This window comes from Streptococcus parasanguinis (assembly GCF_023109675.1).
GTDB lineage: Bacteria > Bacillota > Bacilli > Lactobacillales > Streptococcaceae > Streptococcus > Streptococcus parasanguinis_I.
Map to the genome: position 1 here is coordinate 57,672 of NZ_JALDUR010000003.1, position 115,343 is coordinate 173,014.

A 115,343-nucleotide genomic window follows, 5' to 3' on the forward strand; every position below is an offset into this window, starting at 1 on the left:
GTTTGTCTTTTCAGCCGATTGGTGTGGGGATTGCCGTTACCTCAAACCTTTTTTGCCGGAGATTGAGGCTGAAAATCCCGAATTTACCTTTATCTTGATTGACCGCGATGCCTATATGGATCTGGCGAAAGTCTGGGATGTTTATGGGATCCCAAGTTTGGTGGTTCTGGAAAAGAATAAGGAAATCGGTCGGTTTGTCAATCGGGATCGGAAAACCAAAGCACAGATTACAGCATTCTTAGCAGGATTAAAATAGGAGAAAAACATGATTGTAACATACAACAAAGAACAAGTCGGCGATGTCTTGATGCTGACCTTGAAAAATAGTGGAGAAGCAAAGCTCGCGGTGGAGAGAAAAGGAAAAGTGGCTCGCGTTTACCGTGAGGACAACCAAGAAACCGTTGCCTGGAATATCTTTGATGCCTCATCTTTCTTCGCCATCGAAGGCAAGGGCCAAGTCTTTTTGACAGATGAGCAAGTGGCTCGTTTGAATCAAGAATTGGAAAGAGAAGGCTTCGCAGAACGATTGGTCAACGATCGGGAACCAAAGTTTGTGGTCGGAGAAATCCTTGAAATGGTGGCCCATCCAGATAGTGACCACTTGAATATCTGCCAAGTAGCAGTTGGACCAGATAAGACGGTTCAGATCGTAGCTGGAGCTCCAAATGCGCGAGTGGGTCTCAAGACTATTGTCGCTCTTCCAGGTGCTATGATGCCGGATGGCAGCTTGATTTTCCCAGGGGCCCTTCGTGGTGAAAAAAGTTATGGCATGATGTGCAGTCCGCGTGAATTGCACTTGCCAAATGCTCCTCAAAAACGAGGCATTATTGAATTGGATGACGCAGAAGTAGCAGGGACACCTTTTGATCCTGCTCGTCACTGGCACGAATAAAGAGAAGAATCTAGGATGTTTTGGATCCTAGATTTTTTTGATTTTGGTTTGTCACCTCCATTTTTTAAAATTTTTTCGAATAAATAGATAGGAGGTAAATGATGTATAATAAAGTTATTTTAATCGGTCGCCTGGTGGCGGCCCCAGAATTGCATAAAACCAGCACAGACAAATCTCTTGCCCGAGTGACCGTTGCGGTCAATCGTCGCTACAAGGATCAAAACGGGGAGCGAGAGACTGATTTTGTCAATGTGGTTGTCTGGGGGAAATTGGCAGAAACCATGGCTAGTTATGCCAGCAAAGGGAGCTTGATCTCTTTGGATGGAGAGATTCGGACGCGCCGCTACGAGAAAAATGGCGTCATGCAGTATGTGACAGAGGTCCTCTGTCAAAGTTTTCAATTACTAGAGAGCCGCGCTCAGCGAGCGATGCGTGAAAATGGTGGAACGGGAGATTTAGCCGATATCATCTTAGAAGAGGAAGATCTTCCCTTTTAGGATCAAAAAAGAAAGCTGGTTCGTTTATAGACCAGCTTTTTTGATACTTGGTAGGGGTTTCATTCGGGAACTACTCTTTTAAAAATAAATCAAAAATATGCATCTGTACAATAAAAGCCAGCATTTATCTTGAAAAAGTAGTAGAATAAAGTAATATATATTCAAAATTTTCAGAAAAGGAACGGAGTTTGAAGGGGAAAGAAGAAAGAAAAGAACGGTTGAAATGGCTGATAAAACGGGTTTTACTGGTGATTCCAGTGGCCTGCATCCTCTTGTGGATCTATGCCGTTTGTCAAACCAGTAGCATCAAGGATCAGACCAAGATCGGTGTCACCTATATGACCATGAACAATGAGTTCTATAAAAGTATTCATTCGGAAATTAGTCGAATTGCCGATGAGAGAGGGGCTCTTGTATCTGTTCGAGATCCGGAATTGGATGAAAAAAGGCAGAGCCAGCAGATCGATGATTTTTGCGCCCAAAAAGTAAATGTGATTGTGATTAATCCGGTCAAAGGGGATAGTCAGCCCATTTTAAGGGCTCTTAAAAAAGCTAGAAAACAAGGAATTAAGATCATTGCAGTTGATACCCAGCTCAAGCATTTTAAGCCGGATGCCAGCATTGTCTCCGACAACTACCAAGCAGGAGTCTTGATTGCGAAAGAGTTGATGAAACGCTCTTCAAATGCTCGGATCCTTCTCTTGGAGCATAAGGGGACTGTTTCGGCAGATACGCGGATTCAGGGATTTAAGGATACCATCAAAGGACATGGGTCTTATCAGATCATCTCGGAACTAGAAACCAAGGGTCAGACGGAGATCGCCATGCCCGCTGTCCGTAAGTTTTTGCAGTCAGGGGGGAATGTCGATACTCTAGTCGCCTTGAATGACCGTTCAGCTATAGGAGCTTTAGCAGCGATCAAGGAGCAAGGAATCACCCATCCCATTGCGATCTATGGGATTGATGGCTCACCAGATATGAAAGCCTTGCTACACTCGACAGATGATGTCGTAGGAACCGTTGCCCAGTCTCCGTTGAAGATGGGAGATCGCGTGATGGAGGTCATCCAAGATATGGCTGATGGGAAGAGCTACCAAAAAGAAATAACCATTCCGGTTCAAATGATGACAAAGGAAAACATCGATCAATTTGATGTGAATGGGTGGCAGTAATGAGAAAATTTAGAGGTGTGAGATACAGTTTGGCCATCCTGATGGTCGTGAATTTTATCGCTGTGATGCTCAATAGCATCATTTATCTTCAAGCAACCAACTATATCATTGCCCAACGACAAGCTTCTCTATTAGTAGAACGCTTGGAGCGCATTCCCTTTGCGCCCTCGACAACTTTTTGGTTGTCTGCGCTCTTATTTGCTGGGATTGCCTTGATCTCCATGAGTCGTTACCGGCCTCAAACAAGTCGATGGTCTACGTTTGATAAGTGGAACATTCTGGAGATCCTCCTGATGTTGCTCTTGATGTGGGTCCAAAATGTAGCTTATAACGGGCTTATTCTATTGGTTTTTGCGGATATCTTCTATGGTTCCAAAGAGTTGAATACCAAGCGAGACCGCAAGTATTGGTTTGCCTTTATCCTAGTGAGTTTCTTGATGCTTCTTGTGACCAATTCAGACGTCTTTTCGCTTTTCTTTCCGATACCTTCTCTTGATGTCTATATTCATTTTTATCCTGCCTCCATTCGGATTCTGGCCTTTTTCTTGAAGAATTCCCTCTATGCCTTGAATATGGTGCTCTTCATTATTTCGCTTTTGTTCTATATTATGAATGTTCTTGCGGAAAACCACGAAGTGGAAGAAGAGTTGGCCATGGTTTCGAAGGTCAATACGGAGTTGAACAACTATATGGCCTTGTCTGAGAAGATTGCAGAAGATCGGGAGCGCAAGCGGATTGCTCGGGAGATTCACGATACCTTGGGGCATGCGCTAACAGGGATCTCGGCAGGGCTGGATGCTGTCGGAGTCTTGATTGATATCGATCCCAATCGGGCAAAAGAGCAGGTGAAAAGTGTATCAGAAGTGGTTCGGGAAGGAATCCAGGATGTGAGGGGCTCTCTCAACCGCCTCCGTCCAGGTGCCCTTGAGGGACGAACCCTCAAAGATGCTTTGGAAAAGATGATCCGCGAGTACCAGACACTTTCCAACTTGCAGGTTGATTTACATTATGAATGGGTCGATGTCGATATGGATGTCATGATTGAAGATACGATCTTTCGTGTGATCCAAGAGTCTATGACCAATGCGGTTCGCCACGGTCATGCCAGTCGAATGAGCCTTCATTTTTTTGAGAATGAAGAAGAATACCTGATCGAGTTGCAGGACAATGGGGTTGGGTTTGAAACCTTGACCTATGGCTATGGGCTCAAGCAGATGATGGAACGCATTTCCATCCTAGGAGGACAGATTCAATTTGAAAGCCGCGATGGATTTTTCACGCGCATCAGTTTACCGAAATATAAAGAAGGGAGATAGAGATGGTGATAAAAGTAATGGTGGCAGATGACCAGGCCTTGATTCGAGAATCTCTGAAAATTATTTTATCAGCCCACCCCGATATCGAAGTGGTGGCCACGGTGGAAGATGGGAATCACGTCTTGTCGAGCATTCCACAGACACATCCTGACCTGATCTTAATGGATATTCGGATGCCAGGCATGGATGGGGTTTTGGCGACAAAAGAAGTCAAAGAACACTATCCGGATATCAAAATTATTATTTTAACGACCTTTGACGATGATGAATTTATCTATAGTGCGCTCAAGTATGGTGCTTCAGGTTATCTTTTAAAGGGAGCCTCGACAGAGGAACTCTATGAAGCGATTAAGGTGGTGTATCAAGGCGGAGCCATGATCAACCCGAATATCGCCAGTAAAGTCTTTCAAATTTTCTCACAAATGGCCAAAACCAACTTCTCTATTGCTGTGGATGAGGACAATGTCAAGGATTTGAGCACGACGGAATGGCGCATTATCCAAGAGGTCGGCTATGGAGAGTCCAATAAAGAAATTGCGGCCAAACTTTTCTTATCAGAAGGAACCGTGCGCAATTACTTATCAACGATTTTGGCAAAATTAAACCTACGAGATCGAACGCAATTAGCGATCTGGTCAGTCCAAACAGGAGTGACGAGACGTGATTTTTCTAAAGGAAATACAGAATGAAATTGAAGCGAAAGCATCTTTGTTGGGGGATCGGTCTCCTTGTTATGCTCTGTGCGAGCGCGGGTTTTTATTGGTGGAAACAGCAACCGACCGTACTCCATATCGGCGTTTATGCAGGTTCTAGCTGGGATGTGCCGACCAGTCAACGTTCCCATGCCTTGGATCGTGCGATTCAAAAATTTGAAAAGTCCCATCCCCACGTTCGTGTAGAGTATGAAAACGGGATTCCGCAGTCAGATTATTCAGACTGGCTCTCTGAAAAGATTGTCTCAGGAAAGACGCCGGATGTGTTTATGGTCTCTGAGCAAGATCTTTCCTTATTAGCAGCGCGGGGCGTATTAGAAAAGTTAAACGGCTATATGGATCGAAAAGATCAAGCTGCCTTTTATCCCGTTGCCTTTGAATCGGGTGTCTATCAGGGGCAAACCTATGCCTTACCTTATGAAAGCAATCCAATTTTGATGTGTGTCAATAAAGATCTCTTGGATAAAGAAGGTATCGCGGTTCCCAAAGAAGGCTGGACCCTTGAAGAGTTCTATACGATTTGCAAGAAACTAACCAAAGATACCAATGGGGATGGGCAATTGGACCAATTTGGGAGTACAGAATACACCTGGAAAGAAGCCTTGGCGGCAAATGGAGGTCATCTCTTCCAAGGCGGCATGCTCAAGCTGACAGCTCCAGAAGTGAAAGAGTCTTTGACTTTTCTGCAAAAATTGGAAGATCTAAATAAAAATTACAAGGTGAGCTCTAAAGATTTTGACCAGGGGAAAGTTGCCTTCTATCCCATGACCTTGGCCCAATATCGGACCTATAAACCTTATCCCTACCACGTTTCAAAATATTCAAACTTCACCTGGACCTGTATCCCGATGCCTGCTAAGTCAAAAACGACCAAGGCAACCTTAGTCACGACGACTTCTTTTGCTATGTCAGCTCGGAGTTCTCATTCCAAGTTGGCTTGGGAATTGATGCAACTCTTAACAGAGGATCCCGAAATTCAACAAACCCTCTTTGCCCAATCCCAGGGGATCTCTGTCATGCCACAGGTAGTCAAGAGTCGCTCTAGTAAAGACCTTTTGCAGGTAGATGATTTTGGGACGGATTCCTTGACCAATCAGACCTTGAACCGCATCATGGAACAAGCTGTTGAAAGTAGTCCTAAAAATGTCTCAAAAGAGGTGTTAGAAAAGTTAGATTACTTGATTGGCAATGCCTTGCGCGATCAAGATGTTGAGAACCGCTTGCCTCAAATTCAGAGGGAGATTGAAAGTAGTCTACAGGTAGGAGTTTAGAGTAAAATAAGATGGCATTTTGTCAAGTGACAGATGTCATTTTTTTATTGCTAAATGTCATATTGGGAATGTGACATTTGACAATATAAAAACGCTTTCAAATTGTCTACAATAGAGTCAAATAAAGGAGGCGTAGAAAAATGAAATACCTCGTTTTGGTCAGTCATGGCGGACTGGCAGAAGGTCTAAAAACATCACTAGCCATGTTTGCTGGTGACAAGTTGGATCAGGTCATCGCAGTTGGACTCAAAGAAGGAAAATCAGTTGATGACTTCGCAGTTGATTTCAGAGAGAGCATTTCAGGATTGACAGCTGATGATTCTGTTTTGGTCTTGGCAGATATCGTAGGTGGTAGTCCATTAACCACTGCAGCCACGGTTCTAGAAGAAGCTGGAAAGCTCGATGGAGCCTTGATCCTTGGTGGGATGAACCTCACCATGGCCTTGACAGCAGTTGTGATGAAAGATGTGCTCGATGGAGACGATTTGTCAGCCACCATCTTATCAGAAGCACGATCTGCACTACAGCCTTTTGAAGTTTCAGCCACTAGTGCTGAAGAAGATGATGACGATATTTAATAGGGAGGTACCTTATGGTAGTAACATTTGTACGGATTGATGACCGCATGATTCACGGTCAAACAGTCACACGCTGGGCAAAGGAAAAACCATGTGATGGTTTGATTGCCGTAAATGATGCAGCAGCATCAAACAAGGTTTTGATCCAAGCTTACAAAGGCGCATCAGACAAGAAAACCTTTGTATGGACAAAGGAAGCCTTTAAAGAAAAATCAGCAAAAGTAACAGAATCAGATAGTCGTTACTTCTTGATCACCAAAAATCCAATCGATATGAAGGAAATTTTGGTCGACCAAGGGTTTGTCCCAGGTGATGTCAAAGAAATCATTGTTGGCCCTGCAAATGATCGTCCTGGAGCTGTGAAATTGGGAAATAACCAATCCATCACTCAGGAAGAAGCAGAAGCCTTCCAAGCCATTCAAGCAGCAGGCTACAAGGTGAAATTCCAATTGTTGCCAGATGTTTCCATCGGTTATTGGGATGATTTCAAATCAAAATTTGGTTTTTAAAACTAACAGTCCTATCTGTTAGGTAAATAAATTTACAAACAAAAGGAGCGTTTGTTATGACAATTTCATGGATTCAAGCAATCTTGCTTGGTATTTTCGCCAGCTTGTCTTCAATGCCTGGTATGGGGGGTTCCAGTATCGGGAACTATACACTCGGTCGTCCTTTGATCGGTGGGTTGATTTCAGGTTTAATTCTTGGAGATGTGACAACCGGTATTATGGTCGGGGTTGCCCTTCAAGTCGTTTATATCGCCTTGGTAACACCTGGTGGTACCGTATCTGCCGATGTGCGTGCCATCTCTTACATCGGTGTTCCTCTTGCTATCTTGTTTGTGCATGCCAATAACATCACAGATGAAGCAGGAATCGCCGCAGCTGCAGCTCCAATCGGTGCAGCCGTTGGGACAATCGGTACAGTTCTTTTCTACGGTACCGCTACTATGAACTTGGTATGGCAACACATTGGTTGGAAAGCCGTTGAAGAAGGAAACTTCAAAAAACTCTACGCAGTTGACTGGGTTTACCCTTGGATCTCTCATTTCCTCTTCTCTTTCCTTCCAACAATGATTATCACCAAATACGGTGAAAACATGGTTGATTTGATGAAACAATACCTTCCTATGGATGGTTACTGGATGAAAGCCCTCTTTACAGTCGGTGCTCTTCTCCCATGTGTCGGTATTGCCATCTTGTTGAAACAAATTGTTACAGAAGCAACTGACTTCATTCCATTCTTTGTTGGATTTACCTTGGCGAAATCTCTCGGATTGAACTTGGTATCCAGTGCCGTTGTTTCATTAATCTTTGCAGTAATCTACTATGAACTTGAAGTGATCAAATCGATGAAAGCTGCTCCAGCCGGAGTGGTGGACCAAGACGATGATGAGGAGGATATTTAAAATGGCTGATAGAAAGAAAATTTCAAAGAAAACATTAGCAAAAGCATTCCATCATTGGTATTATGGTCATTTGACTTGTTTCTCTCAAGAACATATGCAAACCTTCGGGTACTTGACTTCTATGCTTCCAATCGTAGAAGAAATGTATGACACAAAAGAAGAACAAAAGGATGCTATGCAAACCTATACGGCCTTCTTCAACACTGAACCACAACTTGGATCTCTTGTTGTAGGGATCACAGCTGGTTTGGAAGAAGCGCGTGCAAACGGAGATGCAGTGGATGGCGAAACCATCAACGGTATGCGTGCCGGTTTGATGGGACCAATCGCTGGTATTGGTGACTCATTGGTCGTTGGTACCTTGATTCCAGTTCTCTTGGGGATTGCCCTTGGCCTTTCTAAAGGTGGTAACGTCGCTGGTGCCCTCTTCTACATCGTCGTATGGAACCTCTTAGTCTACTTTGGTATGCGCTTTGCCTTCTTCAAAGGTTACCAATTAGGGGATAAAGCCGTTGAATTCCTTGTAGGACCAAAAGGACAAGCTCTTCGTAAAGCGATCAGCGTTGTCGGTGGTATGGTTATCGGTGCCGTAGCAGCTACTTGGGTATCTGTTACAACAGCCCTTCAATTCAAGAATTCTGAAGGAAAAGTCTTCTTGAACATCCAAGAAAAGATCGATGGTGTTTATCCAGGTCTCTTGACAGCAGCCTTCATCACCCTTTGCTGGTGGTTGATGTCTAAGAAAAAAATTTCACCAAACAAAGTTATGTTACTTCTCGTTGTAGTTGCTTTGATCGGTGTTGCCCTTGGTATCTTCGACCCACATCTTAAATACTAAGGAAAAGAAAAAACGAATTTGCTAGTAGGAGTTTTTGAGAATGAAGTGAATTGACCTCCTTTACTTGCACTTCATTCTCAATTTTTATCAGGAGGAATCCCATGGTTACAAAACAAGAACTTGTCAATGGATATGAAACAGAAATCAAGTACCAACGCCACATGCTTGAAAACCTTGGTCGTTGGTTCAGCTTACTCTTTATCATTGCCAGTATTGGTGTGGTATTGATCTATCTCTTTCACAAAAGTTTCCTCCCACTCTTGATCCTCGGGATTTTACTAGCCTTGGTTGGAATTTTAGGCATGATTGTTTTTGGATATGGCATCTACCGCGGGCGGATCAATCTTCAAAAAGTGATCGACGATTTCAATCAAAAATTGACAATTTTAAATTGATATTTTAGAAACATCTCATCTATTTTTGAGGTGTTTTTTTCTTGACTATTTCTGACCAAGTGATACAATAGAAACATAAGTTAGCACTTACGTATAGAGAGTGCTAAAAACACGTATGGAGGAATGAACATGTTAAAACCATTAGGAGACCGTGTGGTCTTAAAAGTAGAAGAAAAAGAACAGACTGTTGGAGGTTTTGTCCTCGCCGGTGCGAGCAAGGCTGATACAAAAACAGCTGAAGTAGTGGCCGTTGGTGAAGGTGTGCGTACCCTAAGTGGCGAACTCATCGCCCCAGCTGTAAAAGCAGGAGATCACGTTTTGGTTGAAAGCCATGCAGGAATTGAAGTGAAAGATGGGGAAGAAACCTACACCATCGTTGGAACAGCGAACATTCTTGCAATTGTAGAGTAAGAGAAGAAAGAGGTAAGAGAAATGGCAAAAGATATTAAATTTTCATCTGATGCACGTTCTGCAATGGTCCGTGGTGTCGATGTCTTAGCAGATACAGTGAAAGTTACGTTGGGCCCTAAAGGTCGCAATGTGGTTCTTGAAAAATCATTTGGTTCACCCTTGATCACAAATGACGGGGTGACCATCGCAAAAGAAATCGAATTGGAAGACCATTTTGAAAATATGGGTGCTAAATTGGTGTCAGAAGTGGCTTCTAAGACCAATGATATCGCAGGTGACGGTACAACGACCGCAACGGTTTTGACTCAAGCCATCGTCCGTGAAGGGATCAAAAACGTCACTGCAGGTGCTAACCCAATTGGCATACGTCGTGGGATTGAGACCGCTGTTGCAACAGCAGTAGAAGCTTTGAAAAACAATGCGATCCCAGTATCGAGCAAGGAAGCGATTGCTCAAGTAGCTGCTGTGTCTTCTCGTTCTGAAAAAGTTGGTGAGTACATCTCTGAAGCCATGGAAAAAGTTGGCAAAGATGGGGTTATCACGATTGAAGAATCTCGTGGAATGGAGACAGAACTGGAAGTCGTTGAAGGAATGCAGTTTGACCGTGGTTACCTTTCACAATACATGGTCACTGATAATGAAAAAATGGTAGCAGACCTTGAAAATCCATACATTTTGATCACTGACAAGAAGATTTCAAATATCCAAGAAATCTTGCCATTGTTGGAAAGCATTCTTCAAAGCAACCGTCCACTCTTGATCATCGCTGATGATGTCGATGGCGAAGCTCTTCCAACACTTGTCTTGAACAAGATCCGCGGTACCTTTAATGTCGTAGCTGTCAAGGCACCAGGATTTGGAGATCGCCGCAAAGCCATGTTAGAAGACATTGCCATCTTGACAGGTGGTACAGTCATTACAGACGATCTTGGTTTGGAATTGAAAGATGCAACCATTGAAGCACTTGGTCAAGCAGCTAAAGTTTCAGTCGATAAAGACAGTACTGTCATTGTCGAAGGTTCTGGTAACCCAGAAGCGATCGCTAACCGTGTCGCTGTTATCAAGTCACAAATCGAAACCACAACCTCTGAGTTTGACCGTGAAAAATTACAAGAACGTTTGGCTAAATTGTCTGGTGGTGTTGCCGTAATCAAGGTCGGTGCTGCAACAGAAACAGAATTGAAAGAAATGAAACTTCGTATCGAAGATGCCCTTAATGCGACTCGCGCAGCCGTTGAAGAAGGGATCGTTGCCGGAGGTGGTACAGCCCTTGTCAATGTCATCTCTGCGGTCGCAGCCCTTGAATTAGAAGGAGATGAAGCGACCGGACGCAATATCGTTCTTCGTGCTTTGGAAGAACCGGTGCGCCAAATTGCCCACAATGCCGGTTACGAAGGATCTATTGTGATTGATCGCTTGAAAAATGCCGAAGTCGGAACAGGTTTCAATGCCGCAACAGGTGAATGGGTGAATATGATTGATGCAGGAATCATCGACCCTGTCAAAGTGAGCCGTTCAGCCCTTCAAAACGCCGCTTCCGTAGCGAGTCTGATCTTGACGACCGAAGCAGTCGTAGCCAACAAATCAGAACCAGCAGCCCCAGCAGGACCAGGAATGGATCCAAGCATGATGGGCGGGATGATGTAACCTGATACCAATGATTGGTGCTAAAGCACCGAATCATTGGACGGTAGCCGCTATGTTGCGGCCTACCTAATCATCTTACTAGCTTAAGGGGAGTGGAAGATTCTTTCTAATCTTCGCGACCAATCATAGGGTGAGCTGAATGACGCAGTAGCTGATTGTGCTCTCCCTTCGCTTCTTAAGCTCGGAAGAGCTCTAATCAGCCTTGCGGGGGCGAGACAACGAACGAGTTTTTATAAAAACTCATTCTGTCTCGCTCCCTTTTTATCGTGCTTTGGGATTTTCATTTGTTATGGAATAATATTTTTATTTTAAATTTTGTAACAGAAATGATAAATACTAGTTAAAGAGGACTTGCGTAGATGCTTGGGAATCAAGCGTTTGTTGTGTTTTCAGGCGGAGGAATATTTGCCAACAAATTGCAATACAAATTAACTGATTTTGTAATAATTCTAGTGTATACTATTAAGAGTAGATCACAGGTCTACATTGTTGCAAGGGGAGAACTTCCCACATACATGTCTATTGACAATAAAACTTGATCGTAATATCGCTGTTAGTAAAATGAGAGTTTGAACATAGTGTAGATTTTATCGACCTTTTTCATATTAAAAAATATTTTTCAAATTCCCCTTGCGCAAGCTCTTCCGGATTCCTCCGGGAGAGTTTTTTCTTGTTAAGGAGAAAAAGATAGAATGCCTTTTGAGTCTACTTTGAAAGAGTGGCTCAGCAGCTATTATTTATGGTAAAATAGAACATATTCGTCGAGGGGAAGGAGTGAAGACTTTGTTGAAGATTTTTGTGTTAGAAGATGAGTGGATCCAGCAATCACGAATCGAATCGGTCTTGCAGGAACTTATCGCTCAGAAGTCCTTGCAATGCAAAGCGCCAGAAGTGTTTGGGAAATCAAGCCAGTTGCTAGATGCTATCACAGAGAGAGGCGCTCATCACCTATTCTTTTTAGATATCGAGATTAAAGGTGAGGAGAAAAAAGGTCTGGAGATTGCAAAAGATATTCGTAAGAAAGACCCCCATGCGACCATTGTCTTTGTCACCACTCACTCTGAATTCATGCCCATTACCTTTCAGTACAAAGTAGCCGCCTTGGATTTTATCGATAAAACGCTGGGTGAGGAAGAGTTCAGAGAGAGAATCAGCTCAGCCATCGATTATACCTTGGAGCAAGCTGGGACCACGATTGCACAAGATGCTTTTACATTTGAGAGTGCGATGGCGCGTGTACAAGTTCCCTTTAATAAGATTTTGTATGTTGAAACGTCTCCAACTATTCACAAGGTCATTTTACACACCCAGGATGAGCGCTTGGAATTTTACGCTAGTATTGCCGATATCGAAAAAGCAGATCCCCGCTTGTATCGGTGCCACCGCTCCTTTGTGGTGAATCCACAAAATATTACGAAGATTGATAAGGAAGCCAAGAAAGCTTTTTTTGAAAATGGGGACAATTGCTTGATCTCACGGACCAAGTATAGAGGCTTACTGGAAGCTTTGAAAAAATAGAAGGGAGAAGGAATTGCTGTTAGATATTCTAATGTCTTACCTAAAGTTCTTCGTCAGCATGCTGATCTATCGTCATATCAGTAGACAAGAGTTCGCTTGGCGCTGGCTCTTTTTGTGCCCTTTCTTCTTTGCAGTCGTCTTTACCCTTGTGCCACCGGTAGGCTTTTTTGGCTATTTCTTAGTATTTATTGCCTATAGTTTCTATCGAAATCGTAACATACGACACCTCTTGAACATTTTTTATGGGCTCTACCCGGTTGTCGTGGAGAGTCTCATTGGGCGTCTCTTAGCCTTTTATGTCTTTCCGATGCTAGGGATTGTACTTGTTCGTGAGGCATCTGTCAGCTGGTATGATGCTCTACTTGAATTGCTGGTCTTTCCTGTTTATATAGGAATCACTAAATTGTTAAAACTAGATTTTACAGATCTAAAAGTAGGCTTTCAACGGCAGTATTTTAATCGTTTCTTACTCCCAATGGATCTTTCCATGTTTGTGTATTTGCTCAGTGTTGTAGGTCTGGTGGTTTTTGAGGATATTATTCCGCATGCAGATGCTTTGCGGAAACAGTTAAATAGTATTTATTTGATTTTGTTTTTTGTGATGCTCTTGTATTTCAATGCAGTGTCCAAAGAACGATTGAAACAAGAGATTCTGGAACAAAAAGATAGGCAACTGCAGGAGTTAGCCACCTATAGCCAACACGTCGAAATGCTCTACGGGGAGATTCGTGCCTTTCGTCATGATTACCTGAATATTTTAACCAGTCTCAAATTAAGTATTGAGCACGAAGACCTCAATGCGATCAGGGAAGTCTATGAGAATGTTCTCCGAGAGAGTGGCCAACAATTTTACGATAGCAAGTTTGATATTGCCAAACTCAGTCACATCGAAAATCCAGCTGTAAAAAGTGTTCTGTCCGCAAAATTGTTGGAAGCTCAAAATAAAGGGATTGGGATCTCTGTCGAGATCGATGAACCTGTTCGTGATCTATTCATCGAGGTTTTAGATTTCATCACCTTCTTATCCATCCTTTGTGACAATGCTATTGAAGCGAGTCTTGAATCAGATGACCCACAGCTGACTCTTGTCATGCTCCAGGAGGAAAACTCCCTCACCTTAATAGTTGAAAATAGTACAAAAGCTGAAAAAATAGATCTGGCGAGAATTTTTGAAAAGGACTACTCAAGTAAAGGAGATGGCCGCGGTCTTGGCTTGTACAAGATCCAACAATTACTGGAAAAATATCCCAAAACGACAGTGTCTACCAAGAGTTCAAACTACCGATTTACTCAGAGCTTGACCTTTTGGAAGGAATAATGGAAGAGAGAGTGGGACAGAAATCGGTCATTCGTTAGAATTCGATTTCGTCGTCCCACCTCCGCTCAGTTGAGTAGGGCTGTAAAAGCTGATGAAATCAGCGTAGTAGAGCCCACTCAACCACTGCGTCTTGCTCGACAACCCAAAAATAATTGAGAGGCTAGGACTTTTGTCCCAGCCTCTTTTTTGACCATTCACGACGATTTTTTGACCGATTCTGACAGAGAGCTTCCAAGGTTTTCCCCTTGAAGTATAATGGACACAAGATCAATAAGAAAAGAGGGATCGTATGTTTCAGGTAGCATCTATTACAAAATCATTTAAGGAGAAAGCTGTATTAAAGGGGGTGTCTTTTTCGATAGAAGAAGGCGACAAAATTGCCTTGCTGGGAAATAATGGAGCAGGTAAAAGCACCCTGTTCAACATTATCGCTGGGCAGCTCCAGGCTAATTCGGGGACGATAAAGACTTCGCTTGATTTTCAAAGGGAAATTGGGATGATGCCTCAGGGAGATCTGCTTATCGAGGATCTAACCCTTGCTGAATTCGTTGAATTAAAAAGCCGGATGAATCAGCTGAAGCAGGCTGATATCAATGGACTCTTAGAGATGGTCGAATTAAGAGAATCAAGAGAGCAGATGGTGGGAAGTCTTTCCGGTGGTCAAAAGAGACGCTTGTCCTTGTTGTTAACCATTTTGAATCATCCAAAGTTGATTTTTTTAGATGAGCCAACGACTGGCATGGACTTGGAAGCAGTGGATAATTTTTGGAAATTGCTGGAGCAGCAAGAATTTACATCTGTTGTGGTGACCCATGATTTTAACCAAATTGATGCCTTTTTTACAAAAGTATTGATTTTAAAAGATGGTCGAATTGCTGCAACAAAGGCTGTTGAGGATATTCACCAGGCTGGTCAAACCATTGAGCAGTATTTCCGAGAAGAGATGAATAAAGGAGGGGAACAAGCATGAAAAAGATTCAATTAAAACAAGTTTTACGAAATAAGCGCTTTGTATTATTCACCATTATTTTACCCATAGGGTGGTATATCTTCTTTTATCAGCTTCAAAAAGGGGTTTCGCCAAGTATTTTATTAGGTATTGCCGTATTTATCGGGGTCATTGGCAATAGCCTTGCAACCTTTAGTAAGCGGATCGCCTCAGATATCGGGTTTTATTCTTTTGAATCCCACTTTACAAGCTATAGTGTCAAGAACTATTTATGGGATCAAAGCATCGTACAACTGATTCTGAACAGCTTGATCTTTTTAGCGGTGCTAGTAGTTGCTGTCCTAGGTTTTCACTTTCCAGTGACGACTAGCCTGTTGGTACAATTTTTCCTCTTATCCTTGATGGGGATCTACTTTAGTGTGATTGGCTTTGTACTTGGGGTGAGGGTAGATGCCAAGACGATTGATACCATTGGCTTTCCAGTTATTATTTTAGCAGCCATGACCATTATTCCCTTTGATACGCTTGGCGCAAGTGGAGGATTTATGGACTTAGTTGGCAAGCTACAACGGGCTTTCCCAGGCTATTATTATACAAAGGTGATCCAAGATTTGACGGAGAAACAAACGATCGATCCTACCCAATTAGCGCTCTTTGTTGCCGTATTTGGATTGAATTTGCTATTTTTCTATCTGCTCGTACCCAAAGGAAAAATGGGGAACTAAGAGCAGTTAAAAAGAGGTTGGGACAAAAGTCCTAGCCTCTCAATTGTTTTTGGATTGTCGAGCAAGACGCAGTGGTTGAGTGGGCTCTACTACGCTGATTTCATCAGCTTTTACAGCCCTACTCAACTGTGCGGAGGTGGGACGACGAAATCGAATTCTAACGAATTACCGATTTCTGTCCCACTCTCTTTTCTTTGCTATAAAACGGTTATTCGGTATTCGTCCGTCAAGTACTTGGAAAGATCTTGCCAATCTTCTTCCTTAAATTTACAAAGATTGACGAAGAGTTTTACGGTATGGTGCTCTGTGTTAATGATGACATTCGATTTTGAGAGATTTTCTAGTGCTGTATTGTCCCTCAGTTGAAATTCGATGAAATAACTCTTACTATTTTGGTGATCGGGGTCACTAACATCGACCTCTTTATAAGCTGCAGTTACCAAATCTTCCTTGGGAATAAAGATATCTTTTGTCAGAATCACTCCCTGATAAGCATGGATCCCATCAGAAGTCAGTTCAAAGGCGATCTGACGATTAGTCAGCCTTTTGATCCCAGCAATGGTTGCATAGACCGCAATTAACAATAAAAGGATCTGAATGAGAGTGATAAAAGTGATTTTTGGAAAACCCTCAAAACCTAGGACCGATAAAAAAGCTAAGTGGATAAAGAGCGCACAGGCAAAAGCCAGAGAGCCATATCCGACATATTTTGAATAATAGATTTTCATTTTGGACTCCTTACATTTAAGATGCAACGAAAACTTGGAATTTCAAGTACCCTTATCATAGCGGATTCTATGAAGAGCTGTCAAATGTTTGCTAGGGTTCAAAGGTGCTTTTTTATTTTAAATGGAATAACAATGATGCAGGATATTCTATCTTCGTACGCTACATTATAGTGTATAAAAATATGAGCCAAATACTTTTGAGACAAGCAAAAAAGCCTTGGTTTTCAAGGCTTTTTGTGCATAAAAAAATGCCCCCTACATGAATTTGTAAGAACTTTTCATATTGAAAATAAACAAAAATGTTGAAATATAGCTGATTTTAGGGAAATACTTTTAGGTATTTTCAATGTCAGGATTTAAAAATGGGGCAAAAGTGGGGCAAAAACAAATTAACGAAAAAAATATCGAGTTCGTGCATCAAGTAAATGATAAATTGCAAGAATAAGTGCAACATTTACTCGAACTCATCCTCTAGAGCTTCACTAGCAGTTCTGTAAGCTAAACATTTTCGTGGTCGGTGATTGATATCATATAAAGCCTTGGTTCCCAAAGCTTTTTTATGTTATAAACTCATTAAAAGAACCCCCAGTTAGATTTGGAATATTTTTTATTCTGTGTCACATAAAAATAAATAAAATGAATGGCTATAGCTAGAGTAAAAATGGTTGCAATACTCAACACTGTTATAGGATTAGAAGCGAAAAGCAAAGAGAGAATCAAGGCAGCCAGATAGAGTGTCGCTTGAGCACAGTAGTAACTTCTCGGATAGCGAAGATAGTTTTTGTTATAGGGCCCATTTGCTAGGACAGCAGCTTGGAAGAGGCCAATTCCGATATAAAAGAAGCTGATTGCAACGAGAAGATTAGCCTCGGGATTCAGGAGATAACCCATCGAAACTGTCATCAACATAAGCCCGATGAAAATAGGATAGTGACTATAAATTACAAATAATCCCTTTTGACTAGATCCTTCATCAATAGCATGGTCAAATTCGCCAAAATAAAACAAGAACAGGGAAAGCATGATAACGAAATTGAGAACCGAATAAATCGAGAAATTCTCGACTGTAAAGAAGCTAGCTAGCCCAACAACCATCTCTCCAAACGTAATAATCACAAGAAGGGAGACGCGCTCGATTAAATGGGGAAGATTTACCTGGAAATGCTCATCTTTAGTAATCAAGAAAATTGGCACAATAAATGTTAGCAGAATACTAGCAATAAAGATATAGACTCCAACGTAAATAGGAAAAAGAGCTGCCAGATAGACTCCTAAACTTCCTAGACCTGTTAACCATAGAAAACCTTTGATACTTTCCCGATCAGTATTATCGGTTGATTTTCTAAAAAATTCAACCAAATATTGAAAAAATAAGGTAAGGGTCAATGTACCAACAGCCCAACAGGTATAATAGAACCATTGTTGCCAATTGTATCCAATCATATTGGACATAAAGAGCATAAGTCCCATGTTGATAAACATGATTACCATGTTAAATAACGAGTTTGTTCCATAGCGATTGGTATAAATGGTTTGAATCATCCAGGAATTGATGATAACCATGACAGAGATGAAGAAATCAAGTAAAGAATCCCAAGCCACAACACCGCTATGAAGAGGGTGAATTAAAGCAGTTGCTTTTGAAATTGCAAAAACAAACACTAGGTCATAAAATAGTTCTGAAAATTCTACACGTTTATGCTTAATAAGAGTTGTCATATTAATACCTTTCTACTTTAGAAATACAATACATTATAACAGAAAATGGTAATGAGAGAAAAGGATATGCTTAAATAATTTCATGTGGCGCGAATTGTCAAAATCTTGGAGCACATTTACCTCATGTACCAGCTTACAGGCGGAGTGTTTGATGATTGGTAATGAAGTACGTGTATTCTGAGGCAAAAGATTTCGAGACTCCATTACGTAACTCCCATCTATAAATAAAAAATGATAGTTTCATCATAGCAAATCTAAAGAAACACACTAAAAAGCAACCCTGATGGGTTGCTTAAAATCCTATTAAAAATTAACTGTGTCAGGATCATCCTGAGTTTTGATGCCTTGAATCTTATCCAAGACTGCCATATCTTCCTCTGATAAGTCGAAGCCGAAGATATCCAAGTTAGCTTTTATATTTTTAGGTGTCACAGACTTAGGTAGTGGCAAGAAACCTTTTTGAAGGCTCCAACGCAGAGCAACTTGTGCCACAGATTTACCGTTACGTTCAGCCACTGCTTCAACATCTTCATTTGCAAAAATGCTACCTGTACCTAGTGGACTATAGGCTTCAAGAAGGATATCGCGCTCTTGGCAATAGGCAACTAAGTCTTCTTGGTCACAACCTGGAGCCAAGAGGATTTGATTGACATGTGGAACAATTTTAGCTGTTTCAAAAAGAGCTTCTAGGTGATGTTGCATAAAGTTTGACACACCGATAGCACGCACCTTACCTTCTTTGTAGGCTTCTTCCATAGCCTTCCATGCACCCGCATTGCCAGCCTTCCAAGCATCATTCTCACGAAGCGCCTTTGGATTAGGCCAATGGATAAGCAAAAGATCCAAATAATCCACACCAAGTCTTTCGAGAGACTCATCGATAGAAGTCTTAGCCAACTCGTAATCGTGCTTATCATTCCAAAGTTTGGTAGTTAGGAAAATATCCTCACGTGCCAAATCACTATCAGCAATCGCCTTACCTACAGAAACCTCGTTACCGTAAATTTGTGCGGTATCAATATGTGTGTAACCCGCCTTAAGTGCGAAGCTAACGCTGTTATAGGCTTCTTCGCCTTCAGCAATTTGCCAAGTTCCAAAACCAATTTTAGGAATAGCAACCCCATTTGCAAGTGTATATGTTTCCACGATTTTCACCTTTTCTTTTTTTTAATAGTACTATCTTAAAAAAGATAAGGCAAAAATGCAAAGATTTGCTACGGCTATTATTATGAATAGTTCCTTACTTCTTTTTCCGCTGTTCGTAACAGCTTTTGGAGATATTATTACTTGGGAAGAGAATGAATTTGTAAGAACTTTTCATATTGAAAATAAACAAAAATATTGAAATATAGCTGATTTTAGGAAATACTTTTAGGTATTTTCAATGTCAGGATTTAAAAATGGGGCAAAAGTGGGGAAAAACGAATGACTCGCATTTGGTTTGAAAATCTATAATACCTAATGATTATGCTATACTAGATATATAGTTTTGTTATAAATAAATGTCAGTGCGAGATCAAATTGGAGAATAAAATGGAAAAACAAATTTCTACGTAGAATGGAATGCGAAAAAGTGATAATTAAAGAGACGAAAAAGCTGAGAATATGATTTCCCAGCTTTTTTGAATGCGATAGAAATAGCAACTAGACTATTTACGAAAGGCCTCAATAATGTAGGTGAAGCCAGTAACTAAAAATGAAAAGGCAATGACATAAACGACAAAGACACCTGTAGCCACTGGATTGAACAGAATCACTAGACCTAGTAAAAATTCAAGCAAGGCTACCCACGTGATATTGCTACCCATAATAGGGAAAATCAATCCTAGACGATTGCCTTTAAAGAAAGCAATAATGGCTTCTACAATTAACCAAATTCCTACAATGGTCGGAATGACGACCGGCAGGGTCACAAAGCCATAAGCAACGAGGTAAAGAGCTAAGAGAAGACTAACAAATCCTTGGAAAAGATAAACAGGTGAGCGAAGCTCTTTTGGTGCAGAGAAATAGCCTAAAATAGCTGCTATAGAAGAAACCAGTAAACCAAATGAAATCCACCAGCTGTAAGCAACAAGATTAGCTACTGGGTTTGTAAATAGGAAAAGTCCTAAAAGGACAAAAACAACTCCTGCAAGGAATAGCAGTAAACGATTAGAAAATTTCATTTCAATACCCCCTATATAGTATAGTTTGCTAATAAAACTATTATACTTATTTTTATAGAAAATGTCAATAAAATAAATAAACAATTTGGAAGTTTCAGTCTGACTTACAAAAAGAAAAGGAGTTTTCACTCCTTTTCACAGATTGAAGACAAAGTCCTTATAAAAGTGTCTTCTAAAGATTTTAACTTCAATCTGAAGCGAGGTTATCCTCGCTTTTTCTATTTATCAAACAATTCCTTATTTTCAATTAAGAGTTCTAGTGGAGATTTATCCCTTGCTTCAATAAAACCAGGTTCATATTGGTTATGAAGTGTTCTTTTCTGAGAAGTTGGATCAATATACAACTCATCTCCATCTTCTGTGTATAGTTGGTTGCCTCTTGTTAAGTAAAGTAAATCCTCTAAGTACTGTCCATCAGTTTCTAGAAAATCTTCGATGTATTTGACAGCTTTTAAAATCTCACTTACTTTATCAGAGTATTCATTAGATTCAAGAACACTCTTTTCTAACTCAATCTCTTTACTAGTTCCAAATAGTTGGGTTGGAGTTGCATTAAAATATTCTGCTATCTTATCCAAATTTGCAAAGGTAGGATAGCTTTTTTGTTTTTCGTAATCAGAGATGTCTGGAAAGATTGCTCATAAAAAAATGTGGGGCAAATGATGGGGCAAATCAGTTATAGACAAGCAAAAAAGCCTTATAAATCAAGGCTTTTTCCTGTTGAATTAGATGCCCCCTGCATGGATTTGGAAAGGATTTTCATATTGAGAGTAATTAAAAATATTGAAATATAAGTGATTTTAGGGAAGTACTTTTAGGTATTTCCAATGTCATGATTTAAAAATGGGGCAAAAACGAATGACTCTCATTTGGTTTGAAAACCTATAATATCTAATGATTATGCTATACTAGAAATATAGTGTTGTTATCAATAAATATCAGTGCGAGACTAATCGGAGGATAAAATGGAAAAACAAATTAATGAAAAAATTATCGAAATGGATAGGGAATATCCCTTTTTATTTTGCTTTAAATCAGATTTTTGGATGGAATAGTAGATGATAAGACAAAATATCTTTGAACATACAAAAAGACAAACGCCAAAAATGACGTCTGTCTACGTTCTGAGGTAGCCTTTAGGCTCCCTTTTTTCTTAGAAAATACCGATGAGTAATTGCATGCCAAGACTAGTCAGGATGATAGCAATCCAGCAAAGGGCTCCAAGAAGAATGGATTTTCCACTGGATTTGATCATAGCAACGAGGTTAGTTTTGAGACCAATAGCACTCATAGCCATGATGATGAGGAATTTGGAGAGCTGTTTGAGAGGTGAAAAGAAGCTATTGCTAACACCAAAAGAAGTAAGGACGGTAGTTAGCAGAGAAGCTAGGATGAAGTAGAGAATGAAAACGGGGAAGATTTTTTTAAGCTTTACTCCTTGGTTGTTGTCTTGTTGACGGCTTTGCCAATAGGAAAGGAAGAGAGTAATAGGGATAATAGCTAAGGTACGAGTCAGTTTGACAATGGTTGCAGATTCTAGAGTATTGGTATGATACAGACTATCCCAGGCGCTAGCTGTGGCTGTTACAGAGGAAGTATCGTTGACCGCAGTACCCGCAAAGAGAGCAAAACCTTCGTTGGAGAGATGGAGCCAAGAACCTAGAGTTGGAAAGATAAGAGCTGCCAAGACATTGAAGAAAAAGATAACAGAAATGGCTTGGGCTACTTCTTTTTCCTTGGCGTGAATAACAGGAGCAGTCGCTGCAATGGCAGAACCGCCACAGATAGAAGAGCCTACCCCAATCAAGGTAGCTAGCTTTGTATCCATGTTAAAAAATCGTTGGAAAAAGAAAGCAATAATTAAAGCGATAGAAATAGTCGAAAGGATGACAGGAAGGGAAGATTTTCCAACTGCGAAAACTTGAGAGATATTGAGTCCAAAACCAAGTAAGATAACAGCATACTGAAGCAATTTTTTGGAGCTATAAGTCAAACCAGCATCCAGTTGTTTATAGGGAGTGAGAAAGGGGTAGAGAATCATTCCGATAAAAATGGCGAAAACAGGTGCTCCCACAACAGGCAGAAAGCCTCCTAAAACCCAAGAGATGATAGAAATGATCAGACAGGCTAACAGTCCTGCCCAATTTTTTGATAGAAATGACATAAAAACCTCCGAAAATAAATACCCCTTATTATAATCTTATTTATCAGAAAAGTAAAATAGAAAATAGAAAGTAGGAATAAGGTAGTAAATTAACGGAATTTTGCGGTCAGAGAGCTTTTTGTAATATAATAGATATATGTTCTTTGATCAATAAGGATGCAAATGTGGCATATGTTATTGAAAAAAATGAATTTGATGAGCCTGGACATGTGAAGTAATTATGTGAGATAAGAAAATAAATAAGAGAGTTGAAAATGTACTGATCCCAAAAGTTAGATTTTTTTCTGTCTAACTTTTGGGATCAGTACATATCCTCGCTTTTTTAATCTAATAGGTCCTTATTTTCAATTAAGAGTTCTAGTGGGGATTTATCTCTTGCTACAATAAAACCAGGTTCATATTGGTTATGAAATGTTCTTTTCTGAGAAGTTGGATCAATATACAACTCATCTCCATCTTCTGTGTATAGTTGGTTGCCTCTTGTTAGGTAAAGTAAATCCTCTAAGTACTGTCCATCAGTTTCTAGAAAATGTTCGATGTATTTGACAGCCTTTAAGATCTCACTTACTTTATCAGAGTATTCATTCGATTCAAGAACACTCTTTTCTAATTCAATCTCCTTACTTGTTCCAAAAAGTTGAGTTGGAGTTGCATTAAAATATTCTGCTATCTTATCTAAATTTGCAAAGGTAGGATAGCTTTTTTGTTTTTCGTAGTCAGAGATGTCTGGAAAGATTGCTCATAAAAAAATGTGGGGCAAATGATGGGGCAAATCAGTTATAGACAAACAAAAAAGCCTTGTAAATCAAGGCTTTTTCCTGTTGTATGTAGATGCCCCCTACAGGGCTCGAACCTGTGACCCATAGATTAAGAGTCTACTGCTCTACCAACTGAGCTAAGAAGGCAAATATAAAAAGCTGTATTGGTGCCGATACTTCACGATTTGTATTGAACCCGCGCAATTAAGCAGGTGGGCAACTCGCTCTGACTTAGCTGCTTCCGCGTGAAACGGCCTGCATACTGCCAGAAGTCTTTTGTTTCCCTAATAATACAAAAAATAGTCGGTCAACACTTAAGTGTGAAGTCGTACACCACAGCGTTTCTATATGTATATGATACCACATTTTGAAAATATTTCAAGGAAAAATCTCAATTTTTTGAAACCGATGTCACTTTTTCTTAAATTGATCAATCTTCTCCTTGGTGGCTCCGAGAGCACGCTCGTACTTGCCATTTTCATTGGGAATAAAGTAGGAAGCGTGTTTGAGCTTGTCTGGCAAGTAGTCCTGATTGACCCAGTTGCCAGGGTAGTTGTGAGGGTATTTATAGTTTTGCGCATTTCCCAGTTCCTTGCTTCCAGCATAATGACCATCGCGGAGGTGGCGAGGAATAGGAAGGTTGCCAGAACTTCTAAGATCAGCCAGCGCCTTGTCCATGGCAACGTAGGCTGAGTTGGATTTCGGCGAAAGGGCTAGATCGATGACGATGTTGGCGATGAGAATGCGGGCCTCAGGAAAGCCGATGCGCTCAGCTGCTTGTAACGCTGTCACGGTATGAATCTGCGCATCTGGATTGGCCAGACCGATATCCTCATAAGCGATGACAGTCAAGCGACGAGCTAGGCTGGGTAGATCTCCGGCTTCGATCAAACGAGCTGCATAGTGGAGACTAGCATCGACATCCGAACCACGGATAGATTTTTGCAGAGCAGAGAGCACGTCGTAGTGGCCGTCTCCATCTTTGTCCATGGTGATGTAGCTGCGCTGGAGACTGTTTTCCATGATCTCTAGCGTAATATGGCGAATTCCTTCTGCATTTTCAGAGGTCGACAGCACCGCCAGATCGAGAGAATTAAAGGCAGAGCGAAGATCTCCATTGGTTGAGGTAGCGATGAAATCCAAAGCGTCCTCATCGAGCACGACTGGAAAATCAAAGCCACGGTCGGGATCGTCCAGCGCCGTTTTTAGAGCTTGCTTGACCTCCTCCGTCGTCAACGGTTCCAGCTCAAAGATTTGTACGCGGCTACGAATAGCGGGTGTGACAGAGAAAAAGGGATTTTCAGTCGTTGCACCGATCATGATGACCAGACCACTTTCGAGCAAAGGCAGGAGAAAATCTTGTTTAGTTTTATCGAGGCGATGGATCTCGTCCAAGAGCAGGACCAAGCCACCAGAAAATTTGGCCTCCTCTGCGATTTCTTGTAGGCGTTTTTTACTGTCAACTGTTGCATTAAAGGTCCGAAAAGCATACTTGGTCGTTCCTGCGATCGCAGAAGCAATACTGGTCTTTCCGATCCCCGGAGGTCCATAGAGAATCATAGAGGACAGACGATTGGCCTCGACCATGCGACGAATGATTTTGCCTTCTCCAACCAGGTGCTGTTGACCGATGACTTGATCGATCGTTCGTGGTCGCATACGGAGTGCGAGATTGTCGGGCATTTCCTTCTCCTTTCTAGCTTTGTCTCCTTTCAAAGAGACGGTTTTTATGGTAAGATTGTAGTAACTATTGTATCATATTCCGCTCTAAGAGTGGGAAATTAGAAAGAGGACGCTATGTCTAAATACGGATTTTTGGATGTTTTAGAAGAGGAGATGGACAAGGTTTTTCCCTTTGATTTTGAGATCAATTGGGATAAGAAAAACCATGCGGTAGAAGTGGCTTTTCTCTTGGAAGCGCAAAACACAGGCGGGGTTGCACTGGTTGATGAAGCCGGTGAAGAGTCTGATGAGGATATTTTCTTTGAAGAAGCCGTGCTCTTCTACAATCCAGCCAAGTCTCATGTGGAAGAAGATGCCTATTTAACGGCGATTCCTTATGAGCCTAAAAAAGGCTTGTCTCGTGAGTTTCTAGCCTATTTTGCGACTTTCCTCCGAGATACAGCTGAGTTGGCCTTGGATGAGCTCATGGATTTCTTAGCAGACGAAGAAGCAGAGAGCTTTGAGATCGTCTGGAACCAAGAAGTTTTTGAAGAAGGCAAGGTTGGCCTAGAAGAAAGTACTTTTTACCCTTACCCGAGGTATTAGAAAAGATTCTAAGTGGACATTTTTAAATAATGAATTCAAGGAGAAGGGGGAGACTATGCTAGAAAAAGTCAAACAGTTTTTCAGGAGAAGGTCAGCTAAAACTGAGCCGTCAGTTGATATTCTTCCCCGCAATCGCTTTGCGGATCTAGATTTCGAGCGAATATTGAAGTCTGGAACTCGTCGCCTTGTCGATGAGGAGGGGCGCTATGCAGAAGATGGTACAGTCACAGAACTTGAATTTCCTGAAGACTTTGCGGAATTTGAATTTCTAGTTGGTTTTAATACGGAAGAGGAAGACCAGTTTAAGCAACTATTAGCTCGTTTAAATAGTATTGACAATGCTATTCAGTCCCATTTGGAAAGTGAGATGCAACAACCCATCCCTCAGTATGCCAAGGATCTCGGCTATACTCAGAAGAGGTGGGAGAAAACCTTTTACTTCCATCCTTGGATATTAAGCGGTGAGGAAAACCCGCCAAATCTTCGCTATGTTGCAGATTATGTAAACGATGAGTTTACGGTTTATTTTGCGAAAAAACATGGCAGATGGCAAGCATACTGGGATGCAGAGTGCCAAAAAGTAATCGAAGAAAGCTAGCTCGTATTTTCCTAGAGAGTAATTGTTATCATAGAAAAGAGTAAATATCATGGAATTATTGGATAGCAGAATGGATTTCCAAGGTTGCAAGATTGCCTTGATTTGTGGGGATAAGGTCTTGACTATCTTACGTGATGACAAGGATGATATCCCTTGTCCCAACATGTGGGAGTTGCCAGGTGGTGGTCGTGAAGGAAACGAAAGTCCTTTCGAGTGCGCAGCGCGTGAAGTTTATGAGGAACTGGGAATTCATTTAGATGAAGACTGTCTGCTTTGGAGCAAGATTTATCCTAGCGTAATCTTTAAAGACAAGCAATCGGTCTTTATGGTTGGTCAGCTAAGGCAAGAACAATTTGACAATATTACCTTTGGGGATGAAGGACAGGCCTATAAACTGATGCCTATTGAGGAGTTTTTGAAGTCTAAACAGGCAGTTCCTCAGCTACAGGGTAGATTGAGGGATTATTTGGAGGGAAGTTTATGATAAGACTTGAACGAGCAGGAGCAGAGGATTTAGAAACCATTATTGCCATTCAAAGAGCCAGTTTTAAAGCAGTCTATGACAAATACCAAGATGAATATGATCCCTATCTAGAAGATCGCGAGCGAATCAAATGGAAATTAGTTGAGCGGCCCAATAGCTATTACTACTTTGTGAAAGAAGACGAAGAGAAGATTGGTTTTTTACGAATTCATACCAATGAAGAGTTAACGGAAGCTTGGTTGGGGACCGCAGCGATTCTGCCTCCGTATCAGGGAAAAGGGTATGGATCTAAAGGTTTGAGCTTGCTGGAAAAAGAATTTCCAACCATCACACAATGGGATTTGTGTACGGTGTTACAAGATGCAGGCATGGTCGCCTTCTACGAGAAGAATGGCTACCATCAAACCCATATCGAGCCTGAAAAAGAAGGCATGGATATGGTCTACATGAAAAAATTGATAGAGAAATAGAAAGGACGGTTCGGTTAAATTTCTAAACTGAACCCGCCCTAAACACTATACCAAAAAGATAAAATTCTCATAGACACAAGTGTCTTCAGAGAGTTTCCTATTTTGGCTTTGTGTTTTACGGGCTTGGTATCTTAATGATGGAAACATGGCAAGAGTTAAAAGTTACAGTGAAGCGTGAGGGTGAGGAACTAGTCTCCAACCTCTTGATTGAGTTAGGCGCCCAAGGGGTAGCAATCGAAGACAGCATGGATTATGTGGGAAATGTCGACCGCTTTGGTGAGATTTTTCCTGATGTCGAGCAGCAAGAAGAAATCGTGGTGACGGCCTACTACCCGGAAACGGTTGATGTAGCAGCGGTTGAAGCGGACTTGCAGGCTCGCTTGGCAGAATTGACCGACTTTATGGATCTAGGAGAGGTCAAGATGGGGACGACTGCCTTGGCTGAGGAAGACTGGGCAGACAACTGGAAGAAATACTATGAACCAGCTCGTATCACTCATGACTTGACCATCGTGCCGTCATGGACAGACTATGAGGCAACAGCGGGAGAAAAGATTATCAAGCTGGATCCTGGTATGGCCTTTGGAACAGGAACCCACCCGACAACCAAGATGAGCCTCTTTGCCTTGGAGCAGGTTCTTCGCGGTGGCGAAACAGTGCTAGATGTGGGGACTGGTTCAGGTGTCCTTTCTATCGCCAGCTCACTTCTAGGTGCCAAGGAAATCTTCGCCTATGACCTGGATGATGTGGCGGTTCGTGTCGCTCAGGAAAATATTGAGCTCAATTCTGGCATGGAAAACATCCATGTAGCTCCAGGTGATTTGCTCAAGGGCGTGGAGATTGAGGCAGATGTCATCGTGGCCAACATCTTGGCGGATATTCTTATCCATCTGACAGATGATGCTTATCGTTTGGTCAAGGACGAAGGTTACCTGATCATGAGTGGAATTATCAAGGACAAATGGGACATGGTACGTGAGTCGGCTGAGTCAGCTGGATTTTTCCTTGAAACCCACATGATCCAAGGGGAATGGAATGCCTGCGTCTTCAAGAAGACCAAGGATATCTCCGGTGTGATTGGAGGCTAGCATGCAGCAGTATTTTGTAAAAGGTTTGGCTAGCTCACCTGTCACCATAGAGGACAAGGAGACCAGCAAGCACATGTTTCAGGTCATGCGCTTAAAAGAAGATGATGAGGTGACTTTGGTCTTTGATGATGGGATCAAGCGTTTGGCGCGCGTGGTAAATGTAGAAGCCCGTAAGTTGGAGCTAATCGAGGAATTAGCTGACAATGTGGAACTGCCAGTCCAAGTGACCATCGCATCAGGCTTTCCCAAGGGAGACAAGCTCGAGTTCATCACTCAGAAAGTAACGGAACTCGGTGCCAGCCAAATCTGGGCCTTCCCTGCAGACTGGTCCGTTGCTAAGTGGGACGGCAAGAAATTGGGTAAAAAGGTCGAGAAACTAGAAAAAATCGCCCTCGGAGCAGCCGAGCAAAGCAAGCGAAATCTGGTCCCAAGCATTACCCTTTTTGAGAAAAAGGCAGACTTTCTGGCTCAGTTCGACCAGTTTGACCGGATCGTGGTGGCCTATGAAGAGTCAGCTAAAGAAGGCGAGGCGGCCGCTCTGATTCAGTCGCTGACAGGCTTAGAAGCTGGATGTAAACTACTCTTTATCTTTGGACCAGAGGGCGGTTTATCCCCTGCAGAAATTAAAAGTTTTACAGCTAAAGGAGCAGTCCTTGCAGGACTTGGGCCTCGCATACTTCGAGCAGAAACAGCTCCACTCTACGCTCTCAGCGCCGTGAGTGTTGTCACAGAATTAATGAACTAACGAAGTGAAGGAATCGCTTCGTTAGTTTTTTTACAAGAATGATGAAAGCAAGGTGGATCCCAGAATGATCTTCGAGAAGTATCCGTATATTAAAGTAGCTTCATTGGTTCCCATCTGCTTCTAAAAGTGTTAAAATAGTATCCAAGAAACTGGAGAAAATACATGCCGAAAGAAGAGAATTTAACAGGGGACCAAGTCGTTGCCCTTACAAAAAAATATTTATCACCTGAAGATGTTGCTTTTGTGCAAAAGGCTTTGGTCTATGCGGTTGATTGCCATAATGGGCAATTCCGTCAGTCTGGCGAGCCTTATATCATCCACCCAATTCAAGTAGCAGGAATCCTTGCCAAGCTGAAACTGGATGCTGTGACGGTCGCCTGTGGCTTTTTGCATGATGTCGTAGAAGATACGGATGCGACTTTAGATGATTTAGAGCGCGAATTTGGTCATGATGTGCGCGTGATTGTCGATGGGGTGACCAAGCTCGGGAAGGTCAAGTACAAGTCCCATGAAGAGCAGTTGGCGGAAAACCATCGCAAGATGCTCATGGCCATGTCTCAAGATATCCGTGTCATTTTGGTCAAATTGGCAGACCGCTTGCATAATATGCGTACCCTCAAGCATTTGCGCAAGGATAAGCAAGAGCGCATTTCGCGTGAGACCATGGAGATCTATGCACCACTCGCCCACCGTCTCGGGATTTCCAGCGTCAAATGGGAACTTGAGGATTTGTCCTTCCGTTATCTGAATGAAGTCGAATTCTACAAGATTTCCCATATGATGAAGGAAAAACGTCGCGAGCGAGAAGAGTTGGTGGAAGAGGTTGTCCACAAGATTGAGACCTATGCTGGGGAACGCCATCTGCATGGAAAAATTTATGGTCGACCAAAGCATATCTATTCGATCTATCGCAAAATGCAGGATAAGAAGAAACGCTTTGATGAAATCTATGACTTGATTGCTATCCGCTGTATCCTGGATACCCCAAGCGATGTCTATGCCATGCTGGGTTACATCCATGAGCTCTGGAAGCCGATGCCGGGGCGTTTTAAGGACTATATTGCCAACCGGAAGGCCAATGGCTACCAGTCCATCCATACGACTGTCTACGGCCCTAAAGGACCGATTGAATTCCAGATCCGAACCAAGGAAATGCATGAAGTCGCTGAGTACGGGGTTGCGGCTCACTGGGCTTACAAAAAAGGCATCAAAGGTCAAGTCAACAGTAAGGAATCTGCTATTGGGATGAACTGGATCAAGGAGATGATGGAACTCCAAGACCAGTCAGGCGATGCTAAGGAATTCGTGGAAAATGTAAAAGAAGACATCCTGGCAGAAGAGATTTACGTCTTCACTCCAGATGGAACTGTGCGCTCGCTTCCCAAAGATTCCGGACCGATCGATTTTGCCTATGAAATCCACACCAAAGTTGGGGAAAAAGCGATTGGTGCTAAGGTCAATGGCCGGATGGTGCCCCTCAATACCAAACTTCGGACGGGAGATCAGGTGGAGATTATCACCAATGCCAATTCCTTTGGTCCGAGTCGTGACTGGTTGACCCTTGTTAAAACTAGCAAGGCACGCAACAAGATCCGTCAATTCTTTAAAAATCAAGATAAGGAATTGTCTATTAACCGTGGCCGTGACCTCTTGATGGCCCAATTCCACGAGCATGACTTGGTAGCCAATAAGTTCATGGACAAAAAGCACATGGACAAAGTGCTACAAAAATCAAGCTATAAGACAGAAGAAGCCTTGTTTGCGGCGATTGGTTTTGGAGAGATTGGGGCTATTACCATCTTTAACCGCTTGACGGAGGATGAACGCCGAGAAGAAGAGCGGGCTAAGGCACGCGCAGAAGCAGAAGAGCTAGTCAAAGGTGGCGAGGTCAAGGTTGAAAATAAAAAAGACACCCTCAAGGTCCGTCACGAAGGTGGCGTGGTCATCCAAGGTGCTTCTGGGCTCTTGATTCGGATTGCAAAGTGCTGTAACCCAGTTCCAGGTGATGAAATCGTCGGCTACATTACCAAAGGGCGCGGTGTTGCGATTCATCGTCGAGACTGTATGAACCTACGTGCCCAAGACAACTACGAGCAACGCTTGATTGATGTGGAGTGGGAAGATAACAACACGACCAAGGACTATATCGCTCACATCGATATTTACGGGCTCAACCGTGCAGGCCTTCTGAACGACGTGCTCCAAGTCCTCTCCAATACAGCTAAGATGATCTCAACTGTTAATGCCCAACCAACCAAAGATATGAAATTTGCCAATATACACATTTCCTTTGGGATTCCAAACTTGTCTATGTTGACAACAGTTGTGGATAAGATTAAGAGTGTGCCGGAGGTGTACTCTGTTAAGCGTACCAACGGCTAATCGGCTGCTCAGTTATCTTTTATTGCTTCGTTAGCTCGCCTCGCCGTACTTAAGTACTGTCTTTGTCTCGCTGCCTCGCACTAAAAGCAACTGAACAGCCTTTACTTTTCAGATAGTATGCCTGCGTCTCACTGCCTTGTCTGATGTCGATTTTCTTTGAAGAAGCTAGGATGTGCTCAGAACTCTTTTATTGCTTCGTTAGCTCGCCTTGCCGTACTTCAGTACTGTCTTCGTCTCGCTGCCTCGCACTAAAAGCAACTGAACAGCCTTTGATTTTTAGATAATATACCTGCGTCTCACTGCCTTGTTTGATGTCGATTTTCTTTGAAGAAGCTAGGATATGTTCAGAACTCTTTTATTGCTTGGTTAGCTCGTCGTCTGTGGTTGACGTTCTTTCAAGGTTAGCAGTGAATGCTCGATAGATTTATAAAATAGGATAATAAAATGAAATTAGTGATTCAACGGGTTAAGAGTGCCTCAGTTTCCATTGATGGTCAAGTCTACAATGCGATCCAGCAAGGCTTGTTGCTCCTAGTGGGAGTGGGGCCTGAGGATGACCAGAAGGATTTGGATTATGCGGTCCGCAAGGTATCGCAGATGCGGATTTTCTCAGATGAGGAAGATAAGATGAATCTTTCGGTCAAAGATATCCAAGGGGAAATCTTATCGATCTCTCAATTTACCCTCTTTGCGGATACCAAAAAAGGCAACCGTCCTGCTTTTACAGGGGCTGCCAAGCCAGATATGGCCAGTCAGTTATATGATGCCTTTAATGATCAATTAGAAAAAGAAGTCCCTGTCAAACGAGGGATCTTTGGGGCCGATATGGCGATTGAATTGATCAATGATGGTCCAGTGACGATTTTGTTAGATACAAAAAATCCATAAGTAAGAAAACATGCAGTCGGATTAGACTGCATGTTTTTCAATATAGAGTTGTTGGGCGATCACTTGGTTGATAGAAATTTCTTGTCCATGGATGACTAAGTGATAGAGGCCTGTGTAGTCATCATATCGTTGAAATGCGATAGTATCCCCAATCTGGAGATGGATCTGGTCTAAGAATTTTAACAATTCATAGGTGTCATGGACCCTTTGCAGAATATACAGACCAGGTTGGGTCGCTTCGCTGAGACGGTCTTGGTAGGCTTCGACAAGTCTTTCGCCTTTCTTTGGAATTGTCCCACCGTGAGGGCAGGTCTTAGGAGTTCCAAGCATGTGATCCAGCTGGTCAATGAAATGTTCAGAAACGGTATGTTCGAGGACTTCTGCCTCTTCGTGGACTTCCTCGGTGGTATAGTCAAGGTTCTTCAGAAGGAATACTTCGATTAAGCGGTGCTTGCGGTAGAGATCAGAGACCAATTGCGAGCCTAGATCTGTTAGCAAATACCCATGGGTCTTGTCTTTCACCAAGAGACCCTCAGAGATCATGCGCTTAATCATCTCGGTCACAGCGGGTGGAGAGACCTGCATGCGACTGGCAATTTCTTTATTACTGATTTTTTCTACTTCTGTGCCAATTTCGTAAATGCACTTGAGGTAATCTTCTTTGTTTGGTGTCATGCTTTCCTCTTTTCTTCGCTCACTTCTAGTATATCAAAAAAATCCTCAAAAACGCTAGTGGAGTAATGAGAATTGTCTCAAGCTCCAAAAGATGGTAGTATAGTAGCATAGAAAGGACGGCATTATGAACAGACAGGACTTGGCGAGACTAGGGTGGAGGGAGAATAGTTTAGCCTATTTAGAGAAATACTTGCAGGAATACAAAGATGTACAAGCCTACCAAGAACAATACCAGTCTGTCTTTTTCTTTGCCAGTCCTCTGTTTCAAAATATGTGGTTTCAAGAGATCAAAGATCTAACGGAAACGGCTGCCCAAGACTTGCTGAGGGGAGTCATGAAAATTCTTCTTATGCCAAGTGACCTGTCCGGAACTTGTGAAGAAACAGCCTTTCTTCTGAGTAGGATGTCTCCAGATTGTCCGCCAGGTTCCGACTTTTGGAAGGCTTTTTCACGCGTCGTGCAGGTGGCCTTTGAAAAGGATCCCTTAGCAGATCAGTCAGGAGATCAGCTCTTGAAACGCCAGGTTCACCAGTTGCGCTACCTACTTTCAAGTTACCAAGCCCAGTGGATTCGGACGCATGAGGCCAGAGCTGGACAGACTGACGAGGAGGCCTTACAAGCTTACATACAAAAGGCTAGAGCGGTCACGGTGGATGCTTATGCGGCTGCCCGCCTTCACAATAAGGTCTCCCTAGGGCCAGATGGTCACCTTCATTATCCATCAGGGGCCTCCCAACAAGTCAATTTCAAGGTCTTGTTAAATTTCCATACGGAGTATATTCTCGATCAAGCCGGGCATTTTCTCAATGAAGTCGATCCAGTAGAAGTTTATGAAAATGGCATTGTCAATGGGGCTAGTTTTAACTACGGGCTGGCTAGGGGACGGATCCATAAGGACTTAGATATTGACCCCGTCAAAGCTTGGGATCCAGCCTTTCGGAAGCAGGTCCTTTATCGTCAAGGTGTTCGCTATCTAGCCCCTAAAAATGATCGCAGTGTCGAAGGCTACTGGAGTCGAAAAGGAGTCTTTGCACAAGGAGGCAAGAGCTACAAGCAACAAGTGGCACAGCGCGTGCGGAGTTTCCTCAGAGGCATCCCTCGCTTACGCTGGCGCGTCCTCCTACAGAATGGACTTCATCGGATTTTATAGCAATGGAAAAGAGGTCGCAGACCTCTTTTTTCATTTATCCAAGCGCATTGACGGCTTCGATTGCAGCGTCGTAATTTGGTTCGCTGTTGATATTGTCTAGGTATTCAACGTAAGTAACCTTGTTATCCGCATCTAAGACCAAGACAGCGCGTGCGAGTAGGTGCCATTCATTGATCAAGAGGCCGTATGCTTCCCCGAAGGAATGGTCGTAGTAGTCTGAGAGCATGATGGCATTGTCGAGCCCTTCAGCAGCGCACCATTTACCTTGAGCAAAAGGAAGGTCGACAGAGACCGTCAAGACGACAGTGTCTTCCATATCCGATAAGGTTTGATTGAAGTGACGTGTTTGCATCGAACAGATACCTGTGTCGATGGATGGGATAATGCTGAGGACTTTTTTCTTGCCAGCAAAATCAGCTAAAGATTTCTTCTCAAGAGCTGGAGTGATCAATGAAAAATCATGGGCCATTTCCCCTACTTGAAGTTGAGATCCGGTAAAGGTCACAGGGTTTCCTAAAAATGTTGCCATAAAAAGACTCCTTTTTTCTTTTCATTGTACATCAATGAAGGGGGAAGAGCTACTGATTTGTTTAGAAATCTGAATGGTCTACTGACTCAATCCTTCTGCGATCTTGTCTAAGTTCCACTTCATCATGCTGTAGTAGCTATCGCCCTTTTCTCCTTCTTTGGCAATAGAATCAGTGAAGATCTTTGCATAGATCGGGATATTGGTATCCTTAGAGACAGTTTTCATAGGGCGTTCATCGACACTGGATTCGACAAAGAGGGCCGGTACCTTGGTTTGCCGGAGCTTTTCTACCAGCGTTTTGATTTGGTCAGGTGTGCCTTCTTCTTCCGTATTGATTTCCCAGATATAGGCAGATGGGACGCCGTAGGCTTTGGAGAAGTATTTGAAGCAGCCTTCGCTGGTTACAATCATCTTCTTATCTTCTGGGATATTGTTGAATTTTTGTTTGGCTTCTTGGTCGAGCTTGCTGAGTTTTTCAGTATAAGCAGCTAGATTTTTTTCGTAGAAGTCCTTGTTTTTGGGATCTTTTGCGATCAATTGTTTGGCAATGTTTTTAGCGTAGAGTATCCCGTTTTCGAGATTGAGCCAAGCGTGAGGGTCTTCTTTTCCAGCTTGGTTTTGGCCTTCCAAGTAGATGACGTCGACTCCGTCGCTAGCTGCGAAATAGTCTTTGTTTTCAACTTTATTGGCATTTTTGACCAATTTAGTAAACCAAGCATTGCCACCGGTTTCGAGGTTGATCCCGTTGTAGAAGATGAGGTCTGCTTGCGAAGTCTTTTTGACATCTTCTGGAAGCGGTTCGTATTCGTGAGGATCTTTGCCGACAGGAACGATACTGTGCAGATCGATCTTATCCTCAGCAATATTTTTAGTTATATCTGCAAGGATTGAATTGGTGGTGACCACTTTCAATTTACCAGAAGCTCCAGAAGAAGAGCCTTTGCTACAGGCCAACAGACCAAATAAGAGCGCCACAAAGAGGGCGAGGATAGAAGCGGTTTTTTTCATGTGTTTCTCCTTTAATGAGATGAAAGAGCGTGCTTATTCTTTCTCTGCTTAGGAGCGATAAAGAAGCTGATGAGAAAGAAGACAGCAGAAGTGAGGACAATACAAGACCCGACGGCGATGTTTAAGCTATAGCCAATAAAGAGTCCCAGGATGGATGCAAGAGCACCTAATCCGGATGAAAGGAGCATCATGGACCAGAGACTATTGGCATAGAGATAGGCCGTCGCAGCGGGTGTAATAAGCATGGCGACGATGAGAATGGTTCCGACACTCTGCATAGCAGTGACAGAAACCAAGGTCAAGAGCACCATAAGGAGGTAGTGATAGACCTTGACCCGGACGCCCATGGATTGAGCCAAAATGGGATCAAAAGATGTGAGCAGTAAGGGTCGAAAGAGTAGGACAATCACCAGCAAGACCGCAGCACCGACACCGATGGTTATCCACATATCCTGGTCTTGGACGGCCAAGATATTCCCAAAGAGGATGTGGAAAAGGTCGGTGGAACTTTTAGCGACTCCAATCAGGATGACTCCTAAGGCGAGGAAAGAAGAAAAGGTAATCCCGATGGCAGTGTCACTCTTGATGATGGAGTTGCTCTTGATATAGGTGATAAGGACGGACGCCAGGAGGCCAAAGACAATGGCGCCGATAAAGAAATTGATGCCTAGGATAAAGGAGAGAGCCACACCAGGAAGAACTGCGTGAGAGATAGCGTCTCCCATGAGGGACATGCCTCGCAAAATGATGAAGCATCCAACGGCTCCAGCGACAATCCCGATGGCGATGGCTGTGATCAGGGCATTCTGTAAGAAGTGGAATTGCTGTAATCCATCGATAAATTCTGTAATCATCCGACGCCACCTCCTATAAAGAGTTCATGCCCATAGGCTGCATGCAAATTTTCCTTGGTAAAGGTTTCCTCTGTTTTCCCAAATGCAATCAGTTTGCGATGAAGGAGGAGGACCTGGTCGAAATAAGCTGGGACCTTGCTGAGGTCGTGATGGACGATCAGAATGGTCTTGCCTTCTTGTTTCAAGGTCTGGAGGGTCTGCATGATGATGTCTTCGCTAACGGAGTCAATCCCTGCGAAGGGCTCATCCAAAAAGATGACATCTGCTTCTTGGACCAAGCAGCGGGCGATCAGGACCCGTTGGAATTGCCCTCCTGAAAGTTGGCCAATCTGGCGATCCGCTAGATCAAGAAGATTGACAAGCTTCATCGCATCTTCCACTTTTTGGAGATCTTCTTTGCTTTTTCTCTTGAAGATAGAAAGGTGGGGATAAAGACCCAGTGAGATGCACTCTCTCACCGTGATGGGAAAGTGGAAATCAATAGCGGATTTCTGTTCGACGTAGGCCACCCGTTGAAGAACTTGGCTGAGATCTTTTTGATCGAGCTGGACCTTTCCCGCATGAGGGAGAAGTCCTAGCATGGCCTTGATTAGGGTTGATTTTCCAGCCCCATTGGGGCCAAGAATGCCTAGGATGGTTGGACCCTGGATGGTGAGGGAAAGATCCTCCAAGGCCAGTGTTTGCTGGTAAGCAACACTGAGATGTTCAATTTGAATCATGATTTTGCTCCTTTACCATTAATATACATGAATAAAAAAATTAAGTCAAGTTAATTTTTAAAATAATTATACATGAATAAAAAGTTAAGTCAAGTTAATTTTTAAAATAATTCAACTTAAATCTCTTGAAATCATTGAAAAAAGTTCCTATTTTTGATAAGGTTATTACAAAAGAATGAAAGCGAGAAGATCATGGTACGTTTACAAGATGATTTTTATGATTACGTCAATGGGGCATGGGCTGAGACAGCTGTGATTCCAGATGACAAACCGTCAACCGGTGGTTTTATGGACTTGATCCAAGATATCGAAAACTTGATGTTGGATATTACCGGAAAATGGCAAAGAGGAGAAGAATTGCCTGAAGATAGCATTCTGCAAAACTTTGTCAAATACCACAAAATGGTGGCAGATTTTGATGCACGGGAAGCAGCTGGTGTGGCTCCAGCTATGCCCTTGATCAACGAAATCAAGGCCTTATCTTCCTTTGAAGACTATACCAGCAAGTTGGGCACCTATGAGCTAGCTGGCAAACCAAATCTCTTGCCATTTAGCGTGTCACCAGACTTTATGAATGCCCAAATGAATGTCTTGTGGGGAGAAGCACTCGGTTTGATTTTGCCTGATACAACCTACTATGAAGAAGACAATGAAAAAGGACCAGAGTTATTAGCTGTTTGGCGTCAAATGGTTGAAAAACTCTTGGCAAAATTCGATTTCTCAGAGGAAGAAATCAAAGACATCCTGGATAAGGTCATTGCGGCTGATGCAGAATTGGCCAAATATGTCTTGTCAAACGAAGAAAAATCAGAGTACAACAAACTCTACCATCCTTATGAATGGGCAGATTTCAAGGCCTTGGTTCCAGAATTGCCACTCGATACCTTCTTTACAGAAGTGATCGGACAAACGCCAGATACTATCATCGTGCCAGAAGAGCGTTTCTGGAAAGAATTCGCACCAACATTCTACTCAGCAGCCAACTGGGAAACCCTTCATGCTAAATTGAAACTCGGCGCAGCTCTTTCTTGGACTTCCTTCTTGACCGAAGAAATCCGTGTCCTGTCTGGTGAATATGGACGGACCATCACAGGGACACCAGAAGCACGTCCGAAAGAAAAGGCAGCTTTGGCTTTGGCAGAAGGACCTTATAGCCAAGCGCTTGGGCTCTGGTATGCGGGCGAAAAGTTCTCACCAGAAGCAAAAGCAGATGTAGAGCACAAAGTAGCGACCATGATTGAGGTCTACAAGGATCGTCTTGAAAAAGCAGACTGGCTCGCTCCTGAAACCCGCGAAAAAGCCATTGTCAAACTCAATGTCATCACACCGCATATCGGCTACCCTGAAAAATTACCAGAAACATACGCCAAAAAGATCATCGACGAGAGCAAAAACTTGGTAGAAAATGCCCAAAAATTGGCTCAAATTTCCATTGCCCATACTTGGAGCAAGTGGAACCAACCAGTCGATCGGAGCGAATGGCACATGCCAGCTAATATGGTCAATGCCTACTATGATCCGCAACAAAACCAAATTGTCTTCCCAGCAGCGATTTTGCAAGCACCTTTCTATGACCTTCACCAATCGTCATCAGCCAACTACGGCGGAATCGGTGCGGTCATTGCCCATGAAATCTCTCACGCCTTTGACACCAATGGTGCTTCCTTTGACGAGCACGGTAGCTTGAAAGACTGGTGGAAGCCAGAAGATTACGAAGCCTTTACCGCTCGCACGCAAAAGGTCATCGATCAGTTTGAAGGGCAAGACTCTTACGGTGCCAAGATTAACGGGAAATTGACCGTTTCTGAAAACGTGGCAGACCTAGGAGGCATCGCTGCAGCCCTTGAAGCTGCTAAGAAAGAGGAAGATTTCTCAGCAGAAGAATTTTTCACTAACTTTGCTCGTATCTGGCGCATGAAAGCTCGGACAGAATATATGCAACTCCTCGCAAGTGTCGATGTCCACGCACCAGGAAAACTCCGTACCAATGTTCAATTACCAAACTTTGACGAATTCTTTGAAACCTTTGATGTCAAAGAAGGCGACGGCATGTGGCGCGCACCAGAGGATCGTGTGATTATTTGGTAAACTAAGATAGGAGAGACGATTCGGTTTACCGAAACTTCCTGCAGAAAAATAGGAAATCAATGCCGCATTCCCTGAATGCCAATTGATTTATCTTTTTTCCAAAGGAAGTAGTCTCGACTTCAGTTAAGCAATTGATTGATTTTCTTGACCATGTGGGCCATGCTCACCAGGCAATCTCTCTTTTTCTCGACGCTTTTAGGGCGAGTTCAATTTTGCAGTATTGATTTCGTTGATCAAAGGAAGTAGTATCGACTTCAGTTAAGCAATTTATTGATTTTCTTGATCGCTCGTAAAAAAACTAAAAATCCCCGAAGCCAAGTTTCAACTGACTGAAACTAGCTTTGGGGATTTTTGAGTGGATTAGAAATAACAGTGAATGTCATGATCTAAAAAAACTTGCTGGTAGTCATATAAATCTTCTGGATGCAGAGCTTTTATTCCTTCCATTTCATAGCGACGTCCTAAAAGCTTGTATTTGTTTTCTCCAAACTGGTGAAATGGGAGAAGTTGTACTTCATCGATGTTGAGAGAATTAAAAAGGGAAGCAAATTCTTCAGCATCAGTTAAAGAGTCATTGAAATTAGGAATGACTGGAATACGTAAAACGATTGTTTTGTTTTGAGCAAAGGCATAATGAATATTTTTAATAATCAGATGATTGTTGACTCCGACAACCTTCTTATGTTTAAGTGTATTGTAATGTTTAAGGTCTGTATAAATAAAATCAACATACTGAATGAGATCGACAAATTTCTCATGTTCAACAAAAGCTGTCGTTTCGATTGCAGTATGAAGTCCAACTTCTTTCGCAGCTTTTAAGATAGCTTTGGCAAATTCAAATTGAGCGAAGATTTCTCCACCAGACAGGGTAAGGCCACCACCAGATTCTTCGTAGAAGTCAACGTCTTTTAAGACATCATCTATGATCTCGGTAACTGTTTTTTCTTCTCCTGTGATGGTTTCCTTTTTAGTAACAGCATCCAACATTTTTTCAGGATTTGCACGCTGGGATTCAGGATTGGAGCACCATGGACAACGTAGGGGACATCCTTTTAAAAATACAGTAGTTCGGATTCCAGGGCCATCATGGATACTAAAGTGTTGGATATTAAAGATTATGCCGCGATTTTGTTCCATATTTTTGCTCTCCTATCAATCTAGTAAGTCCATTATACATTATTTAAGAAACTAATTCAATTACGAACGAAAGTTTATTTTGTTTTGAATTCACTCGGAAATTTGCTAAAATAGAGAAGAGGTAAAAACAATGCAACGTTTAGATGAAATATTGAAATTAGTATCGGAATTTGAAAAGATTGATGTTAATAGTTTGTCTGAGAAATTACAAGTCTCTAAAGTGACCATTCGAAAGGATTTGGACAAGCTAGAATCCAAAGGATTATTGCATAGAGAACACGGCTATGCTGTTTTAAATAGTGGAGATGATATCAATGTTCGACTGTCCTTTCAATATGATACCAAGAAAAGAATAGCCAGGGAAGCTGCTAAATTAATTAAGGATAACGACACGGTTTTGATTGAATCGGGCTCTACATGTGCCTTGTTAGCGGAAGAAATTTGCCAAACAAAAAAGAATGTCAAGATTGTGACAAATTCTTACTTTATTGCAGATTATATTCAGGAATATGATTCTTGTAAAATCATCCTACTTGGTGGTGAATTTCAAAAAGAATCGAGAGTGACTGTAGGTCCGCTTTTGAAAGAATTAATCCGCTCGTTTAGAGTTCCCTTTGCTTTTGTAGGGGTAGACGGATATGATGACGAACTTGGCTTTACTGGGAAAGATATGATGAGAAGTGAAGTTGTTCAAGCTATGTCCGATGTTTCTAAAGAAGTGATTGTCTTAACAGATTCAAGTAAATTTGGGAAATGTGGAACTGTCAGACGATTTGCACTTTCACAAGTTTCGAGAGTCATAACAGATAAGAATATATCTCAAGAAGCGAAAGAAAAACTTGAGGATTCACAAACAATTTTAACTTTAGTATAAGAAGGAGAAGCCAATTGAAAGATGAACGGAAAAAGTTACTTGCTAAATTAGCCTATCTATACTATGTTGAAGACAAAAGTCAATCGCAAATCGCAGCAGAAACTGGAATCTACCGTACAACTGTCAGCAGAATGCTAGCAGAGGCCAAGAAAGAGGGCGTAGTAAAAATTGAAATCGAAAACTTTGATACTCGCCTCTTCCGTTTAGAAAATTATATCAAACAAAAATATGGCTTAAAAGCTATCGAGATTATACCGAATCTAGTTGATGAACCTCGAGAAAGCCTTGAAAAGCGACTGGCGCAAGCAAGTGCGGTCATGCTTCGTAATTTGATTGAAGATGGAATGACAGTCGGATTTTCATGGGGCAAGTCTCTCAGATTAATGGTAGAACAAGTTGGAACGAAGCGCTTGGATGGTGTACAGTTTTATCCCCTAGCTGGAGGTCCCAGTCATATTCATGCTCGCTACCATGTCAATACGCTGATCTACAGTATGGCGAGTAAATTTCATGGGGAATGTCATTTTATAAACGCGAGTGTCATTCAAGAAAATTCTGAGGTGACGGAAGGCATCTTATCTTCTAAGTATTTTGAGGATTTGAAAGCTAGTTGGCGTTGTTTGGATGTTGCGGCTGTAGGGATTGGTGGCTATGCAGATAGCAAGAATCCTCAGTGGTTTGATATGCTGACATCAAATGATTTTAAGAAATTGGAGTCAGAACATGCTGTAGGAGAAGTATGCTGTCGTTTCTTTGATCAAGAAGGTATCCCCGTTTATCCTGAATTACAGGAAAGAACAATATCTATCACATTGGAGGAATTGAGAGAGGTACCAAACACCATCTCTTTAGCCTACGGTGATCAGAAAGCAAAAGCACTTTTATCGGTTTTGAAAGCCAACTATATCAATCATTTAGTCACAGATGAAGCAACGATCTTAAAAGTCTTAGAATTAGATGGTGATCAGCAATTTACTAAAAAATAGGACAGCAGGAATGCAGTCCTTATTTTTTTGAGTCGAATAGCACAAATGTGCAAAAAACAAAAACAATAATCAAATGTTGCGATTTTTATTGACCGGCAAAAATATAAATGGTATATTGACAATAGAAAAAGCGCTTTCAGTAGATTGATAAAGGAGTGTAGTGCACATGGAAATAATTGTTGCAGACCAAATTATTATGGGATTGATTTTAAATGCGGGTGATGCTAAACAGCATATTTACCAAGCTTTATCATATGCTAAGGAGGGCGATTTTACATCTTCTGAAGACGAAATTGCGAAAGCAGATGCAGCATTGCTAGAAGCGCATAACTTGCAAACACAATTTTTAGCCCAGGAAGCAGGTGGGACAAAGACAGAGATTACAGCTTTGTTTGTGCACTCACAAGATCACTTAATGACTTCAATCACAGAGATTAACTTGATCAAAGAAATGATTGACTTACGTAAAGAACTTTCAGCGAAACAATAAGGAGGAAAAGAAGATGAAAATTGGATTGTTTTGTGCAGCAGGATTTTCAACAGGAATGTTGGTAAATAATATGAAGGTGGCGGCTAAGGAATTAGGGATTGATGCTGAAATCGATGCCTATTCTCAAGCGAAATTAGCAGATTTTGCTCCTGAAATCGATGTCGCTTTGTTGGGCCCTCAAGTAGCTTATACTTTGGATAAATCAAAAGCGATTTGTGAGGCAAACCATATTCCTATTGCTGTCATCCCTATGGCAGATTATGGGATGTTGGATGGTAAGAAAGTACTAAATCTAGCTCTAGAATTGCTAGGAGAAAAATAAGGAGGCTTCCCATGTCTAATTTTAATTCTCAGAAAATTATCGCTCCAATCATGCGGTTTGTAAACTTGAAAGGAATTATTGCTCTTAAAGATGGGATGTTAGCGATCCTTCCATTAACGGTAGTTGGTAGTTTGTTCCTGATTATTGGGCAATTACCATTTGAAGGCCTTAATCAGGCTATTGCTAGTGTATTTGGCGATACGTGGACAGAGCCATTTATGCAGGTTTATTCAGGAACATTCGCCATCATGGGCTTAATTTCATGCTTCTCCATTGGTTATTCATATGCTAAAAACAGTGGAGTAGAACCCTTGCCAGCAGGAGTTTTGTCCCTATCTTCATACTTTATCTTGTTAAAATCTTCTTATGTACCAGCTAAGGGAGAACCAATTGGTGATGCCATTGCAAAAGTATGGTTTGGTGGTCAAGGGATTATCGGGGCTATTATTATAGGTCTGGTAGTTGGTGCGATTTATACTGTGTTTATCCAAAGACACATTGTTATTAAAATGCCAGAACAAGTACCTCAAGCCATTGCCAAACAATTTGAAGCGATGATTCCTGCTTTCGTGATTTTCTTACTATCAATGATTGTCTATATCGTATCAAAAGTAGTGACAAGTGGCGGTACTTTCATTGAAATGATCTATGATGTCATTCAGGTTCCTCTACAAGGTCTAACAGGATCACTTTACGGAGCGATTGGAATTGCCTTCTTTATTTCGTTCTTGTGGTGGTTTGGTGTGCACGGACAATCAGTTGTCAATGGTGTAGTAACAGCCTTGCTACTTTCTAACCTGGATGCCAATAAATCAATGTTGGCAGCTGGGAAGCTATCCGTTGAAAATGGTGCTCACATTGTAACTCAACAATTCCTAGATAGTTTCCTTATTTTGTCTGGATCAGGTATAACCTTTGGTTTGGTTATTGCTATGTTATTTGCTGCTAAGTCAAAACAATATAAGGCACTTGGGAAAGTTGCAGCTTTTCCTGCAATCTTCAATGTTAATGAACCCGTCGTATTTGGCTTCCCAATTGTAATGAACCCAGTGATGTTCCTTCCATTTATTATCGTTCCAATTTTAGCAGCGATAATTGTTTATACTTCAATTGCTATTGGGTTCATGCATCCATTCTCAGGTGTGACCCTTCCTTGGAGTACACCAGCCATTATTTCTGGATTTATGGTTGGAGGTTGGCAAGGTGCTTTCGTTCAAGTGCTGGTTCTTGCAACCTCGACTGTCGTATATTTCCCATTCTTCAAATTCCAAGATAATCTTGCCTATAACAACGAATTACAAGCTGAAAAATAGTGCGTTTATTAGGAGTGCACAGATGTGCGACTAGAATAGAATTTATAGGTATTATCCATAATTCATTGAAATTCGTAAAATTTAATGCTACTATAGTTACGAAAGAAAACAAAATAATTTCAAAAGAAAGGTTTTGAAAAAATGAAACAAGTAGAAGTAGCAAGTACAAGCATTAAAACAGAATATTTTGGAAGCCTCACTGAACGCATGAATAAGTATCGTGAAGATGTCTTAAACAAGAAGCCTTATATCGACGCTGAACGTGCCGTTCTTGCAACTAAGGCATATGATCGTTATAAGGAACAACCAAATGTTCTTAAACGTGCCTATATGTTGAAAGAGATTCTTGAAAATATGACAATCTATATTGAGGATGAATCCATGATTGCTGGAAACCAAGCATCCTCTAATAAAGATGCTCCGATCTTCCCAGAATATACTTTAGAGTTCGTTCTGAAGGAATTGGATCTTTTTGAAAAGCGGGATGGTGACGTCTTCTATATTACGGAAGAAACGAAAGAGCAGCTCCGTAGTATCGCACCGTTCTGGGAAAATAATAACTTACGTGCAAGAGCTGGAGCTCTTCTACCTGAAGAAGTATCTGTCTATATGGAAACAGGATTCTTCGGTATGGAAGGGAAGATGAATTCAGGAGATGCCCACTTAGCAGTCAATTATCAAAAATTATTGCAATATGGCTTGAAAGGTTTTGAAGAAAGAGCCCGCCAAGCTAAAGCAGCCCTAGATCTAACGGATCCAGCTAGCATTGATAAGTACCATTTTTACGATTCTATCTTTATCGTAGTTGATGCTGTTAAGACCTATGCTCAACGATTTGTTGAACTTGCTAAACAACTTGCTGAGACAGCAACTCCTGAACGTAAGAAGGAATTGCTTGAAATTGCAGAGATTTGCTCAAAAGTTCCATACGAGCCTGCAAGTACATTTGCAGAGGCTGTTCAGTCTGTTTGGTTTATCCAATGTATTCTTCAGATTGAATCAAATGGACACTCACTTTCATATGGCCGTTTTGACCAATATATGTATCCATACGTTAAAGCTGATTTGGAAAGTGGACGGGAAACTGAAGAGAGTATTGTTGAACGCTTGACCAACCTTTGGATTAAGACTATTACAATTAACAAAGTACGTAGTCAAGCACATACCTTCTCATCTGCAGGTAGTCCGCTTTATCAAAATGTTACGATTGGTGGTCAAACGCGTGATAAGAAAGACGCTGTTAACCCATTGTCTTATTTAGTGTTGAAGTCTGTTGCTCAAACTCACCTTCCTCAACCAAACTTAACTGTTCGTTACCATGCTGGTTTGGATGCCCGCTTCATGAACGAATGTATTGAAGTTATGAAGCTCGGATTCGGTATGCCTGCTTTCAATAATGATGAGATCATTATTCCATCCTTTATTTCAAAAGGCGTGCTTGAAGAAGATGCTTATGATTACAGTGCAATTGGTTGTGTAGAAACAGCTGTTCCAGGTAAGTGGGGATATCGCTGTACAGGTATGAGTTATATGAACTTCCCTAAAGTTTTGCTCATTACGATGAATGACGGAATCGATCCTGCTTCTGGCAAGCGCTTTGCACCAAGCTTTGGTCATTTTAAAGACATGAAGAGCTTCGATGAATTGCAAACAGCATGGGACAAGACCTTACGCCACTTAACCCGCATGAGTGTGATCGTAGAAAACTCTATCGACCTATCTCTTGAAAGAGAAGTGCCAGATATCCTCTGTTCAGCTTTGACAGATGACTGTATTGGACGTGGAAAACACCTAAAAGAAGGTGGGGCTGTCTACGATTATATTTCTGGTTTACAAGTGGGTATTGCAAACTTATCCGATTCGCTTGCAGCGATCAAGAAACTGGTATTTGAAGAAGGGCGCTTAACACCACAAGAGCTATGGCATGCTCTGGAAACCGATTACGAGGGCGAACGTGGAAAAGAAATCCAAGAGATGCTTATCCATGATGCACCGAAGTATGGAAACGATGATGACTATGCAGACAGCTTAGTTCGAGAAGCATACGATATTTATGTGGATGAAATTGCTAAATATCCAAATACTCGCTATGGACGTGGGCCAATCGGTGGTATCCGTTACTCAGGTACATCTTCTATTTCAGCCAATGTAGGACAAGGTCGTGGAACATTAGCTACTCCGGACGGTCGTAATGCTGGAACTCCACTAGCAGAAGGATGCTCTCCATCCCACAATATGGACCAACATGGCCCAACATCTGTTCTAAAATCAGTTTCTAAATTGCCAACAGATGAAATAGTTGGTGGTGTTTTACTGAACCAAAAAGTAAACCCACAAACTTTAGCCAAAGAAGAAGATAAATTAAAACTTATTGCTTTACTCCGTACGTTCTTTAATCGTCTACATGGATACCATATTCAATATAATGTGGTTTCTAGAGAAACGTTATTAGATGCTCAAAAACATCCGGAAAAACACCGTGACTTAATTGTACGTGTTGCAGGCTACTCAGCTTTCTTCAATGTACTATCAAGAGCTACACAAGATGATATTATTGGACGGACAGAGCATACTCTATAGTAAAGAGGTATGTATATGGAATTTATGCTTGATACTTTAAATATAAATGAAATAAAAAAATGGGCTCGAGTGTTACCTCTTGCTGGGGTAACCTCTAACCCAACAATTGCCAAAAAAGAAGGAGAAATCGATTTCTTTAAACGGATTCATGAGGTTCGGGAGATCATTGGTGAAGCTCCTTCTATCCATGTGCAAGTTGTTGCGAAAGATTATGACGGTATTTTAAAAGATGCTGCGAAAATTCGACAAGAATGTGGCGGAAATGTTTTTATTAAAGTTCCGGTTACTCCTGAGGGGTTGGCAGCTATCAAAACATTAAAATCAGAAGGTTATAAAATTACTGCAACCGCAATTTATACTGTATTTCAAGGTCTTTTGGCTATTGAAGCAGGCGCAGATTACCTTGCTCCCTATTATAATCGAATGGAGAACTTGAATATTGATTCAGCACAGGTAATAGCACAATTGGCAGATTCAATCGAAAAAAATCAATCATCAAGCAAAATTCTAGCAGCATCCTTTAAGAATGTCGGTCAAGTCAATCGAGCATTCAAAGAAGGGGCACAAGCCATCACTGCTGGGGCTGATGTCTTTGAAGCGGCTTTTGGAATGCCGTCAATTGAAAAAGCGGTGAATGATTTTGCAAATGATTGGTCAGCTATTCATCATCAGAATATAATTTGATAAAGGAGGAGTATATGAGAAATTTTGCAAGTCCGTCACGTTACATTCAAGGGGAAAATGCCTTATTTGAAAATGCAAAACCTATTTTAGAACTGGGGAGTCATCCTGTATTACTATGCGACTCAGTAGTCTATGAAATCGTAGGAGAACGATTTGAAAAATATCTCCTTCGGTATGGATTTACAGTCTTGCCAGTCTTCTTTAATGGAGAAGCTTCTGATAACGAAATCAATCGTGTGGTTAGTTTGGCAGAAGAAAATGGCTGTGATTTGGTCATTGGACTTGGTGGAGGAAAGACCATCGATAGTGCGAAAGCTATTGCCGATCTTTTAAAATCACCAGTTGTGATTGCTCCTACCATTGCCTCTACAGATGCTCCCGTTTCCGCTTTGTCAGTTATCTACACGGATGAAGGTGCCTTTGCTCGCTATATTTTTTATTCTAAAAACCCAGAATTGGTCTTGGTGGATAGCAAAGTCATCTCTCAAGCACCAAAACGTTTGCTCGCTTCTGGAATCGCAGATGGATTAGCGACTTGGGTCGAAGCGCGTGCGGTAATGCAAGCCAATGGAAAAACCATGTTGGGTCAACGACAAACCTTAGCGGGTGTCGCCATTGCACAACGTTGTGAAGAAACCTTATTTGCAGACGGTCTTCAAGCCATGGCTGCTTGTGAAGCCAAAGTCGTAACCCCTGCTCTTGAAAACATTATTGAAGCTAATACCCTTCTCAGTGGGATTGGATTTGAAAGTGGGGGATTAGCAGCTGCCCATGCCATCCATAATGGCTTTACTGCCCTTACTGGGGACATCCACCATTTGACTCATGGTGAAAAAGTAGCCTATGGAACCTTGGTTCAATTGTTCTTGGAAAACCGTCCGAAGGAAGAATTGAACAAATACATTCGTTTCTATCAACAAATCGGTATGCCAACGACTCTGAAAGAAATGAATCTTGAAACTGCAAGTTATGAAGATCTTCTCAAAGTTGGTCAACAAGCCACCATCGAAGGAGAAACCATCCATCAAATGCCATTTGAAGTGAAGGCTTCTGATATTGCCCAAGCCATCGTAGCAGTAGATGCCTATGTTCAAGGTTTAGACTAAATCAATATCTGTCATTCACAGATAATGTAGACAAACTGATTTTTTACATCAAACAAACTAATGGATGCCTAAAAAATTAAAATTAGATACTTTTTAAGGCTCATTAAAAAATACTTAGGAACTTTCCGCCGTGAGAAAAGTGCCTGAAAACAATTGTTTCAGGCACTCGGGAGTTTTGAGACCTTAGGCTCAAAACTAAGTCATGGAACTTCTTCGAAGTTCGCTGACGTCCGTACTCACCTAAGGAAAGTTTCTAAGATGGCTTTGTCGACAAACCAAGAACTCCCATACCTTATGGTAATGGGAGTTCTTTTTCTATTTTCTTCTTTTTGGATCGGTTTGTTTAAAGATCAGGTATAAAATTCCGGCAGGCAGGAAGCAGAAGAGCCACATGACATCGAGTCCCTTGCTTTTACTGCTAGAGGTCGTTGCTTTAGACTCACTTACAGCCACTCCCGGTTTAATGCTTGGAGATACCTGTTGCAAGCCGTTCTGAACGACTAGGCGGTTGTCTTCTAGTTTAAGGGCTGGCTTCGTCCCCTTCTTAACGGTCGCATAGAAGTCTTGCTTCAAGTGAATTGTCTTCCCGTCGATGGTATGATCGCCTGCAGAAAGGATTTTTTTATACTGGTAGTCTGCGAACATTTTCTCAGCCAAGGTATTCCCGATCTGATTGCGGTAACTTTCGGCGATCTCGACATCGTAGTTTCCAACCCCCAAAATGACTTCGATAATCCGCTGTTTACCCCGCTTGGTTGTCGCGGTGTAGTTGTAGTCAGCAGTTGGGCTGGATCCAGTTTTTAGTCCATCTGTTCCTTTAAGGGCGAATTTTCCACCTTCGAGGGAAGTATTGTAGTTATCGTAGCTTTGCTCGTAGGGAGTTCCTTCCATGATCGTAGTGTGAGCTTGCTTGGTGTATTCCAACATTTCTGGCAGGTCGTTTACGATGTGATAAGCCAGAATAGACATGTCCCGCGCTGTGATTTCGTTATTCGCATTGACATCGTAGCGCTGAGGATTGTAGTAGCCCTGAAGGACCGAGATCATCGCCCCATTTGGATTGTGCCATTTAGTATGACTCATCCCCATTTCTTGTGCGTACTGATTCATTAAGTCCAAAAACTTATCGGGATCATTGTCAGTGACGGCGTTGGCGAGCATAATCACGGCCGCACTGGAAGATGGAACAAAGAGCATCTTGATCAATTCCGATACCTTGTAGTCTACACCAGCTACAATAGGTGAATTACTTAAAAGGTTGTTTTCTGAGATGGCTTGGTCTGCCTCTGTTGCTGTGACCACGGTATCGTACTTGATCTTGCCTTCTTTGAGGGCCCGAAAGACAACATAGGCACTCATGAGCTTGGCCATGCTTCCTGAGTCCCGGACCGTGTCGATATTGTCTCCGTACAAAATAGCTCCAGTATTGGCGTCGATGACGATATCAGCCTTAGGCTTGTAAAAATCATCCAATACCAGTCCAGCATCAGCTGCGATTTTCATGACATCTTCTTGCTGGTAGATGTCGTCCGCAAAAGCAGTGGAAATAGTGCCAAATGCCAAGACTCCTACAAGGAGGGACAAGAGGCTGTGTTTTAGTCGTTTGTGTAAATGTCTCCTATAATTCATAGATTCCATTATATCATACAGGCCAGGGATTCAACTTGAAAAAATTCTAGAAAAAGAAGAAATTGAAAAAATAAAGAAGAAATAGAATAATTTCACAGTAAAAGCGTTTACATTTCCCTAGAAAGTGCTATAATTTAAATTGAGTATAACATTTTTTACAATGAGGTGATTTATATGAACAAAGGGAAGGTACTCTTAGCTACCAGTTATCAGCTGGTGTACTGGCAGCCTGCTCAGGAGGGAAATCTAGTAGCTCTGGTGGTCAGACCTATAGCTATGTCTATACCCAGGATCCAGATACCTTAGACTACTCGATTTCTAATAAAAAATCGACTTCCGAGTTTACAGGAAATGCGATAGATGGCTTGTTGGAAGTGGACAAGTACGGGAACTTGATCCCATCGCTTGCTAAAGACTGGACTGTTTCCAAGGATGGCTTGACCTATACTTATAAACTCCGTAAAGGGGTCAAATGGATGACTTCTGAAGGGGAAGAATATGGAGAAGTCAAAGCCAAAGACTTTGTCACAGGCCTCAAACACGCGGCAGACAAGAAATCACAAGCGATTTACTTGGTCCAAAAATCTGTCAAAGGCTTGGATGATTATGTATCAGGGAAAACATCTGATTTCTCAACTGTTGGTATCAAAGCCATTGATGATTATACCGTTCAATATACCTTGAGCCAGCCTGAAAGCTTCTGGAATTCTAAGACCACGATGGGGATCCTGATGCCGGTCAACGAAGAATTCTTGAAATCCAAGGGAGATGATTACGGTCAAGGAACCTCTCCGTCTAGTATCCTCTACTGCGGACCTTATTTGATCAAATCCATTACTTCGAAATCTTCTGCGATATTAGAAAAAAATCCAACCTACTGGGATGCGGAAAATGTCAAGATCAGTAAAGTCAAACTGACCTATTATGATGGTCAAGACTCCGAGTCTCTGATCCGTGGATTTGATAACGGTGACTATACAGTTGCCTGTGTTTTCCCAAATGGTTCCAACTATAAGAGTGTAGAGAAGAAGCATAAGGACGACATCGTCTATACTGACCAAGGTTCCTCAACCTATAACCTTTCCTTCAACATTGACCGTCAGGCCTATGAAATCACAAAGAAGACCACGGATGCTCAAAAGGCCTCTACCAAGAAAGCAATCTTGAACAAGGACTTCCGTCAAGCTATTATGTTTGCCTTCAACCGCAAGGCTTATGTAGCGCAAACTAACGGGGAAGCGGGTGCCAATAAGGTGATCCGTAATACCTTTACGCCACCAAACTTTGTCCAAATCGATGGCAAACAATTTGGTGATGCAGTAGAAAAAGATTTAGAAGCTTATGGGGATGAATGGAAAGGGGTCTCTGTCGCAGATGGAAAAGACACCCTCTACAATCCAAGCAAGGCCAAAGAAGAGTTTGCCAAAGCTAAGGCAGAATTGCAGTCTCAAGGAGTTGAATTCCCAATTCATTTAGACCTTCCAACTTCTTCGACTTATACGGAAGGAATCAAACAAGCCCAATCCTTCAAACAGTCGATTGAATCTACATTGGGAGCAGAAAATATTGTCATCGATCTGAATATGGTTTCTGAGGATGATCTTCAACGAGTGACTTACTTTGCTGAAAATGCTTCCCAACAAGACTGGGATCTAAACAATAACTTGGGCTGGGGACCAGACTATACGGACCCATCTTCTTACATCGACATCACCAGTGGTAAATCTGGTGAAAATGCCAATTCTTACTTTGGATTCGATGCTGGTACGGATAATGCGGCGGCAAAAGCAGCTGGCTTTGATGAGTACAATCAATTAATTGAAGACGCTCAAAAAGAAAACACAGATGTCAACAAGCGTTATGAAAAATATGCTGCGGCTCAAGCTTGGTTGACCGATAGTGCCCTCTTGATTCCGATTCATTCGGATGGAGCTTCTCCAGTCGTTCGTAAGACTGTACCATACTCTGCAGCCTTTGCTTGGACCGGCCACAAGGGTCAAACCTTTAACTATAAGTATTTAGAAGTTCAAGACAAGGTCGTAGCGGCGAAAGACTACGACAAAGCGCGTGAACAATGGAAGAAAGAAAAAGAAAAATCCAATAAAAAAGCGCAAGAAGAACTTGAAAAGCATGTGAAATAGACTTTTCTTAGCGAAAACAGGAAGGGGGAGTGGGAAAGAACTCGGACTGGATGAAAAGAGTTCGTTTTCCCACCCCCACACAGTTGATTAGGTCATCTTTGGAGCTTAAAAAGCGAACAAAGATGCCAATCAACCACTGCGTCATACTGTTATTTCTATCAAGCATCGAAGGCTGGACAGTTTTTGCCCAGTCTCTTTTTCTTTGCCGGAACCTTTAAAAATCGCCTAAAAATGGTATAATAGGAGCATCACGAAAATTGGAGAGACGCTATGAGTTTTTACGATCATAAAGAAATCGAGCCTAAGTGGCAAAAATACTGGGCTGACCATCACACTTTTAAGACAGGAACAGATGCCTCAAAACCTAAGTTTTATGCGCTTGACATGTTCCCTTACCCATCTGGAGCGGGTCTTCACGTAGGACACCCAGAAGGCTACACAGCGACTGATATCCTCAGCCGTTTCAAACGTGCACAAGGCTACAACGTCCTTCACCCAATGGGCTGGGATGCTTTTGGTTTGCCTGCAGAGCAATACGCTATGGATACAGGAAATGACCCAGCGGAATTCACGGCAGAAAACATTGCTAACTTCAAACGCCAAATCAATGCGCTTGGCTTCTCATACGACTGGGACCGTGAAGTCAACACAACAGATCCAAACTACTACAAATGGACGCAATGGATCTTCACTAAGCTTTATGAAAAAGGTTTGGCTTATGAAGCAGAAGTGCCAGTCAACTGGGTGGAAGAATTGGGAACAGCTATCGCCAACGAAGAAGTACTTCCAGATGGAACCTCTGAGCGTGGTGGCTATCCAGTTGTCCGTAAACCAATGCGCCAATGGATGCTTAAAATCACTGCCTATGCAGAGCGCTTGCTCAATGACTTGGATGACCTTGACTGGCCAGAGTCTATCAAGGACATGCAACGCAACTGGATTGGTAAATCAACTGGTGCCAATGTCACTTTCAAGGTAAAAGGGACAGACAAGGAATTCACAGTCTTTACCACTCGTCCTGACACCCTTTTTGGTGCGACCTTCACTGTTTTGGCTCCTGAGCATGACTTGGTAGATGCTATCACAAGTCCAGAACAGGCCCAAGCTGTAGCGGACTACAAACACCAAGCCAGCCTTAAATCAGACTTGGCTCGTACAGACCTTGCTAAGGAAAAAACAGGGGTTTGGACTGGTGCTTATGCTATCAACCCTGTCAACGGTAAAGAAATTCCAATCTGGATTGCGGACTACGTTCTTGCTAGCTATGGTACAGGTGCGGTAATGGCTGTTCCAGCTCACGACCAACGTGACTGGGAATTTGCTAAACAATTCGGACTTCCAATTGTAGAAGTGTTGGAAGGTGGAAATGTAGCAGAAGCTGCTTACACAGAAGATGGCCTTCACGTCAACTCAGACTTCTTGAACGGTCTTAACAAAGAAGAAGCAATTGCTAAAATCGTGGCTTGGTTGGAAGAAAAAGGCTTCGGTCAAGAAAAAGTTACCTACCGTCTCCGTGACTGGCTCTTTAGCCGTCAACGTTACTGGGGTGAACCAATCCCAATCATTCATTGGGAAGATGGCACTTCAACAGCCGTTCCAGAAAGTGACTTGCCACTTGTCTTGCCAGTCACCAAGGACATCCGCCCTTCAGGTACTGGTGAAAGCCCACTAGCTAACTTGACCGACTGGCTGGAAGTGACGCGTGAAGATGGCGTCAAAGGTCGTCGTGAGACCAATACGATGCCACAATGGGCAGGTTCAAGCTGGTACTACCTCCGCTATATCGATCCACATAACACAGAAAAATTGGCTGATGAGGATCTCCTCAAACAATGGTTGCCAGTGGATATCTATGTGGGTGGTGCAGAACATGCCGTACTTCACTTGCTTTACGCTCGTTTCTGGCATAAATTCCTCTATGACCTTGGTGTTGTACCGACTAAAGAGCCATTCCAAAAACTCTTTAACCAAGGAATGATCTTGGGAACCAGCTACCGTGACCACCGTGGTGCTCTTGTAGCAACTGACAAGGTTGAAAAACGTGACGGTTCCTTCTTCCACATGGAAACAGGGGAAGAATTGGAGCAAGCACCAGCCAAGATGTCGAAATCCCTCAAGAACGTGGTCAACCCAGACGATGTGGTGGAACAATACGGTGCCGATACCCTTCGTGTCTATGAAATGTTCATGGGACCACTTGATGCTTCAATCGCTTGGTCTGAAGAAGGTCTAGAAGGAAGCCGTAAATTCCTCGACCGTGTTTACCGTTTGATCACAAGTAAAGAAATCGTTGCGGAAAACAATGGCGCTCTTGACAAGGTTTATAACGAAACGGTTAAATCTGTTACTGAGCAAATTGAGTCTATGAAATTCAACACAGCCATTGCCCAACTCATGGTCTTTGTCAATGCTGCTAACAAGGAAGATAAACTCTATGTGGATTACGCCAAAGGCTTCATCCAATTGATCGCCCCATTTTCCCCTCACTTGGCAGAAGAACTCTGGCAAACAGTCGCAGCAACAGGTGAGTCAATCTCTTACGTAGCTTGGCCAACATGGGACGAAAGCAAATTGATTGAAGACGAAATTGAAATCGTCGTTCAAATCAAAGGAAAAGTCCGTGCCAAACTCATGGTCGCTAAAGACCTTTCTCGTGAAGAATTGCAAGAAGTCGCGCTAGCTGACGAAAAAGTCAAGACAGAGATTGATGGCAAAGAAATTGTGAAAGTGATTGCGGTACCAAATAAATTGGTTAATATTGTTGTAAAATAACCAATTTATTTGCTGATTTCCAACCTCAAACAGTTTCCCAAACTGTTTGAGCCAACCAAGCTTGTAAATATCGTAACGAAATAAATTTAAAAGTCCTTCAGAGCTAAGTTCTGGAGGATTTTTGACTCTTCTTGACAAGAAAACGATATTTTGTTAATATCATTAACAAAAAGAAGGAAGCTATGAATAAGAAAGAACTGCATAAGTTTAATAATCGTTTTAACAGCTTTATTTTAGACTTTGAACGGTTGAAAAAGGATCAGCATAGGAATAGTATTGATAAATCAATCACTATTAATGAAGTCCATTTGATTGATCTAATAGGTCGGAATCAGCCTGTGAATCTAGTGAAATTATCTGAGTTACTTGAAGTATCAAGGAGCGCTATTACTCAGAGTGTTAGACGTTTAACCAAGAAAGACCTCGTTACTTTTGAATTTGTACAGGATAATGAAAAAAATAAATATCTGATATTATCCAAAAAAGGGGTTGAAGTTTTTAACATCCATAAAGAGCAGCAAGAACATATTGAAAAAGCCATTTTTTCAGTTTTAAGAAACTATAGTGATGAGGACCTTCAAATGGTTATGAAACTGATGGATGATGTTGAACAGGTATGGCGAGAATTACCGTGGTAAAAATCACGGTAATTTTAAAACTACATTGTTAATCACATTAACAAAAAAGAGGAAGATATGAATATACAAATTGAACTGATCTCAGAGTCTGAGTTAGCAGACGAATCTTTTAATATTGTCATCAATGGCTTAAAACCAAGAGAAACATATCGAGTCGAGATGTACCTAACTGATTATTATTGTATCAATGCTCCTATGCTTTTAGCTCATAATGTTTTATGGAAATCAACAGCGACTTTTGTATCAGATAAGAATGGTATTATTGATATTTCACAAACTCCATCTTGTTCTGGCTCTTATGAAGATATTGCAACAATGGGGTTATTCTTTAATGCTAAGCCCTTGACCAATAGGAAAAAGAAACTTCCAAACTCTCTTTCTAAAATTCCCTTATTAGATCACTTTTTTGTGGAAATCAAAATTATACAAGGTAATACTGTCGTCGCAGAGAGAACTTTCACAAGACATTACATGAGTTTGCAAATTAGTCATCAAGATATTTACGGGAAACATTTTCAAGGGAGACTCTTTTATGATCAAAAGGCAATAAAAGCACCAGCATTGATTATTGTGAGCGGTAGTGAAGGAAGGATTGAAAAGGCACAGAATATAGCTCAGCTTCTATCTTCTAGAGGTTATATTTGCCTAGCAGTTGCCTACTTTGGTTTAGAGGGGTTGCCAAAACATTTGGAACGTATTCCTTTAGAGTGCCTTGTGGAAGCAAAGGATTATCTACGTCAGCATCATCAAGTAGATAGTGAAAGAATTGGAATCTATGGACGTTCTAAGGGAGCAGAGTTAGTTTTAGCTGAGGAGAACATTTTTAATGACGTTCAATGTTTGGTACTAAATTCACCCTCTGATGTGGTGTATGAAGGGATAAAAGGGAAATGGAACTCCCATACTTCTTCTTGGACGTATTTGCAAAAGGAACTTACCTATCAAAAGTTTCGACTGAGAGATTATCTGTTTAGCAAACTTTTTAGAAAACCTATCCCTAAAGATCGCTCTGCTAGGATAGACATTAGTAGACTCTCTTCGCCAATCTTATTGCTCGGAAGTACTGTTGATGAAATATGGGATGCCTCGTCAGCAATAGCCAATATTGTCTCACATTATAAAGGCCACCACATTACATTTAAAAAATACCATGAAATAGGTCACATGTTGACAGTGGCTTATCAACCCAATCATCGCTATCGAAAAGATTGGCGTTTATTGATGAAAGAGAGTGAGGATTCTTGGTTGGCTACGATTCATTTTTTTGATAGGCATTTGAAGAAGCAATAACATAAGATTATAAATATGCTATAATAGTCCCAACTAAGATAAAAACACAGTTCTGGTTGGTAGTCCAGACGTAGGCAAGCCTATCAGTAACCTTCCTCCTTGGTTGTCCATTCTTAGGGATAGATTTAAGGAGGTGCTGTCGTGGAAACAATTTCAATTGGATTGACAGTTTATTTTGAAGATGGATTTTGGCATGGTTTGTTCGAACAAGTGTATCGAGAAACTTATCAAGTTTGTCGTGTGACATTTGGTCAGGAGCCAAAAGATGATGAAATTTTAGAGATCTTACAGACTCAGTTTACTCATTTATCTTTTAGTCCAGAAGCTACAGTTAAGCAACATGTAAAAATCAAGAATCCTAAACGATTACAGCGAGCTGTGAAGAAACAAGTAAAGAAGAAAATTTCTTCCAAGTCGAAAGAACTATTGCAGTTGCAGTATGAGGAAAGGAAAAAGATTTCAAAACATCAATCTAGTGTCCAAAAGCAATTGCTCAAACAAGAGAAATTTGAACGCAAACAGCAAAAACGAAGGGAGAAGCGTAAAGGACATTAACCCTTATCTCTCTCATCAAAAAAGCTTCGGTAGGAAGAACCCTACCGAGGCTTTTTAACATGTTGAAAACGATTGTTGAATATCTGGATGATTTTCCCAATCAGCTCGATTGTAGCTTCCTGTAATAGTGTGCTCTTCAGAAAAGAGCAGAACCCGTTCCACAATCGGAGCGATTTGCTCGAAATGGTGGGAGGAAATAACAATCGTTTTTCCTGCTGTTTGGAGTTCTTGCAACAAGGCGACAATCAGCTTCTGGTATTTGGGGGAGAGGCCGTTAAAGGGCTCGTCAAAGAGCAAGAGACTAGGATTCATGGTGAGTACACTGGCGATAGCGACTAGCTTCTTTTCGCCACCAGAAAGATGGTAGGGAATGCGATCTCTTAGGTGTTCAATCTCTAGAAGACCGAGCGTATCCTTAACGCGTTGTTCGACTTCGGACTCGTCTAAGCCTAATTGACGTGGGCCAAAAGCCAGTTCATCATAGACGCTTGTATTGAACAATTGGGTATCGCTGTTTTGAAAAATGAGTCCAACCTGCTGGAAGATTTGCCCAGCACGATGGGGATCTTTCAAGAAGTCTTTGTCAATGGTCCAATCCTTGAAGTGGTACTGACCAGAAGACAGGGGCAAGAGCCCAACCAGAATTTTAAAGAGGGTCGATTTTCCAGCTCCGTTTGGGCCCATCAAGCCCACGGTTTCCCCTTTTTGAATCTGGAGTTGAATATCGTGGACACCAGTTTCTTCGGTATAGTGGTAATTTCCATCCTGAATGGTAATCATAGGGCTTCCTTTCTAGCCAAGTAAGGTCGTGAAGGTCGTGAGAACCGCCAATTCCAATAGGAAAAAGACGTCTTCCTTCTTCCAGTGGAAGGCTTCTTTGCGCTTTGTATCCATACCGTAGCCTCTCAGCAACATGGCCTCGTAGACCTCTTTGGTATGGTTCTTCGTTGATAGATACAGGAGACCCAGAAGAGAGCCAAAGAGATGGAGGTTCACTTTTTGACCAACGGTCCGGAGTTGGACGCACTCAATTTGTTGGTGAAGGTGTTTTCCCAAAATATAACTATATTTCAGCGTAATATCAATGGTCTGGACAAAGGTCTTGGGGACATGTAGCTGCCTTAGGGCCTCAACCAGTTGGATGCTTGCGGTAGTGGCTAAAAAGAGAGAAATATTGAGGACAATCATCCCTGCACGTAGCAAAAAGAGCCCTCCATTTTGAAATCCTTGAAATAAGATGCTAGGTAATATCACAATTGTGGAAATCAGCAGCACCTTGAACAGGACCTTAAAGAGGTGGAGTAGGACCTCTCCAGGAAGCATGGCAATGTGCATTAACAAAAGGATACCAATCAACCACAGTTGGATGGGATGGTGGGCAGTCGTAATGAGAATGGCTAGAATTAAAAAGGAAACGAGTCGCATCCAAGACGAAGTTTTGGCCTTGAATGCGGGCGTCGTTTGTTTCATTTTGCCAAGAAAGTGGCGCAATGTTTGAAGATTCATTTGTAAATAGTGATGGCTTTTGGATGCTTCAAGAGTTGCTTGCTCTTGATGAAGCCAGTCAGGGAGTTTACGCATGAGAAGTTTTTTCTCCGTTCATTGATCGAATGATTTTACTGATGATATAGAAGATAAGGACGGCTGTCACGGCTGAGAGAATATAGCCGATCGCAATTTTAGTTCCAGGAATGGTGTAATCACTAAACAAGGCATCAAATGAGAATCCATTTTTGATCCCTGTTGGAACTTTGCCATGAAGCAGGCTACCCAATTCTTCAGCAGACCATTCACCAAAGGCTGTCCCATCTGCGAGAAGTCCAAGTGGGCTGAGGACGATCAAAGCAAGGAGCACCCAGCGAATTTTTTTAACGAATGAAGTTGTATTGACTGAACTTGGTGTGTACAACTCTGTAGGAGCGACTTGTTTGACAAAACGGTAAATCACAAAGGTGAAGAAGGCTTCGACCCAACCTGCTACAAGGAGGTGAGCTCCCAACATGGCAGGTACGGTAATACTCAATCCATAAGGGTTATAGAGCGGCTGACCAGCTTCTGAAGCGATGAGTGGTTGCAAGCCCAATTCAACACCAGCTAAGAAGGCTGCAGCATTGATCGAAAGATAAGAGCCGACAATGACGCCAAGCGTTTCCTGATGGTGCTTGCGGAACAAGCTATAAATAGCATAACCAACGAAAGGCATCACAATGGCCATGTTGAAAATATTGGCCCCAAGAGCGAGAATACCTCCATCCCCAAATAAGAAGGCCTGTAGCAGTAAGGCGACTGTCAGCGCCAGAGAGGCTGCATAGGGACCTATGAGAATGGCAAGAAGGGTTCCTCCGACAGCGTGAGCGGTCGTTCCGCCAGGGACAGGAACATTAAACATCATTAATAAGAAGGACAAAGAAGCAGCGATCCCAAGCATCGGAGCCAGCTCTTTATTTTCTTTTAATTGCACCTTGACTTTTTTGACAGATAAGACAATAACAGGTGCAGCAGCAACCGCTAAAACCGCACAACTTGCAGGACTAAGGTAATTATCTGGTATATGCATAACAAATTCTCCGTTAGTATGAATTATTTTCGTTAACAGATTACCACATTATAAAATCAGGTGTCGTTACAAAACGAGTCCAACATTTGTTACACATGCTAGAAAGAGGGCTATCTTGCTAAAAGAAATTAGTAGAAAGAAGAAGAAAAAACTAGTTTGAAGGGCTAGAAAGGCTTTTTTAAGGTGAATTTGGATAAAATTATTGGTTCCATATCGAAATAGTTGACAGATGTAACAAGCAGTGGTAGAATGATTTTGATATTTCGATATAGAAATAAAAAGGAGACAAAATGGACAAGATGTTAGGGGGCTACCAAGCTTTACAGATACGCTTATTAGACGGGCGACTTTTTCAAAAACTCTTGAGCAAGGAACCAGATGCCCAATACCGAAGTGAACAGGGGAAAATTTTAACGATTTTGTGGAAGCAAGACTTGGGGTGCGCTACTGCGACCGATATCGCTCTTGCGACGGGCCTAGCCAATAATACATTGACCAGCATGGTTAAGAAACTGGAAGAACAAGGCTTGGTTACGATTCAACCTTGTACGCAGGATAAAAGGAAAAAATATATTTCTTTGACAGATCTCGGTTGGGCGCAAAAAGAAATTGGAGACCGCGTTAGTAAAGAGTTGGGTGAGATTTTCTACCAAGGCTTTTCGGATCAAGAGATCCGAGAATTTGAAGCCTATCAAGAGCGTATTATTGACAATTTAAAAGCTAAAGAAAATGACATCTAGGGAAAGGAAGAAACAGTTATGATTGGAATAACAGGTGTAACAGGGAAATTAGGCTCTTATGTGGCTGATCTTGTCGATAAAAAAGGAATTGCTTCTATCCATCTGGCAAGAAGCCCAGAGCGTGCAAAAGTCTACGCGTCTGCGGAAATCCGTAAAATAGTGTATACCAATACTCCAAAAGTGGTTGAGGCCTTGAAGGGGGTCGATGTCTTATTGATGGTCTCTGCTCGGGAAAATCCAGAGCGTGTTGAGGAACACACGAGTCTTTTAGATGCCGCAAAGCTTGCTGGGGTGCAGCATATTGTTTGTACCTCCTTTTATGGGGCAGATGAGAAGGCAACTTTTACATTGTCTCGAGATCATGCCCAGACGGAAGCCTATATCAAGGAGTTGGGGTTCACCTACACTTTTTTGAGAGATAATTTTTACTTGGACTTCTTGATTGATATGGCGCTTGAAAATGGAGAGATTCGTGGTCCAGCAGGAAGTGGGAAGGTTTCAGCAGTTGCCCGTAAGGACACATCTAGTGTTGCAGCAGAGATTCTTTTACATGCTAAGAAATGGGAAAATCAAACCTTGAATTTGACAGGGCCAGAGGATCTTTCCATGGAAGAAATCGTAGCGCTTCTCTCAAAAGAGAGCGGTAAAACCATCGCGTATGTAGATGAATCAGTAGAAGAAGCCTATGAGTCACGGAAAAAATGGCCAGCACAAACTTGGGAGTATGATGCCTGGGTCAGTACCTATACAGCGATTAAAGCTGGAGAACAAGCTGGGGTTTCAACAGATGTCGAAAAAGTCCTAGGGTATCCAGCAAGTAGCTTATTGGATATTCTTAGAGACAGAAAACTTATTGAGGAAAAATATGATTGAATACAAACATGTAGCCTTGCGCTACACGGAAAAGGACATTTTGAAAGATGTCAATCTCCGCATTGAAAATGGAGAATTTATGGTTCTTGTGGGACCTTCAGGATCTGGAAAGACCACCATGATCAAGATGGTGAACCGTCTCTTGGAGCCGACGGATGGCAATATCTATATGGATGGGAAACGCATCAAAGAATATGACGAACGGGAGTTACGTCTCAGTACCGGCTATGTCCTTCAAGCCATTGCCCTATTTCCAAACTTGACCGTTGCTGAAAATATTGCTCTCATTCCTGAGATGAAGGGCTGGACTAAAGAACAAATTGCTTCTAAAACAGAAGAACTCTTGGCCAAGGTGGGGCTACCTGCTGCAGATTATGCTCATCGTTTACCAAGCGAGTTATCTGGTGGCGAGCAACAGCGGATTGGTATTGTGCGGGCTATCATTGGGGAACCAAAGATTCTATTGATGGACGAGCCTTTTTCAGCCTTGGATGCCATCTCCCGTAAGCAGTTGCAGGCTTTGACTAAAAAATTGCACAAAGAGTTTGGTATGACCACCATCTTCGTTACCCATGATACGGATGAGGCCTTAAAATTAGGGGATCAAATTGCAGTGTTGCAGGATGGAGAAATCCGCCAGGTGGCAGACCCTGAAACAATTTTACAAGCGCCTGCGACAGACTTTGTCGCAGATTTGTTTGGAGGTGCTCACCATGTCTAAACTACTTACAACTTTTCAAGATCGTTTTGGGGAATGGTTAACAGCCCTTGGGCAACACTTGCAATTGTCTCTTTTGACCTTATTGGTTGCTATTTTTCTGACCATCCCACTTGCGGTTTATCTAAATAGTCACAAAAAAGTGGCGAATTGGGTGCTACAAGTTGCGGGTATCTTCCAGACCATTCCCTCAATGGCTTTGTTGGGGCTCTTTATTCCTTTCATGGGGATTGGAACCTTACCGGCCCTTACAGCTCTAGTCATTTATGCTATTTTCCCGATTTTGGAAAATACAATCACAGCCTTGAACGGCATTGATCCTAGTCTTGAGGAGGCAGGGATTGCTTTTGGAATGACCAAGTGGGAGCGACTCAAGAAGTTTGAAATTCCACTGGCCATGCCTGTTATTGTATCAGGGGTTCGTACAGCAACCGTTATGATCATTGGGACAGCGACTTTAGCCGCTCTTGTTGGAGCTGGTGGATTGGGCTCCTTTATCCTTTTGGGGATTGATCGTCGAAATGCTAGTCTCATTTTAATCGGCGCAATCTCATCAGCCATTTTGGCCATTCTATTTAATGTTATTCTCAAATGGTTGGAAAAGGCCAAGTTGCGTACGATTGTTGCGGCCTTTGCGGTGATGCTCCTTGGTTTGGGAGCGAGTTATGCTCCAAGCATGATTCCTCAGAAAGAAAAAGAAAACCTAGTCATAGCTGGGAAATTGGGGCCTGAGCCTGAAATTCTCATGAATATGTACAAACTTCTCATTGAGGAAAATAGTGACATGACGGTGACCGTTAAGCCTAACTTTGGGAAGACAGATTTCCTTTATCAAGCGCTTAAAAAGGGTGATATCGATATCTATCCAGAATTTACAGGGACCATTACAAGCTCTCTCTTGCAACCAGCTCCTAAAGTCAGCAACGACTCCAAAGAAGTTTTCGAGGTTGCGCGTGATGGTATAAAGAAACAAGATCATCTAGCTTTACTCAAACCGATGGCTTATCAAAACACCTATGCGATTGCTGTTCCGAAAAGTATTGCGAAAGAGTATAATCTGAAGACGATTTCTGATCTCAAGAAAGTTCAGGACAAGCTCAAAGCTGGTTTCACGTTGGAATTTAACGACCGTGAGGACGGAAACAAAGGACTTCAATCAGTTTATGGACTAAATCTTAATGTGGCTACCATGGAGCCGGCACTTCGCTATGAGGCAATCCAACAAGGCAATATTCAAATAACAGATGCCTATTCAACAGACCCAGAAATTGCTCAATATAATTTAGTTGTTCTAGAGGATGACCAACACCTCTTCCCACCTTACCAAGGAGCACCCCTCATGAAAGAAGCTCTTCTTAAGAAACATCCAGAATTGGAAGGCATTCTGAACAAGTTGGCTGGCAAAATCACAGAGAGCCAAATGAGTCAGATGAACTACCAAGTGGGAGTAGAAGGAAAACCTGCTGCTAAAGTCGCACGTGAGTTTTTGGTAAAACAAGGACTATTGAAGAAATGATTAAGCAAGAAGAAATACAAGAAACTCTTTTGCGACTCTGCAAGCACTATGGAGAACAAAATTGGTGGCAATCGGATAACAAGATTGAAGATTTGGTATCGACCATTCTGATCCAGCGAACAACAGAGAAGAATGCTAAGTTGGCTTTAGCTGGTCTAATGGATGTCATGACAGTAGAGGGTATCCTGGCTTTACCGCTAGAAGAGTTACAGGAACGTATTCGACCTGCCGGATTTTTCAAGCAAAAGTCACAAACGATTAGGGGACTTCTGACCTGGTTAAGAGAAGTTGGTGGTTTTGAGTTTCTTGCCAGAATTGGAACAGAAGATTTACGGAAGCTACTGTTGGAGTTAAAAGGGATTGGTCCAGAGACTGCAGATGCACTTTTACTTTATCTTTTTGATCGTCCCGTTTTTATTTCGGATGAATATGCGAGAAGACTTTTTCGACGCTTAGGATTTGGAAACTTTGATACCTATAATGACATGCATGCTGTTTACGGTAACGTCTTGGAAGGCCTCACTCTCAAACAATGCCAAGAGATTCATGCTGTCATTGATGAACATGGGAAAGCTTTTGGTAAAAGTAAAGGCCAGTTAGACGAAAGTTGGTTACGATAAAAAGAGCCTAGGACAGTAGTCCTTTGACTCCACAAAAGAAACTGATTTTGTACTAACCTAAAGTTAGACAATTTATTTAAGCAAAGGATTTAGTTCTGTATTGCACAGGACTAAGTCCTTTTAGTTTTATCTTAATGCGTTTGTTGTTGTAATAATTAATACAGTCTACACTAGCTTGTTCCAATTGCTCAAGTGACTGAAACGTTTTCTCATGACCATAAAACATCTCAGACTTCAGAATGCCAAAGAAGGATTCCATCATGCCGTTATCTGGACTATTGTATTTACATGACATAGATGACTGGAGTATAAGAGTCATCCAAAAGTATGTGCCTCCTTGTTAAATATCAAAAGATTGGTGAAATGAATAGCGAATATCCCTTTTTATTTTACTTAAAATCAGATTTTTGGATGGAAATACCAGATGATAAAGTAAATCATTTAAAAAATAAAAAAGACAAACGCCCAAAATGACGTTTGTCTAGAATAAGGAAGTTATCCTTGTACTTTAGCTCTACTTATTAGCTTAGATCGTATGTTACTCAACAGATTTTAGGGCTTCGAGCATATTGACTTTCTTAAGGTGTTGGTTCACAAAGATACCGAGACCTGTCAGAATGATAATGACAACAAGTGTTGGAATGGCATAGATGAGCCAGCTCAGACCTGGATTGAACATAATATTTTCAGGAGGGATAACCTCTACCATGTATTGATGCAATCCCCAACCAAGTCCGAATCCAACCAAGATACCAATGATAGAGAGATAAATGGTTTCTCGATAGATGTAGAGTGTCACTTCTCTATTAAAGAAGCCTAGAACCTTAATGGTTGATAACTCACGGATACGTTCTGCCACATTGATATTTGTCAAATTAAAGAGAACAACTAAAGCAAGAAGAACAGAAATCCCAATCAATACTGCCATAACACGGCTAAGGGAGTTGACGATGGTCTTGATTTGTGCCTTTAGAGTAGTATTTTGAACAACCCCTTTGACACCATCAAGCTCCATAAATTGACTGGCTGTTTGCTCAACGTTTTTGTCTGAGTGATTCTTCAGTGTCAGAATAGTAGCATTTTGGCTCGCCTCTTTACCAAAAGCATTTCTGTAAGTAGTTTCATTCATAAAGATGAAGTGACCCATATACATTTCAGAAATACCAGCAACTTTGAGTTTGATATCCTTGTCTTGGCTATTTTGAACGGTTAACTCATCCCCTACAGAAACGCCAGCTAAGTCTGCCAATTTCTCAGAAATAATAATCCCTTTGTCGGTCAAATCGAGTTTTTGACCAGTTTCACGATTATTGAGCTTGATGTAATGTTGTAGAGTTTCTTGATCCTTGTCTTTGACCACAAGGGTTGTGATATCTTGACGATCGTTATTATTTCCTGCCACTTTTGAAAGCATTTCGTAATGAATAGAAAGATGTTCCTTGACCTTGCTATCGTTAATTAATTTTTGGATGTTTTCCTTTTCCTGCCCATCCAGATGATCCTTGTTTGCGACAATCATATCATAGCGAATGATGTTAGGGAATTGGCGTGTGTTAAGGTCTCCAATAGAAGAACGAATACCGAGTCCAGCAAAGAGAAGTGCGATGGAACCGCAGACACCAAAAATAGTCATGAACATCCGTTGCTTGTATCGGAAAATATTACGGGCAGTGACTTTTTGTGTAAAGTTCATCCGGTTCCAAAGTGGGGTGATGCGCTCCAAAAGAATCTTAGAACCAGATGTTGGAGGTTTTGGAAGAAGAAGTTGGGCTGGCTTTTCTCCTAATTCGCGCTTGGCTACCATGAAAGCGGGAAGAACTGTGGACAAAAGACCAAGCACAATAGCTAGAAGAGTCTTAAATGGATAAAAGTGTAACTCAATTGGTGCGAGGAGGATTCGCTCTTTATAACTATTGTATATGATAGTTGGAAGGAGAATATGTCCAGCAGCAACCCCAATAGCAGTACCAATCATGCTCGTCACGAATCCATAAATAATAAATTTACGGATGATGTCCTTGTTTTGGTAACCGAGAGCTTTGAATGTCCCTGCCTTAATCCGTTCTTCTTCGACGAAGCGTCCCATTGTTACAAAGGTAACCAAGGCAGCAATAAAGTAGAGGATAACAGGGAAGATATTACTGAGGTTCTGAAAAACAGAAGCGTTGGTCTCATATGAAACGTACCCTTCTGACCAAGGAGCTTCACGACGTGTGTAGACATCGTAGCTTGGTTCAGCAATGCTATCGATTTTTTCTTGAGCTTCCTTTATTTGCTCCTTCTTGTCAGCGATTTCATCTTGTGCCTGAGTCAATTGTCCCTGGACAAGAGGATTCTTATCCTGACCGCTGGCTTTCGCTTGTTCAAGTTTCTTGTTAAGCTCCGTTTCTGCTTTCTGAAGTTGTCTTGTTTGTTGGTCAATCTTAGCCTGTGGATCAGCTTTTAATTCTTTCAAACGGTTAGCAGGCTGATTTTTTACTAATTTTTCAAGCTCATCCTCGTGTTTGGAAACCTTGTCAGTGTAATCCTGGGTATAGGGGTTAGCTCCACGGACGTCTTTGTAAGCTAAGCGTGCAATCATGTAGACGTCGGAATCAAAACTAGATTCAGGAACAACCGCATACCCTTTGAGTTCCCCACTACCAGCTGTCGATGAACCTAGGTCAACACTTGATAAGATTTCAGAAGACTGAACAAAGCCAGTGATGGTAAAACTGTGTTCTTTTAAGACATCCTTACCATTGTCACCCTCTTTTTCAGAAAACTCAATTTTGTCACCGATCTTATAGTTATCTTGATAGACTGAAGAAAGAACAATTTCACCTTGCTTACTTGGAAGTTTTCCTTTTACAACCTCATAAGTTGAGATATCTTTTGGTTTTGAAAATAGTCGAAAGGAATCAGTGGAACCTTTCAGTACTACATCTTTAAAGTAACCATACTCAATGTTTGCCTCTGATGAGACTTGATTTAGGAGGTCTTGATCTGACTGGTTCAGTCCATAGCTGCCAGTAACTGTGAGGTCAGCTGTTTGGTGTTTAGTAAAATAGCTTGTTCCCGTGTGTTGCATATCAGGTGTCGTCACCTTTAGACCCACAAGAGCGAAAGAACCTAAGGCCATGAGTGAAGCAATAGAAACCACCCGTCCTTTAGAACTAGAGAAAGACTTTCTCACGTCCTTCCAATAAGTTTTACGATTCATGAGACATCCTTTCTAGTACTCGAGGCTATCAATATCTTGTGGATGGGCATTGAGTTCAATACTTTGAACACGCGCATCATGCATACGAATCACACGATCAGCAATAGGTGCAAGCGCCCCGTTGTGAGTGACGATGATAACGGTAGCTCCTTCATTGCGAGCCTTGTCTTGGAGAATCTTCAAGACCTGTTTTCCAGTATTGTAATCCAGGGCTCCTGTAGGTTCGTCACAGAGGAGAATTTTCGGATTTTTTGCGACGGCGCGAGCGATAGCTACCCGTTGTTGCTCACCACCAGACAATTGTGCAGGGAAGTTGTTGATGCGTTTTCCTAGACCAACATCAATCAAAGTTTGTTCCGCATCTTTAGCATCCGCGACAATTTCAGAAGCCAACTCTACATTTTCTTTGGCCGTTAAGTTTGAGACCAAGTTATAGAATTGAAAGACGAATCCGACATCGTCTCTACGATAGGCTGTTAATTGTTTCGCATTATAATTGGAGATGTCTTTCCCATCGATGACGACCTTTCCTTCATCATTGGTATCCATACCACCAAGAATATTGAGAACAGTTGATTTTCCTGCCCCAGAAGAACCGAGTATAATCACTAACTCCCCTTTTTCAATTTCGAAAGTGATATCATTGTTTGCGATGATTTCCACATCACCTGTTTTATACCGTTTGTAACTATGTTTCATTTCAATATACGCCATGTGTATTTGTCTCCTTTAAAAATTATCAGCTGCTAAAACAACAACCTGTTGAATAATTACGAAGGTTATTTTATGATTTTTTAAATACGATTGCTACAACAGAAAACAACAATGTGTTGAAATAACGAAGAAAATATGATAATCATAACTGAAAATATCAGATGATAGTTGACATTTTCAAAATTCGAGATATACTTTAATCAACAATATGTAGAAATAAGGGGTTCGTATGCAACAGAGACAAACGACAACTAAGTCAGATATTAAAGAAGCCTTCATTCAGCTTTTGGCTACAAAAAGTTTAGAGGATATAACGATTAGTCAGTTAACTAAAAAAGCGGGTGTCAACCGCTCGACATTTTATCTGCACTACCTAGATAAACAGGATTTTTTAGAGCAATTAAAAGAAGAAACCATAACGACGGTTCGTATGATTTTGAGGAAAGAAACCTTTTATCCCAAAGAAGCCTTAGAAGCCATCTTGTCTTATTTCCAAGAGAACAGTGCTTTTTTTGCTGAAATTGCAAAAAATCCAAGCTTTCGTTTTGCAGACAACATTCGTTATTTTATCTTGGGGATGATTGAGTCTACGCCACGTTCTCGACCAGTCATTGTGGCAGCTTATCAAATGCCAGAGCGCTATGCTATTACCATGTATGTTTCTGGTTTGACAGGACTTATTGTCGACTGGATTATCAATGGGACTCAGGAAAACCCCCAACAATTGACCAAGATTATACTGGATTCCCCAGGGATGGAGTGGTTTAAAGAAAAGTAACTACTTAAGAATCCTCAGGGGCTTTGAAACAGAATTGCCTCTTATTGACAGAAGTTAGATGGCTGAGTCCTTTCATTCTAATTGTTGACTGTCTCTTCAAAAAAACTCCATTGAGTCTGGCTTAAAATTATGTTACAATAAGCCTTGAAAATGAATGAAAGTATATGGAAAAAAGTATGAAAAAACGACCAGTAATTGGAATTACAGGAAATGAAAGACCCTTCCCGGATGATCCAGACGCGAATATGAGCTATGCGGCGACTGGTTTTGTCGAAGCGGTCAAAGAGGCAGGAGGGATTCCCTTGATCTTGCCAATTGGAGATGCAGCCTTAGCCAAAGACTACATATCGATGATTGATAAGCTCATCATTACCGGTGGACAAAATGTCTTGCCCAAGTTTTACGGAGAAGAAATCACCATCGACAGTGATGACTACCTCTTGAAACGCGATCTCTTTGAGTTGGCCTTGATTGAAGAAGCGCGTGCGGCTAAAAAAGCGATCTTTACCGTTTGCCGTGGGACCCAGCTCTATAATGTCGCTCTAGGGGGAACTCTGTATCAAGACATTGAACACCACTGGCAGGACAATCCAGGTCAGTACACCAGCCAAGAGTTGGTGACCAAGGATCAGACGATCCTGCAAGAGATCTATGGTAAGACCAGTCGCATCAATTCTTTCCATCATCAAAGTATTAAAGACTTGGCAGATGGTTTAGAAGTGATCGCGCGGGATCCTAAAGATGACATCATAGAAGCCGTTCAATCCACAGATGAGAGTCGTTTCCTCGGCGTTCAGTGGCATCCGGAATTTCGTTTTGACAAGAGCCCAGCAGATCGCAAGCTCTTTGAATATGTCGTGAATGACTTATAACGAAGACCGAGGCTGGGACAAAAGTCCTAGCCTCTCAATTATTTTTGGATTGTCGAGCAAGACGCAGTGGTTGAGTGGGCTCTACTACGCTGATTTCATCAGCTTTTACAGCCCTACTCAACTGTGCGGAGGTGGGACGACGAAATCGAATTCTAACGAATGACCGATTTCTGTCCCACTCTCTTTTCTTTAATCTGCGTAAGAAAGACTGTAAATTGTGCCTAGGTTTTGGGGGAGGATTCGCTACAATAGAGCTAGTAGAATGAGGAGGATTAGGACATGTATCAATTTCCAAAGGATTTTTTATGGGGGAGTTCGACCTCGGGCCCTCAAACAGAAGGGCGTTTCGCCCAGGATGGAAAGGGAGACAATCTCTGGGATTACTGGTATAAGATCGAGCCCAACCGCTTTTATCAAGGGCAAGGACCAGAGAAAACATCGACTTTTTATGAACACTGGGAAGAAGATTTGGACCTCTTGTTAGAAACTGGCCACACGGCCTTTCGGACCTCTATTCAGTGGTCACGTATTTTCCCAGAAGGACGAGGAGAGATCAATCAAGCAGGCGTTGATTTCTACCGTCGTGTCTTTGAAAAGATAAAGGAGAAAGGGATTCACCTCTTGGTCAACCTCTATCATTTTGATTTACCGATGGCTCTTCAAGAGCAAGGGGATGGTTGGGAAAATAAAGAAACTGCCTATGCTTACCAAGAATATGCGCGTTTCTGTTTCAAGACCTATGGGGATCTGGTCGATCAGTGGATCACCTTTAATGAACCCATTGTCCCTGTGGAGTTTGGTTATTTTTATGATGCCCATTTTCCTCATAAGGTAGACGCAGCAGCAGCAGTAAAAGTAGCCTACCACACCCAGTTAGCAAGCTCTCTAGCGGTTAAGGCCTGTCACGAGGTGGATCCTAACTATCGTATCGGGATTGTGCTCAATTTGACACCAGCCTATCCTCGGAGCCAGCATCCAGAAGATGTGAAAGCTGCGCGTATTGCCGAGCTCTTTCAAGCCAAATCTTTCTTAGATCCATCTGTTCTTGGTCATTATCCTGAAGAATTAGTGGAGATCCTACGGGAGCGCGATCTCTTACCGGATTATGATCCCTTTGAATTGCGCTTGATTGAGGAAAATACGGTGGATTACCTAGGAGTTAACTATTACCAACCACTCCGTGTGGCGGCTCCTCGTTATGCTCCAAATCCAGCATCTCCCCTACTCTTTGAACAATTTTATGAACCTTATGTTATGCCAGGGCGCAAGATCAATCCCCACCGTGGTTGGGAAATCTATGAGCAAGGCTTGTATGACATTGCCCAAAACATCAAGGAAAACTATGGCAATATCGAATGGATCCTGACAGAAAATGGGATGGGGGTTGAAGGAGAGGAAAAATTCCGCAAGGATGGCGTGATCCAAGACGACTACCGGATTGACTTTGTCAAAGACCATCTTCGTGAGCTCCACCGGGCTATTCAAGATGGTGCCAACTGTAAAGGATATTTGATCTGGACCTTTATTGACTGCTGGTCTTGGCTCAATGGCTACAAGAACCGCTATGGTTTAGTTGAATTGGATCTTGGGAGTCAAAAACGTACCCTCAAAAAATCCGGCCATTGGTTCCGTGAGTTGAGCCAGCAGAATGGATTTGAAGAGTAGAAAAAGCAACCTATCAACCAAGATGTTGATAGGTTTTTCTTAACCCTTTCTTAACTAGACCAATTTTCTTGAATTTCCTAGTTGACAAACTGGAAGAAGCATTGTATACTGACTCCGCTGGTTGCTTTTTTGGTAAATTAGACTATACCAATTTCAAAGTAACTGAGAAATCGACCATGGGTCGTTTGACTAAGTAAAGGGGAAAGTATAGCAAGGCTATATCGTAAAAACTATGTGCGGAATCGTTGGTGTTGTAGGAAATACAAATGCTACTGATATTTTGATTCAAGGACTTGAAAAGCTCGAATACCGAGGCTATGACTCTGCGGGTGTTTTTCTGGCTAGTGAAGGCAAGAGCCAATTGGTAAAGGCAGTTGGCCGCATTGCAGAATTGTCGTCTAAGGCAGAATGTGTCGAAGGAACAGCTGGGATCGGACATACCCGCTGGGCAACTCACGGAAAACCAACTGAGGACAATGCCCACCCACACCGTTCTGAAACAGGTCGCTTTGTGTTGGTCCACAATGGGGTCATTGAAAACTACCTTGAAATCAAGGAAGAATACCTAGCCGGTCACCATTTCAAGGGGCAAACAGATACAGAAATTGCAGCCCACTTGATTGGAAAATTTGCTGAAGAAGAGGGCTTGTCTACGCTTGAAGCCTTTAAAAAAGCTCTCCACATCATCCGTGGGGCCTATGCTTTTGCTTTGATGGATGCGGAAGATCCAAGCACCATCTATGTGGCAAAAAATAAATCACCACTCTTGATTGGTCTTGGCGATGGCTACAATATGGTCTGCTCAGATGCTATGGCTATGATTCGCGAAACCAACCAATACATGGAAATCCATGACCAAGAGTTGGTCATTGTCAAGGCTGACAGCGTTGAAGTGCAAGACTATGATGGCAACGTCAAAGAACGGGCTAGCTACACGGCTGAACTCGACCTTTCTGATATTGGAAAAGGGACTTACCCATACTACATGCTCAAGGAAATCGATGAGCAACCAACTGTCATGCGTAAGTTGATCCAAGCCTATACAGATGAATCTGGTCAAGTAGTAGTAGACCCAGCTATTATCAAGGCTGTTCAAGAAGCAGACCGCATCTATATCCTTGCGGCTGGGACCTCTTACCATGCTGGATTTGCGTCTAAAAAAATGTTGGAAGAGTTGACGGATACCCCAGTAGAACTCGGTATTTCATCTGAGTGGGGGTATGGTATGCCACTTCTCAGCAAGAAACCACTCTTCATCTTTATCAGCCAATCTGGTGAAACAGCTGATAGTCGTCAGGTATTGGTCAAAGCCAATGAAATGGGCATTCCAAGCTTGACAGTAACCAATGTTCCAGGATCAACTCTTTCACGTGAAGCAGACATGACTATGTTGCTCCATGCTGGTCCTGAAATTGCGGTAGCTTCTACTAAGGCTTATACGGCTCAAATCGCAGCTCTTGCCTTTCTGGCTAAAGCTGTTGGGGAAGCCAATGGCAATGAGAAGGCCAAAGCCTTTGATTTGGTGCACGAATTGTCTATCGTTGCCCAATCGATCGAATCAACCCTTTCAGAAAAAGAAGTGATCGACGAAAAAGTTCGTGGCTTGTTGGAAACAACCCGCAATGCTTTCTATATTGGACGTGGCCAAGATTACTATGTTGCTATGGAAGCCAGTCTGAAACTAAAAGAAATTTCTTACATCCAATGTGAAGGCTTCGCTGCGGGTGAGTTGAAACACGGTACTATCGCTCTGATCGAAGAGGGTACACCGGTTATCGCCCTCTTGTCTGATCCAGTCCTAGCCAGCCACACACGTGGAAACATCCAAGAAGTGGCAGCACGTGGGGCTCATGTCTTAACCATTGCAGAAGAAAATGTCGCTAAAGAGACAGATGATTTGGTCTTGACAGCGGTTCACCCTTACCTCTCTCCAATCTCAATGGTGGTACCAACCCAATTGATTGCCTACTTTGCAACCCTTCATCGTGGGCTCGATGTTGATAAACCACGGAACCTTGCTAAGTCTGTAACAGTTGAATAAACTTGTCTATATAGAAAAAATATCCTCGTTAGGTTTTTCCTAGCGAGGATGTTTGCTTTATTTATCAAAACCTTGCAAGGCTTTGAGGCGTTCTTCTGTTTGTCCCTTGGCATCTAGTTTTTTACCTTGGTAAACAGCAGATTCCCATGATCCATACATTGGATTTGGGAAGATGATGAATTTTTCACCGAATTCTTTTTGCAATTCGTCCAATTTCTTGTCGCGATCAGCTTCAGAGGTCTTAGAGAAGTCTGCAAAGTCAACCAGGTTGTCCCCAAAGAGCAAGACAAGATTGGTCTTTTCTTGTACAGCTTGGCGACGGCCTTCTTTTGATTTGACGCCATCTTCTAAGAACATGAGGTGGTCACGTCCTTGAACAGGAATGCCTTCTTTTTCAAGGTTCTTAATGGTATCATCTACTTGAGAGGTTGTACGGTCAGAAATGTAGTAGATTTGAACCCCGTTTTGATCCGCATATTGAAGGAAATCTTTGGCACCTGGCACCGCTTTTGCGGCTGCTTTTTTCACCCAAACATCCCAATCTTTAGGATTGAAGGCCGTACCATCTTTGACGTTTTGAACTTGGTAAGGGCTGTTGTCTAAAACAGTTTCGTCCAAATCCAAGACGATGGAATAAGGCTTATCAGAAGGCGTTTGGAGGATCTCTTTCAAACGGTCAGTAGCGACATTGTAGCCTTGTAAATACAAAGCCTTGGTTTCTGCTGCCTTTTGGTACCAAAGGACAGACATGGTATTTTCTTGTGAGCGCTGTTGATCATAGGTCATCGTCACCTGATTTTTAGTGCTGCTTGCTTTTGTCTCTTGCGTTTTAGTGGTATTGCTTCCACAACTTGTCAGTAAAATGACAGAAGCAAGAGCAGAAACGATGGTAAAGGTGGTTTTTGTTGTTTTCATAAACCGTACACTCCTTAAAATTATTCTATAAAAATTATACTCCTTTCAATCTTGCCTGACAAGAAAGAGAAGAAGGTGTCTAGGAATCGGTGAAAAGAAAAAGAAGGAAAAACGCTGCTATGAAAGGTTTCTTCGCCTCAACATATGCTATTTTTTCCTTTAAAAGAAGGGATATAGTTTTCTGCTATAACCGGATCAAGAAAAGATCAAAGCATCCCTTTTCTTCTAAAATGAAACAATAAAGAAAGATACTCGCAAGTCCCTATTTTCAAGCACTTGCGTTTTTTTGATGCCTTTCTCAATAAAGAAATTTTAAGGCCTTGATAGGGAAAATATATTAGTCAGCTACTTTTTGAGGTGATATCATGGTTACAAATTCCAGAAGGAAAGCAGTCAGTCTTTCTGTTGGAGAAATATTGAGGAGGATGTACAGTATGAGTAAAAAAGAATTGGTTCTTCGTGCCATTCGAGGCGAAACAGTAGAGCGAATCCCTGTAGGATTTTGGCTCCATTATGTGACCCAAGAAGAAAAAGAATTGGGTCTAGACAATCCGGCTGTAGTAGAAAAAAGTATTAAGGGCCACCAACACTATGTAGAAGAAATTTCACCTGATTTTGTCAAGATCATGAGTGATGGCTTCTTCCGCTATCCGAGTGCTCTTTATTCGAGAGAGATCAGATCGATCCGAGAATTGAAGGATATTCAACCGATTGGAGAGCATCATCCATGGATTGAAAAACAAATCGAGGTGGTCAAGGAAATTTGTTCTCATTTCCATGAAGAGATTGCTTCTTTCTACAATATCTTCTCGCCCATTTCTTATTTGAAACGCTGGTTCCGTACGGATCAATCTCGTGGAGACCAAGTGATTGCAGACTTTATCAAGGAAGATCCAGAAACTTTAGCTCATGTCCTTGACGTGATTGCAGGAGACATCGCTACTTTAAGTCGTCGCTTGATCCAAGAAGCAGGTATTGAAGGTATTTACTTTTCAACCCAGCAGATCCAAGATGAGCGTGTGACAGATGAAGAATACCGCAAGTTCATTGAGCCTAGCAGCATCGCTGTCCTAGAAGCAGCCAATGAAGCTGGAGGCATCAATATCCTTCATATTTGTGGTTTTGAAGGGGCCAGCAATGAAGTGGAGCTCTTCAAGGATTATCCAGCCCAAGTCATTAACTGGGCGACCCATCATGAAGGCCTTAGCCTAGCCGCAGGTCGTAAACTTTTCGGCGATCGTGCCGTCTTGGGTGGCTTTGTCAATGGCAAGAAAGGTTTGCTCTACCAAGGGGAACGAGAAGCTATTGAGCAAGAAACGCGTCGCTTGGTGGCTGAAGCCGGAAGTCGTGGTTTGATTCTTGGAGCAGACTGCACCGTGCCAGATGATTTCCAATTGGAACGCTTAGATTGGGTGCGTCAAGCAGCCGTATTGTAAAAAGAAAGGAGAGGGAGATGAAAAAGATCAATGTATGGTGTATCCTGGTAACCGTTTTGTTTTTGCTTCTCGGGCTTAGTAAAGTGGCTCTAGCAAGCAGTCAGGGGAAAGCGAAAAAAGATCCAGATATGGCAAGACTGGAGAAGATTCCAGCTCATAGTTTCTCCCTCATCCGCCCATCTGACCTAGCAGGAATTCTTCTTCTCGAAGATCAGTGATAAAAAAAGATGAAGAGCTTGATAAAAAATATATATTAGTCAAACAATTATCGAAGTGATAAGATAACAAACAAGAAAAGAATAGAACGAGGTAAGAACATGTCATCAAAAAGAGAATTAGTCTTAAAAGCTTTTAAAGGAGAAGCAGTTGACCGTGTGCCAGTTGGATTTTGGCATCATTTTACAACAGAAGAAGAATGGTTGAAAGGATTTTCTAATCCGGAAATTATTGAAAAAAATCTCAATGGCCATAAAAACTTCCTTCACAAGGTCAAACCAGACTTTGTCAAACTCATGAGCGATGGTTACTTTGCTTATCCAAATCCAGCTATTCACAAAGGCCTTGAAAACATCTCTGATTTAGCAGGGATTGAACCACTCGGAGCAGATCATCCATGGATCACAGAGCAGGTAGAGCTCGTTAAAAAAATCCGTGCCGGTTTTGAAGAAGACATTGTGGCTATCTACAATATCTTTGCTCCAGTAACCTACTTCAAATGGTTGGTCGGAGAAGTTTCAGGAGGAGATGACTTGATCGCAAACTTCATCGATCAAGATGCAGCAACTATTAAAAAAGTATTGGATACGATTGGCCAAGATATTGCCAGTTTGAGCCAACGAATCATCAAAGAAGCAGGAGCAGACGGGATCTACCTCAGTGTTCAAAGTATCCAAGATGCGCGGGTTACACAAGAAGTTTATAAAAACATTATTGCACCGAGCGAACTCCATGTCTTAGAGGCAGCTAATGAAGCAGGTGGCGTAAATATTCTTCATATCTGTGGCTATGAAGGAGCTCGCAATGATATCCATCTCTTCACAGACTACCCAGCCCAAGTCATTAACTGGGCAGTCGGACCAGAAGGTATCAGCCTAGCAGAAGGACGCGAAATCTTCGGTGGACGCACGGTTCTTGGTGGCTTTGAAAATGGTAAAAATGGTCTTCTTTACACAGGAGATAAGGCTGCGATCCAAGCAGAAACCAAACGCATCATCGCAGAAACAGGAACCACAGGCTTGGTCATCGGTGCCGATTGTACGATTCCAAGTGACATTGATGAAGAACGAATCGAATGGGTTCGTGAAGCTGCAGCAGAATAAGGAAAATAGAAAGAGGGAGAACAGAGTATGAGTAAAAAAACATGGATTATCGGTGGGGTGGCAGTACTTGCCATTGCAGGTGCAACCATTCTTGGACGGAGCTTGAACCATGCAAACGACAGCAAAGGCTCAACAGGATCGAACAAGGTAACAACCTTGAAAGTAGCCCACACTCAAAACTATGTACCGTATGATTTCGTTGATGAAAAAGGAGAATCAGATGGCTATGAAGTAGCCGTTCTCAAAGCCATTGATGAAAAACTACCAGACTACAAGTTTGAGTACACTGGAACAAGTGATGACGATCTCTTGATCGGTCTAGAATCTGGTAAATACGATATCGGAACCAAAGGAGCTTGGTATACCGAAGAACGTGCCAAGAAATTTATCATTCCAAAAGAACCAATCGGAGCAAGTATCATCGGATTTACCGTTCGGAAAGAAGATGCGAATAAATACAAGAACATCGATGACTTCGCTAAAGAAAAAGGAAAATTGGTTCCAATTTCACCACAAAATGCGCAGTGGAATGTTATTAAAGAATACAATGAAAAGCATAAAGACCAACAAATCGAATTAACAGCTGCGGAATCTTTCAAAGTTGCAGATGCCTATGCTTGGGTTCTTGAAGGACGTTACGATGCCTTCTTTGACATCAAACTTTCCTTTGAAAAAGCTGTCACAGATAAAGATGGTTCTTACCACCAATATGCGGACAAACTGAGCTGGTTTGCCTACAAAGGAATTCCAACTTACCCATTGATCCATAAGGATAAGAAAAACGAAAAATTTGCGGAAGCATACAGCAAGGCTATCAAAGAATTGGAAAAAGATGGTACACTTGCTAAATTGTCGAAAAAATATTTCGGTGAAGATGTCTTCAGTTATGTAGATAAAGAGAAATAAGATGGAACTGGGTGCGTATAGCCCCAGCTTCCTTATTTCTATACGGATACAGAAAGGAAAAGAAACATGGTCTCATACGACATTTCCAAGGTCTGGTCATTTCTTCCAACCTTGGTCCAAGCTCTACCAGCGACCCTCGCTTTGATGGTTTTAACGACGGTTCTCGGTTCTGCATTTGGCTTGGTTTTGACCTGGGCACAAGTATCAGAAGATAAGGTAGGAGCAGGTCTGGCAAAAGGTTATGTCTTTACTTTGCGTTGTACCCCTCCGATTGTCTTGCTCTTTTTGGTCTTTTATGGACTTCCCCAATTTTTGAACTGGTGGTTGGGCATTGACATTGACCACTGGTCCAAGTTTGTCTTTGTTCTTGTTGCCATGTTTCTTCTCTTTGCCGCGATGATCTCTGAGGTCTTCAAGGCAGCCTATTTGGCCATTCCAAAAGGTCAGATGGAAGCGGGCTTGAGTATCGGCTTGACGCCAGCTCAAACCATTTGGCGGATTGTCCTTCCCCAAGCCTTTCGCGTGGCTCTTCCAAATATGACGACTGCCATCTTGAACCTCATGCGTGATGCCGCTTTGGCTTATACCATTGGCTTTATCGATATCATGGGAGCAGGCAACAACTTGATCAGCCGCAATCTTGGGAATTATTCCCTCGAAACGTATACAGCTGTCGCAGTGATCTACTGGGGAATTGCCCTTGTGATCTCCTTCTCCGCTCAACTCCTTGAGAAACGACTCAGTGTAACAGAAAGGTAGCTTATGGATTTCAATTTTATTAGTAAAGCATTTCTAGCCACCTTGGGTGGTGTTCCAGTGACCCTTCTGATCATGGTTGTATCGATTCTTTTGAGTTTCTTTCCAGCCCTCTTTTTGGCACTCGGTCAGATCTATAAGGTCAAAGGGGTTCGCAGTTTCTCAGTGATTTACTTAGCCTTTATCCGCGCGACGCCTCCGATTCTCTTGATTCTCTTCTTTTATAGTCTCTTTCCCAGCCTCTTAAATAGCTTTTTTAAGAGTATTGGTAGTCACTTTAATGTCTTTGAGATCAATCCCATTTACTATGCCTTTATCATCTTTAGCTTGATGACAACGGGAAGTCTTGCTGAAATTCTACGGTCAGCCATTCTGACCGTTGATAAGGGCCAGCTAGAAGCAGCGCAAGCCATTGGTTTGACTAATCGTCAAGCCTACATCCGCATTGTTTTTCCACAAGCCTTGCGTGCAGCCCTTCCTAATTTGTGTAACTTGGTTATCAACTTGGTCAAAGGAACTTCCCTTGTCTTTGTCATGACCATCAAGGATATTACCGCAATTGCCAAGGTCGAAGCCTCTTATGGCTATCAATATTTTGAATCCTATCTAGTGATTTTTATTCTTTATATTGTCATTTGTGGAGTGATTCAGTGGGGATTCAATCGCTTAGAAAAACGCCTGACACTCGCATAGAAGAAGGAGAAATAAGAAGATGTTAGAAGTAGAACACGTATCGAAAAAATTTAAGGACCACCAAGTGCTGGTGGATGTTAATCTCAAGGTCAACCAAGGGGATGTCGTCGTTATTTTGGGGCCATCTGGATCAGGAAAAACAACCTTCCTTCGCTGCCTCAATCACTTGGAAAAGGCAGATACAGGTCACCTAACCCTAGGTGGAAAAGAGTATGACCTCTCAAAACTCAGCAAAAAAGAGATTCTAGAAATCCGCCAAAAGACAGCCTTTGTCTTCCAGCATTACAATCTCTTCGCTAATAAAACAGCGCTTGAAAATATCTTAGAAGGGCTGGTTGTAGCCCGTAAGATTCCAAAAGAAGAAGCCATCCAACGGGCAGAATCAGCCCTTGAAAAAGTTGGTCTCCTCGCTTACAAGGATTACTATCCTTCTCAATTGTCAGGTGGCCAGCAGCAACGGATCGGAATTGCGCGTGCCATCGCAGTCAAACCAGACGTGATCTTGCTAGACGAGCCGACTTCAGCGCTAGACCCAGAGTTGGTCGGTGACGTCTTAGATGTCATGAAGCAATTGGCCCAAGAAGGAGTGACTATGGTTGTCGTAACCCATGAGATGGGCTTTGCGCGTGATGTGGCTAACCACGTTATCTTTATGGATGGCGGACACATCATCGAAGAAAATGAACCGCATGAATTCTTCAATAGTCCAAAGGAAGAGCGAACCAAACAATTCCTCTCACGGATTTTATCCGATGCCACTTATAGCGTCGAATACATGATTTAACAAGAGACACACCTAGTAAGGGTGTGTTTTTTAGGTTCTGGAAAAAATTTTTAAAAATTGGGTCATTTTTTAAAAATCATTACGAATAATATAAGTGAGAGGGAACATATGACTGATAAAAAACAACGATTAATGCTACTATTCTTACTGACTTTGTTTCTAGGAGGCTGCAGTCTTTTTACAGATAAAGCTGCTGAGAGAAGGGAAGTGATTCAGATTGCAGAAAGCACGAAAATGGAGCGAGCGATAAAACACTTGTTAATCAGTATCGATCCGAAAGCTTTCACTTCAGAAGGAGTCATTCACTCCTATACCCTGATAAAAGGTGAATTGGAATACAATCCAATGGGAGGGATGAATGTCTATCTCGTTATCAATGGCGATAAAAAGTTAACGATCGATACGACTGTTCAAATGGAAGATTCAGGACAGTTCGAAGCAGGTAGTTACGGTATTTCAGCAAAATTAAGTGATCTGTTAAGTGAAGCAGAAGAGGCTGGGAAATAAACTCATTTAGGTAAACACCCCTAATCTAATATAGTTAAATAGAAACATTTATGGATCAAAACCAATATGTTACATCAATAGCTAGTGCTTGTAACGATTTGGCAACATTTTTTAACAAAAGTAACATTTCAGGTATGAATAGAATTTTGTATAATAAATTCTAAGAAACCTGAAGAAAGAATGGGAAGAAGATGAAAAAAAGTAAATTTATTGTGTTGATAATGGTAGTATTTAGCCTGAGCTTAGGAGGCTGTAGCTTTTTTAATGGACAATCTGCCAAGAAACAAGAAATGATTCAAATCGCAGAGAGTAAGAAGATGAAAGTGGCGATTGAAAATATGTTGAAAAAATTAGATCCTAAAGCTCTTACTCCAGAAGGAAAAATAAAATCATATAAAATTTCTAAAGATGATTTAGATTATAATCCGATGGGAGGGCTATTAGTAAAAATAGTTATAAATAATGATGAAAAATTAGTTTTAAGCACAACTATACAAGAGGACGCTACAACAGGGAAATATGAAGAGACCTATTTTGGGGAAACAGAGGAGTTAAGTGATTTATTAGATAAGGAGTGATAATGGCTAATAATTTAAATTTCAATGATCAACAAAATGTTAAAGCTGCTCTACTTGAATACGAAAAAGATGTCAAAATAAATGGAAAGTTTAAAATTGGGACGAAGAAAGACGAATACATTGGTAATGTTGCCCATATTTATGATAACGTAAATGACAATGAGGAGCAGGTCTTCGTTCTTACTAATAATGGCCAAGGCGCGCAACAAAATGCAGTCCCCTATACTGCTTCAGATGAAGAACGTGCCCAAATCCATGACGTGACTGTCTTGATGAAGGGATCTGAAACTGAAATAAGTACACAAAAATTACTCCATGATACATATACGGATTGGGTAAAGACAGATTTGCCAGCAGCTTCCAATATTTTGAACCCTGGTGGTGCGAGCGAGTATGCAACCGAATATGCGAAGAATTATGCGCGAGATAAGGCTAAGGATAGTTTTAATAATTTTGTAGAAGCTTTTGAAGATGCGATTATTCCTACTTCTGTTAATCTTCCTCCGGAGGCCACACCCTTAGGTAGGTTTATGAAAAAAGCGCTGGATAATCCTGTCAGCAATTTCGTACAGGAAAAAGCATCAGATGTGGTCGGCTTTTTTGCAGAAAGGACAGCCGAAGAACAGGTTAAATTTCCCGCTTTAGTGGGAGCTGCTTTTTTAAAAAAATACAATGATGAAAACGGGACTTTCCCGCCTCCGCAGTTTAAAGATGCTGCAGCTCATTTGAAAGAGGTGATCCGAAAATACCCAAATGCCAAGATCGATCTATACGGTCACTCTCTGGGGTCTATGAATATTCAGTATGCGCTTGCCTGCTTGACGGAAGAAGAAGCGTCTCATATTGGGACTGTCCATCTATACAATGGCCCTAATGCCTATTCCATCTTAACACCCGAGCAAAAAGCGCGTATAGATTCGCTGAAGTACAAAATCTACAACCACATTGACCATAAAGATTTGGTTAGCTTGGGCTATCAGGATTCTGGAAGCAAGGAATCCAGTGGGATTGTCAAGCACCTCAAAACTAAAAATTTGATAAATACTGGCCTGCAGCACATGATGCATGGTTATATCTATGATAAGGATGGGAATTTGGTTCTTGAAAAGGGAACGGAAGCCATCACTCGCAAGGAAATCATTGAAGAGCGGATGAAGGTTTACTATCGCCTAAAGGATAAATTACAAAAAACAGGTGGTGGACTGAGTTCAAGTGAACAAATCTATCTCGATGCCTTGCAGGCACGCTTGGCTTCTGATGAGCTGATTCGAGTAGTGGATGAAGGGCTGGAGCAAGCTCAAAAATCTAAGGCACAACTGGATACAGATTTAGAAGCTTTGGAGAAAGTCTTACAGACCGTTCCGAAAGGCTTCATTCTCAATCTTGCGGAAGTAGAAGAGGCTTATGCACAGGCCGGTGCAACAAGGCAAACAGTTGTCACTGAAGTAAGAGAAAGGTTCGACAATCGTTTGGCTGCATATCAGTCCTTATCGAATGAATTTCATACTTTAAACGAGCAAGTGAATGCAGGAATTGAGCTCTTAAAAGCAAAAGATCAAGAAATAGCAGGAGAAATGAACCAGTGGGAACAACTAGCTTATTAATTTCATCTACTCTTTCGAAAAAGGAAAAGAAACTAGATCACTTGGAAAGAGAGTTCCAAAAAGCGCGCTTGGAGCTAGATGAAAAGCGTTGCCTAGTGGAAAGAAAACAGCAGCTCTTCACCCAGATGCTGGAAGAAGAGTATGCGATGGCAGCTTCCTTTTTACAAGAGCAGGAGGTTGATGTCAGTTGTGGATGGGAGTCCCTCCATCGCTGTATCGAAGAGTATGATCTCGAAGCTAGAGAAGCTGCACAAGTAGCCTTCAAACAGATCGAAATCGAGGAAGAGAATTTATGGCAATCCTACCGGAAAGATAGACGCCAACTGGAAGAGGAGTTTGCACAAGATAAAGTTTCATAGTATAGAAGAGGAGGAAGTATGGGTGATAGTCCAGTCAAAGATTTCTTTGATTTAGATATGAAAGATAAGATGAGGATCATCGAAAGCCGAAAGAAACTTGAAAAAGATTTAATCCGGGTTGTCTATGCGCCCGTTTTATTGACCTGCAAGGCAGGAGTTGAGAAACGTTACAATGATGGCTTGACTGCGATTACAACAGTAGCCGAAGAAGACGTCCAGGTCGTTGGAAAGCAACTGGATCAATCCATGGTGGGTCAATTTGCTAAAAATGTACAGACGGTTATTCAAGAAAAAGCTGGTAAATTTAAATCTATCTAGCCAAGAACTTCTATTTAAATATGGAATCTGGAGTGACTCCAGATTTTTTTAATAAATTTAAAAAATTATGTAAAAAAGTGTTGACAAAGAAATCAGTCTGCGTTATAATAATTTATGTAAACAAAAAGAGGTTGGAAAAACCTACTGGTTTACAAGATCAATAGTGGAAAGGAGATGGTGATATGCTATTTCCAGAATTAAGACAACTAATTGATAAAAGGGAAAATAGAAACTGTTAGCCTGTAGGGCTATTATTAAATAAATGAATTAAAATTATGTAAACAATTAAACAGCAGCCAATTGGTCTGCTAATTTTCAAGAATGAATTAAAATTATGTAATTAGAGGTATACAATATGAATAACAACTTTAACAATATGGATGATCTTTTCAATCAACTAATGGGAAACATGGGTGGTTTTCGTTCTGAAAGCCGTCGCTACATGATCAACGGTCGTGAAGTGACACCTGAAGAATTTGCTATTTACCGCCAAACTGGTCAACTTCCAAATGAAGGAAGCGAGCAAGTGCAACACCATCAAGGTAAAGGAATGAAACAAGATGGTATCCTTGCAAAACTTGGTCGTAACTTGACCGAAGAAGCTCGTGAAGGAAAATTGGATCCGGTCATCGGACGTAATAAAGAAATTCAAGAAACTGCTGAAATCTTGTCTCGTCGTACCAAGAACAACCCTGTCCTTGTAGGGGATGCTGGTGTTGGTAAAACAGCAGTTGTAGAAGGTTTGGCACAAGCTATTGTGAACGGAGATGTTCCAGCTGCTATCAAGAACAAAGAAATCATCTCGATTGATATTTCTGGTCTAGAAGCTGGTACGCAATACCGTGGTAGCTTTGAAGAAAATATTCAAAATCTGATCCAAGAAGTCAAAGCTATGGGAAATGTCATTCTCTTCTTTGATGAAATCCATCAAATCCTTGGTGCAGGTAGCACAGGTGATGGTCAAGGCTCTAAAGGTCTTGCGGATATCATCAAACCTGCTCTTTCACGTGGGGAATTGACAGTCATTGGGGCAACGACTCAAGATGAATACCGTAACACCATCTTGAAGAATGCAGCTCTTGCTCGTCGTTTCAACGAAGTGAAAGTCAATGCTCCATCAGCTGAAGATACTTTCAAGATTCTCCAAGGGATCCGTGATCTTTATGAAAAACACCACAATGTCATCTTGCCAGATGAAGTTTTGAAAGCAGCGGTTGATTATTCGATCCAATACATTCCACAACGTAGCTTGCCTGATAAGGCCATTGACTTGGTCGATGTGACAGCTGCTCACTTGGCAGCCCAACATCCAGTAACAGATGTCCATGCTGTGGAACATGAAATTGAAGAAGAAAAAGCTAAACAAGAAGCTGCAGCTGCTAAAGAAGATTACGAAGCAGCTCTTAATGCAAAAGTTCGTATCGAAGAACTTGAAAAGAAAATTGAAAACCATACGGAAGACCATAAAGTAACGGCAACAATCAACGATGTGGCTGAATCTGTAGAACGGATGACGGGTATTCCAGTGTCACAAATGGGTGCAACTGATATCGAACGTTTGAAAGATATGGGTCACCGTTTGCAAACTAAGGTTATCGGTCAAGATAAAGCCGTTGAAGCAGTGGCACGTGCCATCCGTCGGAACCGTGCAGGATTTGACGAAGGGAACCGTCCAATCGGTAGCTTCCTCTTTGTAGGTCCTACTGGTGTCGGTAAGACTGAATTGGCTAAACAATTGGCTCTTGATATGTTCGGTACCAAAGATGCCATCATCCGTTTGGACATGTCAGAATACAGCGACCGTACAGCCGTTTCTAAATTGATTGGTACAACAGCTGGTTATGTTGGTTATGATGACAATAGCAATACTTTGACAGAACGTGTTCGTCGTAACCCTTACTCAATCGTCCTTCTTGACGAAATTGAAAAGGCGGATCCTCAAGTGATCACCCTTCTCCTCCAAGTTTTGGACGATGGTCGTTTGACAGATGGTCAAGGGAACACTGTCAACTTCAAGAACACTGTAATTATCGCTACTTCAAACGCTGGCTTTGGTTACGAAGCCAACTTGACAGAAGATGCGGATAAACCAGAACTCATGGATCGTTTGAAACCTTACTTCCGTCCAGAATTCCTCAACCGTTTCAACGCTGTCATTGAATTCTCACACTTGAGCAAGGAAGATCTTTCTAAGATTGTTGATTTGATGTTGGTAGATGTCAATAAGACCCTTTCTAAGAAAGAAATCGACTTAGCAGTGAGCGATGCAGCTAAAGAATACATGACTGAAGAAGGTTATGATGAAGTGATGGGTGTTCGTCCACTCCGTCGGGTAGTTGAACAACAAATCCGTGACAAAGTCACAGACTTCCACTTGGATAACTTGGATGCCAAACATCTCGAAGCAGACATGGAAGATGGTGTCCTTGTGATCAGAGAAAAAGACACAAAGAAGGAAGAAAACGCTGATAAACAAGCAGATTAAGGCGAATTAGTTTGTGAAAAATAGAGACTGCTATCATATAGCAGTCTTTATTTTTTCTTCCCACCTGGGGGAAATTATTCGCCGTATAAGGCCAAAATCCTCCTATTTGGGCTAAAAAAACATCAATAATTAGTGAAATTAATCCAATTTGAGCAAAATTATTAATAAATAAAGAAAATAAGTATATAATCTATACAAGAATAAAATTTGAGGAATGGAAGTAAGATGAGCAATACAATTGATATCTACTCAACTCCCGAATACAGAAAAGTGGAAGCCGTTGTTCAACTGATGGTTGACGGTCGCTTGACGAGCTATCGTGTCGCAACTGAAACAAACATCAGCAAAATGAGCTTGGCGACTTTGACGAAGGGAACGAGTAAAATCAAAAATATTACCTATCAAACGGCTTTGGCCTTGATTGATTGGTATGATGAGAATCATGAAAAGTATGGCATTACGATTGACTAGTCAGTAGCCCACTTTTCGTGGTTTTTTTCTTTTTCATCAAAACTTGCCTCCTCTCTGAGACTGGAGCCTGATTTTGCTTGAAGAGGATGGGAAAACTTGAAAAGACGGGCGAAATTTGATATAGTATAGCATATATGAAAATTAAAGGAGAAACATATGCAAGGCGGAAGTTTGCTAATTATGCTCGTTCTTATGGTCGGTTTGATGTACTTCATGAGCCGTAGCCAAAAGAAACAGTACCAAAAACGGATGGAAAGTTTGAATAAACTTCAAAAAGGAAATGAAGTCATCACGATTGGTGGCTTGTACGGAACCATCGATGAAGTCGACACAGACCGCAAGACCGTTGTCTTGGATGTTGATGGTGTCTACCTGACCTTTGAATTGGGAGCGATCAAAACAGTTCTTCCTGTATCAGAAGGAATCTCAGCTACTGCGACAGAAGGTGCTAGCTCAGATGCTGATTCAGCCATCGAAGAATAATCATCAAAGAAGAGGCAAGGGCCTCTTTTTTGGTGGGCAAATAGGACGATGTGATGAAGGAAAGTCCTGCTGGTTCAAAAAAGAGGCCAGAGTCCCTATTTTATGGGGATTTATGGTATAATGAAGCGATAAATATTGAAATAGGTAGAAAAACATGTTTCGTTTTAAGAAAAAAGAAAAAATCGAGATACCTTTAGAAGTCCCGAAACACATTGGGATCATTATGGATGGCAATGGTCGCTGGGCGAAAAAGCGGATGCAACCGCGCGTCTTCGGTCATAAGGCGGGGATGGAAGCTCTCCAAGAAGTGACGATTGCAGCAAAAAATATGGGGGTTCAGGTCTTGACTGTCTATGCCTTTTCTACGGAAAACTGGACACGCCCTGAAGATGAGGTCAAGTTCATCATGCACTTGCCGGTCGAGTTTTATGATCGTTTCGTCCCCGAATTGCATCGCAACAATGTCAAGATTCAAATGATCGGTGATACCAAGAAATTGCCAAAAGAAACGCTGGAGGCTTTGGAAAGAGCAGAAGCGATGACCCATCTCAATACAGGTTTGATCCTGAATTTCGCACTCAATTATGGTGGACGTGCTGAGATCACTCAGGCTGTGAAGCAGATCGCCCAAGAAGTCTTGGATGCGAAGTTCAGCCCAGAAGATATCACAGAAGAGATGATCGCAGATTCTCTCTATACCGAGAGTTTGCCACGTGTCCTAAGGGACCCGGATTTGATTATTCGTACCAGCGGAGAGATCCGTTTGAGTAATTTCCTTCCTTGGCAGGCTGCTTATAGTGAGTTGTATTTCACAGATGTGATGTGGCCAGATTTTGGAGAGGAAGCACTACGAAGTGCTGTAGTAGAATATAGCCATCGCCACCGGAGATTTGGCGGTGTTTAGGAGAAGATGATGACGAAAGATTTACAAAAACGTGTGATTTTTGGAGGAATTGCCCTGCTCTTTTTCATTCCAACAGTAATGGTTGGAGGGGTGTTCTTTCAGATTGTGATTGGCTTGATCGCCATGCTAGGGGTTCATGAATTGCTCAAAATGAAGGGGCTTGAGACAGCGACCTTTGAAGGAGCGCTAGCCATGTTAGCGGCCTTTGTCCTGACTTTGCCGATCGAGGACTACCTCCCTTACCTTCCAGCAGATGGCAATATGATTGCTTATGGTTTGGTTGTCTTGATTCTCATGGGAACAACTGTTCTTGCTCAGAATTACAATTATGAAGATGTGGTCTATCCCATTGCGTCTAGCTTTTATGTTGGACTTGGTTTCCATTCCTTAGTAGATGCGCGAATTGCTGGTATTGACAAGGTCTTATTGGCCCTCTTTATTGTTTGGGCTACAGATTCAGGTGCTTATCTAGTAGGAAGTCGGTTTGGGAAACGCAAGCTCATGCCTGCGGTTTCTCCTAATAAAACGATTGAAGGCAGTCTTGGGGGAATCTTGTCTGCAGTTGCGGTAACTGTGATCTATATGATCGTGGATCGTTCTGTGGCGGGTGGACATGGTTTTCTTGCTATGATCTTCTTTACCATCCTCTTTAGTATCGCAGGTCAGTTTGGAGATCTGGTAGAGAGTGCGATTAAACGCCACTTCGGTGTGAAAGATTCTGGGAAATTTATTCCAGGACATGGTGGTGTTCTAGACCGCTTTGATAGTTTGATCTTTGTCTTTCCCTTGATGCATTTCTTGGGCTTGTTCTAAGACAGAAGAGATAGAAAGGAAACCACGTATAGAACGATGCAGTTTATTGCCTTTATTGTTATTTTTGGAGTGATCGTTCTCGTTCACGAGTTTGGTCATTTCTATTTTGCAAAAAAATCGGGCATCCTGGTGCGAGAATTCTCGATTGGGATGGGTCCCAAGATCTTTGCCCATATTGGTCAAGATGGAACAGCCTATACGATTCGCATTCTACCTTTAGGTGGCTATGTGCGTATGGCTGGCTGGGGTGAGGATACAACTGAGATTAAAACCGGAACGCCTGTTAGCTTGACGCTAAATGAGGCTGGCAAGGTCGTCCGGATCAATCTTTCAGGAAAGAATCTGGATCAGACAGCCCTTCCCATGAATGTTACCCAGTTTGACTTTGAAGACAAACTGGAAATTACGGGTTTGGTTCTCGATGAGACCAAGACTTATAGTGTTGATCATGATGCGACCATCGTTGAGGAAGATGGGACGGAAGTGCGGATTGCGCCGAGAGATGTTCAGTATCAGAATGCCAGCATTTGGGGACGGTTGATCACCAACTTTGCGGGTCCTATGAACAACTTTATCCTCAGTATTGTCGTTTACTCACTTCTAGCTTTTATGCGTGGTGGTGCGATTGACTACTACAGCAACAATGTTCAGGTGGCACCCGATGGGGCGCTGGCTAAGGTCGGTGTCAAAAGTACTGTTCAGATCCTTCAAGTCAACAACGATACCGTTAGCAACTGGGATGAGCTGACAGATGCTGTTGAGAAAGCAACTAAGGACAGCAAGACGGCTCCTGAATTGACCCTGAAAGTCAAAACAGACGGCCAAGAAAAAGAAGTCAAAGTGAAGCCAACCAAGTCAGGGAATCGTTACTATCTGGGTGTGACAAATGGCCTCAAGACAGGATTTGTGGATAAACTCTTGTCTGGTTTTACAGATACCTGGAATACAGCGACACGGATTCTGGGAGCTTTGAAAGATATCATTTTCCACTTTAGTCTCAATAAACTGGGTGGTCCGGTTGCCATCTACAATGCCAGCTCACAAGCTGCTCAATTAGGGATTCCGGCAGTCTTATCTCTTATGGCCATGCTCTCTATTAATATTGGGATCTTCAATCTAATCCCGATTCCAGCTTTGGATGGAGGAAAAATCTTGATCAATTTGATCGAGGTCGTCCGGAGAAAGCCACTGAAACAAGAAGTAGAAACCTATATGACGCTTGCAGGTGTAGCTGTAATGGTTATTTTGATGATTGCTGTCACCTGGAATGATATTATGAAATTATTTTTGAAATAGAAAAGGATATTGTCCATGAAACAAAGTAAAATGTTGATTCCAACGCTTCGCGAAATGCCAAGCGATGCTCAAGTCATTAGCCATGCTTTGATGTTGCGTGCAGGTTATGTTCGCCAAGTATCAGCTGGTGTCTATTCGTATTTGCCACTAGCTAATCGAGTGATTGAAAAAGCAAAAGGCATCATGCGCCAAGAATTTGAAAAAATTGGAGCAGTAGAAATGCTTGCTCCAGCCCTTTTGAGTGCGGATCTCTGGCGTGAATCTGGTCGTTACGAAACTTACGGGGAAGACCTCTATAAGTTGAAAAACCGTGAAGGCTCTGACTTTATCTTAGGTCCAACTCACGAAGAAACCTTTACCGCTATTGTGCGCGACTCCGTAAAATCTTACAAACAATTGCCGTTGAATCTCTACCAAATTCAACCAAAATACCGCGATGAAAAACGCCCACGGAACGGTCTTCTTCGGACCCGTGAGTTCATCATGAAAGATGGTTATAGCTTCCATGCTAACTACGATAGCTTGGACGTTACTTATGATGAATACAAGGCAGCTTATGAGCGGATCTTCACACGCAGTGGCATCGACTACAAAGCCATCATCGGTGATGGTGGTGCCATGGGCGGAAAAGATAGCCAAGAGTTTATGGCTGTTACACCTGCTCGTACAGACTTGGATCGTTGGGTTGTTTTAGACAAATCAGTGGCTTCCTTTGATGAGATCCCAGCAGAAGTCCAAGAAGAAATCAAAGCAGAATTGCTCAAATGGATGGTCTCTGGTGAAGATACCATTGCCTATTCAAGTGAATCCACCTATGCTGCCAACTTGGAAATGGCTACTAACGAATACAAGCCAAGTAACCGTGTTGTAGCGGAAGAAGAAGTGAAACGCGTGGAAACACCAGGTGTCAAATCGATTGATGAAGTAGCTGCATTCTTGAATGTTCCAGAAGAAGCTACTATCAAGACTTTGGTTTACATCGCAGATGGTGAGCCTGTTGTTGCCCTTCTCGTAGGTAATGATCAGCTCAATGAAGTGAAGTTGAAAAACCACCTCGGCGCAGACTTCTTTGAACCTGCAACCGAAGTGGAAGTGAAAGAATTATTAGGAGCTGATTTTGGCTCTCTCGGTCCAGTTGATCTTCCTGAAAATGTTAAGATTATCGCAGACCGCAAGGTCCAAGACAGCCGTAATGCAGTAGTCGGTGCCAATGAAACAGGCTACCACTTGACTGGTGTCAACCCAGGACGTGACTTTACTGCAGAATACGTCGATATCCGTGAAGTTCGTGAAGGCGAAATCTCACCAGATGGGAAAGGGGTCTTGAACTTTGCACGTGGGATCGAAATCGGTCACATTTTCAAACTCGGTACACGCTACTCCGCTAGCATGGGAGCAGATGTCTTGGACGAAAACGGTCGTGCAGTTCCGATCATCATGGGCTGCTACGGAATCGGTGTCAGCCGTCTTCTTTCAGCTGTTATGGAGCAACATGCACGCCTCTTTGTCAATAAGACTCCAAAAGGGGAATACCGTTACGCTTGGGGGATTAACTTCCCTAAAGAATTGGCGCCATTTGATGTGCATTTGATTCCAGTCAATGTCAAGGATGAAGCAAGCCTTGCTTTGACCGATCGGATCGAAGAAGCTTTGGTGAATAAAGGCTACGAAGTCTTGGTGGATGACCGAAATGAACGCGCTGGTGTCAAATTCAGCGATAGTGATTTGATTGGACTTCCAATCCGCGTAACAGTTGGTAAAAAAGCAGCTGAAGGTATCGTAGAAGTGAAAATCAAAGCAACAGGAGATACCATCGAAGTTCATGCGGACAATCTCCTTGAAACCCTTTCAATCTTGAACAAATAAGAAAAAGCTTTCTGAGCTCTCACCAGTGTGGTGATGAAACTCAGGAAGCTCTTTTTATTTTTCTTCTTTGAGGCCTTGATCTTTGAAATAGGTAAAGAGATCTTGAGGTTTGCCATTGAGGTATTTCTTGAACTCGGCTCTTTCTTCCTCCCCTTGATCCCCGTAGATGGAAGCAAACTCATCTTTCTTGATTTTTGAGAAGTCAGCTTGTAAGACCTTGGCATAGGATTGTTTATCTTTCGAAATTTGAATGCGGAAGCTAAGACCAGGCTTGCCATTTAAGCTTTTATAGATATCGCTATGTTCTAATTCTTCTTGGTAGATTTCCTTTAACTCGGAAAGATCCATGTCTTGCAAATCTGAGGAAATGGGTTCAAAACTAAGAAAAGTAAAAGAGACAATTTCATCTTTTTTGTAGCCGATTTGAATTTTGTTTTGGTGGTGATCGCCGAGGTCACTAACAAAGGTCTTGTTTTGGACTTGCTCCTTTTTGGTTTGAGTGGCCTCTTGCTTGGAAGAAGCGTTAGTAGTCCCTTTGCCTTGTTGGCCTTGGCTACAAGCGGTAAGAGCTAGTAGACAGACAGAGACAAGTAGAAATTTTTTCATATATACTCCTTATAGGTTAATGGTGTTCGATCTTGTATGAAACAAGTTTTGAACAGGTTTCATTATACCATAAAAGTTTTAAAAATGAAAAAATATACAAAAGTCATCGAAATTTGCTTTTAAAAACACCTAAAATCAACAACTTTTATCTATGTGTTGAGTTAATATAAAAGGACAGAGTGTCTTCTTTTCTTTCCAGAAATAATACTAGTTGGAGACTACTGGGGCAAGGAATTCGGGAAATATATTACAGTTTTATGACAAAATGTTACACAATTGTAACAAAGTTACAATGTTTTATCAGTTAGTCCTCTAAACTTGACATTCTGGCAATATTTCATTAAGATATTTTTAAGTAAATAATACAAACAGGGAGAAAAAGGTAAAATATACAGTTATCTGGCATTTTACTAATTCGTACTAAAATGTATTGTTTATGAAAAAAATATAAGGGTATCAGCCCAAAAGGAGAAACATATGGCTCAAATTAAATTAACTCCAGAAGACCTACGTGCTTCAGCACAACGTTATGCACAAGGTTCTCAAGAAATCGATCAAATCCTTACTACTTTGACTCATGAACAACAAGTCATCGACGCAAACTGGGATGGATCTGCATTTGATAGCTTTGAAGCACAATTCAACGAATTGTCTCCAAAAATCAAACAATTCGCTCAATTGTTGGAAGACATCAACGGTCAATTGATCAAAGTTGCTGATATCGTTGAACAAACTGACCAAGATATCGCTGCACAAATCCACTAAGATAACTAAGATAGTCTTGGAGGTGATCTTACTTCTTGTAGGTAGATCACCCTTTTGTCTTTTGATATATAGAAAATAGGGGTTAGATTCTTAATTCCTAACCCCTATTTTGTATCTATGAATTAGAAAAAGGAAAAGGTATGGAAGTTAAAAATAAAAAATGGTTAAAATACATCGGTCAGAGTGCGGTTGTGCTCCTTTTGATGGGATCTGTCGTGGGTCTTTATACGACGGTTCAAAAGGACCAAAAGCAAAACGAAGCCAAGACCGTGCAAACAACGGAAAACACTAAGCTCAACATTGCGGTTGTCAATGAAGACAAGGCGGTCAAGCTGAATGATAAAGAATATAACCTTGGGGCTAGCTATGTAAAGAATATCGAACGGGATAATTCGCAAAACTGGTCTGTACTCCCTCGAGGAGCTGCTGAGTCAGGGCTTGCAGATGGCAAGTACCAGTTGATGATCGTTATTCCAAGTGATTTCTCAGAGAAGGTCTTGGAAGTGAACGCGGTTAATGCAGAGAAGACAACGGTGACGTATAAGGTCAATGCGGCTGGGAATTCTCAGGTTGAGAACGAGGCCAATAAAGTCGCTAAAGATATCGTTTCAGACTTGAATAGCCAGTTGGTTGATATGTATATGGTCAGCATTTTGAGCAACCTTTATACAGCTCAAAAGAACGTGGAAACAAGTAACAAAATTCAATCCACCAACATTGGTTCTTACCGAAGCAACTTGCTGGATTCGGCCTTGGATTCCAAGAATATCTTCCCAAGTCTCTATAGCTTGTCTACGTCATCTGTCGAGTCGAACAATGCCTTGAAGACAGTCCTTGAGTCTTATACACAGGCTTTTGATCAATTGACCCAATCTCAGGATCAGTACGGTCAAAACTTCGACACATTGATCAAGCAACGCTCTGAGGATAAGATCAGCCATGAAGAGTTCATGAACCAGCTGATGTCTATGAACCAGTCTGTTGTCAGTGAAAAGACTCAAGAGTTGTATAAGAATCTACAACAAAACCAAGAAGCAATTACCAAACAATTGAGTCAACCAACTGAAACAGCAGGAGATGCTTCAGGTACCAAGACCTATGCAGGCTTGACAAAAGATGTGAATGATCGTGTGGCAGACCTTGAAAAAGGGATCAAGGCAGAACGCGACAAATTAGATGAGCACGAAAAGAACATCGAGTCTTCTGTAAAAGCGAAGATCCTTGACTACTATGGTCTAAATGAAGGAGACAAAGTCACTCTTCGTACCTTGCTTGGAAAGCCAAAAATCGAAACTATCAGCAAGGCTCGAGATAAAGCGGATGATGACATTCGTCAAGCAATTGAAAAACTTCCGTCTTTAGATCCTGCTAGTCTGAATTTGAATAAGTATGGAAATCTCAACGCAGCGATTAATTTTGATAGTGCTTTTGCTGGAACAAAGGCGCATCCAAAAGGGAACGCCGATGACTTAAAAAAATTGGCTGCAGAAGTGGATGCCAAATCAACGGCAGTTGCGGATGTCCTTAATGCTAAATCTGGAAAACAGAAAGTTAGTATTCATGTCCCTGCAGGAGTCAAGGTTGATACTTGGACCTATGATGGACATACTTATGCAGGTGGTGGTGAGCAGGAAGTCGAACTGAAAGATGGCAAACAAATTCAAATTCACCTTGTTGAAGATGGAGGAGCTATGCCAAGCGCGATTGATGTTGAAGTCCTTGTGAATGGAGTTTCTTCAACCAGTGTGACCGTATCTGCAGAAGATTTGAAAACAGCGGTTGCTAACTATGCATCGAAAGCTAGTGAAATCGCCCTGGATTATCAACGCGCGGGAGCATTGATCGATGCTTACTATCCAAAAGATGACAAGGGAGATCGTCATTCGCTCTATGATCCGATCGAAGATATGGATTTGACAAATGCTTTGGTCGATGTCGTGAAGGCTGCCGTTTCAAGTAACATGAAGGACTACCGTAAGAGTATTGAAACGGATGAATCTGGGGATGCAACGAAGAGTGTGAAAGCCCAGTTAGATGGTACCCTTAAACAGTTGCAAGACTTGGGACCACAATTGCAGGCAAATCTTCAAGCAATCGAAAACACCAACAAGGATCTAACCCAAAATATCAACGATCAATTGACGCAATATGCTGATCTTCAAAAACGTATAGAAGAGATCTCAAAAGCGCAAGAAACAGTGACACAGGCTCAAACCAAGACCGATGCAGATTTGTCAGCTCTTGGTTCTGAATACGCGTCATTATTGAGCTCGACAGAAGGCGTTAAGAGCTCATCTCGTAGCAATGTAGAAGCTGCTAACTCTACCAATGAAATCTTTAGCCAATTGAACAAAGAATTGGCTAAAGCCCAAGGCAATACAGAGAAATTGTCTAGCAATGCAGAGAGCTTGATGGGTGAATTCGACAAGGAATTGTCTGAAAATGGGAACTTCGTCGAAGCCTTCCGTAAGGTCTTCAACAATGCCTATGAAAACGGAGTGCCGAATGAAGTCTTGCTCGACTTCTTGTCAAATCCAGTTGCAGAGAAATCTTCTTCTGTGAAAGCGACTATCAACGTCTACCGTCCATTTATCTGGATCTTTATGTTGGAAGTCTTGAGTCTCTTTACAGCTTATCTCTTTGCGACTCAACCAATCATTCGCAAGGTTAAGGATCGTTTCAAATTGGATCGTTTGCAAGAATCAGATCTCTTGTCTGTCGGTGTCCTTGTGGGACTTTCTCTCATCCTTGGACTGGTGATCGGAATGATTTCAAGTATTCAACTCTCTGTTGGTCGTGAATATGTACCTTCATGGGTGTTCTTAGCGGTTCTAGCAAGCTTTGTCTTGGTACAACTACAATACCTTCTTTTGAAACACTTCCGTGTGATTGGAATGGGACTGGCCTTCTTCATGTTGATCAGCTATGTCTACCTATCAAGCGCGATCGGAACGACCGCGACCTTGTCAGGCCTTCCAGCACTGGTGAAAAATGTCAACCTCCTTTCTATTTTAGAAGGACAGTTTGCGGGTTACTTTGATGGACAAACAGCCGGTATCGGCGTCTTCTTCGGATTGTTGGTCTTCTTCGGACTTTTGGCGGTTGCCAATATCTTCATTCCTAAGAAGTTTACTCAAACAAAGGAAAATGAATCAAGCTTATGAAAAAAATGATGTATCTTCTCTTTGTCTTAAGTCTCTTGCCAGCGGTTGTTGTTTCTGCAGATGATTTTATTGATAATCGTCTGCAGGTCAACAACTCACGTCTTGAGACAGAGCAGGAAAAGACACTTGGGGGCCAATTGGATGCGACTGAGTCTCTTTTCAATGAGAAGGATCAGAAAAAATTAGCAGATGAAAAACGCAAGCAAGAGAAACAATTGACCGATTCAGACGGCCAGTTGTTTTCTGCTATAAAGGGAAAGAAAAAAACGGGGCCTGAAGCGGACCTGTTCCAGCCTGAAAATCAAAAATTATCTAAATTCGAGTCCAATGTGGAGGACAATTCGGCCAGCTTGTCGGATTTTATTCCAGCCTTGCAAATGCTGGCTTGGAGTGCTCTTCTCTTTGGGATTGCTGGCTATATTTCCTATCGAATCTATAGAAAAGAGGCCTAAATGGACCAACATATCAATGTCACCTTCCGTATGAATGGTGCAAGCCATGACCTCCGAATCCCAACGCGGATGGAGGTGCGACGCTTGATTCGGGAATTGGATCAGATCTTTGGGTCTGCCATGGAGCCTAGAAGCAAGTATCAGTTGCGCGTGGTAAATAAAGGCATCTTGCTGGATGAAGGCAAGGTGGTACAGGAGTATCCGATCACGAGTGGTGATCTGATCGAGATTGAGGAGTGGTAAGGTGAAAGAAGAACAATTTACACTGGAAGAACAAGTCTTCCGTTTTGAAAAAGAAGAAACGAGCTGGCGGCTGGACCTTAAGCGTTCAGAAGTGGATAGCCAGGATTTACGCAATTTATGGATTTTGGATCTCCATCATCCCTTGTTTTTAGAGCAAAGCATGACAGCGGATCAAGACCAGATTCATCTGACCTATCAGACAGACGCGCTAGGCTTGAGTGCAGAAGAAATCCAGGCATTACCGGTTTCAGACCGTCTGCGTCTAGCTATCAATGTCTTGGATTTGGCGCCAGCCTTGGAGCTTCCGGTGACCTTTATGTTGCATCCTATCAATTTGTTTGTGACCAAGGATGCGCAAGTCAAGATCGCTTATCGCGGGGTGCCGGGAATGATGGTGCCACGCAAGTGGGATCAGGTTGAATTCTTGCGGCAGGCCAAGTGCTATGCGGTCACTCTTTTTGGGGACTGGGATTTCATGGAGCTCTATCAAGGCACACTTGAATTAGAAGATCTGCCTGATTTCTTGGTAGAAATCCGTGATGCTGCTAGCTTAGAAGAGATGAAAGCTCTCTTAGAGAAAGCCTACCAAGAACGCAAGGAAGAGGAAGAAAAGACCTTGACCTTGGTTTCAAGTCGTCAACACCGAATCTTTAAGTTGGCAACAGTATGGCTTTCAGCTGTAGTGGCCCTCTTACTCTTGCCTTTGATTTATTTGGTCTTTTTCCAAGCACCCTTTAAAGAAAAGTTGCTTCAAGCGGATACAGCCTATCTCAAGGTAGACTATACTGGTGTGATCGATGAGTTGGAGGGAGTGGCTCCAAGCAGTCTTCCAACGACACAGAAATACGAGTTGGCGACGTCTTACTTGCAAGGCTTGAATTTCTCAGAGGACCAAAAGAAGGTCATCCTCAACAACGTCACGCTCAAATCAGACAGTCTCTATCTCCACTACTGGATCTATATCGGCCGTCATGACTTTACCCAAGCGCTGGATACAGCCAAGCGGATCGACGATTCAGACTTGATCATCTATGCCCTTCGTAAAGAAATCAAGGCGACACGTGATAGCGAAAAACTCTCTGGTGAACAGCGCGAGAAGAAACTCTCTGAGCTAGAGGGCGAATACAAGAAATACTGGGATGCCCGCTCTAAACTCTTGGAAGCAGAGACAGATGAAACCAAAGCTTCCACTAGCAGCTCAACAACGGCTTCGTCTACAGAAGGTTCCTCAACAGAAAGCTCGTCTTCTACAACTGCAAGCTCGACTGAGTCTAGCGACCACAAGGAGTAGTCTATGAAAAAACGTATCATACTCTATAAAAAAGGTTTTCGCTATGAGCTAGCGCTAGAAGAGGGAAAAACAGCGACTGTATCGAATCAAGAAACAGCTCAGTTGACCCTGGCTTCGCAAGAAAATCCCCTTCATTTCCAATGGAGTCAAGGTGAAATCTTCTACCAGTATGGTGAAGACAAGGGTGTGCTTGAAAATAGCAAAATCCTTGGGGATGTGGTCTGCTACTTGGCGACAGGAGAAGTCCATACCTATGAACTGCTAGACAAGGAAGAAATTCTCGTAGCAGATGAAAAGGGTGCGGATGTGCGCTTGCACTATCCAGTGCGCTTTCTCCTTGTGAAAAAAGAGCAGACATGGACTTGCCAGCTCTTATCCGGAAAACTATACCATAACCACAAACTCGTCAGTGAAGCGACTTTTCCACTGGCCTTTGGGGATGAGCTAGCTATTCGAGATGTGACCTTTAAGCTCTATCCAGAAGAATTTGGCGTGGAAGGGGCTGTCGAAGTGAGTCCTTATCTGGTGCCGCGTTTGCATTCACGCTATGACTTCTACAAGGACTATCCAGAGTACCACCGGTCTCCGCGGATCATCTACCGAAGTTCGGAAGACAAAATCTTGATCAATCCTCCGGGAGCAGAGCCTCAAAAGCCATCAGATGAACTCTTGAAGTTGATCATACCCCCCCTCATCATGGTTGGGGTGACCCTCTTGATCACCATTTTCCAACCGCGGGGTCTCTATATCATCGCGACGGTATCCATGTCTGTGGTCAGTGTGATCTTTTCGGTCCAAGGATTCTTCAAGAATCGTAAGAAATACAAAGAAGACAAGAAAGAGCGCGTGGAGCTCTACCATCTCTATCTCAAGGACAAGGCTAAGGACTTGGAACAGCTATCTCGGAAGCAACGAGAAGGCATGTTTTACCATTTCCCAGCGATCGAAGACTTGACCAAGATGGTCAAACGTTATGACTCGCGGATCTACGAAAAAACACCGCTTCATTTTGACTTTTTGGCCTATCGTTTGGGCTTGGGCAAGGTTCCAACCAGCTATGAGCTCAAATATGGTCAGGAAGAGCGCAGTGGGAAGAAAGATGCCTTGGAAGAAGAAGGCTATGCTCTTTTCCAAGCCCATCAAAAGATCGACAATCTTCCGATTGTAGCCAGCCTTAATCGGGGACCTGTCGGGTACGTCGGTCCTCGCCCTATCGTGCTAGAACAGTTGCAACTCCTGGTTGCCCAATTGGCTGTCTTTCACTCATACCATGATCTGACTATTATTCCGATCATTCCAGAAGAGGAAAAAGAAAGCTGGGATTGGATGCGCTGGTTGCCTCATGCGACCCTGCAAGACATGAATGTCCGTAGCTTTGTCTACAATCAGCGGACACGCGATCAGGTCTTGAACAGTCTCAACCAAATCCTCAAGCTCCGCAAGGCGCAAAAAGAGGAAGAAAAAGCCAATGATACCAAGATCTTCCACCCTCACTATGTGGTCCTCATCACCGATGAGACTTTGATTTTGGACCATGTCATCATGGAGTTCTTCCGTGAGGATCCGACAGAGCTCGGCTGCTCCATCATCTATGTAGCAGATGTGCTCTCATCACTTTCTGAAAATATCCAAACGGTTATCTCTATCAAGGACCGCAACCAAGGGCAATTGCTCTTGCAAGAAGGGGTTCTTCGGGAGCTCGACTTCCAATTGGACCACTTCCCTGAAGGCTATGACAAGGAAGCCATCTCGCGCGGCCTTGCCCCTCTCAAGCATATTCAACAGCTCAAGAGCTCAATTCCGGACTCTGTGACCTTCCTTGAAATGTACCAAGCGGAAACTTTCAGTGACCTCAAAGTCTTGAGTCGTTGGGAGAGCCATGCCCCTTACCAAAGTTTGGCCGTGCCGATCGGTCTGCGCGGGAAGGACGATTTGGTCTACCTCAATCTTCATGAAAAAGCTCATGGGCCACACGGTTTGATCGCAGGGACAACCGGTTCTGGTAAGTCTGAAACCATTCAGTCTTATATCCTGAGCCTTGCCGTCAACTTCCACCCACACGATGTTGCTTTCCTCCTCATCGACTACAAGGGTGGGGGAATGGCCAACCTCTTCAAGGATCTGCCTCACTTGCTTGGAACCATCACCAACTTGGATGGTGCCCAGTCTATGCGGGCCCTCGCCTCTATCAATGCGGAGATCCATCGTCGGGAACGCCTCTTTGGTCAATATGGGGTCAACCATATTAACCAATACCAAAAGAAATTTAAACTCGGTGAAGCGACCGAACCGCTTCCTCACCTCTTCTTGATCAGTGATGAGTTCGCCGAACTCAAGGTCAACCAACCAGACTTCATCAAGGAATTGGTCTCTATCGCGCGTGTCGGGCGTTCCCTCGGGGTACACTTGATCCTTGCGACGCAGAAACCTTCTGGGGTCGTGGATGACCAGATCTGGTCCAACTCTCGCTTCAAGCTAGCCCTCAAGGTGGCAGACCGTGGAGACTCCATGGAGATGCTGCGGACGGCAGATGCGGCTCAGATCACCCAGACCGGTCGTGCCTACCTCCAAGTTGGCAACAACGAAGTCTACGAACTCTTCCAAACCGCTTGGTCAGGTGCAGACTACCAGCCTGAGAAGGACCAGCTAGGGATCGAAGATCATACCATCTACTTGATCAATGAACTAGGCCAATATGAAGTCCTCAACCAAGACCTCTCCGGTCTGGATATGGCAGAAGAAATCAAGGAAGTGCCAACAGAACTGGATGTCATCGTGCAGGAAATCAATCACTTGCACCAACAAGAAGGCATCGCAGCTGTGGCCCAACCATGGTTGCCTCCCCTCAAAGAGCGGATTACGCTGGATGAGTTGGACAAGGTCGTGCCGATCAAGGCTTGGCAAAAACGGACAGCTCCAAGCGTCCTGATCGGGGTAGCCGATATCCCGCAAGCGCAAAAGCAAGAAGCAGTCGCCATCGATCTGTCAAAAGATGGGAATATCCTCCTTTACGGAAGTCCAGGGACAGGAAAGACGACTTTCCTTCAGACAGTCGCAATGGATCTGGCTCGCAAGCAGAGTCCAGAAAATCTGACCATGTACCTGCTGGATTTCGGAACCAATGGTCTAGCCCCACTAAGCCAATTGCCACATGTGGCTGATAGCCTCTTGCTGGATCAGACGGAGAAAATCCAGAAATTTATCCGGATCATCAACCGCGAGTTGGATCGTCGCAAGAAGCTCCTCTCCGAGCATGGGGTCGGCACCATCGCCCTCTACCGTGAAGTAACCGGTAAGCAAGAGCCAACCATGGTCATCCTCATGGATAGCTATGAGTCTATGAAGGACGAGCCTTATGAGACAGACCTCTTCAAGCTCTTCATGCGGATCTCCCGTGAAGGTCTCAGCATCGGTGTGCACTTGATCATCACAGCTAGCCGTCAGAACAACCTACGTGCTCAGCTATACTCCAACTTCAAGCACCAGCTGACCTTGCCACAAAATGATATCTCTGAAGTCCGTGGTATCGTAGGAGCAACCCCACTAGCAGCTACGATGGAAGACATCAAGGGACGCGCGCTCATGAAGCGTGACGAAGTCGATGTTGTTCAGTTCGCCCTACCAGTCGCAGGAGACAATGATATCCAAATCATCAACAACCTCCGCGACCAAGTCCAAAGCCTCAAAGAGATGTGGACAGGCCACACCCCAGCAGGCATCCCAATGGTCCCAGATGAGTTGACAGAAGCAGCCTTCTACGGCCGTGAGGATGTAGCAGCTTTACTGAATGAAGGAAAGGTACCACTCGGATTGGATCTGGAGACGGTTGAGCCGGTGACATGGGATCTCAAGAAAGGCAACCTTCTCTATCTGACAGACAAAGAAGAGCAGATGACTCAATTCGTCAAACAAATTGCTCGTAGCAAGCAGAAGGTGATTGTGTTGGCGCCGAAGTATCATAAACTACCAAATGCAGATAATTTATTTGTCTTTTCATCGGCTGAGGAAGTTCTAGAATCTCTTAAAGATATGAATAAGCGTATTGATGAGAGATTGGAGAAACAGTTGTTTTCTCATGATGCTACTATTATTATATATAATATGATTGATCTACTGCAGGAGTTAACACAAAATGGTATTGACTACTTGACGTACTTATTGGAAAAAGGTTTGAAGGTTGGATACGGTGTTGTTGTTATGACTTCGGCTTCTATAAGTCGCAATATTGATTCAGCTTCGAAACAAGTAAGAGCATATAAACAAGCTTTCTTAGCAATTAGATTTAATGATCAAACTATGTTGAATGCAGTCAATAAGCCACTAAGAGAAGGAGTGTTAGAAAAACAATTACATTATTATGTAGTTGATAATCAACTAAGAATAATCAAGGTTTTGATATCGTAATATTATAGGAGATGTAATGGGAAATAAATCTGAATTAATCCAACAGTATAATGAAATTAGTGCTAAGAGTAATGCATTAAATGCAAAAATCGCTGAGTTATCAGAAGCTTTAAAGAATTTAAATAATGTTTCAACTACAGTAGATTATATTCTTAAAAATCATGAAAATATAAAAAATAATTATAATTTGGCTGGAACAGCATATAAAAATGAAACAGAAGCAGAACAAACAACTGTAAAGATAGCTTCGGAGAAATTTTCAAAATATAAAGAAGATATTGCAGGGGAACTCAATGCTAAAATATTATTTCTTGGCTTTGAGGCTGCTGCATGTAGAACGTCAATGAATACATTATCTATACTTATAGATATGGCGAAGGAGTGATAGTTTTATGAGTGACATTATCAAGATACATAATTTACCTGGTATAGATGATTTTGGAAAGTCTATTTCAGAATTTTCAAAATCATATTCAGTTGCTGTTAGTGATACAGAAAGAAAGTTTTCTATTAAAAAAAATAATTCAGAATTAGATGCGTTAGAAGCTTTTTACAAAAAATTAAACATTTTACAAGAAAAAGTTTTTCATAAAGTACCTGAAGAGTTAGAAAAATATTCTACACTCAATATCACGTTTAGTTCAACTATTAAGGATGCTGGATTTGATGTCAAAGCTTGGACTTCAGAAAGCGGGAAAAATACTGTAACACAGACTTTGACAGGTGATCAGTCAACTGCTGTTGAAGATGTCAAGTCTAAATTGCAACCTGCGTTGGATACTGCCACAAGATTATTAGAAATTGATAGTATAAATTTGACCCCTATCCAAACAACAGCACAGCAAGAATTATTAACTGAGTCTACGAATAGATCAAATACACATGATGCGATCGAAGGAGCACACAAAACATTTGTACAGGGGTTGGATGAAATAACGAAGACAATAAATCTGCTTCAAATAGAAGTCAATCATGCAAAGTCGATTTTAAGGATGCCTGCAGATTTTATTTTGGATAGTATTAGCCATAAAATTTTAACGAAGGATAAAATGTATTATCTTGATTCTATGTCAAGCGATGTTGATGCAACAGTAGTAAAAGATATCCTTAGTGAATCTCCTGGAAAAATAATGAAGCAACGACCTGAGGGGATTAGTGGTGGTACATATAATGTACTTTCCGCAGAAGTTACGGATTGGATAGTGCGTGGGAAAAATGGAGATAAACTAGCAGTAAAAAAATTAAATCATCTAGTAGATGCGATGGGGAGTGAGTCGATTGACACTGTATCTCAGTTTACAACTTCAATGATAGAAGCCGGTGATAGAGAAGCTTGGTTTCTAATTGGAAATATGAAAAAGAACCATTCAGAAAATCCGAATGATTCTAAAATTGGTAGAGATCAGAATCGATTAAATAACGTGAATGATTTCATTGGTTTGATGCAGTCTATTAATTTAATTGGTATCGGAGAAGATATAGAAAGATTAAATTATGGTGAATACACTGAGCCAGAAACTAAAATGACCAACAAACAAATGAAAGACATACAAATAACAAGTGATGGAATTTCTTTCTCTGTAAAAACAGATTTTAAACATGTAATACATAAAAATGTTTTGGGAATGGTCAAAGTAGATCAAATTATGACTGCCACTACAACAACGGAAAATTATAATAGTAGTACAATGGCTGGAGCAGGTGCAAATTTGATCTATAATCAAGAAAGGGCATCTAAACTTAAGAAAGCTCGAAAAGAAGCGTTGGAAGAATTTCAGAAAGAAATGGGTAAAGCTATTGGGCAAGGCTTATTAAATAGTCTTATTCCTGGTTCTGGAACAGTCATGGAGCTTTTAGGATCGTTTGCTGGAGATGACAAGGAGAAATCGGATGGTATTAAATCACTTAGTGATTATATTCCAAATAAATACGGGAAGAATGCACTGAAGGTTATTGGTAACATTGCTAAAGACCATTTTGAGTTTAGTAGTAAGATAGAGAAACTGTCAAAAGAGGAATTAAGTAATCAACAAAAAAGCATAGGTGAGTATTTGAAAAAAGGGACTTGGTATCTCAAATCGAATAAAGATACTTATACAGACTCTTCTGTTTACTATGACTTTAATGCAACTCTTCGAGCGGAAGAAATGGACGATAGAGGTATGAAAGGCTATGTAGAAGAAAAAATTCCAGAAGCTACTCGCAATGGTTTAACTCCGGAACAGTGGATAGAAAACCAAATTAAAAAGAACGAAGTTAAAGTTGATAATGATACCAAGAACTATCTTATGGGAGTATCTGATAAAAAAATAACAGATATGAAGCAAGAGGAAATAGATAAACTTACAAATGCTTTAAATGCTATCATTCCGCAGAATGAAAGTACGGGAAACAGAGGCGTAGAAAGGTATATTTTATACCTAGATGAGAAATTTGAATACAAGGAGAGATAAGTATGACTTTTAAAAAGTTTGCAATACTTTCAACGATTTTTGTCGCAATTTTAGGATTTTTTGTCTATAAATACTACCAAGATAAACAAGAAAAAGAAGATTATTACAATAATGTGTACACTTATAGTGGTGACTACGAAATTGGTGATTATGAATTTCTAGGAGATAAGGGTATCGTAGCAAAGTGGGTTAGTAAAGATCCGGAAGAAGATAAACAAATTCGTAAGCACCTTAAGAACGATCCACAAAGTAAAGTTGAATATCATAACAATGATGTTATCATGGCAGGTAAACGTTTTATCATTAGAGAGAATTTTAAAACGATGTCGCGCAAAAAAGGTGGAAGTACCTATCGTTTATTAATCTATGATACAAAAGATCAAACTTTAAAAAAGAAAGAGGTTGATGTATTAAAATGGCTTCGAGAAAAAGGTGAAGGCTGGGGATTAAGTACAGTTGGTCCATCTTTAAATACACTACCTAGCGGAAAGGAAGTGTTGTCTGTCAATATTCAAAAGAGTACAGAAAAAAAGGTAAATGGTATTCCGGTCTCTAAGACAGAAATTAAACCATATTATTTAGATTTGGAAACGGGTAAATTCATTGATTATCAGAAGGAAAGCAAAAAATTAGAGGGATTATATTCTTCAATCAATGAAAATTACCAAGGGGATTCTTTACCAGGAGATGAATTATTACATTATGGTCTTGATTTAAACTATAATACTGTAAACATCAAAAAAGAATTATTTGAACAAAGTAAAGATCTACCAATTCAGAAAGAATATCCGAAGGCTTACAAAATTTTAAAAGAAAATAATAGCGCTTATTATCCAACTTTTAATAGCGATCGAAGTCCAAAAGAAATTTTAAATCATTTATCTCCTCTTATACCAGAAGGTAGTGACATTTTACAAGATACAAGGATTCAATAGTTAAATAAGAAAGGAGATAAAATGGGAACAGGTACTAAACGAATTAGCTCAGAACATATAAAAGGAGTTAAAGCAAGTTTTAAGGTTGCGGATGAACATTTATCAGATAAGTCCTCTGACTTGATAGAATCAGATGCAACAGAAAAATTATCAGCAGCAACAAGCTCCATTAAACAAATGATTACTGATTTGAGTGATACTGTGGAAAATCTTGATCAGTATTTAAATTCAATAGCGGATGCTTTTGATAGAGTGGATGGCGATTTAGCTGAAGCGATTAAAAATAATATAAGTGAATCATTTTCAAATGGGAAGTCGACCAAGCAAATGCAGTCAGAAGAAGAAAAACGTCAAAATGCAGAGAAAAAACAAGAAACAACAAAATCTAAGAAAAAAGTTCAATATCCATAAGTGTCTTATTGTATTTGGGAAAATTTATTGTTTATAGCTGATTTTATTTTAATGAGGAAGTCGTTTATAAATTGGGAGAACCAAATATGAACTGCGATCAAAAAGTTAGACAGAAAAAATCAAACTTTTGGTGTCAGTACACAGGTTCTCTCTTTTTTCATCCCCTCAGCTCTCTCCACCTAGTGACGAACTTGCTCTTCAAACTAATTTCCGGTATGATAGTAGAAAATGTTTTTGAATCTAACTCAATTATAAAAGAAGGGAAATGATCCATGAAAAAGATGATGGTATTACTGGCGAGTGTGTTTGTATTAACAGCTTGTGCTCAGCCGAAATAAGAGGTCAAGGAGGCGACTGCAAAGAAAACTGAGCAAACTACAAAAGCCTCCTCGTCTGCTAAAGAGGAACAGGGGTTGAAATTTGTAGTGGCACCTCAGTATGAAGGAAAAACATCTGACTTGATCGAACTAGGGAAGAAGTTAGTTAAAGAGCATCCGGAAGCTGGCAAGCAAGGTGAGATTACTTTGTATTATACAGGTAGTACCTATACTTTGAACCAACAAGAATATGTAGTATTTATGTTGGTCAACAAAACGGCAACGAATATTGATCATGATGCAGAATTTAAGCTAAATTGGAGTTACGATGGACAATCTATATATCAAAACCAGTTAGTTGAGTATAGGATTTCTGAAAATGGCAAATTACCGACTCAATCGGCAACGATCTTTTTGCTTCCTTTGACTAAGGAGCAACAATCAATTGTCGAAAGTATAACAGATGAAACGAAAATGAGTCTGAGTATCACAGACATTATGATGAAGTAGGTAATGGGGATGCCTGATATCAGAATACTTCTAGTCATTGCTGTGGCTGTTATTGGATTTCCCTTGTTTACCGTACTCTTTTTTGGACATTTTTGAAGAGAAGTTAGGATTAAGACCCTCTCGTCAAAGAGCGTTGAGGGAGTGGTAGTTGGCTATAAGCGGGCACAAATTGTGGTGGCTCCAATTGTAGAATATAGAGTGGATGGTCAGACCTATCGTAATAGTCTAAAATATTATCGGGTGGTGCGGGCAACACTTCCTTGGAAAACGAATCAAGCGGCTAGCGATATCGATTTGATGGCACAAAGGATAACCATCTACACCAATTCTACAGTCTCAAAGGGCAATCTTTTTCAAGATGCTTTTCCACTGGGATCGAAGATGACGGTCTGGTATAATCCAGCCTGTCCAAAAGAATCCTACGTTGAACGCTATAGTGGATTAGACAGGCTTTTTAAACGGCAGATATGGATTGGAATCTGGAGGTTAATTTTATTGCCTATTTTAGCAGTTGTGGCCATCACTATGGGGATGAAGTATAAATAATGGATCAGCCCTAACTGAATAAATGATGAAGAGAAATCACCGTCCTATCGGTGGTTTTTTCGTCTTCACTTCTCCCTCGAATTAATCCTTAAATTGTGATAAAATAAGGGTTACGAATGTTTTTGAATGGTCTGTTTTTGCATAGAGTCGGGCCGCTCAAAAGCGAGCAAAAGAATCAAGATCAAGGGAGAAACAATGTCCAACACCTTTGAAATTTTAATGGATCAGCTGGATATGCCGCTGGAGATGCGATCTTCCAGTGCCTTTTTGCATGCGGAGATTCAAGAAGTCGTGGTGCACAAGGTTAGTCGGGTTTGGGAGTTCCGCTTTGCCTTTGCGGAAGTTTTGCCGATTGCTTTGTTTAAGGAATTGCGCCAGCGCTTGAAGGATGAATTTTCAAAGACAGGAAACCAGGCGACCTTTACCATCCAAGTGGCCAATCAGGATTTTTCTGCAGATTTATTGCAGGCCTACTACCAGGAGGTCTTTGAAGATGGGCCTTGCGCTAGTCAAGGATTTAAGGGGCTCTACCAAGACTTGCAGGTGCGCGCGGAAGGGCAGGAATTGATCATCTCTGGACCTTCTTCGGTTGATACGGAGCATTTTCGTAAGAATCATTTGCCCAACCTTGCCAAGCAGTTGGCAGCCTTTGGTTTTCCGCATTTCACCTGTCGGGTGGAGTCTGATGAGGAGTTGACAGAGCAGGAAGTGGCGCGCTTTGAGGAGGAAAATGAAAAGATTTTCCAAGCAGCCAATGAAGAGACCTTGCGAGCTATGGAATCCTTGGCCCAGATGGCTCCGCCACCAGCAGTTGAAGAAAAGCCAGTTTTTGACTTCAAGGCTAAGAAAGCTGCGGCTAAACCTAAGCTAGACAAGGCTGAGATCACTCCGATGATCGAGATTACGACAGAAGAGAACCGGATTGTCTTTGAGGGTGTGGTCTTTGACGTGGAGCACAAGGTGACGCGGACCGGTCGGGTCTTGATCAGCTTTAAGATGACCGACTATACCTCGAGTTTTTCCCTTCAAAAATGGGTCAAAAATGAGGAAGAAGCCCAGAAGTTTGACATGATCAAGAAGAACAGCTGGCTACGGGTCCGGGGAAATATCGAAATGAACAATTTCACGCGCGACTTGACTATGAATGTCCAAGACATCCAGGAAGTCGTCCATTATACCCGTAAGGACCTGATGCTAGAAGGGGAGCGCCGGGTGGAATTCCACGCCCATACCAATATGTCGACCATGGATGCCCTACCGGAAGTCGAAGAGCTGGTTGCCAAGGCAGCTGAGTGGGGCCACAAGGCGGTGGCCATCACCGACCATGGCAATGTGCAGAGCTTCCCACATGGCTTTAAAGCAGCCAAGAAAGCTGGAATCCAGCTGATCTATGGTATGGAAGCAAATATCGTAGAAGACAAGGTACCGATCACCTATAACGAGGTGGACCTGGACCTCAATGAAGCGACTTATGTGGTCTTTGACGTAGAAACAACGGGACTTTCAGCCATTTACAATGACTTGATCCAGGTGGCCGCTTCTAAGATGTACAAGGGCAATGTCATTGAGGAGTTTGACGAATTTATTGACCCGGGCCATCCTTTGTCTGCCTTTACGACCCAATTGACAGGGATCACCAATGAGCATGTCCGGGGGGCCAAGCCCTTGGTGCAGGTCTTGAAGGAATTTCAGGAATTCTGCAAGGATGCGGTTTTGGTTGCCCACAATGCCACTTTTGACATGGGCTTCATGAATGTCAACTACGAGCGTCATGGTCTTCCCAAGATCACCCAGCCGGTCATCGATACCCTGGAATTTGCCCGCAACCTCTACCCCGATTTTAAACGGCATGGCTTGGGGCCCTTGACCAAGCGGTTTGGAGTGGGCTTGGAGCACCACCACATGGCCAACTACGATGCGGAAGCGACGGGGCGCCTGCTCTTTATCTTCATCAAAGATGTCGCTGAAAAGCATGGGGTGACCAATCTCAAGGATCTGAATATCGATTTGATCGATGAGAATTCTTATAAGAAGGCCCGGGTTAAGCATGCCACGATCTATGTCAAGAATCAGACCGGCCTTAAGAATATGTTTAAACTGGTCTCGCTGTCTGGGACCAAGTATTTTGAAGGAGTCCCACGGATTCCCAAGACTGTGCTGGATGCCCACCGCGAGGGCTTGATCCTCGGATCGGCCTGCTCAGAAGGGGAAGTCTTTGATGCGGTCATATCACAAGGGGTGGATGCGGCGGTCGAAGTGGCCAAGTACTACGACTTTATCGAGGTCATGCCACCGGCTATCTATGCACCTCTCATTGCTAAGGAGCAGGTCAAGGACATGGAGGAGCTCCAGACCATTATCAAGAGCTTGATTGAGGTGGGAGATCGCCTTGGCAAGCCTGTTCTTGCCACAGGGAATGTCCACTATCTGGAGCCGGAAGATGAGATTTATCGGGAGATCATTGTCCGTAGTCTCGGTCAAGGAGCTATGATCAACCGGACCATCGGGCACGGAGAAGATGCCCAGCCAGCGCCACTGCCAAAAGCGCATTTCAGAACCACCAATGAAATGTTGGATGAATTTGCCTTTTTAGGAGAAGACTTGGCACGCAAGATTGTTATTGAAAACACCAATGCGCTCGCAGAGACCTTTGAGCCGGTCGAAGTGGTCAAGGGGGACCTCTATACGCCATTTATCGACAAGGCCGAAGAAAGGGTTGCGGAATTGACCTATAAGCGAGCCTTTGAGATCTATGGTAATCCGCTCCCTGATATTGTCGATCTGCGGATTGAAAAAGAATTGACCTCCATCTTGGGGAATGGCTTTGCCGTGATTTATCTGGCATCGCAAATGCTGGTGCACCGTTCCAATGAGCGGGGCTACCTGGTTGGATCGCGTGGATCTGTCGGATCTAGCTTTGTAGCGACCATGATCGGGATCACCGAGGTCAATCCACTTTCGCCTCACTATGTCTGTGGCCAGTGCCAGTACAGTGAGTTTATCACGGATGGTTCTTATGGATCTGGTTTTGATATGCCAGACAAGGATTGTCCAAACTGTGGCCACAAGCTCAGCAAAAATGGGCAGGATATTCCCTTTGAAACCTTCCTTGGTTTCGATGGGGACAAGGTACCCGATATCGATTTGAACTTCTCTGGGGAGGACCAGCCGAGCGCCCACTTGGATGTTCGTGATATCTTTGGGGAAGAATATGCCTTCCGGGCAGGAACGGTAGGTACGGTCGCAGCTAAGACTGCCTACGGCTTTGTCAAGGGTTATGAGCGGGACTATGGCAAGTACTACCGGGATGCCGAGGTCGAGCGCTTGGCTCTTGGCGCAGCTGGGGTCAAACGGACGACCGGTCAGCACCCGGGAGGAATCGTTGTTATTCCAAACTATATGGATGTCTATGACTTTACTCCGGTCCAATATCCGGCAGATGATGTGACCGCTGAATGGCAGACCACCCACTTTAACTTCCACGATATCGATGAGAACGTCCTCAAGCTCGATGTCCTGGGACATGATGATCCGACCATGATTCGGAAACTCCAAGACTTGTCAGGCATTGACCCAAATGATATCCCTATGGATGATCCAGGGGTCATGGCTCTCTTTTCTGGGACGGAAGTGCTAGGGGTGACAGCCGAGCAGATCGGAACGCCGACAGGGATGTTGGGGATTCCAGAGTTTGGGACCAACTTTGTTCGGGGCATGGTCGAAGAGACCCATCCGACGACCTTCGCAGAGTTACTTCAGCTCTCTGGTCTGTCTCACGGTACCGACGTGTGGTTGGGAAATGCCCAAGACTTGATCAAGGCGGGCATTGCTGATCTATCGACCGTTATCGGGTGTCGGGACGACATCATGGTTTACCTCATGCACGCGGGTCTCAAGCCTAAGATGGCCTTTACCATCATGGAGCGCGTGCGGAAAGGGATGTGGCTCAAGATCTCAGAAGAAGAGCGCAATGGCTACATCCAAGCCATGAAGGAAAACAATGTCCCTGAATGGTACATCGAGTCCTGTGGGAAGATCAAGTACATGTTCCCGAAAGCCCATGCGGCGGCCTATGTTATGATGGCCCTTCGTGTGGCCTACTTTAAGGTGCATCATCCTCTCTATTACTACTGTGCTTACTTCTCGATTCGGGCCAAGGCTTTTGACATCAAAACCATGGGGGCAGGCCTTGAAGCCGTGAAAGCGCGGATGAAAGAAATCGCTGAGAAACGCAAGAACAACGAAGCCTCTAACGTCGAGATCGATCTCTACACCACCCTTGAGATTGTCAATGAGATGTGGGAGCGGGGCTTCAAGTTTGGTAAGCTAGACCTCTATCGCAGTCAGGCGACAGAATTCTTGATCGATGGAGACACCCTGATTCCGCCATTTGTCGCTATGGATGGTCTAGGAGAGAACGTTGCTAAGCAGATCGTGCGGGCGCGTGAAGAAGGAGAATTCCTCTCTAAGACTGAGCTCCGGAAGCGTGGCGGCGTTTCGTCAACTCTGGTTGAAAAGATGGATGAGATGGGCATTCTTGGCAATATGCCAGAGGATAACCAGTTGAGCCTCTTTGATGATTTGTTCTAGAAACAAAGGAGGAAAACATGAAGGTAGAAATTTTTGCAGAAGACAAACCAGCTGAAAAAGTCTTTGAGTACAAGCTAGAAGTGGCAGACAATGTCCTGCTCCTTTCCACCGCCATGCTCTCAGGAGCGATTGCTCTAGCCGGCTTATTTTCAGCCTTGAAAGATTAACGGACAGCCTCTATTTTCCTGTTGAAAATAGAGGTTTTTCAGTCCTTTCAGATCTGATAAGTGTTTTCTTTGGACCTAGATTGTGTTACAATTTTTAGTAACGATTGTTTGTGACAAGGAAACAGAAAAACAATGGATGTTCTTTCAAAAAGATGAAACAAAGGAGAAGCGCGTGGCAAGATATTTAGTAGGGCCTTACAACAATAGTTGGAACTTTATGGATGCGGTTGAAAAAGCGCAGGATGGGGATACCATCGAGTTTGAAAATGGGTATGTCTTTCAATGGCCGACAAATAAAGTGATCGAGATCGACAAGAACCTTCATTTTGTGGGGCATGTGGTCCCAAATCCAAATGGCAATGGGCGCATGTTTAACAACACGATTGAGGCTTCCTTCCGATTTGTAGAGGGAGCTCAGGTGACATTTGAAGATCTGTGGTTTAAAGTTGGTGGGAATTATACTACCTTGCTCTTATGGAATAGCTCAGATATCACCTGTAAACAGGTCTATTTTGAAGCAACCACTCCAACAAATAATGAATTTTTTATCTATATGGATACGCATTCGAAGTTGACACTGGAAGGAGTCGGGATGAAGGTTCCGGAAAAACACCAAAGTGCCATCGGAATGTCAGCATCAGAATTGTCTATTCGCAATTCAACGATCTTTTCTAAGATTGATCTGTCAGAAGGATCTAAATTGACCTTAGAAAATGTCCATATTGAAAAATTTGGGAATAATACGATCCATGCCAAGGACTCAGAAGTGATTGCAAAAAATTCAACGATTACAGGCGGGGATCTGGAAAAGGATTTTCCACCAGTTTGGTTGAGGAATGTCATCTGGGAGTCTGAAAACTGTAAAATTGAGCTACCTACCGGTACTGGGGTCTGTCTTGATAATAATGTTCAATTCAATTCGGATTCGGATCGTATAACCTCCATCAATTCATTCAATAGTATGATCCGAGCTCACCAGGCTACATTTACAGAATTTTTATGCGTCTATGAAGAGTCCTTTGCTTCCCTGACTGGAGAAACAACCTTCTTGAATGAGAATGCCGAAACCATTTCATTTGGCGTTTTTGATGATGGTGTGCTGATGGCTGAGCATATGATTTGTCATAAGATTGCGGATCCTAATATACGGCTTCAAGGTGGAGCCTTTGCGAAGGTGGGCACCATGACCTATAAGCAAGGGGATGCGCGTGATCTGACCAAGGAAATCGAGGATGACTGTGATTATCTTGTTGGCAGAGAAGTGGCGAAGGGAAATGCGCAAGTCGTTCCTACGGGACAGGCGACGGATGCAACGGTGGCTCCAACCACCGCAAGAGACTCTGGACCAGAGAAGAAACAAGATGCTCTTCAAGAACTCAATAGCCTGATTGGTCTTGAAAAAGTCAAACATGAGATCAAGAAAATGATCAACATGGTGGAATTTAACAAGAAACGAATCGCCAGTGGCAAGGCACCTGAAAAGCAAACCTTGCATGCTGCCTTTATGGGAAATCCTGGTACAGGGAAAACCACTGTGGCCCGTCTGTTGGGACAAGTGCTCTTTGATGCGGGTGTCCTCTCAGGGGAAGAATTCCGTTTCGTGGAAGCAACGGAGTCCGATCTGATTTCTTCGAATATTGGAGGAACGGCTGAACAGACCCAAGCCCTGCTTGAAAAAGCGCGAGGAGGCATTCTCTTTATTGATGAAGCCTATAGCTTGGATAAAAAGGACAGCGGTGCGGACTTTGGGATCGAGGCGATCAATACCATCCTCAAATTTATGGAGGACAATCGTGACGACATCATGATTATCTTTGCCGGCTATACCAAGGAAATGGAGGAGTTCTTAAAGACCAATCCAGGCCTTCGTTCTCGGGTACCAAATAATTTCATCTTTGAAGATTTCACAGGAGATGAGATTGTCCAACTAGGTGAAATGATCCTGAGCAAAGGAGACTACAAACTCGAAGACCGGGATTACTATGCGCGGCATGTTAAACGGGCTTATGATGGCTCGCTAGATAAGAGCAATGGTCGCTGGATCCGTAACCTGGA

Annotated in this window: 105 protein-coding genes, 1 tRNA gene, 1 other RNA gene and 2 pseudogenes (2 of these 109 cut by a window edge); 84 read left to right on the forward strand and 25 right to left on the reverse strand. The window is 42.2% G+C overall.

Annotated elements, in window-relative coordinates; genetic code table 11:
* The 18 genes from M1G14_RS03415 to M1G14_RS03500 form a co-directional block, all read left to right on the forward strand.
* Positions 1-256, forward strand: partial view of a thioredoxin family protein gene (locus M1G14_RS03415; RefSeq protein ID WP_118095978.1) — the 3' portion only. 62 nt of this gene lie to the left of the window's left edge; only the last 256 of its 318 coding nucleotides appear in the window; the start codon falls outside the window, past its left edge; its stop codon occupies positions 254-256.
* A 9-nt stretch (positions 257-265) separates the two neighbouring features.
* Complete coding sequence (ytpR, locus tag M1G14_RS03420; protein WP_023919637.1) at positions 266-892, forward strand: YtpR family tRNA-binding protein; 627 nt, start codon at positions 266-268, stop codon at positions 890-892.
* Between the two features lie 101 nt (positions 893-993).
* Entirely contained in the window at positions 994-1,389 is a 396-nt protein-coding gene (locus M1G14_RS03425) for a single-stranded DNA-binding protein (RefSeq protein ID WP_247926315.1), read from the forward strand.
* Positions 1,390-1,577: 188 nt separating this feature from the next.
* Positions 1,578-2,561, forward strand: coding sequence for a substrate-binding domain-containing protein (locus M1G14_RS03430; protein ID WP_195327205.1), 984 nt, complete (start codon positions 1,578-1,580; stop codon positions 2,559-2,561).
* The gene (locus M1G14_RS03435; RefSeq protein ID WP_247926285.1) at positions 2,561-3,877 is read left to right on the forward strand and encodes a sensor histidine kinase; all 1,317 of its coding nucleotides are present in this window, start codon (positions 2,561-2,563) and stop codon (positions 3,875-3,877) included. Before M1G14_RS03430 ends, M1G14_RS03435 begins: the two co-directional genes overlap by 1 nt.
* Positions 3,878-3,882: 5 nt before the next feature.
* Positions 3,883-4,566 (forward strand): response regulator transcription factor, encoded by a 684-nt coding sequence (locus M1G14_RS03440; protein WP_037585171.1) that lies wholly within the window; start codon positions 3,883-3,885, stop codon positions 4,564-4,566.
* Complete coding sequence (locus M1G14_RS03445) at positions 4,563-5,861, forward strand: ABC transporter substrate-binding protein (protein ID WP_049522526.1); 1,299 nt, start codon at positions 4,563-4,565, stop codon at positions 5,859-5,861. The genes M1G14_RS03440 and M1G14_RS03445 overlap by 4 nt, the downstream gene beginning before the upstream one ends.
* Before the next feature lie 140 nt (positions 5,862-6,001).
* Positions 6,002-6,439 (forward strand): PTS sugar transporter subunit IIA, encoded by a 438-nt coding sequence (locus M1G14_RS03450; protein WP_003019069.1) that lies wholly within the window; start codon positions 6,002-6,004, stop codon positions 6,437-6,439.
* 14 nt (positions 6,440-6,453) lie between these two features.
* The gene (locus tag M1G14_RS03455) at positions 6,454-6,948 is read left to right on the forward strand and encodes a PTS sugar transporter subunit IIB (protein WP_000261775.1); all 495 of its coding nucleotides are present in this window, start codon (positions 6,454-6,456) and stop codon (positions 6,946-6,948) included.
* Between the two features lie 56 nt (positions 6,949-7,004).
* On the forward strand, positions 7,005-7,847 hold the full coding sequence (locus M1G14_RS03460) for a PTS mannose/fructose/sorbose/N-acetylgalactosamine transporter subunit IIC (RefSeq protein WP_003004789.1): 843 nt from the start codon (positions 7,005-7,007) through the stop codon (positions 7,845-7,847).
* Positions 7,831-8,685: a PTS system mannose/fructose/sorbose family transporter subunit IID gene (locus tag M1G14_RS03465; RefSeq protein ID WP_037585172.1), complete on the forward strand. Its 855-nt coding sequence runs from the start codon at positions 7,831-7,833 to the stop codon at positions 8,683-8,685. The genes M1G14_RS03460 and M1G14_RS03465 overlap by 17 nt, the downstream gene beginning before the upstream one ends.
* A 101-nt stretch (positions 8,686-8,786) precedes the next feature.
* Positions 8,787-9,080 (forward strand): hypothetical protein, encoded by a 294-nt coding sequence (locus tag M1G14_RS03470; protein WP_003004348.1) that lies wholly within the window; start codon positions 8,787-8,789, stop codon positions 9,078-9,080.
* Positions 9,081-9,209: 129 nt separating this feature from the next.
* The gene (gene groES, locus M1G14_RS03475; RefSeq protein WP_024055367.1) at positions 9,210-9,491 is read left to right on the forward strand and encodes a co-chaperone GroES; all 282 of its coding nucleotides are present in this window, start codon (positions 9,210-9,212) and stop codon (positions 9,489-9,491) included.
* Between the two features lie 21 nt (positions 9,492-9,512).
* A complete protein-coding gene (groL, locus tag M1G14_RS03480) occupies positions 9,513-11,138 on the forward strand; it encodes a chaperonin GroEL (protein ID WP_247926286.1) in 1,626 nt (541 codons plus the stop codon).
* A 783-nt stretch (positions 11,139-11,921) separates the two neighbouring features.
* The gene (locus tag M1G14_RS03485) at positions 11,922-12,656 is read left to right on the forward strand and encodes a response regulator transcription factor (RefSeq protein ID WP_195529156.1); all 735 of its coding nucleotides are present in this window, start codon (positions 11,922-11,924) and stop codon (positions 12,654-12,656) included.
* A gap of 13 nt (positions 12,657-12,669) precedes the next feature.
* Positions 12,670-13,974, forward strand: coding sequence for a sensor histidine kinase (locus tag M1G14_RS03490; protein ID WP_141754465.1), 1,305 nt, complete (start codon positions 12,670-12,672; stop codon positions 13,972-13,974).
* A 289-nt stretch (positions 13,975-14,263) separates the two neighbouring features.
* On the forward strand, positions 14,264-14,944 hold the full coding sequence (locus tag M1G14_RS03495; protein WP_247926287.1) for an ABC transporter ATP-binding protein: 681 nt from the start codon (positions 14,264-14,266) through the stop codon (positions 14,942-14,944).
* Positions 14,941-15,648: an ABC transporter gene (locus M1G14_RS03500; protein WP_247926288.1), complete on the forward strand. Its 708-nt coding sequence runs from the start codon at positions 14,941-14,943 to the stop codon at positions 15,646-15,648. The genes M1G14_RS03495 and M1G14_RS03500 overlap by 4 nt, the downstream gene beginning before the upstream one ends.
* Before the next feature lie 197 nt (positions 15,649-15,845).
* On the opposite strand, the gene M1G14_RS03505 is transcribed toward M1G14_RS03500, so the two are convergent.
* The 10 genes from M1G14_RS03505 to M1G14_RS03550 all read right to left on the reverse strand — a co-directional run bounded on the left by M1G14_RS03505 (position 15,846) and on the right by M1G14_RS03550 (position 24,865).
* Positions 15,846-16,376 (reverse strand): hypothetical protein, encoded by a 531-nt coding sequence (locus tag M1G14_RS03505; RefSeq protein ID WP_247926289.1) that lies wholly within the window; start codon positions 16,374-16,376, stop codon positions 15,846-15,848.
* Between the two features lie 573 nt (positions 16,377-16,949).
* Positions 16,950-18,095, reverse strand: a complete 1,146-nt coding sequence (locus tag M1G14_RS03510; protein ID WP_000209242.1) for a low temperature requirement protein A — start codon at positions 18,093-18,095, stop codon at positions 16,950-16,952.
* A gap of 303 nt (positions 18,096-18,398) precedes the next feature.
* Positions 18,399-19,241 carry an aldo/keto reductase gene (locus M1G14_RS03515; RefSeq protein WP_070465251.1) on the reverse strand — a complete coding sequence of 281 codons (843 nt, stop codon included), beginning with the start codon at positions 19,239-19,241 and terminating at the stop codon, positions 18,399-18,401.
* Positions 19,242-19,744: 503 nt separating this feature from the next.
* A complete protein-coding gene (locus M1G14_RS03520) occupies positions 19,745-20,260 on the reverse strand; it encodes a DUF308 domain-containing protein (RefSeq protein ID WP_070464525.1) in 516 nt (171 codons plus the stop codon).
* A 218-nt stretch (positions 20,261-20,478) separates the two neighbouring features.
* Positions 20,479-20,895 carry a helix-turn-helix domain-containing protein gene (locus M1G14_RS03525; protein WP_225305933.1) on the reverse strand — a complete coding sequence of 139 codons (417 nt, stop codon included), beginning with the start codon at positions 20,893-20,895 and terminating at the stop codon, positions 20,479-20,481.
* A gap of 518 nt (positions 20,896-21,413) precedes the next feature.
* Entirely contained in the window at positions 21,414-22,424 is a 1,011-nt protein-coding gene (locus tag M1G14_RS03530) for a YeiH family protein (protein WP_031576934.1), read from the reverse strand.
* Positions 22,425-22,746: 322 nt separating this feature from the next.
* Complete coding sequence (locus M1G14_RS03535; RefSeq protein WP_081103087.1) at positions 22,747-23,160, reverse strand: helix-turn-helix domain-containing protein; 414 nt, start codon at positions 23,158-23,160, stop codon at positions 22,747-22,749.
* A 96-nt stretch (positions 23,161-23,256) separates the two neighbouring features.
* A tRNA-Lys gene (locus tag M1G14_RS03540) sits at positions 23,257-23,329 on the reverse strand.
* Positions 23,330-23,334: 5 nt separating this feature from the next.
* A non-coding RNA gene (ssrS, locus tag M1G14_RS03545) (6S RNA) lies at positions 23,335-23,527 on the reverse strand.
* Between the two features lie 66 nt (positions 23,528-23,593).
* Positions 23,594-24,865: a replication-associated recombination protein A gene (locus M1G14_RS03550; protein ID WP_037608262.1), complete on the reverse strand. Its 1,272-nt coding sequence runs from the start codon at positions 24,863-24,865 to the stop codon at positions 23,594-23,596.
* A gap of 114 nt (positions 24,866-24,979) precedes the next feature.
* On the opposite strand from M1G14_RS03550, the gene M1G14_RS03555 reads away from it, so the two are divergent.
* The 8 genes from M1G14_RS03555 (at position 24,980) to dtd (ending at position 32,105) form a co-directional block, all read left to right on the forward strand.
* The gene (locus tag M1G14_RS03555; RefSeq protein ID WP_003009881.1) at positions 24,980-25,450 is read left to right on the forward strand and encodes a DUF3013 family protein; all 471 of its coding nucleotides are present in this window, start codon (positions 24,980-24,982) and stop codon (positions 25,448-25,450) included.
* A 55-nt stretch (positions 25,451-25,505) separates the two neighbouring features.
* On the forward strand, positions 25,506-26,048 hold the full coding sequence (locus M1G14_RS03560) for a hypothetical protein (protein WP_049473932.1): 543 nt from the start codon (positions 25,506-25,508) through the stop codon (positions 26,046-26,048).
* Between the two features lie 49 nt (positions 26,049-26,097).
* The gene (locus tag M1G14_RS03565; protein WP_049473931.1) at positions 26,098-26,532 is read left to right on the forward strand and encodes an NUDIX hydrolase; all 435 of its coding nucleotides are present in this window, start codon (positions 26,098-26,100) and stop codon (positions 26,530-26,532) included.
* Positions 26,529-27,002, forward strand: a complete 474-nt coding sequence (locus M1G14_RS03570) for a GNAT family N-acetyltransferase (RefSeq protein ID WP_049473930.1) — start codon at positions 26,529-26,531, stop codon at positions 27,000-27,002. The genes M1G14_RS03565 and M1G14_RS03570 overlap by 4 nt, the downstream gene beginning before the upstream one ends.
* 137 nt (positions 27,003-27,139) lie before the next feature.
* Positions 27,140-28,090, forward strand: coding sequence for a 50S ribosomal protein L11 methyltransferase (gene prmA / locus M1G14_RS03575; protein WP_247926316.1), 951 nt, complete (start codon positions 27,140-27,142; stop codon positions 28,088-28,090).
* 1 nt (position 28,091) lies between these two features.
* Positions 28,092-28,835 carry a 16S rRNA (uracil(1498)-N(3))-methyltransferase gene (locus tag M1G14_RS03580; RefSeq protein ID WP_003009896.1) on the forward strand — a complete coding sequence of 248 codons (744 nt, stop codon included), beginning with the start codon at positions 28,092-28,094 and terminating at the stop codon, positions 28,833-28,835.
* Between the two features lie 162 nt (positions 28,836-28,997).
* Complete coding sequence (locus M1G14_RS03585; RefSeq protein ID WP_070465231.1) at positions 28,998-31,217, forward strand: RelA/SpoT family protein; 2,220 nt, start codon at positions 28,998-29,000, stop codon at positions 31,215-31,217.
* Positions 31,218-31,661: 444 nt separating this feature from the next.
* Complete coding sequence (dtd, locus tag M1G14_RS03590) at positions 31,662-32,105, forward strand: D-aminoacyl-tRNA deacylase (protein WP_049486459.1); 444 nt, start codon at positions 31,662-31,664, stop codon at positions 32,103-32,105.
* Positions 32,106-32,126: 21 nt separating this feature from the next.
* Here the strand turns inward: dtd and M1G14_RS03595 are convergent, their stop codons facing one another.
* A complete protein-coding gene (locus M1G14_RS03595) occupies positions 32,127-32,780 on the reverse strand; it encodes a metal-dependent transcriptional regulator (RefSeq protein WP_195423872.1) in 654 nt (217 codons plus the stop codon).
* A gap of 124 nt (positions 32,781-32,904) precedes the next feature.
* Between M1G14_RS03595 and M1G14_RS03600 the strand changes: the two genes are divergently transcribed.
* Positions 32,905-33,930, forward strand: coding sequence for a DUF3114 domain-containing protein (locus M1G14_RS03600; RefSeq protein WP_021154332.1), 1,026 nt, complete (start codon positions 32,905-32,907; stop codon positions 33,928-33,930).
* A gap of 34 nt (positions 33,931-33,964) precedes the next feature.
* On the opposite strand, the gene tpx is transcribed toward M1G14_RS03600, so the two are convergent.
* From tpx to M1G14_RS03620, 4 genes are all read right to left on the reverse strand, one after another.
* The gene (tpx, locus tag M1G14_RS03605) at positions 33,965-34,459 is read right to left on the reverse strand and encodes a thiol peroxidase (RefSeq protein ID WP_021154333.1); all 495 of its coding nucleotides are present in this window, start codon (positions 34,457-34,459) and stop codon (positions 33,965-33,967) included.
* Positions 34,460-34,537: 78 nt separating this feature from the next.
* Positions 34,538-35,467, reverse strand: coding sequence for a metal ABC transporter substrate-binding lipoprotein/fibrin-binding adhesin FimA (gene fimA / locus M1G14_RS03610; RefSeq protein ID WP_049515718.1), 930 nt, complete (start codon positions 35,465-35,467; stop codon positions 34,538-34,540).
* 11 nt (positions 35,468-35,478) lie between these two features.
* Positions 35,479-36,321 carry a metal ABC transporter permease gene (locus M1G14_RS03615; RefSeq protein WP_247926290.1) on the reverse strand — a complete coding sequence of 281 codons (843 nt, stop codon included), beginning with the start codon at positions 36,319-36,321 and terminating at the stop codon, positions 35,479-35,481.
* Positions 36,318-37,040 carry a metal ABC transporter ATP-binding protein gene (locus tag M1G14_RS03620; RefSeq protein WP_247926291.1) on the reverse strand — a complete coding sequence of 241 codons (723 nt, stop codon included), beginning with the start codon at positions 37,038-37,040 and terminating at the stop codon, positions 36,318-36,320. Before M1G14_RS03620 ends, M1G14_RS03615 begins: the two co-directional genes overlap by 4 nt.
* A 192-nt stretch (positions 37,041-37,232) precedes the next feature.
* Between M1G14_RS03620 and M1G14_RS03625 the strand changes: the two genes are divergently transcribed.
* Positions 37,233-39,128 carry a M13 family metallopeptidase gene (locus M1G14_RS03625; RefSeq protein ID WP_049482786.1) on the forward strand — a complete coding sequence of 632 codons (1,896 nt, stop codon included), beginning with the start codon at positions 37,233-37,235 and terminating at the stop codon, positions 39,126-39,128.
* Between the two features lie 360 nt (positions 39,129-39,488).
* Here the strand turns inward: M1G14_RS03625 and M1G14_RS03630 are convergent, their stop codons facing one another.
* On the reverse strand, positions 39,489-40,265 hold the full coding sequence (locus M1G14_RS03630; RefSeq protein WP_048691616.1) for a glycyl-radical enzyme activating protein: 777 nt from the start codon (positions 40,263-40,265) through the stop codon (positions 39,489-39,491).
* A gap of 130 nt (positions 40,266-40,395) precedes the next feature.
* Between M1G14_RS03630 and M1G14_RS03635 the strand changes: the two genes are divergently transcribed.
* The 8 genes from M1G14_RS03635 (at position 40,396) to M1G14_RS03670 (ending at position 48,620) form a co-directional block, all read left to right on the forward strand.
* On the forward strand, positions 40,396-41,139 hold the full coding sequence (locus tag M1G14_RS03635; protein WP_048717589.1) for a DeoR/GlpR family DNA-binding transcription regulator: 744 nt from the start codon (positions 40,396-40,398) through the stop codon (positions 41,137-41,139).
* Between the two features lie 14 nt (positions 41,140-41,153).
* Positions 41,154-42,125 (forward strand): sugar-binding transcriptional regulator, encoded by a 972-nt coding sequence (locus M1G14_RS03640; protein ID WP_247926292.1) that lies wholly within the window; start codon positions 41,154-41,156, stop codon positions 42,123-42,125.
* 166 nt (positions 42,126-42,291) lie between these two features.
* Positions 42,292-42,615, forward strand: a complete 324-nt coding sequence (locus M1G14_RS03645) for a PTS lactose/cellobiose transporter subunit IIA (RefSeq protein WP_049486455.1) — start codon at positions 42,292-42,294, stop codon at positions 42,613-42,615.
* Between the two features lie 13 nt (positions 42,616-42,628).
* Positions 42,629-42,937: a PTS sugar transporter subunit IIB gene (locus tag M1G14_RS03650; protein WP_013904534.1), complete on the forward strand. Its 309-nt coding sequence runs from the start codon at positions 42,629-42,631 to the stop codon at positions 42,935-42,937.
* A gap of 11 nt (positions 42,938-42,948) precedes the next feature.
* A complete protein-coding gene (locus M1G14_RS03655; protein WP_247926293.1) occupies positions 42,949-44,250 on the forward strand; it encodes a PTS sugar transporter subunit IIC in 1,302 nt (433 codons plus the stop codon).
* Between the two features lie 141 nt (positions 44,251-44,391).
* A complete protein-coding gene (locus M1G14_RS03660) occupies positions 44,392-46,830 on the forward strand; it encodes a glycyl radical protein (RefSeq protein ID WP_023027619.1) in 2,439 nt (812 codons plus the stop codon).
* Between the two features lie 15 nt (positions 46,831-46,845).
* Positions 46,846-47,514 (forward strand): fructose-6-phosphate aldolase, encoded by a 669-nt coding sequence (locus M1G14_RS03665; RefSeq protein ID WP_049486453.1) that lies wholly within the window; start codon positions 46,846-46,848, stop codon positions 47,512-47,514.
* A gap of 14 nt (positions 47,515-47,528) precedes the next feature.
* Positions 47,529-48,620: a glycerol dehydrogenase gene (locus M1G14_RS03670; RefSeq protein WP_247926294.1), complete on the forward strand. Its 1,092-nt coding sequence runs from the start codon at positions 47,529-47,531 to the stop codon at positions 48,618-48,620.
* A gap of 315 nt (positions 48,621-48,935) precedes the next feature.
* On the opposite strand, the gene M1G14_RS03675 is transcribed toward M1G14_RS03670, so the two are convergent.
* A complete protein-coding gene (locus tag M1G14_RS03675) occupies positions 48,936-50,258 on the reverse strand; it encodes a DUF1958 domain-containing protein (protein ID WP_024055054.1) in 1,323 nt (440 codons plus the stop codon).
* A gap of 212 nt (positions 50,259-50,470) precedes the next feature.
* Here M1G14_RS03675 and M1G14_RS03680 point away from each other — a divergent pair, with 212 nt between their 5' ends.
* The 5 genes from M1G14_RS03680 to M1G14_RS03700 all read left to right on the forward strand — a co-directional run bounded on the left by M1G14_RS03680 (position 50,471) and on the right by M1G14_RS03700 (position 57,645).
* Positions 50,471-52,390 carry a peptide ABC transporter substrate-binding protein gene (locus M1G14_RS03680; RefSeq protein WP_247926317.1) on the forward strand — a complete coding sequence of 640 codons (1,920 nt, stop codon included), beginning with the start codon at positions 50,471-50,473 and terminating at the stop codon, positions 52,388-52,390.
* A 270-nt stretch (positions 52,391-52,660) separates the two neighbouring features.
* The gene (leuS, locus tag M1G14_RS03685; RefSeq protein ID WP_247926295.1) at positions 52,661-55,162 is read left to right on the forward strand and encodes a leucine--tRNA ligase; all 2,502 of its coding nucleotides are present in this window, start codon (positions 52,661-52,663) and stop codon (positions 55,160-55,162) included.
* A gap of 182 nt (positions 55,163-55,344) precedes the next feature.
* Positions 55,345-55,800, forward strand: a complete 456-nt coding sequence (locus M1G14_RS03690) for a MarR family transcriptional regulator (RefSeq protein WP_061591274.1) — start codon at positions 55,345-55,347, stop codon at positions 55,798-55,800.
* A 57-nt stretch (positions 55,801-55,857) separates the two neighbouring features.
* Entirely contained in the window at positions 55,858-57,090 is a 1,233-nt protein-coding gene (locus M1G14_RS03695; RefSeq protein ID WP_061591275.1) for an acyl-CoA thioesterase/BAAT N-terminal domain-containing protein, read from the forward strand.
* A gap of 141 nt (positions 57,091-57,231) precedes the next feature.
* Positions 57,232-57,645: a YjdF family protein gene (locus tag M1G14_RS03700; RefSeq protein ID WP_061591276.1), complete on the forward strand. Its 414-nt coding sequence runs from the start codon at positions 57,232-57,234 to the stop codon at positions 57,643-57,645.
* Between the two features lie 54 nt (positions 57,646-57,699).
* Here M1G14_RS03700 and M1G14_RS03705 read toward each other — a convergent pair whose 3' ends face one another.
* The 3 genes from M1G14_RS03705 to cbiM are packed head-to-tail and all read right to left on the reverse strand — an operon-like array spanning position 57,700 to position 60,202.
* Complete coding sequence (locus M1G14_RS03705; protein WP_247926296.1) at positions 57,700-58,425, reverse strand: energy-coupling factor ABC transporter ATP-binding protein; 726 nt, start codon at positions 58,423-58,425, stop codon at positions 57,700-57,702.
* A gap of 12 nt (positions 58,426-58,437) precedes the next feature.
* Complete coding sequence (locus tag M1G14_RS03710; protein ID WP_021154343.1) at positions 58,438-59,226, reverse strand: energy-coupling factor transporter transmembrane component T; 789 nt, start codon at positions 59,224-59,226, stop codon at positions 58,438-58,440.
* Positions 59,219-60,202, reverse strand: coding sequence for a cobalt transporter CbiM (gene cbiM, locus M1G14_RS03715; protein ID WP_021154344.1), 984 nt, complete (start codon positions 60,200-60,202; stop codon positions 59,219-59,221). Before cbiM ends, M1G14_RS03710 begins: the two co-directional genes overlap by 8 nt.
* Before the next feature lie 290 nt (positions 60,203-60,492).
* On the opposite strand from cbiM, the gene M1G14_RS03720 reads away from it, so the two are divergent.
* Genes M1G14_RS03720 through M1G14_RS03740 form a run of 5 tightly spaced genes read left to right on the forward strand, consistent with a single transcriptional unit; the run spans position 60,493 to position 64,669 of the window.
* On the forward strand, positions 60,493-60,942 hold the full coding sequence (locus M1G14_RS03720) for a MarR family winged helix-turn-helix transcriptional regulator (RefSeq protein WP_024054888.1): 450 nt from the start codon (positions 60,493-60,495) through the stop codon (positions 60,940-60,942).
* A gap of 18 nt (positions 60,943-60,960) precedes the next feature.
* Complete coding sequence (locus tag M1G14_RS03725; protein ID WP_247926297.1) at positions 60,961-61,815, forward strand: SDR family oxidoreductase; 855 nt, start codon at positions 60,961-60,963, stop codon at positions 61,813-61,815.
* A complete protein-coding gene (locus M1G14_RS03730; RefSeq protein WP_045759036.1) occupies positions 61,808-62,536 on the forward strand; it encodes an ATP-binding cassette domain-containing protein in 729 nt (242 codons plus the stop codon). The genes M1G14_RS03725 and M1G14_RS03730 overlap by 8 nt, the downstream gene beginning before the upstream one ends.
* Positions 62,529-64,049 carry an ABC transporter permease/substrate-binding protein gene (locus M1G14_RS03735; protein ID WP_247926298.1) on the forward strand — a complete coding sequence of 507 codons (1,521 nt, stop codon included), beginning with the start codon at positions 62,529-62,531 and terminating at the stop codon, positions 64,047-64,049. Before M1G14_RS03730 ends, M1G14_RS03735 begins: the two co-directional genes overlap by 8 nt.
* A complete protein-coding gene (locus M1G14_RS03740) occupies positions 64,046-64,669 on the forward strand; it encodes an endonuclease III domain-containing protein (RefSeq protein WP_003009934.1) in 624 nt (207 codons plus the stop codon). The genes M1G14_RS03735 and M1G14_RS03740 overlap by 4 nt, the downstream gene beginning before the upstream one ends.
* Positions 64,670-64,745: 76 nt before the next feature.
* Here M1G14_RS03740 and M1G14_RS03745 read toward each other — a convergent pair.
* From M1G14_RS03745 to M1G14_RS03755, 3 genes and pseudogenes are all read right to left on the reverse strand, one after another.
* Positions 64,746-64,976: pseudogene (locus tag M1G14_RS03745) on the reverse strand (IS3 family transposase); the annotation flags it as partial.
* 231 nt (positions 64,977-65,207) lie between these two features.
* Positions 65,208-67,871: an ABC transporter permease gene (locus M1G14_RS03750; protein ID WP_247926299.1), complete on the reverse strand. Its 2,664-nt coding sequence runs from the start codon at positions 67,869-67,871 to the stop codon at positions 65,208-65,210.
* A 12-nt stretch (positions 67,872-67,883) separates the two neighbouring features.
* Complete coding sequence (locus M1G14_RS03755) at positions 67,884-68,585, reverse strand: ABC transporter ATP-binding protein (RefSeq protein ID WP_003009942.1); 702 nt, start codon at positions 68,583-68,585, stop codon at positions 67,884-67,886.
* A 229-nt stretch (positions 68,586-68,814) separates the two neighbouring features.
* On the opposite strand from M1G14_RS03755, the gene M1G14_RS03760 reads away from it, so the two are divergent.
* The 4 genes from M1G14_RS03760 to glmS all read left to right on the forward strand — a co-directional run bounded on the left by M1G14_RS03760 (position 68,815) and on the right by glmS (position 73,941).
* Positions 68,815-69,363, forward strand: a complete 549-nt coding sequence (locus M1G14_RS03760) for a TetR/AcrR family transcriptional regulator (protein WP_003009944.1) — start codon at positions 68,815-68,817, stop codon at positions 69,361-69,363.
* A gap of 176 nt (positions 69,364-69,539) precedes the next feature.
* Positions 69,540-70,235 carry a gamma-glutamyl-gamma-aminobutyrate hydrolase family protein gene (locus M1G14_RS03765; protein WP_247926300.1) on the forward strand — a complete coding sequence of 232 codons (696 nt, stop codon included), beginning with the start codon at positions 69,540-69,542 and terminating at the stop codon, positions 70,233-70,235.
* Positions 70,236-70,514: 279 nt separating this feature from the next.
* On the forward strand, positions 70,515-71,900 hold the full coding sequence (locus M1G14_RS03770) for a glycoside hydrolase family 1 protein (RefSeq protein WP_049474419.1): 1,386 nt from the start codon (positions 70,515-70,517) through the stop codon (positions 71,898-71,900).
* A 232-nt stretch (positions 71,901-72,132) separates the two neighbouring features.
* Positions 72,133-73,941 (forward strand): glutamine--fructose-6-phosphate transaminase (isomerizing), encoded by a 1,809-nt coding sequence (gene glmS / locus M1G14_RS03775; RefSeq protein ID WP_247926301.1) that lies wholly within the window; start codon positions 72,133-72,135, stop codon positions 73,939-73,941.
* A gap of 57 nt (positions 73,942-73,998) precedes the next feature.
* Here the strand turns inward: glmS and M1G14_RS03780 are convergent, their stop codons facing one another.
* Positions 73,999-74,856, reverse strand: coding sequence for a 5'-nucleotidase, lipoprotein e(P4) family (locus M1G14_RS03780; RefSeq protein ID WP_003004374.1), 858 nt, complete (start codon positions 74,854-74,856; stop codon positions 73,999-74,001).
* A 434-nt stretch (positions 74,857-75,290) separates the two neighbouring features.
* Between M1G14_RS03780 and M1G14_RS03785 the strand changes: the two genes are divergently transcribed.
* From M1G14_RS03785 to M1G14_RS03875, 19 genes are all read left to right on the forward strand, one after another.
* Positions 75,291-76,292: a uroporphyrinogen decarboxylase family protein gene (locus M1G14_RS03785; protein WP_045759043.1), complete on the forward strand. Its 1,002-nt coding sequence runs from the start codon at positions 75,291-75,293 to the stop codon at positions 76,290-76,292.
* Between the two features lie 17 nt (positions 76,293-76,309).
* Positions 76,310-76,510, forward strand: a complete 201-nt coding sequence (locus M1G14_RS03790) for a hypothetical protein (protein WP_021154358.1) — start codon at positions 76,310-76,312, stop codon at positions 76,508-76,510.
* A gap of 99 nt (positions 76,511-76,609) precedes the next feature.
* Positions 76,610-77,611 carry a uroporphyrinogen decarboxylase family protein gene (locus M1G14_RS03795; RefSeq protein ID WP_049523165.1) on the forward strand — a complete coding sequence of 334 codons (1,002 nt, stop codon included), beginning with the start codon at positions 76,610-76,612 and terminating at the stop codon, positions 77,609-77,611.
* A gap of 27 nt (positions 77,612-77,638) precedes the next feature.
* A complete protein-coding gene (locus M1G14_RS03800; protein WP_003004175.1) occupies positions 77,639-78,517 on the forward strand; it encodes a transporter substrate-binding domain-containing protein in 879 nt (292 codons plus the stop codon).
* A 66-nt stretch (positions 78,518-78,583) separates the two neighbouring features.
* The gene (locus tag M1G14_RS03805; RefSeq protein ID WP_003004525.1) at positions 78,584-79,276 is read left to right on the forward strand and encodes an amino acid ABC transporter permease; all 693 of its coding nucleotides are present in this window, start codon (positions 78,584-78,586) and stop codon (positions 79,274-79,276) included.
* A gap of 3 nt (positions 79,277-79,279) precedes the next feature.
* Positions 79,280-79,966, forward strand: a complete 687-nt coding sequence (locus tag M1G14_RS03810; protein WP_024056362.1) for an amino acid ABC transporter permease — start codon at positions 79,280-79,282, stop codon at positions 79,964-79,966.
* A 19-nt stretch (positions 79,967-79,985) separates the two neighbouring features.
* On the forward strand, positions 79,986-80,750 hold the full coding sequence (locus M1G14_RS03815; RefSeq protein ID WP_003016067.1) for an amino acid ABC transporter ATP-binding protein: 765 nt from the start codon (positions 79,986-79,988) through the stop codon (positions 80,748-80,750).
* A gap of 108 nt (positions 80,751-80,858) precedes the next feature.
* Positions 80,859-81,257 carry a DUF1310 family protein gene (locus tag M1G14_RS03820; RefSeq protein WP_049523164.1) on the forward strand — a complete coding sequence of 133 codons (399 nt, stop codon included), beginning with the start codon at positions 80,859-80,861 and terminating at the stop codon, positions 81,255-81,257.
* A 191-nt stretch (positions 81,258-81,448) separates the two neighbouring features.
* Complete coding sequence (locus tag M1G14_RS03825; RefSeq protein ID WP_049473088.1) at positions 81,449-81,835, forward strand: DUF1310 family protein; 387 nt, start codon at positions 81,449-81,451, stop codon at positions 81,833-81,835.
* A gap of 2 nt (positions 81,836-81,837) precedes the next feature.
* Positions 81,838-83,439, forward strand: a complete 1,602-nt coding sequence (locus tag M1G14_RS03830; RefSeq protein WP_049523163.1) for a lipase family protein — start codon at positions 81,838-81,840, stop codon at positions 83,437-83,439.
* Complete coding sequence (locus tag M1G14_RS03835) at positions 83,418-83,798, forward strand: hypothetical protein (RefSeq protein WP_003013621.1); 381 nt, start codon at positions 83,418-83,420, stop codon at positions 83,796-83,798. The genes M1G14_RS03830 and M1G14_RS03835 overlap by 22 nt, the downstream gene beginning before the upstream one ends.
* An 18-nt stretch (positions 83,799-83,816) precedes the next feature.
* Positions 83,817-84,116: a hypothetical protein gene (locus tag M1G14_RS03840; RefSeq protein ID WP_049523162.1), complete on the forward strand. Its 300-nt coding sequence runs from the start codon at positions 83,817-83,819 to the stop codon at positions 84,114-84,116.
* Positions 84,117-84,471: 355 nt separating this feature from the next.
* Entirely contained in the window at positions 84,472-86,601 is a 2,130-nt protein-coding gene (locus M1G14_RS03845; protein ID WP_049523161.1) for an AAA family ATPase, read from the forward strand.
* Positions 86,602-86,826: 225 nt separating this feature from the next.
* On the forward strand, positions 86,827-87,072 hold the full coding sequence (locus M1G14_RS03850; RefSeq protein WP_003009969.1) for a hypothetical protein: 246 nt from the start codon (positions 86,827-86,829) through the stop codon (positions 87,070-87,072).
* A gap of 156 nt (positions 87,073-87,228) precedes the next feature.
* Positions 87,229-87,555, forward strand: coding sequence for a preprotein translocase subunit YajC (yajC, locus tag M1G14_RS03855; RefSeq protein ID WP_003004444.1), 327 nt, complete (start codon positions 87,229-87,231; stop codon positions 87,553-87,555).
* Positions 87,556-87,709: 154 nt separating this feature from the next.
* A complete protein-coding gene (gene uppS / locus M1G14_RS03860) occupies positions 87,710-88,459 on the forward strand; it encodes an undecaprenyl pyrophosphate synthase (RefSeq protein WP_049523160.1) in 750 nt (249 codons plus the stop codon).
* Positions 88,460-88,468: 9 nt separating this feature from the next.
* Positions 88,469-89,272: a phosphatidate cytidylyltransferase gene (locus tag M1G14_RS03865; RefSeq protein ID WP_023919527.1), complete on the forward strand. Its 804-nt coding sequence runs from the start codon at positions 88,469-88,471 to the stop codon at positions 89,270-89,272.
* A gap of 36 nt (positions 89,273-89,308) precedes the next feature.
* Positions 89,309-90,568, forward strand: coding sequence for an RIP metalloprotease RseP (gene rseP / locus M1G14_RS03870; protein WP_049523159.1), 1,260 nt, complete (start codon positions 89,309-89,311; stop codon positions 90,566-90,568).
* 15 nt (positions 90,569-90,583) lie between these two features.
* Positions 90,584-92,434, forward strand: coding sequence for a proline--tRNA ligase (locus M1G14_RS03875; RefSeq protein WP_003009975.1), 1,851 nt, complete (start codon positions 90,584-90,586; stop codon positions 92,432-92,434).
* Positions 92,435-92,488: 54 nt separating this feature from the next.
* Here M1G14_RS03875 and M1G14_RS03880 read toward each other — a convergent pair whose 3' ends face one another.
* The gene (locus M1G14_RS03880) at positions 92,489-93,040 is read right to left on the reverse strand and encodes a hypothetical protein (protein WP_023919523.1); all 552 of its coding nucleotides are present in this window, start codon (positions 93,038-93,040) and stop codon (positions 92,489-92,491) included.
* Between the two features lie 477 nt (positions 93,041-93,517).
* Here M1G14_RS03880 and M1G14_RS03885 point away from each other — a divergent pair, with 477 nt between their 5' ends.
* The 15 genes and pseudogenes from M1G14_RS03885 to M1G14_RS03955 all read left to right on the forward strand — a co-directional run.
* Positions 93,518-93,805, forward strand: coding sequence for a WXG100 family type VII secretion target (locus M1G14_RS03885; protein WP_003016069.1), 288 nt, complete (start codon positions 93,518-93,520; stop codon positions 93,803-93,805).
* 140 nt (positions 93,806-93,945) lie between these two features.
* Positions 93,946-96,969 (forward strand): type VII secretion protein EsaA, encoded by a 3,024-nt coding sequence (gene esaA, locus M1G14_RS03890; RefSeq protein WP_024054629.1) that lies wholly within the window; start codon positions 93,946-93,948, stop codon positions 96,967-96,969.
* Positions 96,966-97,421 (forward strand): type VII secretion protein EssA, encoded by a 456-nt coding sequence (gene essA / locus M1G14_RS03895; RefSeq protein WP_024054630.1) that lies wholly within the window; start codon positions 96,966-96,968, stop codon positions 97,419-97,421. The genes esaA and essA overlap by 4 nt, the downstream gene beginning before the upstream one ends.
* Positions 97,422-97,664, forward strand: coding sequence for an EsaB/YukD family protein (locus M1G14_RS03900; protein WP_003013697.1), 243 nt, complete (start codon positions 97,422-97,424; stop codon positions 97,662-97,664). It abuts the gene before it with no gap.
* A gap of 1 nt (position 97,665) precedes the next feature.
* Positions 97,666-98,955, forward strand: a complete 1,290-nt coding sequence (essB, locus tag M1G14_RS03905) for a type VII secretion protein EssB (RefSeq protein WP_024054632.1) — start codon at positions 97,666-97,668, stop codon at positions 98,953-98,955.
* A gap of 3 nt (positions 98,956-98,958) precedes the next feature.
* Complete coding sequence (gene essC / locus M1G14_RS03910; protein WP_061591294.1) at positions 98,959-103,359, forward strand: type VII secretion protein EssC; 4,401 nt, start codon at positions 98,959-98,961, stop codon at positions 103,357-103,359.
* 16 nt (positions 103,360-103,375) lie between these two features.
* Positions 103,376-103,744, forward strand: coding sequence for a hypothetical protein (locus M1G14_RS03915; RefSeq protein WP_024054634.1), 369 nt, complete (start codon positions 103,376-103,378; stop codon positions 103,742-103,744).
* 7 nt (positions 103,745-103,751) lie between these two features.
* The gene (locus tag M1G14_RS03920; RefSeq protein ID WP_049523158.1) at positions 103,752-105,812 is read left to right on the forward strand and encodes a hypothetical protein; all 2,061 of its coding nucleotides are present in this window, start codon (positions 103,752-103,754) and stop codon (positions 105,810-105,812) included.
* Positions 105,813-105,814: 2 nt separating this feature from the next.
* Entirely contained in the window at positions 105,815-106,747 is a 933-nt protein-coding gene (locus tag M1G14_RS03925) for a hypothetical protein (protein WP_024054636.1), read from the forward strand.
* 21 nt (positions 106,748-106,768) lie between these two features.
* The gene (locus M1G14_RS03930; RefSeq protein WP_024054637.1) at positions 106,769-107,158 is read left to right on the forward strand and encodes a hypothetical protein; all 390 of its coding nucleotides are present in this window, start codon (positions 106,769-106,771) and stop codon (positions 107,156-107,158) included.
* Between the two features lie 272 nt (positions 107,159-107,430).
* A pseudogene (locus M1G14_RS03935) lies at positions 107,431-107,985 on the forward strand (hypothetical protein).
* A gap of 141 nt (positions 107,986-108,126) precedes the next feature.
* Positions 108,127-108,531: a DUF3592 domain-containing protein gene (locus tag M1G14_RS03940; protein ID WP_024054640.1), complete on the forward strand. Its 405-nt coding sequence runs from the start codon at positions 108,127-108,129 to the stop codon at positions 108,529-108,531.
* Positions 108,532-108,726: 195 nt separating this feature from the next.
* Positions 108,727-113,121: a PolC-type DNA polymerase III gene (locus tag M1G14_RS03945; RefSeq protein WP_247926302.1), complete on the forward strand. Its 4,395-nt coding sequence runs from the start codon at positions 108,727-108,729 to the stop codon at positions 113,119-113,121.
* Between the two features lie 17 nt (positions 113,122-113,138).
* The gene (locus tag M1G14_RS03950; protein WP_003010006.1) at positions 113,139-113,288 is read left to right on the forward strand and encodes a hypothetical protein; all 150 of its coding nucleotides are present in this window, start codon (positions 113,139-113,141) and stop codon (positions 113,286-113,288) included.
* Positions 113,289-113,460: 172 nt separating this feature from the next.
* Positions 113,461-115,343, forward strand: the 5' portion of a protein-coding gene (locus tag M1G14_RS03955; RefSeq protein WP_247926303.1) for an AAA family ATPase. The gene runs 970 nt beyond the window's last position; only the first 1,883 of its 2,853 coding nucleotides appear in the window; the start codon lies at positions 113,461-113,463; its stop codon lies beyond the right edge, outside the window.

Excerpts from the sequence above, each read along its gene's own strand:
- M1G14_RS03800 (WP_003004175.1), top strand. The coding sequence starts at position 77,639 with ATGAGTAAAAAAACATGGATTATCGGTGGGGTGGCAGTACTTGCCATT.
- tpx (WP_021154333.1), bottom strand. The coding sequence starts at position 34,459 with ATGGCAACATTTTTAGGAAACCCTGTGACCTTTACCGGATCTCAACTT.
- M1G14_RS03760 (WP_003009944.1), top strand. The coding sequence starts at position 68,815 with ATGCAACAGAGACAAACGACAACTAAGTCAGATATTAAAGAAGCCTTC.
- M1G14_RS03805 (WP_003004525.1), top strand. The coding sequence starts at position 78,584 with ATGGTCTCATACGACATTTCCAAGGTCTGGTCATTTCTTCCAACCTTG.
- essC (WP_061591294.1), top strand. The coding sequence starts at position 98,959 with ATGAAAAAACGTATCATACTCTATAAAAAAGGTTTTCGCTATGAGCTA.
- rseP (WP_049523159.1), top strand. The coding sequence starts at position 89,309 with ATGCAGTTTATTGCCTTTATTGTTATTTTTGGAGTGATCGTTCTCGTT.
- M1G14_RS03790 (WP_021154358.1), top strand. The coding sequence starts at position 76,310 with ATGAAAAAGATCAATGTATGGTGTATCCTGGTAACCGTTTTGTTTTTG.
- M1G14_RS03865 (WP_023919527.1), top strand. The coding sequence starts at position 88,469 with ATGACGAAAGATTTACAAAAACGTGTGATTTTTGGAGGAATTGCCCTG.
- M1G14_RS03560 (WP_049473932.1), top strand. The coding sequence starts at position 25,506 with ATGCTAGAAAAAGTCAAACAGTTTTTCAGGAGAAGGTCAGCTAAAACT.
- M1G14_RS03830 (WP_049523163.1), top strand. The coding sequence starts at position 81,838 with ATGGCTAATAATTTAAATTTCAATGATCAACAAAATGTTAAAGCTGCT.
- M1G14_RS03695 (WP_061591275.1), top strand. The coding sequence starts at position 55,858 with ATGAATATACAAATTGAACTGATCTCAGAGTCTGAGTTAGCAGACGAA.
- M1G14_RS03445 (WP_049522526.1), top strand. The coding sequence starts at position 4,563 with ATGAAATTGAAGCGAAAGCATCTTTGTTGGGGGATCGGTCTCCTTGTT.
- M1G14_RS03735 (WP_247926298.1), top strand. The coding sequence starts at position 62,529 with ATGTCTAAACTACTTACAACTTTTCAAGATCGTTTTGGGGAATGGTTA.
- M1G14_RS03465 (WP_037585172.1), top strand. The coding sequence starts at position 7,831 with ATGAGGAGGATATTTAAAATGGCTGATAGAAAGAAAATTTCAAAGAAA.
- M1G14_RS03725 (WP_247926297.1), top strand. The coding sequence starts at position 60,961 with ATGATTGGAATAACAGGTGTAACAGGGAAATTAGGCTCTTATGTGGCT.
- M1G14_RS03880 (WP_023919523.1), bottom strand. The coding sequence starts at position 93,040 with ATGAAAAAATTTCTACTTGTCTCTGTCTGTCTACTAGCTCTTACCGCT.
- M1G14_RS03850 (WP_003009969.1), top strand. The coding sequence starts at position 86,827 with ATGAGCAATACAATTGATATCTACTCAACTCCCGAATACAGAAAAGTG.
- M1G14_RS03620 (WP_247926291.1), bottom strand. The coding sequence starts at position 37,040 with ATGATTCAAATTGAACATCTCAGTGTTGCTTACCAGCAAACACTGGCC.
- fimA (WP_049515718.1), bottom strand. The coding sequence starts at position 35,467 with ATGAAAAAAACCGCTTCTATCCTCGCCCTCTTTGTGGCGCTCTTATTT.
- M1G14_RS03740 (WP_003009934.1), top strand. The coding sequence starts at position 64,046 with ATGATTAAGCAAGAAGAAATACAAGAAACTCTTTTGCGACTCTGCAAG.
- M1G14_RS03630 (WP_048691616.1), bottom strand. The coding sequence starts at position 40,265 with ATGGAACAAAATCGCGGCATAATCTTTAATATCCAACACTTTAGTATC.
- yajC (WP_003004444.1), top strand. The coding sequence starts at position 87,229 with ATGCAAGGCGGAAGTTTGCTAATTATGCTCGTTCTTATGGTCGGTTTG.
- M1G14_RS03600 (WP_021154332.1), top strand. The coding sequence starts at position 32,905 with ATGAACAGACAGGACTTGGCGAGACTAGGGTGGAGGGAGAATAGTTTA.
- ytpR (WP_023919637.1), top strand. The coding sequence starts at position 266 with ATGATTGTAACATACAACAAAGAACAAGTCGGCGATGTCTTGATGCTG.
- M1G14_RS03645 (WP_049486455.1), top strand. The coding sequence starts at position 42,292 with ATGGAAATAATTGTTGCAGACCAAATTATTATGGGATTGATTTTAAAT.
- M1G14_RS03435 (WP_247926285.1), top strand. The coding sequence starts at position 2,561 with ATGAGAAAATTTAGAGGTGTGAGATACAGTTTGGCCATCCTGATGGTC.
- M1G14_RS03920 (WP_049523158.1), top strand. The coding sequence starts at position 103,752 with ATGAGTGACATTATCAAGATACATAATTTACCTGGTATAGATGATTTT.
- M1G14_RS03470 (WP_003004348.1), top strand. The coding sequence starts at position 8,787 with ATGGTTACAAAACAAGAACTTGTCAATGGATATGAAACAGAAATCAAG.
- M1G14_RS03810 (WP_024056362.1), top strand. The coding sequence starts at position 79,280 with ATGGATTTCAATTTTATTAGTAAAGCATTTCTAGCCACCTTGGGTGGT.
- M1G14_RS03585 (WP_070465231.1), top strand. The coding sequence starts at position 28,998 with ATGCCGAAAGAAGAGAATTTAACAGGGGACCAAGTCGTTGCCCTTACA.
- cbiM (WP_021154344.1), bottom strand. The coding sequence starts at position 60,202 with ATGCATATACCAGATAATTACCTTAGTCCTGCAAGTTGTGCGGTTTTA.
- M1G14_RS03875 (WP_003009975.1), top strand. The coding sequence starts at position 90,584 with ATGAAACAAAGTAAAATGTTGATTCCAACGCTTCGCGAAATGCCAAGC.
- M1G14_RS03820 (WP_049523164.1), top strand. The coding sequence starts at position 80,859 with ATGACTGATAAAAAACAACGATTAATGCTACTATTCTTACTGACTTTG.
- M1G14_RS03730 (WP_045759036.1), top strand. The coding sequence starts at position 61,808 with ATGATTGAATACAAACATGTAGCCTTGCGCTACACGGAAAAGGACATT.
- M1G14_RS03825 (WP_049473088.1), top strand. The coding sequence starts at position 81,449 with ATGAAAAAAAGTAAATTTATTGTGTTGATAATGGTAGTATTTAGCCTG.
- M1G14_RS03750 (WP_247926299.1), bottom strand. The coding sequence starts at position 67,871 with ATGAATCGTAAAACTTATTGGAAGGACGTGAGAAAGTCTTTCTCTAGT.
- M1G14_RS03900 (WP_003013697.1), top strand. The coding sequence starts at position 97,422 with ATGGACCAACATATCAATGTCACCTTCCGTATGAATGGTGCAAGCCAT.
- dtd (WP_049486459.1), top strand. The coding sequence starts at position 31,662 with ATGAAATTAGTGATTCAACGGGTTAAGAGTGCCTCAGTTTCCATTGAT.
- M1G14_RS03705 (WP_247926296.1), bottom strand. The coding sequence starts at position 58,425 with ATGATTACCATTCAGGATGGAAATTACCACTATACCGAAGAAACTGGT.
- M1G14_RS03530 (WP_031576934.1), bottom strand. The coding sequence starts at position 22,424 with ATGTCATTTCTATCAAAAAATTGGGCAGGACTGTTAGCCTGTCTGATC.
- M1G14_RS03945 (WP_247926302.1), top strand. The coding sequence starts at position 108,727 with ATGTCCAACACCTTTGAAATTTTAATGGATCAGCTGGATATGCCGCTG.
- groL (WP_247926286.1), top strand. The coding sequence starts at position 9,513 with ATGGCAAAAGATATTAAATTTTCATCTGATGCACGTTCTGCAATGGTC.
- M1G14_RS03950 (WP_003010006.1), top strand. The coding sequence starts at position 113,139 with ATGAAGGTAGAAATTTTTGCAGAAGACAAACCAGCTGAAAAAGTCTTT.
- leuS (WP_247926295.1), top strand. The coding sequence starts at position 52,661 with ATGAGTTTTTACGATCATAAAGAAATCGAGCCTAAGTGGCAAAAATAC.
- M1G14_RS03915 (WP_024054634.1), top strand. The coding sequence starts at position 103,376 with ATGGGAAATAAATCTGAATTAATCCAACAGTATAATGAAATTAGTGCT.
- M1G14_RS03815 (WP_003016067.1), top strand. The coding sequence starts at position 79,986 with ATGTTAGAAGTAGAACACGTATCGAAAAAATTTAAGGACCACCAAGTG.
- M1G14_RS03615 (WP_247926290.1), bottom strand. The coding sequence starts at position 36,321 with ATGATTACAGAATTTATCGATGGATTACAGCAATTCCACTTCTTACAG.
- glmS (WP_247926301.1), top strand. The coding sequence starts at position 72,133 with ATGTGCGGAATCGTTGGTGTTGTAGGAAATACAAATGCTACTGATATT.
- M1G14_RS03555 (WP_003009881.1), top strand. The coding sequence starts at position 24,980 with ATGTCTAAATACGGATTTTTGGATGTTTTAGAAGAGGAGATGGACAAG.
- M1G14_RS03710 (WP_021154343.1), bottom strand. The coding sequence starts at position 59,226 with ATGCGTAAACTCCCTGACTGGCTTCATCAAGAGCAAGCAACTCTTGAA.
- M1G14_RS03845 (WP_049523161.1), top strand. The coding sequence starts at position 84,472 with ATGAATAACAACTTTAACAATATGGATGATCTTTTCAATCAACTAATG.
- M1G14_RS03720 (WP_024054888.1), top strand. The coding sequence starts at position 60,493 with ATGGACAAGATGTTAGGGGGCTACCAAGCTTTACAGATACGCTTATTA.
- M1G14_RS03570 (WP_049473930.1), top strand. The coding sequence starts at position 26,529 with ATGATAAGACTTGAACGAGCAGGAGCAGAGGATTTAGAAACCATTATT.
- M1G14_RS03675 (WP_024055054.1), bottom strand. The coding sequence starts at position 50,258 with ATGGAATCTATGAATTATAGGAGACATTTACACAAACGACTAAAACAC.
- M1G14_RS03840 (WP_049523162.1), top strand. The coding sequence starts at position 83,817 with ATGGGTGATAGTCCAGTCAAAGATTTCTTTGATTTAGATATGAAAGAT.
- M1G14_RS03690 (WP_061591274.1), top strand. The coding sequence starts at position 55,345 with ATGAATAAGAAAGAACTGCATAAGTTTAATAATCGTTTTAACAGCTTT.
- M1G14_RS03650 (WP_013904534.1), top strand. The coding sequence starts at position 42,629 with ATGAAAATTGGATTGTTTTGTGCAGCAGGATTTTCAACAGGAATGTTG.
- M1G14_RS03795 (WP_049523165.1), top strand. The coding sequence starts at position 76,610 with ATGTCATCAAAAAGAGAATTAGTCTTAAAAGCTTTTAAAGGAGAAGCA.
- M1G14_RS03425 (WP_247926315.1), top strand. The coding sequence starts at position 994 with ATGTATAATAAAGTTATTTTAATCGGTCGCCTGGTGGCGGCCCCAGAA.
- M1G14_RS03550 (WP_037608262.1), bottom strand. The coding sequence starts at position 24,865 with ATGCCCGACAATCTCGCACTCCGTATGCGACCACGAACGATCGATCAA.
- groES (WP_024055367.1), top strand. The coding sequence starts at position 9,210 with ATGTTAAAACCATTAGGAGACCGTGTGGTCTTAAAAGTAGAAGAAAAA.
- M1G14_RS03885 (WP_003016069.1), top strand. The coding sequence starts at position 93,518 with ATGGCTCAAATTAAATTAACTCCAGAAGACCTACGTGCTTCAGCACAA.
- M1G14_RS03770 (WP_049474419.1), top strand. The coding sequence starts at position 70,515 with ATGTATCAATTTCCAAAGGATTTTTTATGGGGGAGTTCGACCTCGGGC.
- M1G14_RS03565 (WP_049473931.1), top strand. The coding sequence starts at position 26,098 with ATGGAATTATTGGATAGCAGAATGGATTTCCAAGGTTGCAAGATTGCC.
- M1G14_RS03520 (WP_070464525.1), bottom strand. The coding sequence starts at position 20,260 with ATGAAATTTTCTAATCGTTTACTGCTATTCCTTGCAGGAGTTGTTTTT.
- M1G14_RS03495 (WP_247926287.1), top strand. The coding sequence starts at position 14,264 with ATGTTTCAGGTAGCATCTATTACAAAATCATTTAAGGAGAAAGCTGTA.
- M1G14_RS03780 (WP_003004374.1), bottom strand. The coding sequence starts at position 74,856 with ATGAAAACAACAAAAACCACCTTTACCATCGTTTCTGCTCTTGCTTCT.
- M1G14_RS03450 (WP_003019069.1), top strand. The coding sequence starts at position 6,002 with ATGAAATACCTCGTTTTGGTCAGTCATGGCGGACTGGCAGAAGGTCTA.
- M1G14_RS03510 (WP_000209242.1), bottom strand. The coding sequence starts at position 18,095 with ATGACAACTCTTATTAAGCATAAACGTGTAGAATTTTCAGAACTATTT.
- M1G14_RS03660 (WP_023027619.1), top strand. The coding sequence starts at position 44,392 with ATGAAACAAGTAGAAGTAGCAAGTACAAGCATTAAAACAGAATATTTT.
- M1G14_RS03460 (WP_003004789.1), top strand. The coding sequence starts at position 7,005 with ATGACAATTTCATGGATTCAAGCAATCTTGCTTGGTATTTTCGCCAGC.
- M1G14_RS03930 (WP_024054637.1), top strand. The coding sequence starts at position 106,769 with ATGGGAACAGGTACTAAACGAATTAGCTCAGAACATATAAAAGGAGTT.
- essA (WP_024054630.1), top strand. The coding sequence starts at position 96,966 with ATGAAAAAAATGATGTATCTTCTCTTTGTCTTAAGTCTCTTGCCAGCG.
- M1G14_RS03655 (WP_247926293.1), top strand. The coding sequence starts at position 42,949 with ATGTCTAATTTTAATTCTCAGAAAATTATCGCTCCAATCATGCGGTTT.
- M1G14_RS03765 (WP_247926300.1), top strand. The coding sequence starts at position 69,540 with ATGAAAAAACGACCAGTAATTGGAATTACAGGAAATGAAAGACCCTTC.
- M1G14_RS03785 (WP_045759043.1), top strand. The coding sequence starts at position 75,291 with ATGAGTAAAAAAGAATTGGTTCTTCGTGCCATTCGAGGCGAAACAGTA.
- M1G14_RS03455 (WP_000261775.1), top strand. The coding sequence starts at position 6,454 with ATGGTAGTAACATTTGTACGGATTGATGACCGCATGATTCACGGTCAA.
- M1G14_RS03755 (WP_003009942.1), bottom strand. The coding sequence starts at position 68,585 with ATGGCGTATATTGAAATGAAACATAGTTACAAACGGTATAAAACAGGT.
- M1G14_RS03580 (WP_003009896.1), top strand. The coding sequence starts at position 28,092 with ATGCAGCAGTATTTTGTAAAAGGTTTGGCTAGCTCACCTGTCACCATA.
- M1G14_RS03625 (WP_049482786.1), top strand. The coding sequence starts at position 37,233 with ATGGTACGTTTACAAGATGATTTTTATGATTACGTCAATGGGGCATGG.
- M1G14_RS03500 (WP_247926288.1), top strand. The coding sequence starts at position 14,941 with ATGAAAAAGATTCAATTAAAACAAGTTTTACGAAATAAGCGCTTTGTA.
- M1G14_RS03505 (WP_247926289.1), bottom strand. The coding sequence starts at position 16,376 with ATGAAAATCTATTATTCAAAATATGTCGGATATGGCTCTCTGGCTTTT.
- M1G14_RS03635 (WP_048717589.1), top strand. The coding sequence starts at position 40,396 with ATGCAACGTTTAGATGAAATATTGAAATTAGTATCGGAATTTGAAAAG.
- esaA (WP_024054629.1), top strand. The coding sequence starts at position 93,946 with ATGGAAGTTAAAAATAAAAAATGGTTAAAATACATCGGTCAGAGTGCG.
- uppS (WP_049523160.1), top strand. The coding sequence starts at position 87,710 with ATGTTTCGTTTTAAGAAAAAAGAAAAAATCGAGATACCTTTAGAAGTC.
- prmA (WP_247926316.1), top strand. The coding sequence starts at position 27,140 with ATGGAAACATGGCAAGAGTTAAAAGTTACAGTGAAGCGTGAGGGTGAG.
- M1G14_RS03665 (WP_049486453.1), top strand. The coding sequence starts at position 46,846 with ATGGAATTTATGCTTGATACTTTAAATATAAATGAAATAAAAAAATGG.
- M1G14_RS03925 (WP_024054636.1), top strand. The coding sequence starts at position 105,815 with ATGACTTTTAAAAAGTTTGCAATACTTTCAACGATTTTTGTCGCAATT.
- M1G14_RS03670 (WP_247926294.1), top strand. The coding sequence starts at position 47,529 with ATGAGAAATTTTGCAAGTCCGTCACGTTACATTCAAGGGGAAAATGCC.
- M1G14_RS03595 (WP_195423872.1), bottom strand. The coding sequence starts at position 32,780 with ATGACACCAAACAAAGAAGATTACCTCAAGTGCATTTACGAAATTGGC.